We start from the raw sequence: 115,343 nt of genomic DNA, 5'->3' as shown, positions 1-115,343 counted from the left end.
CGGCAACGTCCCATTCCGAGCGGAGAATGACGCCACGGCCCTCACACGCCCATTGGCGAATCACCTCGCCATCGTTGCAGCTCAACTTCGACGACACGCGGATACTGCGCGCCGTGCGGCCCTTGCGGAACTGCCAGAGCGATGCGTCTTCGTTGTTCTCTCGCAGCACGATACATGGCAGTTCGGCCAGATCGTCAGGGGTTTCCGGGTTCGGAAAGCGCTTCAGAAACGCTGGGGATGCACACACGAAGCGTGCATTCGGCGCAATCGCATAGCCGATCAGATTCGACGCAGGCAGATCGCCGATGTGAACCACGATGTCATAGCGGTCGGCGGCCTCGGTCAATGGTTGATCGGTGAGCGTCAACTCGATGTCGACGTCGGGGTTGTCCTGCTGGAAGCGGGAAACGACGGAAGCGAGATAGCGCCGCCCGAAACCTAGCGGCGCGCGAACTCTCACGGTGCCGACGAGCCCACCGCGGCGTGCGCGCAAATCCTCGAGCAGCGTGTCGAACTGTGTCACCAGGTGTGCGCCGCGTTGGCACAGCAACATTCCTTCTTCCGTGAACCGTAAGCGGCGAGCGCTGCGGTCGACGAGGCGGATATCGAGTTTTCTTTCGATCTGCTGCAACCGCTGCGTGACCGCCGGCGGCGACAGCCCAAGCTTTCTCGCTGCCGCAACGAGGCTGCCGGTTTCCTGTATGGTCAGCAGGAAGCGAATGTCATTTGAATCGCTCATGTTGGTCTCATCGCGGTTGCGGCTGCAATTGTTGTTCGGTGGGCCCGCGCCGGGAGGGACGCAGCGGGGATCGCCGCGATGCGATTCATTGGACTCGATATCGCGCCAGGAAAGTGCAAACGGCGCTCTCGACGACGCGTTCTACCTGATCGTCGGACAGGGCGTAGTCTGTTTGCATGAGGCGAGGATAAAAAACGGTCTCGCCCAGCATACCAATGAATTCTGCGCGCGCGAGCTGCACGTCGGCAACACGCAGCTCGCCTTCGTCAACGCGCCTTTGCAACCAGGCATCCGTAATATCGCTGAATAAATGCTTCGCAAGTTGAAAGCGGGCGCCCACCGCGGGAAAGTTTCGCGCTTGCCCAATGATCAGGCGCATCGCGGAAATCAACCGCGCGTCTGAAACGAGCTCGCAGAATGCGCGTCCAATTTCGCGCAGGCCCGGTTCGACGTCGTTGGGCACGACGTGATCTTTCCAGTTCGAGAATAGCTGATGGATCAGATGGTCCACCGCTTCGACGAACAGCGTTTCCTTGCTGGGAAAATGTTTGTACAGGGTCGCGTATGACACTGTCGCGCGATCGCCAATGGAATCCATCGTGGCCGCGTCGTATCCGCTTTCCAGGAACGTTGCAATTGCAACCTCCAGGATCAGCGCGCGCTTTTCCCTGCTAACACGCTGCTGATATCCCTCTACGCCGTTCGTCGAGGAAGTCTCTCCGCGCGAGATGGGCTTCTTCCTTCCTGCCTTCGCTATTTCCACTCACAAGCTCCAAAACTATCGGTCTGGAAGGCATTCTGCCCCCCGTTGGCAAAAATCGCCAGCAAGCGAGACTGCGGACGGTCCTTCGAAATCGGAGGCATCGGCAATGCCGGGTTTTCCCTACCTTTATCGCTGCCGTTTAGTACTATAGTGTAATACACACTACACCATGAATCTCGAACAGAAATGGGAGCCAGCGTGAACGGTTTCAGACGATTAAGCACAGCCTCGGTTATCAGAGGCGGGAAAGGCTGGTCATTACTCGGGGCGAGGTGCTCCGGCTGTGAAGCGCCCATCTATCCAGTCCTCACCGTGTGCCCGCACTGCGGCGGCCGCGACTTCGTTGCGTTGCCGCTGCCGACAATCGGCACCCTCTACTGCCACAGCGTGGTGCATATGGGACCAAGGGGCGTCGACACGCCCTATACCGTCGGCTACGTGGACTTTAGTGAGGGTCTGAGGGTCTTCGGGCGCATCGAAATGGAGGCTGGCGCTGTCCAGACGGGGCAACAACTCGAATTGCGAGTGAAAGCAGCAAACAAACGAGCGAGCCAGTTCATCTACTTCTTTGCCGCACCCGGCGAAGTTCCCCGGCAGGTAAGTTCATGAGCGCGACGAACGGTTTGAGGAGCGTGAGCGTCGCTGGCACAGGTATGGTTCGCTTTGGGCGTTTCCCGGAAGTGAGTCTTGCGCAGCTCGCCGCGCCTGCGGTCATCGAGGCACTTGATGAAGCTGGAATCGATCGACCGCGCATCGGCGCTATTTATTGCGGAACGGTATCCGGTGGTCCATTGGCTGCTCAACGTATCGCACGGGAGACGGGGCTGACCGGCATCGAAGCGGCGAATTTCGAAAATGCCTGCTCGTCGTCGGCGAGCGCATTCCGGCACGCCTGGCTCGCGATTGCCGCGGGGGCGGTGGATTGTGCCGTGGTGGTCGGAGCGGAGCAATTGACCCGTCTCGGCAGCGGCCCACTTGATCTGGGCGATGAGGATGTCGAGGCGGCGAACGGTTTGACGATGCCGGCGCTGTACGCAATGCGCGCACAGCGGTACATGCACGAATTCGATTTGTCGCCTCGCGATCTCGCGCAGATCGCGGTCAAGGCCAGGGCGAATGGCGCGCTCAACGCGTATGCACAGATCCGCAGCACCATGTCGGTGGATGAGGTGCTCGCTAGTCGGCAGGTGGCCTCGCCGCTGACGTTGCATCAGTGCTGCCCGCTGGGCGATGGCGCATCGGCGGTCGTGCTTGCGGCCTCCGACTTTCCCATTGCGAATCGGCAAGGCGCCGTGAAGATTCTTGCGTCGCATCTGACGTCGGGCCGTTACATGCAGGGAGGCAGGGATATGACGACTCCCGAGGTCACGATGCGTTGTGCGAACGAGACCTACGAATCCTGCGGCATCGGCCCTTCCGACATCGATCTCGTCGAGTGTCACGACGCCTTCACCATCGCCGAATTGCTGTACTACGAAGCACTGGGTTTTGCCCGCCACGGAGAAGGGGCGGCTTTGATCAGGGAAGGTCAAACGTCGCTGAACGGACGGATTCCGTTCAACCCGTCCGGCGGTCTGCTCTGCAGGGGCCATCCGCTTGGCGCGTCGGGAATCGCGCAGATCGTAGAAATAACCCGCCAGTTGCAGGGCCGCTGCGGCGCACGGCAGGTCGCGAAAGACAAGCCGCGCGGTCCGCGAATCGGGCTGGCGCACATCACCGGTGGAGGCACCTACGGCTTCGATCACGGTGCCTGCGCAATACACATTCTTGGAAGGTGAGAAGTGAAATCAGCACCCTTTACCTGGCACCGCCCGGAAAGCGTGGCGCGTGCCGTCGAGCTGCTTGCCACGCTGGACAATGCACGCATCGTCGCTGGCGGCCAGACGCTGATGCCGATGCTGGCCATGCGTTACGCGTATGTGGACCATCTGATCGACGTGAACGCGATACCCGGCCTCGACGGGATAGCGTTGGAAGGCGGCGAGGTCTGCATCGGCGCACTGGTTCGCCAGCGAGATATCGAGCAATCTCCTTTGATTCATCGATACGCACCGCTGATGGTGGAGGCGTATCGATTGGTCGGTCATATTCAGACGCGAAATCGGGGCACTTTTGTCGGAAGCGTTTGCAATCTCGACCCGGCCTCGGAGCAGCCCGCACTCGCCGAAATCTTCAATGCGACCATCGTCGCCGTGGGACCCCGCGGAGAGCGGCGCATCCCGTTTCATGAGTTCGCGTGCGGCTTCATGACGACTTCGATCGAACCGGACGAAATGGTGACGCAAATTCGCCTGCGCATCTGGAACGAGCCGCACGGCTATGCGTTCGAGGAATTCGCGCGCAGGCATGGGGACTTCGCAATCGTCGGGGCCGCGGCCATGGTGTCCGTCGACGCCAATCGCGCTATCGGCCGTGCCGACGTGGTCCTGTGCGGCATGGGCAGCAAACCTTGCCGTCTGCAGCTCGACGACGTCCTCCAGGGACAGCAGCCCAGCGACGGTCTCGCAAAGGCAGCAGCCGGCAGAGCAAGCTCGATCGATGCCCTTGGCGACACGAGTGCCAGTGCCGCCTATCGGCAACGCCTCGCGAGCACCGTAACCGAGCGTGCGCTTGGGCGTGCGTTCGCTCGCGCATTGAACGCAAGCTGAGGGAATCATGGATCAGAGAATCGAATTCGTGGAACAGGCAAGGATTGCCGTCGAACTGAACGGACAGGCTGTGACCTGCGACATCGACCCCAGAGTGACGCTCGGCGATTTTCTTCGTCACCAGCTTGGCAAGACCGGCACGCATTATGGCTGCGAGCATGGTGTTTGCGGGGCATGCACGGTGCTGGTGGATGGACGTTCCATGCGCTCGTGCCTTCAGCTCTGTGGCCAGGTCGACGGGCGGAAGGTCACAACCGTAGAGGGGCTGGCGAATGCCGACGGCTCGCTAGGCATCCTGCAGCAGGCGTTTCAGGATCGCCATGCGTTGCAGTGCGGATACTGCACCCCGGGCATGTTGACCACACTCACGGAGTTTCTGCGGGCCCACCCCGACCCGTCCGAGGCGCAAGTTCGTGATGCGATCAGCGGCAATATCTGCCGCTGCACGGGCTACCAGGCCATAGTCGAAGCCGCGCTGCTCGCCGCAGCGAGAATGCGCGGCGAGCCCGATCCAGTTTTCGGTCTGGTTACCGCACACTCAGAAAACAGCGCACCTCTCACGGATTCGGCCGTGCACGCGCGATATGTCGGCAAACCCGTCAAGCGCACCGAAGACCCAGCGCTGCTCAAAGGCGAGGGGCAATTCGTCGACGATATCCACCTTCACGGAACATTGCATTGCTGTTTCGTGCGATCGTCGCACGCGCACGCCCGCATCAGGCACGTCGATACGCAAGCGGCAAAGGCCATACCGGGCGTCCACCATGTCTGGACGTTCGCCGACCTGGACGAAGCGCTGCGGCAGCCATTGCCTGTCCTGGCGCCCACGCACATGCTCACTGAGCCGCGCATGTGGTCGCCGCTGGCTGCGGACGAGGTGTGCTACGTCGGCGAGGCGGTTGCTGTTGTCCTTGCCGAAAGCCGGTACATCGCGGAAGACGCCGCTAACCTGGTGCAGATCGACTACGAGGTACTGCCTGTTGCCGGCGACATCAGGAAGATATTCGACCCGGATGCGCCACGGGCTCACAGCGACGTTCCGACAAACCTCCTGCTCGACATGCCGTTTGCTTTCGGCGAAGTCGACTCGGCCTTTGCATGCGCAGCGCACGTGGTCAAGCGCGAGATATTCCATCATCGCGCAACTGCGCACCCGATGGAGTGCCGCGCAACCCTCGCGCGGCTCGATGGCGGCACCGGTGATCTGACCGTCTGGAATTCAGGCCAGGCGCCGCATCTCGAAAGACGTCTCCTCGCGCAAGCGCTCGGCTACGACGAAGCGAAGATCCGGGTCATCATGCCGGACGTTGGGGGGGCGTTCGGTCCCAAGGGTATCGCCTATCCGGAAGAGTTCGTCGTGGCCTCGGCTGCACTCAGGCTGGGTGTGCCGGTCAAATGGACCGAAGATCGTCGCGAGCACTTCCTGAGTATTACCCAGGAGCGCGATCAACTGTGGGATCTCGAGATGGCGCTCGACCAGGACGGAAAGATCCTCGGCGTGCGCGGTTCCGTGGTCCACGATAACGGTGCGTACGTGCCTTGGGGCATAGTCGTGCCGATCATCGCGGTGACCTCGTCGCTGGGTCCGTACGTCGTCCCGGCATTCCAGGTGAAGCTGAAAGTCGCGTGCACGAACATGGTACCCACCACGCCGGTGCGTGGTGCGGGGCGGCCTAAAGCGGTATTCGCGATGGAGCGGATGCTCGATGCCGCAGCCGACCAGCTCGGCCTCACTCGTCTGGAAATTCGACGTCGCAATTTCGTGCAGCCGGAACAGCTACCGTACAAAACTGGCCTGATATTCCGCGACGGTTCGCAGATGGTGTATGACTCCGGCAACTATCCGGAGACCCAGAAAAAGGCAGAGGAGCTTGCCGGTCTGGACGCGTTTCGCGCCCGCCAGGAGGACGCGCGCACGCGGCAACGATATCTCGGCATTGGCTTTGCCAATTATGTGGAAGGCTGTGGTCTAGGTCCTTATGAAGGGGCGGAAGTCACCTTGCAAAACGACGGACGCATACACCTGGACGTCGGTGGCGCCGGCGCGCAGGGGCAAGGCATGAAAACCATCTTTGCCCAGATCGCAGCCGATCAGATCGGTGTCGATATGGATGCCATCACGGTAGTCGTCGGCGATACGGGCAAGCTTGCAATGGGTGTCGGGACATTCGCGAGCCGGATCACCGTCAACGCCGGAAATGCAGTCCACATTGCATGCGGCAAGCTCGCGGGAAAAATCAGGGCGCTGGCTGCGAACGCCCTTCGTGTTCCGCTGGATCAGATCGAGATCGCGCGTGGCGTCGTATGCGCGCGAGGTCAGCCGGAAAGGGCGTTGCCGCTCGGGAAAATCGCTCAGATGTCCTATGGGATACCTGGGTTCACGCTTCCTGACGGGCTGGATGCAGGCATGACTGTCACGCATTACTTCTCCCCGAAAGCCAGTGTCTACGCCAACGGAACGGCGTTCGCGGAAGTCGAGGTGGATCTCGGGACTGGCTACGTAAAGGTCTTGCGTTATGGCGTTGCGCACGATTGCGGGAATGTGATCAATCCAATGCTCGTCGAAGGGCAGGTGATTGGCGCGATTTCCCATGGGATCGGAAATACGCTGCTCGAGCGGCATGCCTACGACGAGAATGCCCAGCCGCTTGCGACGAATTTCGCGGAGTTTCTGCTGCCGACCGCTCTCGACATGCCATCCCACATCTCGATGGCGCATCTCGTTTCCCCCTCGCCGAACAACCCGCTTGGCGTCAAAGGCGCCGGGGAGGGCGGGACGATTCCTGCCTCCGCGGCGATCGTCAGTGCCATCGAGGATGCGCTGAGCCGTTGGTCTATCCGATTTGACGAAACCCCCGTGCTGCCTGAAATGATCTCTGATCGGCTGCATGCCGCAGGCGCCTACAGCGACGCCGCTCCCCAACACACCTCGAACGAAGAACTTGCAGGATAACGCTATGGAATCTGGAAAAACGGGTCCGCTGAGCGGCGTGAGGGTTCTGGATCTCACGCAGTTCCTGTCGGGCCCTTTCGGAACGCAAATTCTCGGTGACCTCGGCGCTGAGATCATCAAGGTCGAGCCGCCGGCGGGCGAACTTTCACGCGGCGTGCCACCGCATTTCGTAGAGGGCGACAGCGCCTATTATCTTGCGGTCAATCGCAACAAGAAGAGCGTGGTCATTGACCTCAAGACGGAGCGGGGAGCCGAACTCGTTCGGGAGCTGGCGGCACATTCAGATGTCCTTGTCGAAAACAATCGGCCCGGTGTGATGGAGCGGCTCGGGCTCGGTCAAGCGGCGCTTCGCGCGCGCAGTCCGCGGCTCGTCTATTGCAGTATCAGCGGCTTCGGACAGACCGGCCCGGACAGGGATCTTCCCGCTTACGACATGATCGTGCAGGCGATGTCAGGGGGCATGAGTCTGACCGGGGAGCCTGGGCGAGCGCCCGTTCGCGCTGGCATTCCGATCGGCGATCTGGCGGCCGGCATGTACGGCGTAATGGGCGTACTCGCTGCGCTGGTCGAGCGCCAGACTACCGGCGAAGGACGGTTCGTCGATGTGTCGATGCTCGATGCGCAAATCGCGATGCTTTGTTATCAAGGCGCCTATTACCTGCTATCGGGTGAAGTGCCGGAACCCCAGGGACGAGGCCACGATTCGATACCGACTTACCGCTCGTTCGAATGTGGCGACGGCGTTTCACTGGTTGTGACCGCCAACACCGAACGTATGTGGGCGGACCTGTGCAAGGCAGTCGGTTTGCCACACCTCGTCCACGACCCGAGATTCAAGGATCCGGACGAACGCCTGGCAAACAAGGCGGCGCTATGGGAAATACTGGAGGCGCGCTTTCGGTCCGAATCCGCGCAGAGTTGGCTCGATCTGCTGAATTCGGCCTCGATTCCGGCCGCTCTGGTCAAGACGGTGGATAAAGCACTGAACGCCTCCCAGGTCGCGCACAGAGACATGCTCGTCGAGCTTCGCAGCGGAGCGGGATCTCATGTGCGCGTGCCCGGCAATCCAATCAAGCTCGATACCTCGGGGCCTGTCGATGCGAGTTACCCACCGCATCTGGGGGAGCATACGAACGTCGTGCTCGGAGAGTACGTCGGGCTGGATACTGACGAACTGAGGACACTTCAGAACCAGGGGGTTGTTCGGCAGTTTGTACCCGGCATGCCATCACCCGGCGTGAAATCGCGATGAACGTGGAGATCGGAATGCATGAAAATCTTCTGCTGACGATGAAGGGTCATGTTTTGCACATTGCCCTGAACAGTGCTGACGGCAGGAACGAGCTGGATGACGCAATGACTCGAGCGCTCACAGAGGTGATCAGTGACCCTCCCGAGTGCACCGTGGCAATCGTGTTGTCCGGCGAAGGCGAGAACTTCTGCACAGGCCGGGCCTCTTCGCCACCGCCGGCACTTTCCCCAATGGAAGATCCACGCCCTGCAATCAAGGAACGGGGCGCGGTGCCCATTCTCGCACTCTATGAGGCAATCCGTTCGAGTGCGGTACCGGTTGCGTGTTTCGTCAAAGGGCTCGCTTCGGGTATGGGTTGCGCAATCGTTGCAGCGAGCGACTACGCAGTCGCCGACGTGCGCAGCCAGTTCGAAGCCAACGAACTGGAGAAGCAGTTTGCTCCTGCACTGCTGATGTCCGTGCTCATCTCGCGTGTCCATGTCAAGGCAATTTCGCGTCTGGTTTTGACGGGTCGGCCCATCGACGCGACGACCGCTCTGGAGTATGGGCTCATCGGCGAAATAGTCGCTCCTTGGGAACTGGACAACGCGCAGGACGATTTCATCGCGTTCATGAACAGCCGGGCTCCGCAGGCATTACTCGGAATCAAGACCTTCCTGCGCGAATCGGCCGGCCCGGATTCGTCAAAGCTTGCCGCCGACGTTCTGGCGGAATCGATTGCGGCTCGCCTCGACGTGACAGCGCCGTTCGCGCCGTCCCACGACAAGCGGTTTCTGAGCGTCGACGGCGAGCGCATTGCCTATATCGACATCGGCAACGGGCCCGCGGTCGTTTTGCTCCATAGTCTCGGCACATCGAGCGCGCTGTGGGACGATATTCTGCCCGCACTCACCGCGAATTATCGAGTCGTGGCAATAGATGCCCGCGGTCACGGCGACTCGACGAAGCGAAGCGCGTGGAATGCAGACGCGGTTGCCAGCGACGTTGTTGCGGTGACGGGGGCCATCGGTCTCGACCGTTTTGGCCTGGTGGGTATCTCGATGGGGGGACTCACTGCAATCCGCGTTGCCGCGAAGCTGGGTCGACGCGTGGCTGTCATGGTCTTGTCGAGTGCTTACGCAAGCGTTTCCGGACCGACGGTAGCCAAGCGGCTCGCAGCAACCGAAGGGATGTTGAAAAAGCTGCCAATGCATCTCTTTGCGCGCATGTACGTGGAGCAGACCCTCCACAGAAACACGGCGTACCCGAAGCGGGAGCGACTTGCCCAGCAGATTGCGGCCATCGCTTCAAAGGATTACCTGGAGATATTGCACGCCATTGCCACGGATGACGTCTCCAGTCTTCTGTGCGACATCGAGGTCCCGACACTCGTGCTCAACGCCGAACTCGACGGAAGTGTACCCAGAACCGTATCGGCGCAGTTGACGCAAGGAATCCATGGGGCGGAGGAACGGACGCTGCGCGCTGCCGGGCACCTTGCATGTGTCGACGCGCCCGATGCGTACGCGGACGTTTTATTAAGCCAGTTTGAGCAATACACGGATGAAGGTGGAGAAGTATGGAGATCGTAAATCGCTTTTCGGTCGACTCGACTATCGAGAACGCCTGGAACGCACTACTCGACGTTCCGCTGGTGGTGTCCTGCTTTCCCGGTGCGACGCTCACGGACACACTCGGCAAGGACACGTACAGGGGGCTGATTCGCGTCAAGCTGGGTCCAATCGCGATGGAGTTCTCCGGCAAGGTCACCTTGAGCGCCCCGTGGGGTGACGCGCATATGGCGACCGTTGAGGCCACATGGCAGGAGACCAAAAACCGCGGATCGGCCAATACGGTGACCACGTTTTCTCTATCACGCCTCAATGAAGCCGCCGGCACCCAGGTTGACGTTCGCACCAGTGTGCAGATGGCGGGGCAGGTGGCGCAGTATGGCCGCGGAGTTGGAATCATCAATGCCGTATCGGAACAGATGGTCCGTCAATTCGCGGCGAATTTGCTGGAGAAACTTGCGGACCGGCAGGCCGAAACAGCGTTGCCCCTGGACGACACAAACGCGTTCGCTTCGACATCCACTGGAGACAGAGAACCCGTGGCGGCAACACGCAGCGACAACTCAGCACGCTCAACGAACGAGATTTCCGTACTCGGCTTGTTGTGGAAAATGCTGGTTTTGAAGTGCAGGCGGTGGTTTGCCAGACCGCGTTCGTCATAGTTCCCTTCGTTCATGTTTCTGATCAGTTTGGTCAGGCGTGCAAACGGCAGCCGCTTCTACTGAACCCTGTCATGCCAGCACGCGATGCCATCGAAGTGTCCGGAACTGTTTGTCTAATCATAAGTAGTGCAAAGCAGGAGATGGGAAGATGGAAACGAACTCGACTCCTTTCGAGTCGACAGACCATGGGAGCAATGTTGGTGCTCCTGTCGTGGGCAAGGCCGCCTGGATTGTACTTGCGTCCGCGTTTGTGGGGTGGATGTTCGATGCAATGGATCTCTACCTGTTCACCATGATCATGGTTCCGGCCCTTCACGACCTGCTCGGGGCTTCACAGGGCAGCGTCATGCGGATTGGAGGGCTCATTGTCGGCGCGAAACTGCTTTGCTGGGGCATCGGCGGGATTCTGTCCGGTATCGTGGCAGACCGGTTCGGGCGAGCGCGAGTGATGCTCGGCACGATGCTGATTTATTCGGTATTCACGGCAGCCGGTGCCTTCGCGCGAGACTGGTATCAACTCCTCCTGTTTCAGATGCTGGCGGGCTTTGGAATCGGTGGTGAGTGGGCCGCCGGCGCCGCGCTTGTCGTGGAGACCTGGCCAGAAAAACACAGGGCGAAGGCCGTTCAGGTGATGCAGGTTGCCAATGTGGCGGGGCTGGTTGCCGCCTCCGCGCTCGCGATCCTGCTTTCAGGCGCTGGATGGCGTTGGGTGCTTGGCGTGGGGGCGGCACCGGCACTCGCGAGCCTTGGCCTGCGGTTCATCACACCGGAATCGGCGAGTTGGAAGCAGTCACGTGCGGCCGCAATGCGTCACGCAGGTCCGAAAATGGGTTCGATATCGGAGATATTTGCCAGCCCGTTGCGCCGTCGAACCATTGTCGGAACGCTCATTGCCTCGGCAATGATGATCGGTGGCTGGGGGGCATCCATCATCTTTCCCACGTTGCTGAGAGAGTTCTTCCCATCCGCCGGTAGCGCGGAATTCACGCGACAGACGGGCATCGCTTTCATGGCGACCAACGCCGGTGCGGTGCTTGGATACGCCTCGATTCTGCTCCTCGTCAGTCTGATGCCGCGTGTCTCCCGACGGATCGTCTACGCAGTGTTTTGTGCTGGCGCCTGGATTGCAGTCGTTGTCCTTTTTGGAGCGGCGAAAACACTGGGGACGTTCTATTTCTCAATGCTTGGATTCGGTTTCTTCGCAATGGGCGGATTTGGGATCGTCGCTCTGTACCTGACTGAGCTTTTTCCGCTCCATGTTCGCGCCACAGGACAAGGCTTCGCCTGGAATATGGCCCGTCTCTTTACCGCGTTCGGACCGTTGCTCGTGTCGTTTGCGTCGGCGAATCTGGGATTCCGTGTGGTGGGAATCACTCTCGCAACCGTATTCGGAATGGGATTGGCCGCCATATTTTTCGGGCCGGAAACGGGCTGAAAAGACGACGTGGAAGTTCGAAGCGTGGCACGCATCCACCAAAAAATATGACATTGGAGACAGCATGAAAATGAAAGTGATCGTCGCCTCGACGGTCTTTGTGTGGACGGTCGCGGCACACGCGCAATCGTCGATGACGCTGTATGGCGCCCTCGATACGGGATTGCTGTATCAAAGCGCGAATGCGCCAAATTTCCAGTCGAAAATGAATCTCGGCCACCTATACGCACTCAAGGACGCGGGAATTTTCACCAGTTTCTGGGGGCTCAAGGGCGTTGAAGACATTGGCGGTGGTTACAAGGTCAACTTCAAGCTCCAGGGAGCGTTCACCAGTACCAACGGAAAATTCGGGCTGTCCGACACGCCGGGCGTCAGCGCAATCTTCAACCAGCAAGCGACGATCGGCATCTCCGGTCCTTTCGGTTCGATCGATGCGGGCCGTCAGTTCGTGCCGATAATATTTGCGATGGCCGACACCGACGTACGGGGCGCGCAATTCTTCGGCAGTATCCTCACCGCATGGCTTGGCATGAATCAGGCTGCAGGCTGGCAGGGCACCAGTACAAACGGAGCGATCGGTGCGCTGTACGACTCTAACGCGATCGTTTACCAGTCGCCGAAATTTCACGGTCTATCGCTGGGACTCGAATATGCGCCGGGTGGCGTCGCCGGTCAATCCCAGGGTGGCACGCGCGAGTCTGCCGTGCTCAGGTATTCGAACTACGGTCTCAATCTCTCGGCTGCTTACTACAACGGCCACGACAGCAATCCCTTCACGACGACAGCGATCGGCGCGATCATCACGGCACCGTCCACCGGGCGCGATAACAATCGCTTTTACTATTTCGGCGCGATGTACACGTTCCACGACCTGTCAGTATCGACGTCATACAGCATCGGCAAGGATCCGGCGAACAGCGGTCAGGCCGACTTCGAGATGATTTCCGCGGGGCTCGGCTACAAGTTCACGCCGTTTTTCAAGGTCACCTCTGGCTTTTATTACCTCAAGGACCGCAACGTTTCATCCAATCAATCGGATGCGTACGCGGTGGGCGCCGAATACAGTTTGTCCAGGACCACCATCGCCTATGTACAGGTTGGCCATGTCAATAACCGGGGCAAGATGAGCCAGGCGATCGCCTACGCCGCGCCGGTTCCTGAGGGTACCTCCAGCACCGCCGCGATGATTGGCATTCGGCACACCTTCTGATCCCACCGTGGCTGATTGGAGCAATGAATGAAGACAAGCAGGGCACTGAAAATCGCTGTCGGGTTGCTGGTTGGATCAACATCTATTCACGTCTGGGCGCAGGCCAGCGAGAGCGAAGCGCGCACCGTGTCGAAAGGCACAGCGACCGAAGCCTCCGGCAGCGTCACGCAGACGAGTAGCCGGAAGGACAATTTTGCGCTGCGCCGCAAGGTCTACGCGGCAATCGCACAGCACGAGGAGATCGACGCGGGCGCCATCAGCGTGGTGGTGAAGCGCGGCGCGGTGACGCTCGACGGGACGGTGGTTGATGCCTCACACATCGGTGAGATGACGGAGATCGCGCGGGGCGTTCCCGGCGTGAGGTCCGTGACCAACCGGCTGACGGTCAAAACGCCGTTTGGCAGTCAGTAGGCGCACGTGCATGACGCGGCTCGACTGCGTACCGTAGGAGAATGTGAGCATGAACAGTGTCGATTTCGAGGTGCTGGAAGCTACGATGCACTGGCTTGATGCGGGCCACCGAATGCTGCTTGTTACGGTCGTGAAGACTTGGGGTTCGTCGCCTCGCCCGGAGGGGGCGATGCTTGTCCTGCGCGATGACGGTCGTGTGGTGGGCTCCGTTTCAGGCGGCTGTATCGAAGATGATCTCATCGACCAGGTGCGTCGGTACGGCGTCGCGCAAGGGGTGCCGGAGGTGGTCGAATACGGCATTAGTGCCGAGGAAGCGCATCGGTTCGGGTTGCCTTGCGGTGGCACGATGCGACTCGTGCTTGAGCCGATTACGCGGCAAAGCCGTATTCAGGCCCTGCACGAAGCGCTCAGTCGTGGCGAACTGGTGGCGCGCACGCTAGACATGATAACGGGTGCCGTCACACTTGGGCCACCGGGGACGACTGACGGTGTGCACTTCAACGGGATGCATCTGACGACGATTCACGGGCCCCGCTACCGTATGCTCGTTATTGGCGCGGGACAGCTATCGCGCTACTTATGCCAGGTCGCGACAGGACTCGAGTATCAGGTGGTGGTGTGCGATCCACGCGAGGAGTATGTGCAGACATGGAATGTACCCGGCACGCAACTCGTGCGCACGATGCCTGACGATACGGTCCTGGAAATGAGACCCGACGAACGCAGTGCAATCATTACACTCACGCATGACCCTAAACTCGATGATCTCGCGCTGATGGAAGCGCTGAAGACACCCGCGTTTTATGTCGGTGCGCTTGGCTCGCGGCGCAACAATGCTGCACGGCGCGAGCGGCTTAAAGAGTTCGATCTGAGCGACGCAGAACTTGCACGGTTGCGCGGTCCGGCCGGGATCTATATCGGCAGCCGCACGCCGCCCGAAATCGCGATATCGATTCTCGCAGAAGTAACGGCCGCGAAGAATCGTGTGTCGCTGCCGGCAATCCTTAGGGTCGAGCGTGGGAAGACGGCAAAGGCAGTCACGAATGATGGCACACCGATCAGTGCGCTGGATCGTGTTTGGTGAAAGCGGGTTCTCTCATGAAACCGGCTTCCGGCGGCGAACTGGAGGCGAAGGCCATGCAGACATCGCAATATCAGCCAGCCGCTTCAGTCTTTCCCTGCATGCCCCATCACAGGCTTGCGCGGACATGCCTTGCACCACTGCGGCATAGAAGCGTGCGAGCGCTTCGGTGTCGGTATCCGGGGCAAGTTCGCCCTCAGCGACGGCACGGTCGAAGCGTACCTTGATGGTCTGCAGCCCAAGCTCCCGTCGCGCGGAGACCAATTGGGCGACCGACTCGCTCTTTTCGGCGTGTTGGAGAACAGCAGTCGAAATCATGCAGCCGCGCGGCCTTCCCGGGTCGGTGAAGCGTGCCGCAGCGTCGTGCAGATAGAACGCTATCGCATCGTGCGCCGGCAACTTTCCGCTTAGCGCTTCCAGCACGGCTTTGTTTTCACGCTCGCTGACATGGTCGAGCGCCTGTCTGTAAAGGTCCTCCTTCGAGCCGTAGGTTGCGTAGAGGGACGGCGGCGGGATACCCATGGCCTCGGTCAGATCGGCGATCGAGGTGCCCTCGTATCCATGCTCCCAGAACAGCCGAGCGGCGACATCGAGTCCCACGTCGCGGTCCAGCAACCTCGGCCTGCCGCGTTTCCGGGCGGGTTCGCTCATTTTTATATCGAGTCCTATAAAAATCGTTGACAAGCGTGTTTCGACGTCAATATTATAGTGACCACTACTAATTCAGTCAGGAAGGAGTGGTCGATGTCTGCAAAGCTTTCAAACAAGGTGGCCCTGATTACGGGAGGCTCGCGTGGCATCGGCCATGCCGTAGCCCTGGCATTTGCGAAAGAGGGGGCTGCGCTCATCGGCGTGCACTACGGCGCCAATCGGGATGCGGCGAACGCCACCATCCGTGAAATCGAAGCTCTCGGATCGAAAGCCGTCGCGATCGAAGCGGACCTAAGTCGCGGAAAGGAAGCAACGGACAGTATCTGGGAACAGTTCAAGGCCGCTGCCATCGACGCCACGGGCGAGCCGAGGCTAGACATCCTCGTCAACAATGCTGGCGTGGCACCGGCCATCCGCCTGTCTGAGACGAGTGAGTCCGCATTCGACGAGGTCCTGACGATCAACTTCAAGGCACCGTTCTTCCTGATCCAGGCTATTGCAGATCACATCCGCGACAATGGGCGAATTATCAATGTTTCGACGGGCTTTACGCGTGTCGCGGCTCCAACGCATCCCGCCTACGCCGCTTCGAAAGGTGCGATTGAAACGCTGACGCTGGCGCTTGCCCCTGAGTTCGGTCCTCGTGGCATCACGGTGAATGCGGTCATGCCGGGCGTCACGGAGACCGACATGAATGCGGCGTGGATCAAGGTGCCGGAGGCACGTGCCGGCGCGGAGGCCATGTCGGTGTTCTCACGAGTGGGTCAACCTGTTGATGTCGCTGATGTCGTCACGTTCCTCGCATCGAATGAGGCACGCTGGACGACGGGGCAGGTGATCGACGCGACGGGCGGTGCCCGGCTCTAAGTCCCTCTGACATGAAGGCCGCACCAGTGTGCGACCAGCGTCGTGTCCGGCTTCATGGCAGGCCCCGCAGCGGTTGCGGCAGTCTGCCAGCTTGCCAGCGCTCAAAAACACGACATCTGCAAATAGCCAGAATCAGACATTACAAAAAAGCTGTGACAAGTAAAACTGCGATAAATTATATTATGTTAAATACAACATAAAATGCGCTGTGGGACACCTCCACCCAGACGCAGCCACGCCCCATCAAACTTGCAACCCCCGGCTCTTGCGCCGATAAACAAGCAGCGCGCGCATGATGCCGAAACTCAGCGGCGCACCGACTGGCTCGGCACCGCCGTCCAGCAAGCGTTCGTCGAAGTGCTGCGTGCGGAAAGCGCGTTCGAATCCGGCGGCACCTGATCCGCGCACCACCCCGCATTCCCCCCCCTCCCGCCTCGCGCTCACTCCCCAATCCACGAGCCCCGCAAGTCGCTGTCGTGCATGAGCTGCAGCAGCGTTTGCGCCGGGCGGGAAAGCCGCTTTGCCGCGAGCACGATGAATTCGACGTTGGGCAGCGCCGGCAGGCTCGCGACGTTCACGGGCGGCGCCAGCCCGCGCGCGGCGAGGTATTGGGGCCGCACAGTGACGCCGAGGCCGGCGCGCGCCGCCGCCACGCAGCCCGAATGGCTGCTGCTCGTGCATACCAGTTGCCAGCGGAAATCAGTCTGCGCAAGCGCGTCGAGCACCACGGCCCGCGTCACGCTCGGCTCGGCGACGAGGATGAGCGGCAGCGGCTGCGCGAGATCCATCGTCGTGCCGGCGCGCGCGAGCCATTCGAGCCGTCCGGTGAAGAGCACCGTGCCGCGTTTGTCGCCCAGCCGCCGCTTGCCGACCATCAGGTCGATGGCGCCGGAATCGAGCAGTTCGTAAAGCCGGCCCGTCATGCCGATGGTGATTTCCAGCTCCACGTCGGGATGCGCGTTGCGAAACGCCGTCAGCACGGCGGGCAGCGGGCCGAGCGCAACGTCGTCGGAGCAGCCGAGCCGCACCCGCCCGCGCAGGCGCGGCGCGCGGAACTGCGATTCGGCGCGGTTGATCGCCTGCAGGATGCTGCCGGCATGCGCCAGCATCGCCTCGCCATCGGACGTGATGGCAAGCGAATGTGTGTCGCGGATAAACAGGCGGCGGCCAATCGACTCTTCGAGCCGGCGTACGTGGTCGCTCACGCTCGACTGCGTGAGGCCGAGCTGGCGCGCCGCTTCTGTGAAACTGTGGCAGCGCGCGACCGCTTCGAAGGTCCTGAGCCAGATGGGATTGAGCATGGCGGATGGTTATCGGCAATGCCGATGACAGTCAAAGTCTCTACTGGGGTTCCCGATGAGCGACGGTAACAATATCATGACGCCATTGATGACAATTGCGCCGCAAAGCCGTTCCCGCCCCTCACGCGGCGCGCCGAGAAGTTCCAGATGAACAAAAATTCGAGCCACACGGCGCTGCTATGGATCGTCGCCGCGGGCTTTTTCATGCAGACGCTCGACACGACGATCGTCAACACCGCGCTCCCCTCGATTGCGCGCAGTCTTGGCGTAAGACCGCTCGTGATGCAGCCGGTCATCGTCGCGTACACGTTGACCATGGCCATGCTCACGCCCGCTTCGGGCTGGCTTGCCGACCGCTTCGGCACACGCCGCGTCTACTTCGTCGCGATTCTGATCTTCGTGCTCGGCTCGCTATGCTGCGCGAGTGCGCACACCCTCGCGCAACTCGTGGTCGCGCGCGTGCTGCAGGGCATCGGCGGATCGATGCTGATGCCGATCGGCCGGCTCGCGGTGCTGCGTGCGGTGAGCGGCGAGCAGTACGTCTCGGCGCTCGCACTCATTTCGGTGGCGGGCCAGGTGGGGCCGATCGTCGGCCCGACGCTCGGCGGCTGGTTCGTGCAGGCGATCTCGTGGCACTGGATCTTCCTGATCAACGTGCCGATCGGCCTCGCCGGCGTATTCGCCGTGCACCGCTATCTGCCTAACGCGTCGAGCACTGCGGCGCCTCCATTCGATCTCGCCGGCTGTGCACTCGTGTCGCTGTGCATGATTGCGTTCTCGCTGGCCTTCGACACGCCGGTCCAGACGCATCGCGCCGCGTGGTCTGCCGGCCTCTTCGCAGTCGGCATCGCGGCGGCCTTCGCTTACGTGGCCTATGCACGCGGCCACCGCGAACCGCTCTTCAAGCTGCGCTTGTTCGGCGAGCCGAATTTCAGCGTCGGCCTGATCGGCAATCTCGTCTGCCGCGTCGGCTCGAGTGCCGTGCCGTTTCTCGTGCCGCTGCTCATGCAGCTCGAGCTCGGCTACTCGCCGCTGCGCTCGGGCCTCATGATGCTGCCCGCCGCGCTCGCAGGGACGGTCGCCAAACGCTGGATTGCGCCGCTGATCCGCCGTTACGGCTACGAGACGTTCCTGCTGGTCAACACGCTGATCGTTGGCGCATCGATCGTTGCGTTCGCACTGATCTCGCGCGGCACGCCCGTTGCGGTGGAGATGGTCGTGCTGGCCATCTTCGGCGCGGCCAACTCGATGCAGTTCGCCGCGATGAACAGCGTCACGCTCAAGGACCTCTCGCACGAAGACGCCGGCAGCGGCAACAGCCTTTTTTCGATGGTGCAAATGCTCGCGATGGGACTCGGCGTCACCATCGGCGGCGCGCTCGTGAGCCTTGGCGAGGCACAGTGGGGATCGGTTGCGCCCGGCTTTCGCATGAGCTTCGCCGGCGTGGGCGCGATCACGCTGATCTCCGCCCTGGTCTTCCGCCGCATCGACACGCAGACGCGCGTCGCCGCTGCGCCTTGCGCGATGGCGTCGACGGCCGCTCGCCGCTGAGCGCGCGATCAGTGCGCGAGAATGCCCATCGCGCGCTTCTTCAGATCCAGGAAGTGCGGTTCGAATGCGACCTCTGGCGTACGCGGTCTGTCCAGTTCGATGGGCACGTCGAGTGCCACCCGCCCCGGCCGCGCCGAAAGCACGACGAGACGCGTACCGAGAAAGATCGCTTCGTCGATGTCATGGGTGATGAAGACCACCGTGCAGTGGAGTTGCTCCCACAGCGCGGTCAAGAACGTCTGCATGGAACTGCGCGTCTGCGCATCCAGTGCGCCGAAGGGCTCGTCCATCAGCAGCACCTTCGGCTTCATCACGAGCGCCCGCGCGATTGCCACGTGCTGTTGCATGCCGCCCGACAGCTCATAGGGCTTGTGTCGTGCGAAAGACTCCAGACCGATGATGCGCAGAATGTCCGCCGACTCCTTGTGCCGTTGCGCCTTGGGCACCCCATGCAGTGACGGCCCGAACTCGATGTTTTCTGCCACGCTGAGCCACGGAAACAAGCCGGCCTGCTGGAATACGACGACTCGGTCGGCCCCGGGCTGGTCCTTGATCTCGCCATCGATATAGATGTTGCCCTTGGTGGGCGAAGTCAGACCGGCGAGCAGGTGCAGCAAGGTCGTCTTTCCACAGCCCGAGGCGCCGAGCACGGTGATGAATTCGCCGCCCCGGAACTGCAGATTGATGTTTTCCAGTGCCGATGTGGCGCCGAACGTCTTGTACAGAGAATCGATGACGATGTTCAAGTTCGTCTCCTGCTCGACAGTCAGACAGTCAATGGATCAATGCGCCAGATGTTTCGAGTACTGCGGCGCGACGTTGTTGTCGAAACTCGCCGGCACGCTCGGAATGCGGCCAATCGAGTTCAGCACCTTGGCCGTATTCACCAGAGTCAGGTACGTGGCGGACGTTTTGACGCCCGCGTCGAGGCCCATGACTTTCGGCGTGGTCTGATCGGCGCCGGAAAACAGCTCATAACCGGCGAGTTCGCTCGTCGCCACCGGCACCGTCACGCCCGTTGCTTTCGCCATCTCGGCGAGCGCCTTGTCGCGATCCTTCATCGTCACCTGATAGCCCTGGTCGAGCGCCGCCACGAAACCGCGGACCAGGTCCGGATGCGCCTTCGCCCAGTCAGAGTTGGCGATACAGACGTTGTAGCTCGAGGCTTCGCGCGGCAAGTCTCCGTCCGTCTTGATCGCCTTGCCGCCAGACGTACGCAGCGCGCTGAATACCGGATCCCAGACGATCGCCGCATCGATCGCACCGGTCACCCATGAGGTGCGCATCTGCGGCGGCGCCATGTTGATTTGGGTGACGGACGCATACGGCACATGCGCAGCAGCCAGGAAGGTCGCCAGTTCGAACGAGGCCTGCGAGCCGGCGACGATCGCGATCTTCTTGCCTTGCAGCCCCGCGACGTCGTGGATGCCGCTGTCCGGCTTGACCACGATGCCGGCCGCATTCGTATAGCGCTCCTGGTTGTATACGATGGTCATCGGCAAGCCCTGTGCGATCGCCGTGACGAGCGGCGGCACGCCCAGTCCGCACATGAACGTGAGACTGTTCGATGCCAATGCACTCATCGCCGCCGGCCCCGAACTGAAGAGCTTGTACTGGACATCGGCGTTCATCTGCTTTTCGAACAGATGCTCGGCCATCGATACCATGTACGGATCGGCGCCGTTGTCCTCGTAGCCGATGATCACCTCGGGCTTGCTCTGCGAATGCACCGCGCCAGGAACCAGACAACTGCTCGCCAGCACAGCCGCGCTCATGCCATAGACCCATTGCCTCTTTTTCATTGTCGTCTCCTCCTCTCACCCGATCAGTTATGTCCGCGCCACGGTACGACGATATTTTCGATCTTGCGAATCGCCAGCTCCATTGCATATCCGATCAACCCGATGATCACGATGCCGACGATCACGATGGCAACCTGCAAGGCCTGTCCGGCGAACTGGACGAGCCAGCCAAGGCCGCTGCTCGCCGCGATCAGTTCCGCGGCGACCAGACAGGTCCACGCCACGCCGATACCCACGCGCATCGCGGTGAAGATCTCCGGCATGGCCGAGGGCAGCACGACCTTGCGGAAGATTTGTGCGTTGGTCGCGCCGAGCGTGCGGGCAACCTCGATGCGCAGCGGCGGCGTGCTTTTCACGCCCGACATCGTGCCGATGATGATTACAGGAATGGTGCCGACCAGAATCAGAATGGCTTTGGGCAATTCGCCGATGCCGAACCACACCACCAGCAGCGGAATATAGGCAAGCGGTGGAACCGGCCGCACGAACTGCAGCAGCGGATCGATGATGTCGAACACGATCTTGTTGCGTGACATCAGCAGCCCGATCGGTACGCCGATCGCAATCGCGCCCACAAAACCAATAACGATGCGAAAGCAACTAATCAGGATGTCGCTGACGAGCGACTGGCCGCCGTACCCGTTGTGGACGATTTCGACGAAGGCCTGCCATACCGCCACCGGCGAGGGCAGCGCGAACGGCGGGAAGATGCGCGCCATCGATACGGCCTGCCAGAGCACGACGCACATCACGAGCACTGCAGTGGTTAGCCACCAGGCATTCATTTTCCCGCGGCCGCGGCGGATCTTGATGACCGGCTCGATCGACGAATCCGCGTGATGCTTCATCGTCTTTAGTCTGGGTAGGGCTCTCACCGCCGTCTCCTCAAGTTGAAAAACTATGCGCACGCCAGCGCGAAGTTCCACGTCCGCTTCGGGTTCCGTCTCAATTCAAGTATAGTCAGCGGCTACCAGGGCGAATTTCGGCTTCTTTCATTTCGCACTCGCGAACTCGCCCGTTTAGTCAAGCATTCTCAATCAATAAAACGGCGGGTAGTACCAGGCAGGAAGTTCCGATGGGGCCAGTGGCGGATGACCGCTGTCTGCCGCTTTGCCGAAGCGCCGCAAGCACCGTCCAGCCGATTTCTTCCGATTATTTTTCTTCGCGCGCGCGCCGCCCCAACGCCCGCCAACCGGTCGCGCTGCGCCGCAGCAAGGGCCTGGCACGCGCGTCTATCTCGAGTTTCCTTCCGAAAGCGCAGCGCTGACCGTCTTGTCGCAAACCGTCGCTCCGAAATTTACCTAATCGACCTGGACGGCCAGTGTTGAATATCGTGTGTCGATTGACTGGCCGATTTTGCTGCAATACGGTTGCTCAAACGTTGTCTCGCCGCCGCCATCAATCACAGGAGCCAGCATGCCGACCCGTACCCCGTCCGCCCTGTGGGCACAGCAATTCCGACGGTCATCGGAGTCGAAGACAAGTCTGCAGCACCAGATCCGCGAGATGCTGGTGGCCTCCATCCTCGACGGGCAACTGCCGCCGGACTCCGCGTTGCCTTCGAGCCGCGAGCTGGCCGAGCAGCTCGGCGTGGCGCGCAACACTGTGGTGCTCGCCTACCAGATGCTCGTCGAGGAAGGCTATCTGGTCTCACGCGAGCGCAGCGGCCACTTCGTCAACCCCGAGATGCTGGAGGGCCTGCACGGCGTAACGGTGCAAAAGCGCGTGCAACAACGAGTGCAGCAGCCCGACGTCGTCGAGCCCCATGACGCCGGCTTGCGTGCCCCACCCTCATGGAATTCGCGCATCGTGCGCCCGCCCTCCGCCCAGCGCAACATCGTCAAACCCGCCAATTGGCAGAACTACGCATATCCCTTCATCTACGGGCAGTTCGATCAATCGCTCTTTCCGACCAACGACTGGCGCGAGTGCTGCCTGAAAGCGCTCTCGATCATGGAGATCCGCAACTGGGCGCCCGACCTGATCGAACGCGATGACGAGTCGCTGATCCAGCAGATCCGCACGCGTGTGCTGCCGCGGCGCGGCGTGTTCGCCATGCCCGAGGAGATCATCATCACGAACGGCTGCCAGCAGGCGCTCTATCTCGTCGCCGACCTGCTCTGCGGCAAGAACACGACGGTCGGCTTCGAGAATCCGGGATATCCCGATGCACGCAATATTTTCGTGAATCGCAACGCGCAACTGCTCGAATTGCCGATCGACGGCGAAGGGATCGACCCGGTGCGCCTGCGCGACTCGCTCGCCCGTTGCGATTACGTGTTCGTCACGCCGAGCCATCAGTGCCCGACCACGGCCACCATGCCCATCGCGCGCCGCCAGGCGCTGCTCGAACTCGCCCAGCAGCACGACTTCGTGATCATCGAAGACGACTACGAGAGCGAGAACACGTTTTCCGGCACGCCGCATCCCGCCTTGAAGAGCCTCGACACCGCCGATCGCGTGATCTATGTGGGTAGCCTTTCGAAGACGTTCGCCCCGGGCCTGCGTCTCGGTTACGTGGTCGGCCCGCAGGAACTCGTGCGCGAGTTGCGCGCGCTGCGCCGCCTCATGGTCCGCCACCCGGTGGCCTATATCCAGCGCGCGTTCGCGACGTTCCTCGCGCTCGGACACCACGACGCGCTCCTGCGCCGGCTCGCGCATGCCTACAAGGAGCGCGCCCGCGCGTTGATGGCGGCGCTCGACACCCATCTGCCCGAGGTGCGATACGTGCCGATCGGCGGTGGTGCCTCGTGCTGGGTCCAGGGGCCGGCGTGGCTGGACTCCGCACGCCTTGCCGACGATGCGCGCGAGGCCGGCATCCTGATCGAGCCCGGCGGCGTGTTCTTCGCCGACGAGGCCGAACACAGCCCATGGTTCCGTATGGGCTTCTCCGCCATCAAGCTCGAGAAAATCGAACCCGGCGTGCGCGCGCTCGCCGAGGTTGTGCGCAAGCAGCGGCCCGCTTGAGTCTCTCAGGAAGTCTCCGGGCGCTGGCCCAGGCGAAAGCTCCGCACTGGTGCTACCGCCCTCGCCTCGCAAACCCTAACGTGTCGCTATACCGTGCCGCGCGCGAGTCCTTGCGCACCGCGCGGCACCAGCTTTTCCACTGGAGACACGTATGGCAGACACGCTCAGCGCCCAACCCGCCGTCACGGCCGACACGCTCGCCGCCTTTTCCGATGCCTTCAACCGTCATGACGCCGACGCGCTGATGCGGTTCATGACCGAAGACTGCGTGTTCGATGCGGCCGGCGGTCCCGAAGTGTATGGCACCCGCTTCGTCGGGCGTGAGGCGGTGCGCGCTGCTTTCGAAGCGGTCTTCCGCACGTTCCCCGACGCCCATTGGGGCAAGGGCCGCCACTACGTCGCGGGCCAACGCGGCGTATCCGAATGGCTGTTCAGTGGCACGCATGCCGAAGGCTGGCGGATCGAGTCCGAAGGCTGCGATCTCTTCGAGTTCCGCGACGGCCTGATCGCCGTGAAGCGCGCGTTCCGCAAGGAACGGCCGAAGCAGTCCGCCTGACCCGCGTACAGCGGCGCAGCGGTCGCCAGTGTTTTGAAACGAATCGTTCCATTCCATTTCAGATTCACCCCTCAAGGACGGAATCCCTTGACCCTCATCGGGCGCCGAATAGCATTCAAACCACGGCATTCCGTCAAACGATAACCCGGAGACAGTTGATGAGCGAAAAGACCCCTACCCAGACGGCCAGCGGCCCGCAGGACATGACCCCGTCCGAGGCCTTTGTCGAAACCCTCGCGGCCAACGGCGTGACCGACATGTTCGGCATCATGGGCTCCGCGTTCATGGATGCGATGGACATCTTCGCGCCCGCCGGCATTCGCCTCATTCCTGTGGTTCACGAGCAGGGCGCGGCGCACATGGCCGACGGCTACTCGCGCGTATCGGGCCGCCACGGCGTCGTGATCGGCCAGAACGGTCCCGGCATCAGCAACTGCGTAACGGCCATCGCGGCGGCTTACTGGGCCCACAGCCCGGTCGTGATCGTCACGCCGGAGGCAGGCACGATGGGCATCGGCCTCGGCGGCTTCCAGGAAGCGAATCAGTTGCCGATGTTCCAGGAGTTCACGAAGTACCAGGGCCACGTGACGAACCCCGCGCGCATGGCCGAGTACACCGCGCGCTGCTTCGACCGCGCCATGTCCGAAATGGGCCCGACCCAGCTGAATATTCCGCGCGACTACTTCTACGGCAAGATCAAGGCCGAGATTCCGCAGCCGCGCCGGCTCGACCGCGGCCCCGGCGGCGACGAAAGCCTCAACGAAGCGGCGGATCTGATCGCGGCCGCGAAGTTCCCCGTCATCATCTCGGGCGGCGGCGTCGTGATGGGCGATGCAATCGAGGAGTGCAAGGCGCTCGCCGAACGGCTCGGTGCGCCCGTCGTGAACAGCTACTTGCACAACGACTCGTTCCCGGCGAATCATCCGCTCTGGTGCGGCCCGCTCGGCTACCAGGGATCGAAGGCCGCGATGAAGCTGATCTCGCGCGCGGACGTCGTGATTGCGCTGGGCTCGCGCCTCGGACCGTTCGGCACGCTGCCGCAACATGGTATGGACTACTGGCCAAAAGACGCGAAGATCATCCAGATCGACGCCGATCACAAGATGCTCGGCCTCGTGAAGAAGATTTCGGTGGGCATTTGCGGCGACGCGAAGGCTTCGGCTCAGGCGCTGACCGAGCGCCTCGCGAACCGCACGCTCGCGAGCGACGCCAACCGCGCCGAGCGCGCCGACCAGATCGCCACCGAAAAGGCCGCGTGGGAAAAGGAACTCGACTCGTGGACGCACGAGCGCGACGCCTACAGCCTCGACATGATCGAAGAGCAGAAGCACGAGCGCACGCCGACAGGCGGCGAGTATCTGCATCCGCGCCAGGTGCTGCGCGAGCTCGAGAAGGCGATGCCCGAGGACGTCATGGTGTCGACCGACATCGGCAACATCAACTCCGTCGCGAACAGCTATCTGCGCTTCAACAAGCCGCGCAGCCTGTTCGCCGCGATGAGTTGGGGCAACTGCGGCTATGCGTTCCCGACCATCATCGGCGCGAAGGTGGCCGCACCCCATCGCCCCGCGATCTCGTATGCGGGCGACGGCGCCTGGGGCATGAGCCTGATGGAAACGCTCACCTGCGTGCGCCACAACATTCCGGTGACGGCCGTTGTGTTCCATAACCGCCAATGGGGCGCCGAGAAGAAGAACCAGGTGGACTTCTACGATCGCCGCTTCGTGGCGGGCGAGCTGGACAGCCCGAGCTTCGCCGGCATTGCGAAGGCGATGGGCGCGGAAGGCATCGTGGTGGACAAGCTCGAGGACGTGGGCCCGGCGCTCAAGCGCGCGATCGATCTGCAGATGAACCAGGGCAAGACGACCATCGTCGAGATCATGTGCACGCGCGAACTCGGCGATCCGTTCCGCCGCGACGCGCTTTCTAAGCCCGTGCGCCTGCTCGACAAGTACAAGGACTTCGTCTGAAGGGCCAGCCGCAGCCCGCGCGCGCCGTACGTTGCAGGCAGGTGCGCGCGGGCTGCCTCCGATCGCCGGCCGCAGGCGGAGCATCCGCTTGTGGCCGGTTTTCGTCTGGACACGCCAACTGCTGGCGTGAGTCCGTCCGTTTGTGCGTCCATGAGCCCATGACACCATGAAAGCCCTGAACCGTATCGTCGAAAGTGCCCGCCTCGTGCCCATGCGCATCGTGCTGTGCGAAGCCGATGACCCACGCGTGGTCGCCGCCGCGGCGCGCGCGCACCAGGAGGGCATTGCGCGCATCATGCTCCTGGGCGAACCGGGCGCGATCCGTGCGGCCGCGGCGCGCGAGTCGGTCGATCTCGGCGAGATCATGCTGATCGACCCGCAAAAAAGCGCATGGCGCGCGGCCTTCGCCGACGAACTGGTCACGCTGCGCGGTGCCAAGGGCATGACGCCCGCGCTCGCGTGGGACGACGCCGCGAAGCCGCTCGTCTTCGCCAACCTGATGGTGCGTCTCGGCCACGCGGACGGTTCGGTGGCAGGCGCCGTTCACACGAGCGCCGACGTGGTGCGCTCGGCCATCCAGCTGATCGGCGTCGAGCCGTCGTTCAAGCTCGTCTCGAGCTTCTTCCTGATGATGCTGTGCGAGCCGTTTCATCGCTACAAAGGCGGCCTGATCTTTTCCGACTGCGCGCTCGTGGTGGACCCCGACGCCGCACAGCTCGCCGAGATCGCCATGGCCGCCGCCGACAGCGCGCGCAGCCTGCTGATGGAAGAGCCGCGCGTCGCGATGCTGTCGTTCTCGACGAGCGGCAGCGCCCACCATGCGAACGTGGACAAGGTGATCGAGGCGACGCGGCGCGTGCACGAGCAGCGCCCCGCCCTTTGCGTGGACGGCGACGTGCAGCTCGACGCGGCGCTCGTGGCGGAGATCGCCGAGCGCAAGATCGAGCACTCGCAGTGCGGCGGCCACGCGAACGTGCTGGTCTTCCCGAATCTCGATGCGGGCAATATCGGCTACAAGCTCGCCGAGCGTCTTGGCGGCGCAAAGGCCATCGGCCCGCTGATGCAGGGCCTGAACCGGCCTGCCAACGATCTTTCTCGCGGCTGCTGCCCCGAGGATATCTATTACGTGATCGCCACCACGGCGGTCCAGGCGCAGACGGCCCGCCAACGCGACGTCACTCACTCGAAGGAACCCCACGCAGCATGACGCATGAGAAGGTCCTGGTGCTGATCGCCTTGATCGGCGCAGCCAGTTATTTTCAGACGATCACGGGCTTCGGCCTCAGCATGATCGTGATGGGCGCCACGAGCGGCTTCAGCCTCGCGCCGCTCGCAAGCATCGCCACCCTGCTGAGCCTCGTTACGCTCGCGAACAGCGCGGCCGCACTGCCCGGCAAGCTCCACCATATCGACTGGCGGGCCGTGGGCGCCGCGACGCTCGGCGTGCTGCCTTCGGTCGTAGTGGGCGTGATGGTGCTCGACTACCTGAGCGCCTCGGCCTCCGGCATGCTGCAATTGCTGCTCGGCGCCGTCGTGCTGTATGGCGGTTTGAGCGCCGCGCTGCGGCCCGTGCCGCTCGCCCAACGCTCGGGGAACCGCAGCTTTTTCGTGAGCGGCGTATTCGGCGGCCTGCTGAGCGGCATGTTCGGCGTGTCCGGGCCGCCGCTCATCTTCCAGTTCTATCGCCAGCCGCTCAAGCTGATCGAGATTCGCTGCGCGTTGATCCTGCTCTTCACGGTGACGTCGCTTGTACGTGTGATGTTCAGCGCCTGGGAGGGCGAGCTTCCCGCTTCGATCTGCATCGAGGCCGCGCTCGCCGCGCCGGTCGTGATGCTGATGACGCTCGCGGCGCGCCACTACCCGCCGCCGCTGTCTTCCCTCGCGATGCGCAGGCTGGCGTTCGGCGTGCTGATGATCATCGGCGCCTCGCTCGTGCTGTGTGCGATGAAGGAACTGTTGGTTTGATGTGAGCTGCGGATGGCCCGTGCAGGAATCGACACCTGTGCACAGGGTGCCTCCATCGCACTAACGCGGCGCACCGATCCATTGCGCGAGAGCGACCAGCCGCTTCATGTCCAGAGGCTCAGCGGAGTCGAGCGCAACGCAATGCCGGTAGTAAGGACTGAGGTCCAGCCCGACACCGAGCCCGATCACGTCGACGTCGCGCATTGCCTCGTGGCGCGCGACCACCTCCTTCAGGTGATTGTCGAGATAGAACGCGTCGTTCGTCTGCGCCGTGGCCGTGTCCATCGGGCTGCCGTCCGAAATCACGACGAGAATGCGCCGCGCCTCGGCGCGGCCCGCGAGCCGCGCGCATGCCCATTCGACGGCCTCCCCGTCCACGCCCTCGCGAAACAGGTCCGCCTTGAGCAGCGCGGCGATGGCCGGGCGAGCGCGCCGCCAGCTCTCGTCGGCGGACTTGAACACCATGTGGCAGGTCTCGTTCAGGCGCCCCGGATGCGGTGGCCGCCCGCCCGCGAGCCAGTCCGCACGCGCACGGCCGCCGTTCCAGGCGAGCGTCGTGAAGCCGAGCACTTCGGTCGCGATTCCCGCCTGCTCGCATGCACGGGCGAGCAGATCGACCATCATCGCGACGGGCTCGATATGCGCCTTCATCGACCCCGAGCAATCGATCAGGAAGCCCACTACGCAATCGCTGCGCGGCTCGAATCGCTCGCGCCTGAACACGCGGCGCTCTGCGGGCGAGCTGACGACCTGCGCGAGGCGTCTGCCGTCGATGCGGCCGTCCTCTTCGCCGAAAAGCCAGCCATCGCGCTGCGGCACCGCAATCGCCGTCTGCAGCGCGCGCGCCAGGCGCGCAACGTTGATGCCGCACGCGGCGATGCGCTCATCGAGCCGCTCGCGATACTCGCGCAGCAGCGCTTCGCGCACGCGCGTGGCGGGCCGGATCTCGCGGTCGTACTGCGTCGTGTATGCGCGATAGCCATTCGCCGCTTCGGCCAGCACGCGGCTCACGCCGGTCGGCGCGAGTGCGGGCAGCTCGACACTCGTTTCGTCGAAGTCGACCCACAGCGAGAACGACGTCAAGGCGTCGTCGGGTGCGTGCGCTTCCTCGGCGTCGTCCCCTGCATTTGCCGCGCGCGCATCGTCGAGCATCATCGCGACGCGGCGCGCCAGCTCGCGCGCATGCGCCGCATAGGCGCGTTGATCTGCGCGAGTCGTACGCAGCCCCGCAAGCTGCACGCCGATTGCAGGCACGATGCCGGCGCGCGTCGCTTCGATCAGATCCTCGGTCTCGTCGAGCACGGGCCAGCCGCTCACGCGCGACCAGACGATCTGCGCCACCGTATAGAGCAGGATGCCGAGATGGCCTTCGGTCAAGCCCGCCCGGCAATATGCGCGCGACCACGTTTCGAAGCGATGTCGCAGGTTGTGCGCGAGTCCCGGCATGCCGGGCGGCAATTGCGCCTCGCAGCGCACTTGCTCGAACAAATCGAACAGCAGCCGCTCGGTCGGCGCCTCGGGAGCCAGCAGGCGGTGCAAAGCCGCGTCGGAATGGCGAAGCCGTTGCGCGGCCGCGTCCGCGGCACCGCGCAGCGAGGCGAACTCGTCCTCGTAGACGTTGCTGCGCAGATGCGGCGCATAGAGCGGCAAGGGCCGCGACTCGCGGCAAAGCCGGCCACCGCGATAGTGGAGCGCGGCGTCGCCGGTGAGCGCGCGCACGGCGGCCGCGCATAGCGACTCGCGCCGCAGCGCGGTGCGCACAGCCTCGGGTGTGGGCGTGGTGCTCACGCGCGCGGCTCCCGCGGTTCGCCGCCCTCCCCGCCCTTCGCTGTGGACGCTGGGTCCAGCTCGACGCCAAAGCAGCGCTGGTAATACTCGGCGACGATCGGCCGCTCCGCCTCGTCGCATTTGTTCAGGAACGTGAGCCGGAACGCCAGCGCGGGATCGCGGAAAATCTGGCAGTTTTCGGCCCAGTCGATCACGGTGCGCGGCGACATCAGCGTGGAGAGATCGCCGGTCGCGAAGCCTTTGCGCGTCATTGCCGCCATGCTGATCATCGAATCGACGAGTTGGCGGCCCGCGTCGTCGGTCATCTCCGGCACGCGGGCGAGCACGATGCCGGCCTCTTCCTCGCGCGGCAGGTAGTTGAGCGTGGCGACCACGTTCCAGCGGTCCATCTGCGCGTGATTCAGCATTTGCGTGCCGTGATACAGGCCGTTGAGATTGCCGAGGCCGATCGTATTGGTGGTCGCGAAAAGGCGGAAGTGGGCGTGCGGGCGGATCACGCGATTCTGGTCGAGCAGCGTGAAGCTGCCGTCGCGCTCGAGAATGCGCTGTATCACGAACATCACGTCGGGGCGCCCCGCATCGTATTCGTCGAAGATCAGCGCGACCGGACGCTGCAGCGCCCACGGCACGATGCCTTCCTGGAACTCCGTGACCTGGCGGCCGTCGCGCACCACGATCGCGTCCTTGCCGACGAGATCGAGCCGGCTGATATGGCCGTCGAGATTCACGCGCACGCAGGGCCAGTTCAGGCGCGCGGCGACCTGTTCGATATGTGTGGACTTGCCCGTGCCGTGGAGCCCCTGCACCATCACCCGCCGGTTGCGCGTGAAGCCGGCGAGTATCGCGAGCGTGACTTCGGGGTTGAAGCGATAGGCCTCATCGACGTCCGGCACGTGGGCGTCGCGCTCGCCTCCGAAGGCCGGCACCCTGAGATTCGAATCGAAGCCGAAGCGTTCGCGCACCGACACCAGGCGGTCCGGGCCCTCCATCGCGCGTTCCGTGGTCATCGCGTTCTCCTTGTCACGTTCATGACTGCATGCAGGCTGCGGATTCATTTGCCGTAGCGGCCCGCGCCCGTCCCGGTTGCGGCGGGCGGCCACGTCGCGAAGGACGGCGCGTACTCGCGGGCACGCTCGCGGATGCGCGCGCGGCGCTGCAACCATGCATAGGTGAGGAGCAGCACGGCGAGGCTCGCCACGCCAAGCCAGAGCGGCTTGCGCTGCTCGGGGATGAACGCCATCGCGACGAGAGTGCCCACCATGCCGGCAATCGCCACCCACGTGAGGTAGGGGAAGCACCACATCTTCACGCGCAGTTCGCCAACGGCTGCCTGATCGAGGCGCTTGCGCAGGCGCAGTTGCGACAGGGCAATCAGCAGATAGACGAAGATCGCGACCGTGCCATACGAGTTGACGAGGAACGCGAACACCGTATCCGGCGACACGTACGACATCACGACCGACACATAGCCGAACACGGTGCCAAGCAGGATCGCGCGCACCGGCACGCCACGACGGTTGACTTTCGCGAGCGCCGCCGGGGCGTCGCCGTGGCGGGTCAGTGCGAACAGCATGCGCGAGGCCGCATAGAGCCCCGAGTTGAGCGCGGAGAGCACGGCGGTCAGCACGATCGCGTTCATGATGTTCGCGGCGGCGGGCAAGCCCATCACCTGGAGCGCGCTCACATAGGGCGTCGACATGGCCGGCGAATTCCACGGCACGAGCGCGACCACGAGCAGCACGGAACCCACGTAGAACACGAGCACGCGCGTGATGACCGAGTTCGTGGCCTTCGCGACGGCCCTGGCGGGCTCGCGCGCCTCGGCCGCCGCGATCGTGACGATCTCCGCGCCGAAGTAAAAGCCCGTTGCCGCGACGGCACCGCTCAACACCGGCCCGATGCCCTTCGGCATGAGGCCGCCATGGCCGAGCAGCGTCGGCAATACGGCAGTCGTATGCAGCGACGATGGCCACAATCCAAGGACATAGAGGCCGCCGAGAAAGAGGAAAACGATGATCGCCGCGACCTTGATCGAGGAGAACCAGAATTCGAATTCGCCGTAGCTGCCCACCGAGATCAGGTTCGTTGCGCTCAGGAGCACGAGCAATACGAGGCTGATGAGCCACGCGGGCGCGTCGGGCAGCCAGAACTGGACGAGCTTGGCGCCTGCCACCGCCTCGACGGCGACCACGATGACCCAGAAGTACCAGTACATCCAGCCGGTGAGGAAGCCGGCCAGCTTGCCCGGTCCGCGCCAGGTGGCGAAGGCGAGGCGTGCATATTCGTAGAACGAACCGACTGCGGGCATGGCGCAGGCCATTTCGCCGAGCATGCGCATGACTAGCACGACGAGGCCGCCGGTGATGAGGAAGGAGAGCACGGCGGCGGGGCCGGTTTGCTGGATCACGACGCCGCTGCCGACAAAGAGGCCGGCGCCTATCACGCCGCCTAGCGCGATCATCGTCATGTGGCGCTGCTTTAGGCCGCACTTCAGTTCCTGGTTTTCCTTCGGGGGTTGCATGTCACCTCCACAGATATCGGATTCGGTTTTCGGCGCGCCTTTTTGGGTGGCGCTTTTTTTTTGTTTTGGGTTTTGTGGGTTTTCTTGTGTTCGCGTCGGTCTGCCTGGGTTGCCCCTGTGCGGGGCGGCACCTACTTTCTTTGCGGCGGCAAAGAAAGTAGGCAAAGAAAGCCGCTCACACCGCTAATGCCTGCCACAGTTCACATCTCGCCATAAATGGTGAATGGCTCCGGAGCGTCTGTCGCCTCGCACCTTCAATGTCAGTGACAAGGCGCTCATTCATCCCGCTGCTCGCTTCGCGCGCTGCGGTTGGGTCTGCAAGGGAAAACGGGGGGCATGAATGTGCATTCGCGAAAACTCGTGCCCCGTTGGTGTTTGGTTATGCCCTTCGGCGCGCGGAGCGCCGCCGGAAGGATGAGCGCCTTGTCACTCCGTTTGGGGGCGAGAGGTGACAGACGCTCCGGAGCCATTCACCATGTACGTCGAGATGTGAACTGTGGCAGGCGCTGGCGGTTTGAGCGGCTTTCTTTGCCTACTTTCTTTGCCGCCGCAAAGAAAGTAGGTGCCGCCCCGCACAGGGGCAACGCCTGCAGACCGACGCGAACACAAGAAAACTCAAAACCCAAACCTTCAAGCCTTCTCATCCCGCCTGAAATACTGCCAATAAAGCATCCTCTGCCCGATCCGCCGGAACGGCGCAAACGGATGCCCAGGCAACGGCGTAGTAAAAATCGGCAGCGTAAGCTGTCCACCCTTACCCGCGATACGCTCAGCAAGCCGCCTCCCCGCCTGCTGAGAATAAGACACGCCATTACCCCCATAGCCAAGTGCGTAAAACACCGATTGCCGCGGATCGGGCTGACACACCCGAGGCATCATGTCATGGCTCACATCGACCCACCCCCACCACGAATAATCGATCTGCACGCCACGCAGCGCCGGAAACTTGCGCGCCATGCCTTCCTTGAGCAGCTCGAGATGCCGCGGATTAGGCGCATCCTCGCCGGTAATCGCGCTACGGCTGCCAATCTGCAATCGCAAATCGGGCAAGAACCGATAGTAAAAGCGCAACGTGCGCGTATCCGTAAGCACCTGAGTCGTCCGAAAGCCGCAAGCGGCAATCTCGGCTTCGGTAAGCGGACGCGTAACCATCGAGTTAGAGAGAATCGGCATGACCTTGCTGCGCAGCGTGGGATGCAGCGTCTGCGCCGTGTATGCACCAGTCGCAATGCCAACCGCCCGCGCCCGCACGATGCCGCCCGGCGTACGCAAGTGATGCACGCCGTTGATGGTCTCCCATCCCATCACCGGGCTGCTCGTGTGGACCTTCGCGCCAGCAGCGCGTGCGAGGCGCAGATAACCGAACGCCAGCTTCAGCGCGTGAATGCCGATCCCTTCGGGCTCGTGCAGCGCGCCGGCCGCCTCGTGGTCGTCGACGAACTCGCGGCGAAACGTCTGCGCGCTCAATAGCTCAGACGGGTAGCCGAATACGTCCTTCCAGACCTTCGCCTCGGCGGCGAGCTTCGCCATGATGCGCGGCCGGTGGGCGATCAGGAAGTGACCGCCCGGCTGCGGATCGCAATCGATCTGGGCAACGAGCTCCTTGAAATGATCGAAGCCCTGCTGGATCTCGTCGTGCATTTTCAGGGCGATATCCTTGCCCCAGCGCTCGATCCATTGCGAACGCGAGAGGCGCCCCGAGGCGTTCTGCCCCTGTCCGCCATTGCGGCTGCTGCAGCCCCAGCTCGTGCGGTTCGCCTCCAGCACCACGGCCTTGATGCCATGCTCGCGTGCGAGGCAGAGCGCCGTGGCGAGCCCCGTGTAACCCGCGCCGATGATCGCGACATCCACGTCGAGATCTTTCGTGACGGGCCCGTCGTCGGGCGGCGGGCTGCCCGCCGTCGCGACCCAGTAGGTCGGCGCGTAATCCTTGCCGACGCCAGGGCCCGGCGAGACGAGCGGATCGTACCTTGGGTCGTACTTCGTGGAGCCACAATCGCTCGCGGCAAAGCCGGCGGCGGTGGGATCGACTGTGCTGTATCCCATGATCAATGCTCCACAGGCTTCGTGAAGACGCTCGCACGCTCCGCTGCGAGAGCGGTTCCTGCCGACTGCCTGTTCGTCATGCCTGTCTCCTTGCAAAGCTGTCGTCGTTCTTTGGCGCTCTGTTGGGAAAAATTCTAGGCAGACCAGAATTGCGCAGGTAGAGCCAGTGGACCGGTATCGCCTGGTACAGCGGCCTGATACGGCGCGGGAATCATTTGCATGACATATCGGGGTAATCCGCTACGTAACGCCGCGCACTTTGCGCTCATACTGAAAAAAGCCCGGAAACTCGAACAATTCGTTTCATTTCCATGCTCTTCAGGAGGAGACCGATGCGCGACACAGCGCGAGCGACGACGCAAACCCCACCGCAAATCAGGGCGCACGACCACGCCCCCGCGCTGCGCGAAGAGACGTCGGCGGACGACGCCCGCGTGCTGCGCGCGCTCGTGGTGCTGGAGCAACTGGCGTCCGCGGGCCAGCCGTATACGCTTTCACAGCTGTCCGCCCGGCTGCACATTCCCAAGGCGACGCTGCTGCGGCTCATCGATTCGCTGGAAGCGCGCGGCTACGTGATCCATATGCCCGATTCGCGCGGGCACGACCGCAGCATCGCGCTGGGCCCGCGGGCGGCGCAGCTCGCGCTCGCCACCCTCGCCAACAACACCTTCACGCGTTCGTGCCGCGTGCTGCTGCGCACCCTCGTGGAATCGCTCGGCGAAACCTGCAATCTCACCGCGCTCGACGACGACCGCGTGCTTTATATCGAGCGCGTCGAGACGACGGAGCCCTTGCGCATGGAGATGCGTCCGGGCATGCATGTTCCGCTGCACTGCACCGCGAGCGGCAAGCTCTTTCTCTCGCAGATGAGCGTGCTCGAGCGCAACGCGCTGCTCGAACGCCTCGTGCTGACGAAGATGACACACCGCACCCTGACCGCCCCCAAGGCGCTCGCGGCCGAGCTTGAACAGCTCGCGGTGCGCGGCATCGGCATCGACAACGAAGAGTTCGTGCGCGGCATGGTGGCGATCGCGGTGCCCGTGCGCGACCCCGCCAGCAAACGCGTGCTCGCCGCGCTCGCCGTGCATGCCCCGACCGCGCGCGCGACCCTCGAGGAACTGCTGGAGTCGGTGGGCCGCATGAAGCAGACGGCGAGCCGGCTCGCGCCGCTGCTCCAGGGGCTCTCGCTCGCCTGAGCGGGCCCCGGCGCAGCGCCGTGGCTTTCTGATTCCGTTTCGGCAGTTTCCGTTTCACTTTCGGCCCGTGCGCACGATCGCCGCTTGCGGTCGGCATCCCCTTCCCCGACATTGATCCGAAAACGCGGCGCGTCATGCCGCCCCTGGATTTCGAGGAGACGGGATTCATGGACCATGAGGTCGACTACCTGATCGTCGGCGCCGGATCGGCCGGTTGCGTGCTTGCCCACCGGCTCAGTGCCGACGCGCGCAACGCCGTGCTGCTGCTCGAAGCGGGTGGCGAGGACAACAATCCGTGGATCCACGTGCCGGTCGGGTACTTCAAGACCATGCACAACCCCACGCTCGACTGGTGCTATCGCACCGAGCCGGACGAAGGCGTGGCCGGCCGGCAGATCGACTGGCCGCGTGGCAAAGTGCTCGGCGGATCGAGTTCGCTAAACGGCCTGCTCTACGTGCGCGGGCAGCGTGAGGACTACGATCGTTGGGCGGCGCTCGGCAATCGCGGCTGGAGTTATGCGGACGTTCTCCCGTATTTCAGGAAGTCCGAAGACCAGGAGCGCGGCGCGAACGCGTGGCACGGCGTAGGTGGACCGCTGAAAGTCTCCGACCTGCGCTTGCGCCGCCCCATCGCCGATCATTTCATCGCCGCCGCACAGGAAATCGGCATCCCGCTCAATCAGGACTACAACGGCGAGTTCCAGGAAGGGGTCGGCTACTTTCAGCAGACGGCCTATAACGGCTTTCGCTGGAGCACCGCGAAGGGCTTTCTCAAACCGGCACGCAAACGCAGCAATCTGATCGTGGAAACGCGGGCGCAGACGACCCGGATCCTGTGCGAAGGGCGCCGCGCGGTCGGCGTGGAGTATCTGCAGGACGGCGTGAAAAAGCGCGCACGGGCGCGCATCGAGGTCATTCTTGCTTCGGGTGCGATCGGTTCGCCGCAAATTCTTCAGCACTCCGGAGTGGGCCCTGCGCACGTCTTGCGCAATGCGGGCGTTGCCGTGCTGCACGATTTGCCGGGCGTCGGTCAGAACCTGCAGGACCATCTTCAGGTGCGGCTCGTGTTCCGCACGCGCGAACGCACGCTCAACGACGAGGTCAACCATCCGTTGCGCAAGGCGTGGATCGGCCTGCAATACGCGCTCTGGCGCACCGGGCCGCTCACGCTGGCGGCCAGCCAGGTGGCGATCTTCACGCGCTCCAACCCCGCGGTCGAGCGCCCCGACATCCAGTTCCACATGCAGCCGCTGAGTGCCGACAAGCCCGGCCAGGGCGCGCATCCCTTTTCGGCGTTCACGGCGTCCGTCTGCCAGTTGCGGCCCCATAGCCGCGGCAGCGTCGAAATCCGCTCCACCGACCCGCTCCAGTACCCCGCCATCCGCGCCAACTACCTGTCCGATCCGCGCGACCATCCCGTCGTGATCGGCGGCATTCGGGTGGCGCGCCGCATCGCCGCCGCGCCGGCGCTTGCGCCGCACATCGTGTCCGAGTTCGTGCCCGGCGAGCGGTATCAAAGCGATGCCGAATTGCTCGATGCGGCGCGCCAGTTCAGCCAGTCCATCTATCACCCCGCGGGCACCTGCAAGATGGGCCGCGACGCGAGCGCGGTCGTCGACGAACGCCTGCGTGTGCATGGCGTCGCTGCGCTGCGCGTCGTCGACGCGTCGATCATGCCCGAGCTCGTCTCAGGCAACACCAACGCCCCCGTGATCATGATCGCGGAGAAAGCCGCCGATATGATTCTCGAGGACCACGCGAGCCTCACCGAGCCGCAACGGGAGCATGCCGAGGCCCACCCCTGAAGCCCACACGCAGTGGCTCAAGCAAGTAGTCCATGCAGCACCGAAGCGACACGCAGCAAACAAAGGATACCTGACGAAAAAATCTGCTTTTCAAGGAGCCGCACCGCACCGGGTGCGCCCAAAAAGGAGACAGCCATGAACGCATTGCCCCGCACCGACGCCAGGCAGATGAGGCGCGTGGTCGTCGCGAGCCTGATCGGCGCGACCATCGAGTGGTACGACTTCTTCCTCTACGGCGTCGTCGCCGGCATCGTCTTCAACAAGCTCTATTTCCCGAGCGGCGATCCCCTCATCTCGACGATGCTCGCCTACGGCACCTTCGCGGTGGGCTTCCTGAGCCGTCCGCTCGGCGGCATCGTGTTCGGTCACTTCGGCGATCGGCTCGGCCGCAAAAGCATGCTGATCTTGACGCTGTCGATCATGGGCGTCGCCACCGTGTTGATCGGCACCGTGCCGACCTATGCGCAGATCGGCCTGTGGGCGCCCGCGCTGCTGCTCGTCCTGCGTGTTGCGCAGGGCCTGGGCCTTGGCGGCGAATGGGGCGGCGCCGTGCTGATGTCGTTCGAATACGCGCCCGAAGGCAAGCGCGGCCTCTATGCGAGCATTCCGCAGATCGGTCTCGCGATCGGGCTCTGCCTCGCGTCGGGCGTGGTCGCCCTGCTTTCGTCCGTGCTCAGCAATGCGCAGTTTCTCGCGTGGGGCTGGCGCGTGGCGTTCTTCCTTTCCTTCGCGCTCGTGGCGATCGGCATGTATATCCGCCTGCGTGTGCTGGAAACACCGGAGTTCGAACGCGTGAAGCAACAGGGCGCCGAAGTCCGCGTGCCGATCGCCGAGGTGCTCAGCCGCTATCCCGGCAACGTGCTCGCCGGCATGGGCGCACGCTTCATCGACGGTGTGTTCTTCAACGTCTTCGCCGTTTTCACGATCGCTTATCTCACGCAGACGCTCAAGCTCTCGCGCACCGACGCCCTGCTCGCCGTGATGGCGGCCGCTTTCACGATGATCTTCACGATTCCGTTTTTTGGCCGCCTTTCGGACCGCGTCGGCAGGACGCGCATCTACTTCTGGGGCTCGCTCTTCACGGGCTTGTCGTCGTTCTTCGGCTTCTGGCTCATGAAGCACAGCGCCGGCTCGCCGGTGTTCGTGTGGATCGCCGTGATCATTCCGCTGGGCGTCATTTACGCTTCGGTCTACGGGCCCGAGGCGGCGCTCTTCGCGGAGCTGTTCGATGCCAACGTGCGCTACTCCGGCATCTCGTTCGTCTATCAGTTCTCCGGCATCTTCGCGAGCGGCATCAGCCCGATCATCGCGACCTGGCTCTTGCAGCGCAACGGCGGCGATCCGTGGCTCATCTGCCTCTACACGATGTTCGCGGGTCTCGTGAGCGCACTCTCGGCCGCCTGGGTGGGTCGCCGCCATCACACGCGGCATCTCGCCATCAGCGGGGCGCGGTGAAGAGGGGCCCTATCCTTGAGTCCAGGTTGAGTCCAGGCCGGCGCCGCCTCGTGCCGACGCCGCCCAGGCGCCGCGCCGATAGCTGAGATAATGAGAGCGCCCCAGCCTCAAACCCCACCCCAAGGAGCCACTGTGAGCCAATCCGTATCCTCGTCCGCCCCCAATCCGGTACGCCGTGTCGCGTTCCTGGGCCTTGGCGTGATGGGCCATCCCATGGCCGGTCATCTCGCCAAGGCCGGGCTCGACGTCACGGTCTACAACCGCACCGCTGAAAAGGCCGCGCAATGGGTCGCCGAATACGGCGGCCGCGCGGCCGCCACGCCGCGCGAAGCGGCCCAGGGCGCCGATCTGGTGCTCGCCTGCGTCGGCAACGACGACGACCTGCGCAGCATCACGCTCGGCACGGACGGCGCCTTCGCCGGCATGGCGCGCGACGCCGTGTTTGCCGACCACACGACCGCCTCCGCCAACGTGGCGCGCGAGCTTTCGGCCCAAGCCGCCGAACATGGCCTACATTTCATCGACGCGCCCGTGTCGGGCGGCCAGGCGGGCGCCCAGAACGGCAAGCTCACGATCATGTGCGGCGGCGAAGCCGCGGCCTTCGAGCGCGCGAAGCCCACGCTCGCCCACTACGGGGCGGCCGTGACGCTGGTGGGCGCGGCGGGCGCCGGCCAGCTCGCCAAAATGGTCAATCAGATCTGCATCGCGGGCCTCGTGCAGGGGCTTTCCGAGGCGATCAACTTCGGCGAGCGCGCCGGGCTCGACATGGCGCTCGTGCTCGACGTGATCGGCAAGGGCGCCGCCGCGAGCTGGCAGATGGACAACCGCGGCAAGACCATGATGGCCAACAAGTTCGACTTCGGCTTCGCCGTGGACTGGATGCGCAAGGACCTCGGCTTCTGCCTCGACGAAGCGAAGCGCAACGGCGCGGCGCTGCCGGTCACGGCGCTCGTCGACCAGTTCTACGGCGACGTGCAGCGCCTGGGCGGCAGCCGCTTCGACACGTCGAGTCTCATCTGGCGTCTGCGCAAGCTCGACGGCGGCGCATAAGACGTACCCGCGCGGCGGCCCTCGCAAGGCACCGGAAGCCGCTGGGTGCATTCAGGGCCGCCGCATGCCCTGCCTCACGCCTCGCACCCCGCGAGGCTCAGCGCCACCAGCGCAGCGGGCGCCGCAGTGTGTGCCGTTCGAGCCGCACCGCCGGCATGCTGTCGAGGAACGCGAAGGCCCCTGCCTCTTCCGGGCCCATGCGCCGCTCGCGTTCCTCGTCGGCCTCGACCGTGCGTGAGGTATCGATGAAGAGCGCCGCGACGATGCCCAGCGCCAGCAATCCCGCCGAGATCATGAACGGCACGTTGTAGCTGCCGGTGTGCTGGATCAGGTAGCCGAACACGACCGGCGACACCATCCCCGCAATGCCGAAGCCCGTGTTCATCATGCCGCCCGCCGTACCCGCGTACTTGCCGGCGATATCGAGCGGCAGCGTCCACAGCACCGGATTCGTGATCTCCAGGAAGAAGAACGAAGCGGAGAGGTAGAGCACCGCGACTATCGGGTTCGCGACAGACACCATCGGCAGCAGGAAAATGAGCGAGCCGCCCATGCCCGTCACGAGCACCGAGCAGCGCGCGAAGCGCAGCCGGCCCGTCCACTTGTAGATCCGGTCGGAGACCACGCCGCCGAGCGTATCGCCCACCACGCCCGCGAGCAGCGGCAGCGCCGTGAACAGCGCGAGCTGCTTGAGGTCGAAGCCGCGCGACTCCTTCAGATACGACGGCAGCCACGTGAGATAGACCCACAACAGCCAGCCATAGCAGAAGTCGACGAACGTGACGAGCCACATGCGCCGCACGAGCTTGCGCCACGGTGTCGCCGCGCGCTTCGCGCGGTCGCAGTCGCCCTTGCAATAGCCGATCTCGGCGGTCTCTTCGGGTGTGACGCGCCGGTTCTGTTCGGGCGAATTCGTGAACACGAACAGATAGAGCACCGTCCACATGAGGCTCGCGATGCCGAGCAGGATGAACGCGTCGCGCCAGCCCCCTGCCACGACCACCGCGAGCACGAGCGGCGGCGTGACCGCGCCGCCCAGGCGCGCGAAGCTGTGTGTGATGCCCTGCGCGAAGCCGCGTTCGCCCACCGGCATCCAGTACGTGAAAGCGCGCGTGGCCGCGGGGAACGCCCCGCCCTCGCCCACGCCGAGCGCGAAGCGCAGCCCCACCAGCATCGCGACGCTGCCGGCAAAGCCCGTGGCGAGCGTCGCCGCGCCCCAGATCAACGAAAGCACGGTGAGCACGAGCTTCGGACCGAACTTGTCCGAAAGCCAGCCGCCGATGATTTGCATGACGGCATAGGGATAGGCGAATGCGGAAAATACCAGGCCGAGCTGTACCGCGCTCAGGCCCATTTCGTGGCGGATCAGCGGGCCCGCGACCGCGATGTTCACGCGGTCGATGTACGAAATAAAGTACATCAGGCACATGACTGCGAGAATGATATGGCGCGTCTTGACGCGCTGGGCGTGCTGCTTCATGTCGTCGTCTCCTGAGTCTCTCTTTTGTGTCGCCAGGTCGGATGCGTCTAGTCGTGTCTCAGCCCGAGGGCGTCACGAGCTTCAGCCGCTGGACCTTCCCCGAGGGGCCGCGCGGCAGTTCGTTCACGAAGCGGAATTCTTTTGGGGTTTTGTAGCGGCCCAGTTCGCGCAGGCAGTGCTCGCGCAGAGCGTCCGCGTCGGGCGCGCCCTGCCAGTGCGCCTCGCGCGCCACCACGAACGCGACGATCTCCTGTCCATAGGCGGGGTCGGGCACGCCGACGGCCGCCGCGTCGAGCACGCCCGGATGGCGCAGCAGCGCCTCGTCGATCTCGCGCGGCGCGATGTTCTCGCCGCCCTTGATGATCAGTTCCTTCGAGCGGCCATTGATATAGAAGTAGCCTTCGTCGTCGCGATAGCCCAGGTCGCCGGTGCGCAGCCAGCCGTCGGCGGTGAACGCCTTCGCCGTGTCCTCGCCGCGCTTGTAGTAGCCGCGCATGACCTGGGCGCCGCGCAGCACGATTTCGCCGCACTCGTTCGGTCCGCATTCACGGCCGTCACGGTCGATCACGCGTGCTTCGCCGCCCGATGGCAGCCCGATGCTGCCAATGCGGCGCCGCGATGCATCGTACGGATTGCTAAAGACAGGCGCGGCGGTCTCGGTCATCCCCATCGTTTCGATAACACCGATGCCGAAGCGCGCCTCGAACGCGCGATGATGGTCGGCGGGCAGCGCAGCCGACGCGCTGCGGCAGAACTTGAGCGCCGAGAGGTCGAGTCCGCTCGGTTCGTCGCCGTTGAGGAGATAGGCGACGATGGTCGGCACCACGTTGATCCACGTGCAGCCGTAGCTGGCGGCGTCGCGCCAGAACGTGCGCCCGGAGAAACGCGGCGTCAGCACGACCGAGCCCGCGTGCCAGAGCGGCGCAAGCAAGGTCACGACGAGCCCGTTGATGTGATAGAGCGGCAGCGATGCCAGCACGCGGTCGTCGTCGGCGAGCCGGTGCTCGAGGCTGATGTTGCGCGCGTTCGCATGGAGGCTTGCGTGGCTGAGCAGCACGCCCTTGGGCGCGCCGGTCGTGCCCGAGGTGTACATCAGCAGGGCGATGTCGGCCGCATCGGGCCCGGACCGGGCTTCTTCCACGGGCGCGGATTCCAGGGCCGGGAGGCCCGCGAGGCTCGCCGCCGCCGGCACAGCGCTCGCCTCATGGGCGGCCACAGTTTCGAGTGCGGGCAGCACCGGCAACGCAACGGCATCCGGCTGCGTGCGCACGAGCGCGATGTGGCGCGACATGCCCTGCTCGCGCAGCGCGGCGAGCGCCGCTTCGAGCGCGCCGCTGGTCTGCGCGCTCGCGAAGATCATCCGCGTATCCGAGTGCTCGACGATATAGGCGAGCTGGGACGCCTGGCAAAGCAGGTTGAGCGGATGCGCGATCAGTCCGCTGTACATCGCGCCGAGCAGCAGCGTGGCAGTCTGGATGCTGTTGCCCATCAGGACCGAAACGACATCGCCCGGCTTGAGGCCGGCGTCGCGAAAGCGGCTCTCGAGCGTGCGGCAACGCTCGAGCAGCGCGCCAAAGGTCAACGTCGCGCCTGCCGTGGCGCTCTCGGCGACTGCGCCGGCGTCTTCGCTGGCGCCTTCGTCGGGCGCGGCCAGCAGGAAGGGCTTGTCCGGATACTGTGCGGCGCGGGTTTCGATCAGCGCGCGGATCGTGGCGGGCGCGCTCATGGGCCGAACCTCCGGAAATAGTCGCCGAGCAAGGTGTCGAGCTCGGGAACGCGCTCCGTGATGGGGTACGCCACGCGCGTGACATTCAGGTACTGGCGAAAGCCGAGATTGTCCGAGAAGTTGTTGCGCCCCCAGGTCCCACAGCCCATCGAGAGCGAGAACGGCAGGCCGTTGTCGAAGTTGCCGCCCGTCGCGAAGCAATGCGCCTGGTTGACGATCACGCGCGCCACCGGCAGCGTCGAACCGAGCGTCACCGCTTCATCCGGGTCGTCGGTGTGCAGGCCGACCGAGTGACCCGCTCCCATATACGCGTAGAGGCTGCGCACGATATCCGCCGCAGCGTCGAAATCGCGCGCGCGATAGACCGTGAGCACCGGCGCGAGCTTTTCGCCCGAAAACGGGTGCGCCGCGCCGAAGCCGCTCTCCTCGACCATCAGGAACGCGCCTGTGTGCGCCGCGACCTCTGCCACCTCGTCGAGGCCGGCGGCGCGCGCGATCTGCGCCGCGGATTTAGCGGTGCAACGCGACGAGAGCTTGCCGTCGGTCCACATCGCCGCCTGCAATTGCGCCTTTTGCTGCGCGTCGAGCAGCACGCCGCCACAGGCGGCGAGTTCGTGCAGCATCGCGTCGTAGACCGCCTCGTCGATCACGACGCTGTTCTCCGACGAGCAGCTCGTCGCGTTGTCGAAGGTCTTCGACGCGGCGATCTTGTGCGCCGCATCGCGCAGGTTCGCCGTACGCGTCACGATCGACGCCACGTTGCCGGCCCCTACGCCAAAGGCCGGCGTGCCGCTGGCGTAGGCCATGCGCACATTGGCCTGAGAGCCCGTCGCGACGACGAGGTCGGCCTCGCGCATCAGGGCCGCGGTGGCGGCCTTGTCCACGGGCGCGGGCAGCATCTGCACGAGCGCCGGGTCCAGCCCCGCCTTGGCGAACTGGGCGTGGATGAAGCCGATGAGCGCCTCGCACGCGCCATAGCCCTTCGGCGAAGGCGCGACGATCACCGCATTGCCGCATTTGAGCGCGTTGACGATCTTGTTGGCGGGCGTCGCGGCCGGATTGGTGGAGGGCGTGATCGCCGCGACTACCCCCACCGCGCGCGCGATTTCGACGATGCCTGTGGCCTCGTCACGCGCAATCACGCCGCAGGTCTTTTTCCCATGCAGGTCGCGCAGCAGCCCGAGCGTCTTGCGGTAGTTCTTGCGGAACTTGTCGTCGGCGTTCCCGAGTCCCGTGTCGCGCACCGCCAGCTCGGCTAGCTCTCGGTTTCGGCCGGGCTCCATGATCGCCCAGGCGGCGGCTGCTGCAGCGGTGTCCAGGGTTGCCTGCCCGGCGAACTCGAACGCTTGCTGCGCGGCACGCGCGCGCGCCACGAGCGCGGCGATCTGCGGCGCGGGCGCTTCGGGTTTGCCCGCACCGGCGGCGTTGGCGACGGTCTCTCTCACATTCATCGGCGCGCTCCGATCAAATAATTGGCTGTACTGCCAATCTATTCATCGGCGCATGAATGCGAGTCCCGATTCCCGCGCAATCGCAGACACACGACTATCAAGGCGCGGAATATGCGATTTTCGGGACTTTCACCAGTCCCGAAAATCGCATTGGAAGATGCACAATGACGGGAAGCTAGCGTCGACCGCACAAGGCAAGCGACGCAGGAGACAAGCGTGTCCACCTCGAACCAATCGAATGCGGCGGCAGTGCGCGCGTTTCGCGTGCTGGAAACGCTAGCCCAGGCGGGCCGTCCTTTGGCGATGACGGATCTGGTCGATGCGCTCGGCTTGCCCAAGCAGACGGTGCACCGCATCCTGGCCCAGCTCACCGACGCATGGCTCGTCACACGCGGCGCCAACGACAAGCTCTACGAATGTTCGGCGCGCGTGAGAATGATGGCGGTGAACGTGCTGATGCACGCGGGGCCGGCGGCGGCGCGGCACTTGCTGCTCGAGCAGCTGGTCGAAAAGATTGGCGAGACCTGCAATCTCACCATGCTCGCCGGCAACGACGTGGTCTATGTCGACCGCGTGGAGACCGAATGGCCGCTGCGCATGCATCTGCAGCCGGGCTCGCACGTGCCGCTGCACTGTTCGGCGAGCGGCAAGCTGCTACTGAGCTTTTTGCCCAAGGAGCGGCGCGACCGCATGATCGATACGCTGCCGCTGCGCGCCCACTCGGAGCAAACGATCACCGACCGCGAAGCGTTGCGCAAAGAACTAGCGGTGACGCGCCGCCGCCAGCTCGCGATCAACAATCAGGAGCATTTACAGGGCTTGATCGCGATTGCGGTGCCCGTGATGCTGGACCGCAACCGTGCGTGCGCGGCAATCGCCGTCCAGGCGCCGGTTGGGCGCGTCGCGCTCGACGACCTGCTCGCCTTCGTGCCCGACCTGAGGCATGCCGCAACGGAAACCGCGAAAACGTTCCGCGAGTACAGGGACGTGGAGCGTGCGAATTATGAACGCTGATAGTAGAGATTCTGCGGATGCCGCGCTTCAGCAAAGAAAAACCAGCGCTCCGCCACCAGGCCCGCGTACTGAATCACAGTCGCCAGGCAAAACACCGCGAACGAGAGTCCAACGGATCGAATGCCGCCGCCGATCGCCACGAGGCAGAAAGGAGCGAGGAACGCCGCGATCAGGAACGTCCACTTGATGCGTTTGAGCGCGCCTGGCGTCTTGCCGTGAAAGAACTCGCGCAGATTGAAAGCGCCCGCCGTAAATCCCCGCGACTTCTGCTCGACATGTGCCGCGCGAATGCCGGTCGCACTTTGCACAGTCGATTTCGGACGCAGACGCGCATTGCGGACCAGCGAGGCCGTGCGCGACGCGCAGCCCGCCAGCGTCAACACGCACGCGCAGACGGCGAGCGGCACCGCCATGGCCGGTGCGAATCTCGCGGCGCACGCGGTTGCGAGCGTGAAGCCGGACGCGCAGCCGAGCAAGACGAAATTGACCAGCGTGAGCGGCGTCGCCCATTCCTGGAGAAAGCGCAGGCAGGCGTAGATCATCGCGGTGCACACGAACAGCAGCAGGCTCGCGACGACAGCCACGCCCCCTATTGCCAGGGAAAACGGGGCCCCTAGCAGGTGCGCGAGACCATAGGCAAACGTGCAGGCCAGAAACGCGGGAAGGCAAAGACATTCGCGCGAAAGCCACGACGTGCGCCACATCGCAATGGCCCGCCATGCCCGCTCGGGATGGCCGAGATGGAAGAACGACGCCACGAGCCCCAATGCGGCCAGCGCGCACGAAAGCGCCGCACCGACGACATAGAACATCGCCGGAACCGCTGCCACGTCGCCGAAGCCGAGCCGTTGCGCCAGCTCCACGCCGACGAGCGCGATCAGCAAGCCCTGGCCCGCACCGCTCAGCGTGGTGAGAAACACCACGGAAAATGCCGGATTCATACCGTTCTCCACTCTACGATTCGGGGTGCGCCATGCGGGCGCGCTGACGTGCTCATACGCGCGTGGCGATCGACGCGAGATTGAGCGCGCCGTGTTCGACCTGCGTTTCCAGCGTTTCGGTCTCCCCCGCGCCCGCTGTCTTGCACGAACACGAGCCGCTGCCGCAGGACGTCACCGGTTGACGCGGCAGATAGTGATTCGACGGCCGGGTTCCCCACTCGGGCATCAGCTGATAGCCGCCCCGTTCGCGGATCGCCTTCGACACGACCGACTCCGGATCGTGAATGTCGCCAAATAGGCGCGCCGAGGTCGGGCACGCCAGCACGCACGCGGGCTTGCGGTCGCGCTCTGGCAGCGCTTCGTTGTAGATGCGGTCGGAGCACAGCGTGCACTTGGTCATTTCCTTGCGCGCTTCGTCGATTTCGCGCGCGCCGTAGGGGCAGGCCCACGCGCAGTACTTGCAGCCGATGCAGCGGTCGTAGTCGACCAGCACGAGGCCGTCTTCCTTGCGCTTGTAGCTTGCCCCGGTCGGACAGACCGGCACGCACGGCGGGTCCTCGCAGTGCAGGCAGGACTTGGGAAAATGAACGGTGTCGGCAAGCGGAAACTCGCCCGCTTCGAACGTCTGCACCCGGTTGAAGAACGTGCCCGACGGATCGGCGTCATACGGGCGAAAGTCGGCGAGACTGCCCGCCTCGCCCGACGTGTTCCATTCCTTGCAGCTCGTCACGCACGCGTGGCAACCCACGCAGACGTTCAGATCGATCACGAGCGCCATCTGTGTCATCGCATGCTCTCCGTTTCACTTGCGTTGCGCGGCTTTCGCAAGCCGCGCGGCAAACTCGCCGCGCCCGGCGAAATACGCCTGCGCGACGCGATGGACGAGGCCTCCCGCGCCGCTGGTGCCGACGGCGCCCGGCAGCGCGGGCATGGGGGCGAACTGCGGCAGCGTGTGGTCGGCGTGCGCCTCCGCCGGATAGATGCGCACGCGCACGTCGTACCATGCGGCCTGCCCCGTGATCGGATCGGAGTTCGACGTGCGCGTGTGATCGGCGCGTTTGACGGGAATCTCGTCGGCGATCAGGTGGTTCAGCAGGAAGCCGCGCTGCGATTCGTTCGCGTCGGGTCCGAGATTCCACGCGCCCGCCGACTTGCCGATGGCGTTCCACGTCCAGACCGTGCCGGGCTCGACCGCCTCGCTGTAGCGCGCGAGGCAGCGCACCTTGCCCCATTGCGATTCGACGTAGATCCAGCCGCCGTCCTCGATGCCCTGCGCCGCCGCCGTGCGCGGATTCATGTACAGATAGTTCTCGCCATGAATCTGCCGCAGCCAGGCGTTCTGCGAGTCCCACGAGTGGTACATCGCCATGGGACGCTGCGTGACGGCCGCGAGCGGATACTGCGCGTGATCGGTCGCGTCGTGCTCGAGCGGCGGATGCCAGAACGGCAGCGGGTCGAAGTACTGCTCGATACGCGCGCGCAAATGCTCGGGCGGTTGCCGGCCCTTCCTCTTGCCCTGCGCGGCGAGCCGGAACTTCTGCATCACGTCCGAGTAAAGCGCGATGACGATCGGCTCGTTGAACTTGCGAAAGCCCTTTTCGACAGCGAAGTCCAGATAAGGCCCGTTGCAGTTGCGCATGTACTGCAGCGACTCGGGCAGCGTGTAGTGGTAGACGCAGTTGTGCTTCGCATACTCATCCCACTGCCGCGGGTTCGGTTCGCCAACCAGCGCCTTCTCGCCGTCCTTGCCGCGCCAGCCGATCAGGAAGCCCACGCCGGAGCCCGGCGCCGTCTGGTGATTGATGATGAAGTCCGGATAGTCGCGGTATTTGCGCGTGCCTTCGGGCGTCGTGAAAGCCGGCAGCTTCAGGCGGCTCGCCAGCTCGACGAGCACTTCCTGGAACGGCTTGCATTCGCCCGTCGGCGGGACGACCGGCACGCGCACGGAGTCCACCGGACCATCGAATTCGGAAATGGGCCGGTCGAGCATCGACATCGCGTCGTGGCGTTCGAGGTAGGTCGTGTCGGGCAGGATCAGATCGGCGAAGGCCGTCATCTCCGACTGGAACGCATCGCACACCACGATGAACGGAATCTTGTACTCGCCGTTCTCGTGCTTGTCCGCGAGCATCTTGCGGACTTCCATCGTGTTCATCGACGAATTCCACGCCATGTTGGCCATGAAGATCAACAGCGTATCGATGGGATACGGATCGCCGCGCCACGCGTTCGTAATGACGCTATGCATCAAGCCATGCACGGCGAGCGGATACTCCCACGAAAACGCCTTGTCGATGCGCACGGGCTCGCCCTTGGCGTCGATAAACAGATCTTCCGGCGCGGCGGGCCAGCCCAGCGGACCATTCGCGAGCGGCGTGTTCGGCTTCACGTCGTCGGGGCTGTTGGGCGGCTTCGCCGAAGGCGGCACGGCGCGCGGGTAAGGCGACTTATGCCGGAAACCGCCCGGCCGGTCGATGGTGCCGAGCAGCGACATCAGCACGGCGAGGCCGCGTATCGACTGAAAGCCGTTCGAGTGAGCGGCGAGCCCGCGCATGGCGTGAAAGGCAATGGGCGCACCCGTCACGGTTTCGTGCGTTTCGCCCCAGGCGTCGGTCCACTGAATCGGCAACGTGATCTTTTGATCGCGCGCGACATCGGCCATTTCCTGAGCCAGCCGGCGGATCGTGGCGGCGGGAATGCCGGTGATCTGCGCCGCCCACTCGGGCGTGCAGTCGGCAACCTGCTCGCGCAGCAACCCGAACGATGGCGCGACCGGCGTGCCGTCTGCGAGCGTATAGCGCCCTTCCAGCGCGGGACGCACGCCCGGCGCATGATGCGGCACTTCGCGCTGACTCGCGGCGTCCCACCAGAGGTGATTCTGCGGAAACAGCGGATTGCGCACTTCGACCGCCGGGTCCTGCACGAACAGGCCGTACGTATCGCTGTCGGCGCGCATATCGAGCAGTTCACCGGCATTCGTATAGCGCTCGACGAACTCGCGGTCATACGCATTCTGTTCGATCAGCTCACGCATGAGCGCCATGAACAGCGCACCATCCGTGCCGGGACGGATCGGCACCCACTCATCGGCGATTGCCGCGTAGCCCGTGCGGATCGGATTGATGGCGATGAAGCGGCCGCCCGCGCGCTTGAACTTCGAAATCGCAATCTTCAGCGGATTCGAGTGATGGTCCTCCGCCGTGCCGATCATGAAGAACAGTCTCGCGCGGTCGAGGTCCGGCCCACCGAACTCCCAGAACGAGCCGCCCATCGTATAGATCATGCCGGCCGCCATGTTCGCCGAGCAGAAGCCGCCGTGCGCCGCATAGTTTGGGGTGCCGAACTGTTTGGCGAACAAGCCTGTGAGGGCCTGCATCTGGTCGCGGCCCGTGAAGAGCGCGAATTGCCTCGGGTCGGTCGCGCGCAAATGCGCGAGGCGCTTTTCCAGCATGTCGAACGCCGCTTCCCACGAGATGGGCTCGAACTGGGCGGTGCCGCGCAAGGCGTCCGGTTTGCGCAGCAGCGGCTGCGTGAGGCGCGCCGGCGAATACTGCTTCATGATGCCCGACGAGCCTTTGGCGCAGATTACGCCCTGATTAAGCGGATGCTCGGGATTGCCGTCGATATATCGAACCTCGCCGTCGCGAAGATGCACGCGTATGCCACAGCGGCACGCGCACATGTAGCACGTCGTGGTCTTGACCTCGAGCTTTTCGTTCTGCGTGCGGGGCTGATGTTCCATCGCTCCTCCAGATGCGCTTGCGGTGCGGCCGCACAAACACTGTGCGGACAATGAATATCGTATAAATGAGCGGCAAATAGAAAAACTCGCAATTTGCGATCTCATTCATCAGCCCGCCCGATAGTTGCGGGCGATGCGCGGGGATTGGCGTCTGGATTCGATGACTGGACAGCGCTGCGGTCAGCGAGGCCGCTCGGCGGCAGAGCGCGTTACGCGCGCACGAGCGTGGTTTGCTTGATTTCATGACCGAACAGGAGATCGACGATTTCCCGTGTCGGCACGCTGGTAATCAGTGTCGAGACCTTCTGCGGACGAAACCATCGGCACCTTAGAATCTCGTTATTCGGCACAGGTCTCGCGTCGTCGTGCAGCACGGAGAAAAAGACGTGGTGCCGCTTGTTGAGTCCGCCAAACTGGAACAGGTATCCCAGCTCGCAGCCCTCGAGCGTCGTCTCTTCATTGAGTTCACGTACGGCAGCGTCCGCCGGCGACTCCGCGCGCCGGATCGTGCCGCCGGGCAGCGACCATCGCGATCGCCCCCGTTCAACGAGGAGAATCCGTCCTTGCTGCCAGCACACGACAGTTGCTCGTTCTTTCATGCTTCGCGTTTCATGATAGAGGCCATCTGTTTCGTATGAGTCGATCGTTGTTCCGCCTCGGGTAGCAAGCATCGAGCCCGAAGTCAGGTCGATACGGGGTCGGTACTAAACAGTGCATCGAGGAGGTTCGACGCCGGACGGTCGGCGAGCCGCGCCAGCGACTCGATCATGCGCACCCGGCAGTCGGCAAGCGCAATCGCGCGGACGCCCGGCGAGCCACCGAACTCGGTGCGCGCGATGACACCCACGCCAACGCCCTGCGCGATGGCGGTTTGCAATGCTTCGCGACCTTCCACGTACAGCACGGGACGCACTTGCAGGCCCTTGCGCACCAGCTCCGCTTCGAGCAGTTGCTGCGTGACGGATTGCGTCTCGCGGAAGATCATCGGTTCGCGCACGAGCGCCTCGTAGCTGAGCGCTGCCTGTGTGGCGAGCGCGCTGCTGGCAGGAACGACGGCGGCAAGCGGCGCCTCGCACAGCACCCGCGTTTCCAGGCCGGCATGCACGACCCGCGCGGCAGAGATCGCGGCATCGACAACACCGGCCAGCACGCGCTGCATGCACTCGGTCGCGTTGGCCACCGAGAGTTTCACCACGATCCCCGGATGGCGCATCCGGAACGCGCCGATCAGCCTCATCGCCAGGTCCGGTGCATCGGCAACGAGGGAAAGCTCGCCCGACTCGAGCTCGCCCGCGGCTTCGAGCAGGCGGCGGGCGTCGCGCTCGCAGGCCACCATCTGGCGCGTCACCGCGTAGAGGCGCCGGCCGAGGTCCGTCGGTTCGACACCCCGCGCGGTGCGCTCGAAAAGTCGTACGCCATAGTCCTGTTCGAGGCGCCGCACGTGATCGGAAATCGCCGGCTGTGTCAGCGCAAGCGCACGGGCGGCCTTCGAAAAGCCGCCCTGCTCCGCCACCGCATGAAATGCCCGCAATTGCGCGTAATGCATGTTGCCACCCTGGGAGGACGATGCCGTTGACCCGCTCGCGTGCAGCCCTTCAGTTGCCCGCAATGACTCAGTCAACTCTTCGTGCGCAACGAGCACGGGTCGTATGGCGCTTGCAGATGCAGCGTCGCCGGAATCGGCTCTCCCGCCACGTCGATCATATAGCGCCCCTGGGCGAGCCACGCGGCATCGACAGGCCCGTCCAGGCGCGAGAGATAGCCCATGGCAACCGGACAACCGAGCGTGTGGCCGAAGGCGGCCGACGTTACCGAGCCGACCGGCTTGCCGTCGCGCAGAATGCCCTCGCCGCCCCATAGCATGCGATCGCTTGCGCCGTCGGCGCTGAAGACGGCGAGCCGACGCTGCAAGGGCTGGTCGCGCAGCCGCAGAAGTGCGTCGCGACCGCGAAAGGCGATGTCCTTGTCGAGCTTGCATGCAAATGCGAGCCCGGCTTCGAAGGGATTGTGCTCGGGCGAGAGTTCGCGGCCCCACGCGCGGTAGCCCTTCTCGAGGCGCAACGACTCGATCGCGTAGTAGCCCGCATTCACAAGGCCGTACGCTTCGCCCGCCGCATGAAGCGTCTCGTAGACGCCTACGGCGAATTCGACGGGAACGTATAGCTCCCAGCCCAGTTCGCCGACGTAGGACACGCGCGTTGCGCGCACGGTCGCGTAACCGATATCGACCTCGCGGCTTTGACCAAACGGGAACGCCGCGGGGCTCCAGTCTGCTTTCGAAACACTTTGCAGCAGTGCCCGCGAGTGCGGCCCCATCACGGCAAGCACCGCGTACTGGCTGGTGACGTCGACGAGCACGCAGTGCCGCTCGTGCCCAATCGCCTTCTCGATGTAGTCGAAGTCACGCGTCGCCTGCGCGGAGCCTGTGACGACGAGATACTGGTCTTCCGCCAGGCGCGTGAGCGTGACGTCCGACTCGTAAGCGCCGCGATCGTTCAGGATACCGGAATAGATCGTGGTGCCGACCGGCACGGCTACGTCATTGGCGACGATGCCCTGCAGGACAGCTTCCGCGTCACGCCCCTTGACGAGCAGCTTGGCAAACGACGTCATGTCGAACAGCGCGACGCGTTCGCGGCAGGCGCGGTGCTCCGCGCCGCTCCACGGCAACCAGTTCTGCTGGCCGAACGCGTACTCGATGCGCGCCTCGACGGGCTTTGGCGCGAAGAAGTTCGCGCGCTCCCAGCCCATCTTGCTGCCAAAGCAGGCGCCATCGGCGGCGAGCAGCGCATGGAGCGGCGAGCGACGGAATGGCCGCGCCGTGTCGAGTTCCCGATTTGGCCAGGGCATCGCATAGTGCAGGCCTAGTGTTTCCTTGACGCGGTCGTGCAGCCAGGTGTCGTTGCCGTTGAAGCGCGCAAAGCGGCGTATGTCCACGGGCCAGAGATCCATGGTCGGCTCGCCGGCCACGATCCACTCGGCGAGCGCCATGCCGGCGCCGCCCGCCGAGGCGATGCCCATCGAGTTGAAACCCGCGCCCACGAAGAAGCCGCGCAACTCGGGCGCCTCACCGAGAATGAAATTGTTGTCCGGCGTGAACGATTCCGGCCCGTTGTAGAACTGGCGAACCTGCGCGGTTTCAAGCGCCGGCACGCGCTGCAATGCATTTTCCATCAGCACTTCGAACTGATCCCAGTCGTCGGGCAGCAGCTGAAACTCGAAGTTCTCCGGAATCCCGTTCATACCCCACGGCTTCGCATTGGGCTCGAAGCCGCCCATTACGAGGCCGCCCACTTCCTCCTTGAAGTAGATGAAGCCGTCGGGGTCGCGCATGACGGGCAAATCGGGACGCACGCCCGCGATGCGCTCGGTCACGATGTAATAGTGCTCCGCCGAATGCAGGGGCACCGTGACGCCGGCCAGCCGGCCGATCGCCTTCGCCCACTGCCCCGCGCAGTTCACGACGAGATCTGCCTGCAACGTGCCTTCGTCGCCGTCCTTGTTGCGCCACGTGACTCCGGTGACGACTCGCCCCGCGCGCGTGGCGGCCGTGTGCACGGCGGTGATTCGCGTGTTCTCGACCACGCGGGCGCCACGCATGCGCGCGCCGCGCGCGAGCGATTGCGTCAGGTCAGTCGGATTCGCCTTGCCGTCACCCGGGAGCCAGACTGCGCCAAGCAGGTCGTCGGCGCGCATCACTGGCCACAACTCGCCCGCCTCCCGCGGCCCGATGACGTCGCAGGTCACGCCATAGGCGCGCGCCGACGCGGCCGTGCGTTTCAGTTGGGTCATCCGCTCCGGCGTGCGCGCCACCGAGAGCGACCCGCATTGCTTCCAGCCGGTGGCCAGCCCCGTTTCGGCCTCGAGTTCGGCATAAAGGGCCGTGGAATAGCGAATGAGCTTCGTCATGCTGTGCTGCGCGCGCAACTGGCCGACCAGACCCGCCGCGTGCCACGTCGTACCGCACGAGAGCACGCCCTGTTCGAGCAGCACGATGTCGCTCCAACCGAGTTTCGCGAGATGGTAAGCCACGGAGCAGCCGACGATACCGCCGCCGATGATCACGACGCGCGCATGCGCAGGGACAGGGGTAGGCATAGGGTGGGCCTCGATGCGGAGTGAAATGCGTTGCGAGGACAGCTACCAGGCCAAATAATGCAACAAGATGCCACACAAAACAACTCAATTTGCCACAAGACGGGCGCGCTTGATGGGGGATATTTGCCTGGTCTGGGCGGCGTGGCATCGCGCACCCGCCAAAATACAACGACGATTCACCCCCTCTTCGAGAGGAACGAATCGCTCGGCAATTTGTGGTATTTTGTGGCTTATCCTCGTGCGTCCAGTTCACGGGCACCGCCGCGCTTTCCTTTCCTGAAAGGCAACACCATGCCAGATGACCGCGCCGCCCCACCCCTTGCTCCACCCATGCCGCTGAACCGCCGTCTCGCCGTCGGACGCACCGACTACATTCTGCAAAGCCTCGATGCGAGCGGCTCAGTGAGTGTCGCCGACATGAGCATGACGCTCGGCGTCTCGCGCGAAACGATCCGTCGTGACCTCAAGGCGCTCGCGGAACAGGGCCGCCTGAGTCTCGTCCACGGCGGCGCGGCGAAGCGCGCGGTCGACGAACCGTCGCTTGCCACGCGCGAAGCGGCGAACGCAGCGGGCAAGGCAGCCATCGGCGCCGCGGCGGCGCAGCTCGTCGCCGACGGCATGGTCGTGCTGCTCGATTCGGGCTCCACCACGCTGGGCCTCGCCGCTGCGCTCACGAACCACAGCGACCTCACCGTCATCACCAACAGCCTGCCGATCGGCCTGCTCCTGTGCCGCGCGCCCGGCGTGAAAGTGATCGTGCTCGGTGGCGACATCGAGCCGAACGACGAAGCGGCATTCGGCATCGAGACGATGACCGCGCTCGCCCACTATCGCGTCGACCTTGTTTTTCTCGGCGTGAGCGGCATCTCACCGGAGGGCGAATTCACCGATTACTCGCGGCTCGCCGCCGAGCAGCGGCATCTGATGATGAACGCCGGCAAGGCGGTCTACGTGCTCGCCGACCACACCAAGTTCGAGCACGGCACGCCCGTGCGGATCACGCCCGTGCCGCACATCGCAGGCGTCGTCGTCGATGCGCCGCCGCCCCCGCGTATCGCTCGTGCGTTCGAACTGCAGCAGTGGCGAGTGATCGTCGCGCGCGGCGAGCGCTGAGCCGCACACACGGGCGCTTGCCCATCCCTCTCCACATCGTTCCTCTGCGCGCACGTAGTGCCGGGTCGCGCTGCCGCTTGCCGCGCCGCATCTGACGCAATCGCTGGCAACGCATCCGCGTATCCCCTGGTGTTGTGGCAAATAGTGGCGTATTGACTGTTTTTGTTGCGCGGCCTAAAGTGACTTCAACACGCAGTCAGACAGTCAGAACAGACCTTCACGGAGACACCCCATGACGGCATCTTCCACGGCTTCCTCCCCTGCAGCTTCAGAAACCGGCGATCCGCTGCTCCTTACGCCCGGTCCACTCACCACCTCGCGCACCGTCAAAGCGGCAATGGTTCACGACTGGGGCTCGCGCGATGCGAACTTCATCGCAATCAACCGCTCAGTGCTCACGCGACTCGTCAGGATAGCGAACGGTTCGGACGACTGGGCGACGGTGCCCATGCAAGGTTCGGGCACCTTCGCCGTCGAGGCCATGCTCACGACCTTCGTGCCCGCCGACGGCGAGGTCCTCGTGCTGATCAACGGCGCCTATGGCAAGCGGGCGAAGCGCATTCTCGATATCGCCGGGCGCAGGACCGTGGTGCACGAAACGGCCGAGGACACGCCGCCGGACCTCGCCGCGGTCGAAGCGCTGCTGGCGAGCAACCCGTCCATCACGCACGTGTTCACCGTTCACTGCGAGACGACCTCGGGCATCCTCAACCCCATCGCGCAGATCGGCGCCCTGGCGGCCAGATACGGCAAGGGCTATCTCGTCGATTCGATGAGTGCCTTCGGCGCGCTGCCCATCGACGTGCAGGCCATGCACATCGACGCGGTCGCCGCATCGTCCAACAAGTGCATCGAAGGCGTCCCGGGACTCGGCTTCGTGATCTGCCGCGTCGAAGCGCTCAAGCGCACACAGGGCAACGCCACCACGCTCGTGCTCGACCTGCACGACCAGTGGCTCAACATGGAGAAGACGAGCCAGTATCGCTTCACGCCGCCCACGCACGTGATCGTTGCCTTCCACCAGGCGCTCGATGAGTTCGATGCCGAAGGCGGCGTAGCCGGTCGCGGGGGACGCTATCGCAACAACTGCCGGATCCTGCTCGACGGCATGCGCGCGCTCGGCTTCAGGCCGCTGCTCGCGGACGCGCTGCAGGCGCCGATCATCGTCACGTTCCATATGCCCGAGGACCCACTCTTCGTCTTTGCGCAGTTCTACGAAAGTTTGAAGGCGCGCGGCTTCGTGATCTATCCGGGCAAGCTGACCGTGGCCGACTCGTTCCGCATCGGCTGTATTGGCCGGATCGGCGAAAAGGAAATGCGCGCCGCACTCGCCGCGATCGGCGAAGTCCTCGAGGAAATGGGCATGGTCGGTCAGATCGAAAAAACAGCCTGAATGGAGATGCAATGAGCACGCTGAATGACACCGCAGTGGCCGTGAACGGTCGCGAATACCGCTTTCCCGCCGCGCCCGTCGTGGTGATCTGCCTCGACGGTTCCGAGCCGGCGTATATCGAGGAGGCCATCAAGGCAGGCCGCGCGCCGCATCTGGCCAAGCTGCTGCGCACCGGCACGAGCCGCATTGCGCAGTGCGTGATTCCGAGCTTCACCAACCCGAACAATCTCTCGATCCTCACGGGCCGCCCGCCTAAAGTGCATGGTATTGCGGGCAACTACTTCTACGACCGTGCGAGCGGCGAAGAAGTGATGATGAACGACGCGCGTTTCCTGCGCGCACCCACGATCTTCGCGGCGTTCCACGACGCCGGCGCGAAGGTGGCGGTCGTCACCGCGAAGGACAAACTGCGCACGCTGCTCGGCAAGGGGCTCGACTTCGCGAGCGGCCGCGCCATCGCGTTCTCGGCCGAAAAAGCCGATCAGGCGACACGCGAGCAGAACGGTCTCGGCGATGTGCTCGCGTTCGTCGGCAAGCCGCTGCCCGACGTCTACTCCGCCGATCTCTCCGAGTTCGTGTTCGCCGCCGGCGTGAAGCTTCTCGATACGTTTCGCCCCGACCTGATGTATCTCTCGACGACCGACTACGTGCAGCACAAGGCAGCACCTGGAGCGCCGAAAGCCAACGACTTCTACGCAATGTTCGACCGCTACGTGGGCGAACTCGACGCCGCAGGCTGCGTACTAGCGATCACGGCGGACCACGGCATGAACGACAAGCACCGCGCGAATGGCGAGCCCGACGTGCTCTACCTCCAGGATCTGTTCGACGAGTGGACCGGGAAGGGTCGCGCGCGCGTGATCCTGCCGATCACCGATCCCTACGTCGCGCACCACGGCGCGCTCGGCTCGTTCGCCACCGTCTACCTGCCCGAGGGCACCGACACGGCAGGCGCGGCCACGCTGCTCGACAAGCTGCGCAACACCGAGGGCGTAGAACTCGCCCTGACGAGCGATGCCGCATGCGAGCGCTTCGAGCTGCCGCCCGACCGGATCGGCGACATCGTCGTGGTCGGCACGCGCGCCAAGGTGTTCGGCACGAGCGCCGCGCGCCACGACTTTTCCGGCCTGACCGAGCCGTTGCGCTCGCATGGCGGGATCTCTGAGCAGGACGTGCCGCTCATTGTCAACCGCAAGACCGACTGGCCGCAGGGCCGCGCGCTGCGCAATTTCGACATCTTCGATGTCGCGCTGAACCACGTCGCACAAGCCGCCGCCGCTTGACACACGTATCAACACGAAGGCCCCCGCACGCCGCCGCTCGCATCCGCGAGGGGGGCGCGCCCAACCGGATCATAGAACGAGGTATGCGATGAACGTCATGACCAAACCCGCATTCAAGCAGGAGTCCATGCGCATCGCCGGCCGGCAGGTCTCGACCGACGAAGTGATCGAAGTCTTCAATCCCTACACGAACGAAGTGGTCGGCACCGTGCCCGCGGGCCGTCCCGAACACGTGCAGGAAGCGTTCGCCAAAGCGCACGCCGCGCGCCCGCACCTCACGCGCTTCGAGCGTCAGCGCATCCTCCAGACCACCGCCGAAGCGCTGCGCGACCGCAAGGAGGACTTCGCGCGCCTCATCACAGCGGAGTCGGGTCTGTGCTGGAAAGATTCGCTCTACGAAGCAAGCCGCGCCTACGATGTCTGGTCGTTTGCCGCGCAACTCACGATCAAGGACGATGGTGAAGTCTACTCGTGCGACATCAGCCCGAACGGCAAGAACCGCAAGATCTTCACGACGCGTCTACCGCTGCTCGGCGTGATTTCCGCCATCACGCCGTTCAACCATCCGCTGAACATGGTGAGCCACAAGCTCGCGCCGGCCATCGCAACGAACAACCGGGTGGTGCTCAAGCCCACCGAACTCACGCCGCTCACCGCGCTCGCGCTCGCCGACGTGCTCTACGAAGCGGGCCTGCCGCCCGAGATGCTGAGCGTCGTCACCGGCAATCCGCGCACGATGGGTGACAGCATGATCACGGACCCGCACTGCGATCTGGTTACGTTCACCGGTTCGGTACGCGTGGGCAAGTACATCGCGCAGCACGCGGGCTACCGCCGCACCGTGCTGGAACTGGGCGGCAACGACCCGCTCATCGTCATGGAAGATGCCGACCTCGACCGTGCCGCGCTGCTCGCGGTGACGGGCGCGACCAAGAATTCCGGCCAGCGCTGCACGGCGGTCAAGCGCATTCTCGTGGTGGAAAGCGTGGCGGATGCCTTCGTCGAGCGAGTGCTCGTGCACGCGAAGAAGCTCAAGTGCGGCGAGCCGATGGACCCCAGTGTCGACGTGGGGACGGTCATCAACGAAGCGGCCGCGCAACTGTTCGAGCGCCGCGTGGCCGACGCCGAAGCGCACGGCGCACGCGTGCTCTACGGCGCCCCACGCCAGGGCGCGCTCTACGCCCCCACCGTCGTCGATCACGTGCCTTACGACTGCGAACTCGTGCGCGAGGAGACCTTCGGCCCGGTCATCCCGATCATTCGGGTTCCCAACCAGATCGAAGACGTCATCCGCATCTCGAACTCGACCGCCTACGGCCTCTCCTCGGGCGTCTGCACGAACCGCCTCGACTACACCACGAAGTTCGTCAACGAGCTGGAGGTCGGCACCGTGAACGTCTGGGAAGTGCCGGGTTATCGCACCGAAATGTCGCCGTTCGGCGGCATCAAGGACTCCGGCAACGGCTACAAGGAAGGCATGGTCGAGGCGATGAAGAGCTACACCAACGTCAGGACCTGGTCCATGCCCTGGGAGTGACTGCAGCATCCGGCAGGATTGCGATGCAAGCCGCCAGCGCGCGGCCCTACGAGGTTTTTTTCAGCATCCGAACTCAAGGAAGGTTGAATATGAAAACTCAACTGATCGCCGCGGTGACCTGTGCCTTCGCCTTCGCAGCGGGCTCCGTGCATGCACAATCCGGCGTCGTGACCCTCTACAGCGCGGACGGTCTTCACGACGGCACGCCCAGCTGGTTCGGCAACCAGTTCGAAGCCTTCACGAAGGCAACGGGCATCAAGGTGCAATATATCGAGGCCGGGTCGAGCGGCGTGGTGGATCGTCTCGGCAAGGAGAAGTCGAATATTCAGGCCGACGTGCTCGTGACGTTGCCGCCGTTCATGCAGAAGGCCGCGGCCGACGGCCTGCTGCAACCCTACTCTCCGGCTGGCGCCGACAAGATCGCCGCGCGCGACAAGGATGCCAGGGGGCTGTACGTCGCCATGGTCGACAACTACCCCACGTTCATCTACAACTCCGCAGTGCTCAAGAGTGCGCCCAAGGCCTATACGGACCTGCTCGCTCCGCAGTTCAAGCAGAAGGTGCAGTACTCGACGCCGGGCCAGGCCGGTGACGGTACCGCGCTGATGTTGCAGACCTTCCACGCGTTCGACGGCAAGGACGGCGGCTTCGCGTATCTGCGCAAGCTCCAGGTGAACAACCTCGGGCCGTCGGCGTCCACGGGCAAGCTCACGGCGCTCGTGAACAAGGGCGAACTCTACGTCGCCAATGGCGATCTGCAGATGAACCTCTCGCAGATGCGCGACAACCCGAACATTTCGGTCTTCTTCCCCGCCGGCCCGAGCGGGCGCCGCGCCACGTTCTCGCTGCCCTACTACATCGGTCTCGTCGCCGGCGCGCCGCATACGGACAACGGCAAGAAGCTGATCGACTTCCTGCTGAGCGCCGAGGCCCAGCAGGACGTGAGCAAGTCCGCCTATGGCATGCCCGTGCGCACCGACGTGCATCCCACCGACGCCAACTTCAAGACGCTCAGCGCGATGCTGCAGGGCGTCGAAATCTGGGAGCCCGACTGGAACCAGGTCATGCACGACCTGAAGTCCGACGTGGCAACTTACAACCAGGCGATCTCGAGCAACTAATGGCCAATACCTTCACCATGGAACGCGGGCCTGCGCCGCAGGCCCCCGCGGTGCCGACGGCGGTCGCGCACGGCGCCAGCGGAATCGGCTTCGAGAATGTCTCGGTGACGTACGGCGGCCAGACTATTCTCGACTCGCTCACGCTCACCGTGAAGCCCGGCGAGATCGTCGCGCTCATCGGCCCCTCGGGCTCCGGCAAGACGACCGCGCTGCGGGCCGTCGCGGGCTTCGTGCAGCCGAGCGCGGGACGCATCGTGATCGGCGCGCGCGACGTCACGCGTTTGCCACCGTATGCACGCAACATCGGCATGGTCGTGCAGAACTACGCGCTGTTTCCGCACATGCGCGTGGAAGACAACGTCGCCTTTGGCCTGCGTGCACGCGGCACCGACGCGGACGCGATCCGCACGCGGGTGCCCGAGTGCCTCGGCCTCGTCGGCATGTCGAAGTATGCGAAGCGCTATCCGCGCGAACTCTCCGGCGGCCAGCAGCAGCGCGTGGCAATCGCGCGTGCGCTCGCGATCCAGCCCCAGGTGCTGCTGCTCGACGAGCCACTCTCCGCGCTCGACGCGCAGATCCGGCGATCGATGCTCGACGAGCTGGCGAAGCTGCATCGCAGCCTGCCCTCGCTGACCGTGCTTTATGTGACGCACGATCAGACCGAGGCGCTCACACTCGCGAACCACATCGGCATCATGCGCGACGGCAAGCTGGTCGCTCACGGCGAGACCCAGGGGCTCTACCGGCATCCGCCGAACCGTTTTGCGGCGGAATTCCTCGGGCGTGCGAACGTGTTGCCGGCACAGCAGCTGGTGCCCACGACCGACGGCTACGCGCGGGTGCGCTGCGGGGATTTTTCGATCGTCGGGCGCAATCATCACGGCCTGCCCGCCGCCAGCGCGTGTTACGTATGCGTGCGGCCGCACGATCTGCACTTCAGGCCGCGCACGGAAGCGTCCAATCGCGTGACGGGCGTCGTGCAGAGCGTGCAATGGCTTGGTGAACTGCACAGCGTCGTGCTCGATGTCGGCGGCGAAGCGCTACGTCTTACGCGTGCGCCGCTCGAAAGCCCGCCGGAGCCCGGCACGGCGATGTCCGTTCACTTCGACGCCGCGGACGTCACGCTCGTACCGGAGGTCGAAGGCCATGGCTGATCTCGTCATTGCGCCGCCCGCGCCGGCCGGCCGCTCCCCGGCCAGCTGGCGCGGCCTCTGGATCGCGCCGCCGCTCGTGGTGCTGGCGGCAATCTTCTTCTACCCGTTCGGCCTCATCGCGCTGCAGGCCCTGGGCGGCGGGGCCGACTCCAGCACTCACACGCTCACGCTCGCGAACTTCGCCGCCGTGCTGCATTCGCGACAGTTCCTGAGCGGGCTTTATCACACGATCGCCATCGCGGTCAGCGCGTCGGTGGGCTGCCTCGTGCTGGGCTTCGTGTTCTCGCTCGTGATCGCATTCGTGCCGTTTCCCGGCGCGCGCTTCGTCGGTCGGCTGATCGATACGTTCATCGCACTGCCAACCTTTCTCGTCGCGCTCGCCTTCACGTTCGTGTACGGCTCGGCAGGGCTGTTGAACCAGTCGTTGATGACGTTCTTCCACCTTAACCTGCCGCCCGTCGACTTCCTGTACACGCAGTGGGGCGTCGTGCTCTCCGAGGTGACGGTCTATACGCCGTTCATCATGCGCCCGCTGCTTGCCTGCTTCTCGCAGATCGACAACGCCCAGATCGAAGTGGCGAGCAGTCTCGGCGCGAAGCCGCTGCGCATCATCCGGCAGATCATCCTGCCCGCCGCGTTGCCCGCGCTGCTCGCGGGCGGCAGCCTCTGCCTGCTGCTGACCGTCAACGAGTTCGGCATCGTGCTGTTCATCGGCGCGAAAGACGTGATCACCCTGCCGCTGCTCATCTACGGCAAGGCGATTCAGGAGTTCGACTACACCACGGCCTGCGTGATTGCCGTCATCAACATCGCGCTGTCGCTCGGGCTCTACGCCTGCTACCGGACAGTCGTGTCACTTTGCGGAGGTCGCCGTGCTGCTTTGGGCTAAATGGGCAAAGGTGTCGACCTGGAGTGCGACGGCGCTGCTATTCGCCGCGATCTATGGATTGCCGGTCGCGATGATCGCGCTCGCCAGCGTGAGCGGACAGTGGAACGGCATTCTGCCGAGCCACCTGACGCTCGCGCACTACGCGCGGGTGTTCCACACGGATTCGGCCGACCAGTTGCGCGTGAGCGTGCTCACCGGGGCGCTCGCCAGTGCGGCGGCACTCGTGAGCGGCACATGGGCGGCACTCGCGTTGCGCGGCATGAAGGGCATGCCGAGACGCGTGCTCGACGTCGTCTTCTTCGTGCCGAGCGCGGTGCCGTCGGTTTCCATCGGGCTTGGATTGCTCGTCGCGTTCAGCCAGCCGCCCGTCCTGCTCAACGGCACGGCGTCGATTGTGCTTCTCGCCCATTTCCTGCTGATTTCGGCGTTCACGTACGGCAATGTGTCGGCGGGGCTCTCGCGGCTCGCGCCGGAGTACGGCGAGGTCGCCGAAAGCCTCGGCGCGCGGCCGTTCTACCAGCTGACCCGCGTGACACTGCCGCTCATCGCGCCGTATCTGCTCGCGTCGTTCAGCCTGAGCTTCGCGTTGTCGATGGGCGAACTGGGCGCGACGCTGATGATCTATCCACCTGGCTGGGTCACGCTGCCCGTGGGCATCTTCGCGCTGTCCGACCGTGGTGCGATCTTCGATGCGTCGACCCTCACGATGGTGCTGGGAGGCGGCACGCTCCTCGTGCTGCTCGCGCTCTCGCGCGTCTCGACCAAAGCGGCGGTGCGCTGATGATACTCGAGGAGGCGATCGAGGCAGGCGTGCAGGCGGTGTAGCCGAAAACAACACAAAGGAGGCGCCGGATGATCCTGATCGTGCTTCATCTCGCGGGCGGTGTCGCCCTGCTCACGTGGGGCCTGCACATGGTCGAGTCCGGGCTCATGCGCGCGTTCGGCGCCTCGCTGCGGCGCTTCATGGCGCGCAGCCTCGGCAACCGCTTCAACGCATTCTGTGCAGGGCTCGCGATCACCGGCGCGCTGCAGAGCAGTACGGCAACTGGCATGATCGCGTCGTCCTTCGCGGCGCGCGGCCTGATGGGAGCGGTGACGGGACTCGCCGTGATGCTCGGCGCGAACGTGGGCTCGACGCTCATCGTGCAGGCGTTCTCGCTCGACCTCAGCTGGATTTCGCCCGCGTGCCTGCTCATCGGCATGGCTTTGTTCGAAAGGGGCAAGGGCTCGCGCAACCGCGATATCGGCCGGGCATCGATCGGGCTCGGACTCATGCTGCTCGCGCTCACGCTGCTCGTCTCGACGGTGCAGCCCGCGGAAACCGCGCCCGCGCTGCGTACGGTACTCGGCGCGCTGTCCGGCGAGCCCGTGCTCAACGCCGCGCTGGCGTGCGTGCTCACGTGGGCCGCGCATTCGAGCATTCCGGTCGTGTTGTTCGTGATGTCGCTCGCGAAGCTGCATACCGTGCCTCTGGACATCGCGATCGCCATGGTGCTCGGCGCGAACGTCGGGAGCGCGCTCAATCCGTACTTCGAGGCGGCGAAGGGGCACGATCTCAGCCGCCGCAGGCTGCCCGCCGGCAACCTGCTGCTGCGCGGCGGCGTGTGCGTGCTGCTGCTCGCCGTGTGCTCGCCGCTCGCGCGCCTGCTCGACACGCTGCCCGGCGACGCCAGCCGCACGATCGCCGATTTTCACACTGGCCTGAACGTCGCCATCGCAGTCGTGTTCATCGGACTGCTCGATCCGGTAGCGCGTCTGCTGGAGCGCATCATGCCCTCGCCCGCTGCGGGCGACGATGCGTGCTCGCCGCGCTACCTCGATGAAAGCGCCTTGCAGTCTCCGCCGCTGGCGCTGGCGTGCGCGGCGCGCGAAGTGATCAGAATGAGCGAGATCGTCGAGGCGATGCTGCGCGAGAGCGTGCCGGTGCTGCTTGCCAATGACCGCCGCGCAGTGAGCGATGTCGCGAGCCGTGACGACACCGTGGACGTGCTCCACGACGCGATCAAGCGCTACGTCACCGAACTGACCCGCGAGCCGCTCAGCGAAGAGGACCGGCGCTGGGCATCGGACATCATGACCGCCGTGATCAATCTCGAGCATATCGGCGACATCATCGACAAGAATCTGCTCGAGATCGCACAGAAGAAGATCAAGATGCAGCTGAGCTTTTCGGCGGAAGGCACCGAAGAGCTGCGCATGCTGCATGACTCGGTGATCGACAGCTTTCGCCGCGCCCAGGCCCTGCTCGTGTCGGGGCGCACACAAACCGCCGCGCAGCTCATCGCCGACAAGCAGGCCCTGAGGCAACTCGAACGATCGGCGCGCGAACGCCACCTCGAACGGTTGCGCGACGGCCAGCCGGACAGCCTGGCCTCGAGTTCGCTGCATCTCGACGTGCTGCGCGATCTCGTGCGCATCCAGTCACATATTTGCGCGCTCGCTTATCCCTTGCTGGAACGCGACAAAGCGGATGAAGCGGCGGCGCAGGTTTGAGGGGGCGCCGCTCGCCTGGCGGTTGCTATACCGGCGCAATCGCCGGTTGTCGTTGGTGATTGCGTGCCATCCACTCGCTGAAGAGCTTCACCTTCGGCTGATGTGCCACGCACTCGGGATAGACAAAGTAATAGCGCGCGCCCGTTTCGATCACCGTGTCGAACGGCATGACAAGCCGCTTCGCCACGAGGTCGTCGTCGACCAGCGTGCGGTCGCCGATCGCAATGCCGAAGCCTTGCATGGCCGCGTTCGTGGCCAGATCGAGCGTTTCGAAACTCGGACCCATGTTTGCGTCCACCTGGGTCGCGCCAACCTGATCGAGCCACTGTCTCCAGTCACGATGGTCTCGCGTCGGATGCAGCAGCGTAAATTGCGAGAGATCGTCGAACTGTGCGAGCGGCTTGCTGTTCAGCAGTTCCGGCGCGCATACCGGCGTGATCTGCTCGTCGAAGAGCGGCACCGCGTGAACATCGGCGCCTGGGGACGAACCGTAGATGATCGCGGCGTCGAACGGCTCGGCCTGGAAGTCGACGTCATGCTGCCAGGTTGCCGTAATCTGCACCAGCAAGTCTGGGTGCTCGCCCTGAAACCGCATGATTCTTGGCAACATCCAGCGCATGATGCAGGTCGGCACCTTCATGGCGAGATCGGTGCGTTGCCGCGTCAAGCGCGCCGACGTCTCCTCGATGCGCGCGAGGCCCTCCCTCACGACGGGCAGCAGCATCTCGCCTTCGGTCGTCAGCGTGAGCCCCTTCTTTCCTCTGATGAAAAGCGAAAACTTGTAGTAGTCCTCCAGCGAGAGGATCTGTCGGCTCACCGCGCCCTGCGTGAGACACAGGTGTTCTGCAGCACACGTGAAGCTGCGGTGGCGCGCGACCACTTCGAATACCTGCAGTGCGTTGAGTGGAGGAAGGCGTCGCATGGGGGATTCGCGTTTCCGGTTTGACGGAAGCAGGCTAGTGAAGGATCTTTGAAAGGAAGTCCTTCGCGCGACTGGACTTCGGCTGCGCAAAGAACGCCTCCTTGAGATCGTCTTCGACGATACACCCCTGGTCCATGAAGATCACGCGATTCGCCACCTTCTTCGCGAAGCCCATCTCGTGCGTGACGCACATCATCGTCATGCCTTCCTGGGCGAGTTCGACCATCACGTCCAGCACCTCGTTGATCATCTCCGGATCGAGTGCCGAGGTTGGCTCGTCGAACAGCATCGCAATCGGGTCCATCGACAACGCGCGGGCGATTGCGACACGCTGCTGCTGACCGCCGGAGAGCTGGGCAGGAAACTTGTCCGCGTGAGCGCGCAAGCCCACGCGATGCAGCAGCCCCAGGGCCTTTTGCGCGGCCTCTTCCTTGTGCCGGCCAAGCACCTTCACCTGTGCGAGCGTGAGGTTTTCGGTAATCGACATATGCGGGAAGAGTTCGAAATGCTGAAAAACCATGCCCACTTTCGAGCGCAGCTTCGACAGATTGGTCTTCCTGTCGCCGACCGACTCGCCGTTGATCCTGATCTCGCCGTTCTGAAACGGTTCGAGGCCGTTGACCGTCTTGATGAGCGTCGATTTTCCCGAGCCCGACGGCCCGCATACCACGACGACTTCACCTTTTTTCACTTCCGTCGTGCAGTCAGTGAGCACCTGGAACTGACCGTACCACTTCGATACGTTGCTAATGGTAATCATGTGGAAACCTGCTTCTGAAAAGCGTTGAAGTTCATGCGTTCAGCGGTGACGGGCACGCTGGTGGCGGCCTTCGAGCACACGTGCGTACCACGTGAGCGGAAAGCACATCGCGAAGTACAGCAGCGCGACCATCGCGTAGATCGGGAACGGACGAAACACGGCGTTCGTGATCATGGTCCCGGTCTTGGTCAGCTCGGTCAGGCCGATGATCGAGGTGAGCGCCGTACTCTTCACCACCTGCACGAGAAAGCCGACCGTGGGCGGCACGGCGATCTTCCATGCCTGCGGCCAGACGACGTAACGCAGTTGCTGAGGCCATGTCATGCCGAGGCTGGCCGCGGCGCTCCACTGCCCTCGTGGCACGGCTTCGACGCAGCCGCGCCAGATGTCGGCCAGGTAGGCGCTCGTGTAGAGCGTGAGCGTCACCGTTGCGGCGAGCCACGGCGACACTTCGATTCCCACGAGCGGCAGCCCGAAGAACGCGAGAAAGAGCTGCATCAGCAGTGGCGTGCCCTGGAACAGTTCGACGTACAGCACGGCGATGCGACGCAACCAGGCCAACGGCGACACGCGCATCGCCAGCAGCACGAGGCCCGCGATGCCGCCTCCAACGAACGCGCAAAGCGAAAGCAGAACGGTCCAGCGCGCGGCCAGCAGCAGATTGCGCGCGATATCCCAGAGCGTGAACTCGACCATTACGAACGCTCCTTCGAAAGGCCGGATGCAGCCATGCGGACGCGACCGGAAAACCACGCGCGCAGGGTTGTGCGTGAGGCGCCGGCGCCGCGTGCCGTGCGTCCGGCGAAGAGGCCCTTGCCGAGCCGGTTGATGAGCAACCGCAGGACGATCGACAGCAGAAGGTAGATCACCGTGACGATCACGTAGCTCTCGAACGAGCGGAAGTTGCGCGACTGGATGAAGTTGGCTGCGTACGTCAGGTCGGGCACGGAAATCTGCGAGACGACGGCCGAACCGAGCATCACGATCAGCACCTGGCCCAGCAGCGCCGGAAAGACGTTGGCGAGCGCCTGGGGCAGAACGACATGGCGGAAAACCTGCCGCCCCTGCAACCCGAGCGCCATGGCCGCCTGGCGCTGGCCGCGAGGGACCGAGTCGATGCCGGCGCGCACGATCTCGGTCGCGTAGGCCCCCAGATTGACGGTCATCGCCAAAACCGCCGCCTGCATCTCGTTGATCTGCACGCCCAGACCCGGCAGCCCGAAAAACACAAAGAAGAGCTGCACGAGAAAAGGCGTATTGCGAATCAGCTCGACGTAGGACGCAACCAGCGCGCGCACCCACCTCGGGCCCGCGACGGCAAGGCTCGCGCCCGCAATGCCGAGCAGGCCGCCCAGCACGGTCGAGACCGCCGTCAGGCCTAGCGTCACTTCCACGCCGCGCGCGAGCATGCCCGCGTAGAGACCGAAGTCACTAAAGTCGAATGTGTAAGTCATCGCTGCGCCGTCTGTCGTTCAGGTAAGCGGGAGCCGGAGCGCATCAAAGACTGGCCGGCAGCGGAGCACGCAGCCACTTGAGCGAGATGGCGTTCATCGAGCCGTCCTTCTTTGCGGCCGCGATCGCGTCGTCGACCTTCTGCTTCAGGCGCGGCTCGTTCTTGTTCAGGCCCACGTGATCTGGCGAGCTGAACAAGGAGAACTTCTGCTCCGGATCGCTGGCGGGATGACGGGCCATGATGGTCGCGCCAACGTCATTGCCAACCACGAGCAGTTGGGCCTGACCGGAGAGGAATGCGGAAATCGCGCCGTTCGGGTCGTCAAAGCGCTTGATGACCGCGGAAGGCGGCGCCACCTTGGACACGCTCAGATCTTCGAGCGTGCCGCGCGCGACGGCGACCGTCTTGCCGGCCAGATCGCCGGCATTCTTCACCGCCAGCGATTTCGGCCCGAATACCGCGAGATAGTACGGCGCATACGGCTGCGAGAAGTCGATGACCTTCGCGCGCTCGGGCGTCTGGCCAACTGAAAGCAGTATGTCCGCCTTGTGATCCGCCAGATAGGCCATGCGGTTGTCGCCCGTCACTTGCACGAGTTCGACCTTCGCATTCAGGGCCTTGCCGATCAGATTGGCCACGTCGATGTCGTAGCCCTGCGGCTTCATGTCGGGTCCGATCGATCCAAACGGCGGATAGTCCTCGAATACGCCGACACGCACGACGCCCGATTTCGCAATCGTGTCGAGCGCGTCCGCATGCGCGAGCGGCGCGAACGCGCTGAGGCCGGCCATGCCGGCAAGCACGAAGGCTGCGATGGTGCGAGCCGCGAGGCGCTGCATGGGGTTCGTGGTGACGTGAGTGGTGTTCATGACGGATATCTCCTTCCAACTGCTTCTTTGGGGGTAAAAAAACTTCAACGCGAATTTTTAGTGGGCGGTATGCGCCGGAATCAGCCTGCACGCGTGGGCCGGCATCTCGGCGAGCACGGGTCGCCCCACTTCGAGGTCCGGCGTCTCGCGGGGGGTGGTAGCGGCAGTGAGCGTGAAGCCGTCGCAATCGATCGTCGCTTCGATCTGCGCGCCCACGTCGCGAACAAACGTCACCTTGCCGGCCACGACGTTCGGACCGGGATTCGCAGTCATCGGCCGCACACACACGTCTTCCGGACGAATCAGCAGGCGGATGTCGCCCGAGCGCTCCGGCGCGCGCATCGCGGCATTGACGGCGATCCGCTGGCCGCCCGGCAGCGCGATGCCGGCGTCGGCTTCGAGCGTCACGGGCAAGATGTTGCCGAGGCCGATGAAGTCCGCCACGAATTCATTCACGGGATCGCGGTAGATGTCGAGCGGCCTGCCGACCTGGGCGATGCGCCCTTTCTGCATCACGACGATCTCGTCGGCCATCGTCATCGCTTCGCGCTGGTCATGCGTGACCATGATCGTCGTGATGCCAAGCCGCTGTTGCAGCAGGCGAATCTCGACCTGCATCGCTTCACGCAGCTTCGCATCGAGCGCCGAAAGCGGCTCGTCGAGCAGCAGCAGTTTCGGCGACGAGGCAATCGCACGCGCAATCGCCACGCGCTGGCGCTGCCCGCCGGAAAGCTGCGTAACGGGCCGGTTCGCCATGTGCGGAAGCTGGATCAGGTCGAGCAGTTCGGCCACGCGCTTCGCTTGTGCGCGCGTGTCGACGCCACGCAAACGCAGCGGATAGGCGACATTGGCGGCAACGGTCATATGCGGGAACAGCGCGAGCGACTGAAACACCATGCCGAAGTCGCGCCGGTTGGCCGGCACCTGCGTGAGGTCGCGCCCCGCGAATATCACCGATCCGGAAGTCGGCGTCTCCAGGCCCGCGATGATACGCAGCAGGGTTGTCTTGCCGCAGCCCGAAGGCCCGAGAAAACACACCAGCTTGCCGTCCGGAACGTTGAGATCGACGTGGTCGACCGCGAACGCGTTGTGAAAGCGCTTGGTGATGGCCTGCAAAGACAGATGAGTCATGAGAGTTCCTTTGTGCCCGGGGACCGCGTGAGGGGCGGCGATCAGAGCGCCACGCCTTCGTCGCCGACGAGCTTTTCGAGCAGCCAGATCAAGGCGAAGTCGATCAGCACGATGAAGACCGCGAACGAAAACACGGTTGGGTCGAGCGACGAAACGGTGCGGCTGTAGAGCCAGACAGGCAGCGTCATCGTGTTGATGCCGTAGAGGAAGAACGTCACCGTGAATTCGTTAAACGAAATGATGAATGCGAAGAGCATGCCCGCGAGAATGCCGGGACGCATGAGCGGCAGCACGACGTCGACGAGCGCACGCCGCGGGCTCGCACCCATCACGCAGGCGGCTTCCTCGAACTCCGGTCCGATCGACGCAACCGATGCCGCGCAGTTCTTCACCGTGAACGGCAGCGCCAGGATGACGTGCGCAATGACGAGCCGCCCCATGCCCAGTTCCACCGGCAGGACATTGAAGACGAGCAGCAGCGAAAGCCCCAGCATCACGAGCGGATAGACGAGCGGCAGCGCGACCAGTTGCTCGATCACGGCCTTGCCGCGAAAGCGGTAGCGCGAGAGCGCGTAGGCAGCGGGCACGGAAACGGCGGTGGCGATGAACATCGTCGAGACCGCGACGATGAGGCTCGTCGTGAGCGCCGTGCCCATGGACAGCACGTCGCTCGCATCGGGTGACACGAACGTGTGCCATGCGGCCCGATACCAGTGCAGGCCGAAGCTCTGTGGCGGAAATTCGAGCGTGTCCGAATTGCCGAACGACATCGTGATCATCGTCAGAATCGGCAGCGCGGCGAGAAAGAGCACGATCGTCGCGAACCATCCGGTCACGCGGCTGAGGCGGCCGGGCATCGTCAGGGGAATACGCAAGGCATTCATGAGCGGGACTCCGCGTGGCGTTGCAGGTCGCGCACCAGTCGTTGCGAGATGGCCATCACCGCAAGCGTCGCGGCCATCAGAACGACACCCGAGGCAGACGCGGCCGGCCAGTTCAGCAACGGCGCGACCTGATCGTGCACGAGCACGGCGAGCATCGGCACGCGGCGTCCGCCCAGCAGCAATGGCACCGCGAACGCGCTTGCGTTATAGGCGAACACGAGCAGCGCGCCCGAGACGATGCCAGGCATCGCCAGCGGCAGCAGCACGTGGCGCAGCGTCTGCCAGCGGCTTGCGCCGAGGGTAGCCGCCGCCTCTTCGTACGAGCGCGACACCGCGCGCATCGCGCTCGAGATGGGAAGCACGGCGAGCGGGAACGCCGTTTGAATCAGTCCGAGCAGCACGCCGTTCTCGCGATACAGCCACAACACCGGACGCCCGATCAGGCCGGTGGCCATGAGCACGTGATTGACGAGGCCCGCCGGCCCCAGCATCACGAGCCACCCGTAGCCCTGCAGCAGCAGATTGACCAGCAGCGGCAGCAGCACACCGGCCAGCAGGAGGCGCCGCGCGGTGCGCGACTGTGTACGCGCCATCGCGAGTGCCACGGGAATCGCCAGCACGACGGCGACGATCATGCTCTGGAAGGCCAGCCGCAAGGTCAGCCAGAGCGAGCGCAGGAAGTAGGCGTCCCCGAGGTCGACGTAATTCTGCAGCGTGAAGGCATGCCACTCGTTTCCTGGCACACCAAAGCTCATGCGCAGCACGGCGAGCGCCGCCGCGATCAGCACGGCGAGAAACGCGAGGATCGGCGCGAGCAGCAGCAACGGCGGCACGCGCGGCAGCGCCGTTGCGGTGCCGGGCTGGGCTGTCGATTCGCCGGCCTGCGCCGGCGTGCCCGCGCGATGTGAAGAGAGGGCTGACATGGCGCTTACGCGGAAAAGATCTCGGTGAAGCGCTTGATCCACGCAGGCTGCAACGCGGCGAGCGCCTTGTCGTCGTGGAGCACGGCCTTCTCGGCGATCTGCTGCGGCGACGGCACGAAGGCGCGGCTTTCGGCGGGAATGACCGCGCGCGAGTTCACCGGACCGTTGAGCACGTCGGCGGCCATGCGGCCCTGCACGCCGGCATCGAGCGAATGATTGATGAAGGCATGGATGAGATCGACATCGCCGGGATGCGACTTCGGAATCACCGTAAACATCGGCTGGGTTGCGAAGCCCTCTTTCATGCCGTAGGTCACGGCCATCTTGTACTCGGGCTTGCGGATCTGCTCCGGGAAGAATGCCGGTGCATAGATGCCGCCGATGTCAAGCGAGCCGGTGCGGAACAGGTCGGCGACCTGGTTCGGGTTTTCGCCGAGCGTCAGCACGCGGTCCTTCAACTGGGCGAGCTTCTTGAACCCCGGATCGATGTTCTGCTGCGAACCGCCCGCCATCTTCGCGGCGATGATCGCGAGATCGACCGCTTCAGCCCACTCGGGCGGCGGCAGGAACAGGCGTCCCGCATACTTCGGATCCCAAAGGGCTTCGTACGTCGAGGGGGCGGCCTTCACGGTGGACGTGTTGTAGACGAGGCCGTCCGACCACAGCAGGTAGCCGACGCCGAATCCATTGGCGCCCGTGCGGTATTGCGGCGCGACGTCTTTCAGGTTGGGCAGCTTGTTCAGATCCGGCTTCATCAGCAGGCCCGCATCGGCGAGACCGGAGGCGCCGACCCCGGCAAGCGTGATCACGTCGTAGGTCGGCCGGTCGCCGGCCGCCTTGAGTTTCGCGACCATGCCGGAGGTGCCATCGGCGCGGTCGGCAATGACCTGCGCGCCGGTCTTCTGGCTGAACGTGGCGGCGATGTTGCGCAAGGCCGCTGCGCCGGTGTCGTCGGACCAGGTGAGCAGCCGCAGGGTCTTGCCCGCATAGCTCTTTTCCTGTGCCCTGGCAGTACTGATGAATGGCATGGGCAAGGCCGATGCCGCCAGAGCCGTGCCGATTGCCTGAATGGCCTGCCTTCTCCCCAGCTTGATCCCCTGCATGGTCATCTCCTGATTGAACCGTATGGGCGCTGCTCAATGCGCGCTGCCATTACCAAAAATCACGCGAACGTGCTGCGTGAATGGACTCTACGTGCGTCAAAAACCCGCAACAAACGAAATCTCTGCATGCGCGCCATGAAAAAAGCTCATGCACCGCGAACGTTTTCCGGAGCCGCGGCGGCCCCGACAGGCATGAGCACCTGCTTGATTTCCTGGAAGGCGGCGAGCCCGAACGGACCCAGCTCGCGCCCGATGCTGCTGCGCTTGTAGCCGCCCCATGAGGTCTGAGGAAAGATGACCTGCGGCGCGTTGATCCAGACAACGCCCGCTTCCAGTTCGGCCGCCACTCGCCTGCCCCGCCCGGCGTCACGCGTGACGACCGTGGCGACCAGGCCGAACTCCGTATCGTTGGCCGCCCCGATGGCCTCGTCCTCGGTATCGAAGCTGCGCAGGCACAGCACGGGGCCGAAGATTTCCTCGCGCCACAGCGGGCTTTCGGCGGGGATATCGACGAACATCGTCGGTTTCACAAAGTAGCCGGGACCGGCTGGCGCCTCGCCTTCGATCACGAGACGCGCGCCGTCGGCCTTGCCGTGCGCGATGTAGCGCTGCACGCGGTCGTACTGCGCGCGGTTGGTGAGTGGCCCCATCTGCACGCCGGGCTGGAAAGGATCGCCGACGACCGTGCGCGTTGCGCGGTCGGCGAGCCGCGCCGCGAGTGCGTCCGCTATCGGTCGCTCGACCAGTACGCGCGAAGTGGCCGAGCACATCTGGCCGGCATTGAAAAACGCGCCGCCCGCAACGAGGTCGGTGGCGAGATCGAGGTCCGCATCGGCGAACACGATAATGGAGGACTTTCCGCCCAGTTCCAGACTCACGCCTTTGATCGTATCCGCAGCGGTTTTCATGACCTGCGCCCCAACCGCAGTGCTGCCGGTAAAGGAAACCTTCGCGACGAGCGGGTGTGACGCCAACGGCGCCCCGACTTCGGTGCCCGTGCCCGTCACGACGTTGACCACGCCTCTCGGCACACCGGCCTCCGCGATGATTGCCGCAAGCTCCAGCTCAGGCAGGGGCGTTATTTCGGATGGCTTGAGAATGACCGTGCAGCCGGCCGCAAGCGCAGGCGCGAGTTTCCACGCCGTCGTGACCATCGGGAAATTCCACGGCACGATCAGCGCGACCGCGCCCGCCGGCTCGCGCCGGACGCTCGCCCGATAGTCGTCGCTGGGAATGGCAACCACGGACTCGCCGACTGCGTCGAGTTGCTCGGCGAGGCCCGCGTAGTACTCGAACGTGGCAATCACGTCGCTCACGTCGATTCGCGCCTCCTCCAGCGGTTTGCCGTTGTTGAGCGACTGCAGCGCCGCCAGATGCTCGCGCCGGTCGCTCACGCCGCTGGCGATCGCACGCAGCAAGGCTGCACGCTGCGCGGCGGTTGTCTTCTTCCAGGTGCGGAAGGCCCGTGCGGCGGCACGCACCGCGCTATCGACATCGGCGGCGTTGCCAGCCTCGACGTGGGCAATCGTTTCTTCGGTCGATGGGTTGACGACCGTCAGACGCCGCCCGCCCTCGCCCGCGCACCAGAAGCCGTCGATGTAGAGCTGCGTACGCAGGGTCACTCCCGGCCCGAACCCTTCATGCAGCTTCATGCTGGCACCCGCGCAAACCAGTCGGCTTCGTTCACTTCGACCACGGTCGGAATGTCGCGCGATACGGCTTGCTGCAGCTCGGCAGCAAGTGCATCGGGCGTATCCACGCGAGCCGCCACGCAGCCGAAACCGCGCGCCAGTGCGAGAAAATCCGGCGTGTGGATATCGACGCCGACCGGCACGATGTCGCGCGCCGTCATGTAGCGGCGAATCTCGCCGTAGCCGAAGTTGTTCCACAAGAGAACAACAACCGGCACTCTGGCTTCCACGGCGCTCGCGAGTTCCGGCAGCGTGAACTGCAGTCCGCCGTCGCCGATCAGGCAAACCACGGGGCGATCGGGCGCCGCGAGCTTCGCGCCAATCGCCGCGGGAAGCCCATAGCCCAGCGTGCCGTAGCCAGTCGACGAGTTGAACCATGAACGCGGCTGCGGTGCGTCGTGCACGAAGTTGCCCGCATACACGGGACTGGTCGAGTCGCCCGCGATGATGACGTGTGGCAACGCGGCAGTGATCGTGTCGACAAGGCGCTTCTGCGAGCGTGTCGGCGCGTCGTAGCCGGCCTCCACGGCCTGCCGCGCGAGCGCGACCCGCTGCGCGCCCCACTCGCGCTGACGCGCCGACATGATGCGTTCATGCAGCCGCGTCGACAGACTGCCAAGCGCTTGCCGCGAGTCGGCGGGGATGGCCACGTCGGGACTGAAGTTGCGCATCAGTTGCTGCGCGTCGATGTCGATGCGGATCAGCCGGCCCTCGATCGAAAAGCCGCCGTCGAACACCACGTCGTAGTCGGTTTCGCCCAACTCGGTGCCGACCGCGAGCACGACGTCCGCTTCGCGGGCCAGCGCCCGCGTTGGCGGCAGCGATTGCGTCGAGCCGAGCAGCAGCGGATGCTCGGGCGGCAGCAAGCCCTTGGCGTTGATCGTCAGCGCAACCGGCGCCTGCAGGCGCTCGGCGAGTTCCTGCAGTTCGGCCGCGGCGTGCAGCGCGCCGCCGCCTGCGAGAATCAGTGGACGGCGCGCCGTGGCAAGCAGGTCTGCCGCCGCAGCGAGGGCCACCGGGCACCCCGCCGGCCTCGCTGGCAGGACGACTGGCATCAGGTTCATGCCGCGAGCGGGTGCGACGATTACGTCCAGCGGAATCTCGATGTGCACCGGACGCGGCCGCGCGCCGCCGAAAACGGCGAATGCGCGGGCCAGCACCTGGGGCAGTTCCGCAGCATCGAGCAGCGTGTGCGAGAACGCGGTGAGCCCAGTGAATACGTCGCGCTGCGATGGCAGTTCGTGCAGGCGTCCGTCTCCGTTGCCCAGTTCGCGGCGTGCATTCACGCTCGATATCACCAGCATCGGAATGGAGTCGGCATACGCCTGCGCCATCGCGGTCGCGATGTTTGTCATGCCTGGCCCCGTGATGATGAAGCACACGCCCGGTTTTCCGGTCACGCGTGCATAGCCGTCCGCCATGAAGCCCGCGCCCTGTTCATGGCGCGGCGTGACGTGGCGGATGGACGAAGCGGCGAGACCCCGATAAAGCTCGACCGTATGCACGCCCGGAATGCCGAACACGTACTGGACGCCGTATCCTTCGAGCAGGGTGACGAGTGCCTCGCCGCAGGTTTGGCCCGTTGTATGGGGCCATTGCATTGGCCGCGCGCCGGCTTCCTCGAAGCTGGCGGTGTATTCCGGATAGTTCATGGATGGTCGCGTTCCTGGTTGGTACCGTCCGATACAGATGCCGGCCCGATTGGCCTATGCACACGCATCTGCGTCGTTGTCCAAACCATTCTCGGCGGCGCCGCGCGGCGCGGACAATCGATATGTTTTCATGCGGTGCATGAGCTTCTTGCATGACCTGAGGAAAACCCGCCTATGCACGGCGAGGTGCGAGGGTTTACGCGGATCCATGACGGGAGAACATGCGTCGCATGAAAATATTTCGATTGTTCGTGTCCCGCCCTCGCGCAGAAAATGCATTCACCGAATGCTTTTAAGCATCTGACTGAATGCAACTGGAGCGAATCGTGAACATGGAATATTTCCAGCCCCTGGGCGGTAACGCGATGCCGCGCTGCGGCGGGATCGCGACGATGATGCGACTGCCCAACGTGGAGAACGCCGAAGGGCTCGATGCCTGCTTCGTTGGCGTGCCGTTCGATCTGGGCACATCGAATCGCACCGGCGCGCGCTACGGGCCGCGCCAGATTCGCACCGAATCGGTGTTGCTGCGCCCGTACAACATGGCGACACGCGCCGCGCCGTTCGATTCGCTGCGCGTCGCGGATATCGGCGATGTCGCGATCAATCCGTACAACCTCCCCGATTCGATCGCACGGATCGAGACGGCCTACGACGCCATCCTGAGCCACGGCGCTACGCCGGTCACGCTAGGCGGCGACCATACGATCACGCTGCCGGTCCTGCGTGCCATTCATCGCAAGCACGGCAAGGTCGGCCTGATACACGTCGACGCGCACGCGGATGTCAACGACACGATGATGGGCGAGAAGATTGCGCACGGCACACCGTTTCGCCGCGCGGTCGAGGAAGGGCTGCTCGACTGCCAGCGTGTGGTGCAGATCGGTCTGCGCGGCACCGGCTACGCCGCAGAAGACTTCGACTGGTGTCGCGAACAGGGTTTTCGCGTAGTGCAGGCCGAGGAGTGCTGGAACCGCTCGCTCGAACCGCTGATGGCAGAGGTGCGCGAGCGCGTTGGCGGAGGGCCGGTGTATCTGAGTTTCGATATCGACGGCATCGACCCGGCGTACGCGCCCGGTACCGGCACGCCGGAGATCGCAGGACTGACGGTCCCGCAAGCCCTCGAAATCATTCGTGGCGCATGGGGGCTCGACCTGGTGGGCGCGGATGTGGTCGAAGTCGCGCCGCCGTACGATCCGTTCGGCACCACCGCCCTGCTTGCCGCCAATCTCGCTTATGAAGCGCTTTGCGTACTGCCGGGTGTGAAGCGCCGCGCGTGACTCGGGATATCGCGAAGCTTGGCGGCGACCCCGCTCTGCTGCCGTCAGTCTTTAGATATCGGATTACCGTGCGACGTGATCGGTTCGCGCCAGGTGATCCTCCAGCCTGCGCAGGCCCATTGTCAGCGCCAACGTCATCAGCCAGTATGCTGCGGCAATCGCCAGGTAAGGCTCCCAATAGCGGCCGTAAGCGCCGGCCACTGTGCGTGCAGCGTAGGCCATCTCACCGAGACCGATTGCCGAGATCAACGACGTGTCCTTGAGCAGCGATATCACGTTGTTGCCCAGTGGAGGCAGCATGCGCCGGAAGGCTTGGGGGATCACAACATAACGCATCATCTGCCCGTGCGTCATGCCCAGCGATTGGCCCGCCTGCCTCTGGCCGATCGCAATCGACTGGATGCCTGCGCGAAACACCTCGGAGATATAGGCGCTGGAATTCAGCGTCAGCGCCGCTACGCCGGAGATCAGCGCCCCGTGATTCTGCTTCAAGGTTCGAGCCAGATCGCCGCTGATCAACAGCCCGTGCACCGGATGGATGAACACCGGCATCACCGCGAAATGCATCAGCAAGATCTGCACGAACAACGGCGTGCCGCGAAAGAAACTCACATAAGCCGTAGACGGCCAGCGCAGCACATATTTGCACGCCGCCCGCCACGGCTGATGCCTCGCGTCGGCAAGCCGCGCGAGCGCCAACAAGAGGCCCAAGGCGCAGCCCATCAGCACGCAGGCCACCGTCGTGCCAACGGTGACCAACGCCCCCTCCCAGAACAGTTGCCTGTACTCCACCAGGATGTCCGGGCGGAACCAGCCGAACCACATGACCGGATTGCTGTCTTCCATGCTCGCTTTCAATAAAAGGCCGAAGCGCGGGCGGGCCCGGCGCGCGCCGGTGCATCACGCCATTATTGCGGCTTGAAGTCCTGGTTGAACCACTTCTTGTAAATCACGTTGTAGCTGCCATCTGCGCGGATCGCAGCCAACCCGGCGTTAATCTTGTCCAGCAGGGCCTTGTCGCCTTTGCGGACCACGATTCCGTAGTATTCCTTGGGGAAATTCGCGTCTTCCACGGTCTTGAGGCCAGGATTCTGCGATACCCGGTACGCAATGACACCGTTGTCGCCAATTGCCGCGTCTACACCACCTGAGGCGAGTTCGGAAATGATGAGCGGCGTGCTCTCGAAACGTCGGATATTCGGGTTGGTCTTGCCCACCTCACGGCTCATGACATCGTCGGCCGTGGAACCGCTCACCACGGAGACCTTCTTGCCATCCAGGTCCTTCAACGACTTCACGGGACTGTTCTTCGGCACCGCGATCAACTGGCGTGCGTCGAAATACGGCGCCGAGAAGTCAAAACTCTGCTTACGCTTATCGTTGATCGTGACGCCGGAGATGACCAGGTCCACGTCGCCATTGTTGAGCGACGCGAAGATGCTCGTGAACGGCGTGTTCACGATACGCAGTTTCATATGCTGCTGCCTCGCGATCGCGTCGATGATGTCGATGTCAAAGCCTACGATCTGCTTGTCCTTGTTTTCAAACGCGAACGGTGTATAGGTCGCACTCGATGCCACAACCAGTTCGCGGTCTTCCGCGTGCGCGGCGACTGACCAGATGGCACAGGCTGCCACCGAGGCGGCAAGGGTGAGGAGGATTTTTTTCACAGCGTCGTCGCCCCGGGACAAGAAAAGTTGGAAAAGTATATAGCAAACCACTAAAAAGCCTATCAGCCAAAATTCGTCTACATCCCGTTTCGATCGCGGCGCATGGCAACCGTAACGCGTCACGTTAAGCAGGCCTGCTGGCTATAGGTGGACCGCCGCGCGTCATTAGCATTCGACAATCCATTCGTAGTGCCACGCAGATCCGCGTTCCTATAATGGCCCGGCGTATCAACTCATCCTTTCACCCCGGAGCCATCTTCATGATTCGACGCACTCTGCCCATTCTCGCCGCGCTCGCGTTCGTGCTGCCGTTTGCCAGCGGTCCCGCCTACTCCGCCGGCGCGCCGACGCCGCTCAAGGTGGGCGTGGCCGGTGGCGTAGACGAGCAAATCTGGGAGGTCGTCACGCAGGTTGCAAAAAAGGACGGGCTAGACGTGGAGGCCATCGTCATCAGCGGTACCGCGAGCCCGAATGAGGCGCTGAACAACGGCGATCTGAACGCCAATTCCTTCCAGCACATTCCGTATCTGCGCGATCAGGTCAAGTCGCGCGGCTACAAGATCGTGGCGGCTGGCGACACGTATATTTCGCCCATCGGCTTCTATTCGAAGAAGTACAAGTCGCTCGAGGCGCTTCCTGTCGGTGCAACGGTCAGCATTCCTGCCGACCCGAGCAACCAGACCCGGGCCCTCGTGATCCTGCGCGATCACAAGCTCATCACGTTGCGCGACGGCTTCGATCCCTACACCGGCACCGCTTCGCTACAGGATGTGCGCGCCAACCCCCGCAAGCTGAATTTCGTCGAGGCGGACCCGCTGGTCCAGGCGCGCTCGCTGCCCGACGTGGATGCCGCGGCCATCGTCAATAACGTGGCGTCCGAGGCGGGACTGTACGCCACGCGTGACGGCATCGCCGTCGAGCACAAGGAACACAACCCCTACGTGAACATCATCGCGGTGCGCGAGCAGGACCGCAACGCGCCGTGGGTGCCGAAGCTCGTCAAGGCGTATCAGTCAGAGGAAGTCAGGCACTTTATCCAGACACACTTCAATGGGTCCGTGATTCCCGCATTCTGATATTGCGCATGCCTGCGCATGCTTCCATCGAGGTGAAACGTTATGTCGCCAACCCTGGCTGACCGCTACGTGCAGGCCCTGCTGCAGACCCTGCTCATGGTGGGTGCCTCCATGCTGATCGCGATCGTCGCTGGCATGCTGCTCGCGATCGTGCTCACGGTGAGCGCACCAGGCGGACTTTATCCGCGACCGTTACTGCACAAGGCGCTCTCGACCGCCATCAACATGTTCCGCGCGATCCCCTTCATCATCCTGCTGGTTGCACTGCTGCCGGTCACGCGCTTCATTGTCGGTACGACGCTGGGCGCGTGGGCTGCCGTCGTGCCGTTGAGCGCGAACCTGATTCCGTTCTTTGCGCGCATCGTCCAGGTCAATCTCGGGGGTGTGGAGCCAGGGCTCATCGAAGCCGCGCGCGCGATGGGCTGCAAACGCTCCCAGATCGTCCACCACGTGCTGTTGCCCGAAGCGCTGCCGGGCATTCTCGGCGGCGTCACGGTAACGGCAATCGCGATGATCGACATGTCGGCGATGGCTGGCGCCGTCGGGGGCGGCGGCCTTGGCGACATGGCGATTCGCTATGGCTACGAACGCTACGAAACCCAGGTGATGATCGTCGTGATCTTTATTCTGGTCGCGCTCGTATCGGTGATTCAGCTGGTCGGCGAGTATTTTGCGCGCCGTGTCGATCGCAAGCGCTGACGACACCCAGCCGCGCTGGGAAATCCGTCGAGTTACCGGTGGTGATATTTCGAATCCACTTCGTTGATCGCCGCGACGTTCCCCGCGCTACGCCCGTTTTCGTCGAACGTGTTGTCCAGAAACGCGTCGGCAATGGCCTTGGCCACCTCCGGCCCGATCACGCGCGAACCCATTGTGATGATCTGCGCATTGTTCGAGAGCGCCGCGCGTTCCGCCGAATAGGTGTCGTGGCACAGCGCGGCGCGAATGCCCGGCACCTTGTTCGCCGAAATGCTGACACCGATGCCGGTGCCGCACACGAGAATCGCGCGGTCATATGCGCCGCTGATCACGCCCGACGCCACGCGGTCCGAGAGATTGGCGTAAAACTCGTTCGGATTCGCTTCGTTGCTCGATACTTCGAAAACGTCGAAACGATCTTTCAGATAGTCGGCCAGCACCCGGGCCAATCCGACTCCGGCACTGTCGCCTCCAATGGCCACTTTCATGACGATCTCCTTGAGAATAAGGGTTGGCAAGCCCGCATCGAGGTCAGAGCACTGCCCCGACGCGCTTCAATATGTCCAGATACCCGCTCACATCCCACGCCGAACGGCCGATGAAGAGCCCGTCGATATTCGGGCAGGCGGTGAGCTCCGCGCAGTTGTCGGGGTTGACCGAGCCGCCGTACAGGCACGGGATGCGGCGGCCGAGAATCGCCTGCGCGACCTGAATGATTTCCGCCTGTCGCGCATCGGCGTACTCGGGGCTGGCGGGAACACCACGTTCGCCAATGGCCCACACCGGCTCGTACGCGAGCAGAATCGGCGCTGCGCGCTGTTCCGTACTGAGTCTTGCCAGCGCAGCGCGGACCTCGCCAGCCAGCACTTCTGCAGCGCGGCCGCTTTGCTTGTCGGCGAGCGTCTCGCCAACACAGATCAACGGCGTCAGCCCATGGCGCACGGCCGCCTCGACCTTGAGGCCAACGGTGTCGTCAGTTTCGCCGAAATGCTCGCGCCGTTCGGAATGACCGAGTTCGACCAGGTCCATGCCGCAATCGACCAGCATCGGCGGCGCTATCTCACCGGTCCAGGCGCCGTGCTCGGCCCAGTGCATGTTTTGCGCGCCGACCTTGATGTCGGTCTCCGCAAGAATGGATTTGACTTCCCGAATCGCGGTGAAAGGCGGAATCACGAAGCACTGAATTCGCGGGTCGTCGGGGCTGGCAAACATGCGCTCGGCAAAAGCGATCGCTTCCGCCAGCGTCTTGTTCATCTTCCAGCTCGTGCCGACCCAAAAGAGGGAATCAGTCATGGTTACCTTGTTGCGTCTATGCGCTCACGTCTCACAGCGCATGTCGCGCCGGAACCGGCGGGAGCGGCTCGACCCGCCAGTCCGGCACAGTGATCAATACGCCAGTCAACTCACTTCGACAGCACGAACGGCGCGGTGTACTTCGACGCGTTCGCCTTGGTGATCAGCACGCAATCGAACAGCTGCTTCTCGCTCGATGCGCCCGTCTTGCCGGTTTTCAGGTACTGGTCTGCTTCCTGCACCGCTTTGGCCGAGAACTCGGCGACCGGCTGCAGCACGGTGTATTGCAACTCGCCGGCCTTGACCGCGTCGACTGCTGCGGGCGAACCGTCGAAGCCGCCGACCTTCACGCTCTTGAGCTTGCCTGCCTGCTTGAGCGCGGCGATCGCGCCGAGCGCCATTTCGTCGTTGCCGCTGATGACACCGATAACGTCCGGATGCGCCTGCATCAGGCTCTGCGTGGCGTTGAAACCTTGTGTGCGATCCCAGTTGGCCACTTGCGAGCCCACCATCTTCAGATCCGGATACTGACTCAGCACCGATTTGTAGCCGTTCGAGCGCGTCGCGGCGTTGTTGTCGGACGGCGCGCCGAGCAGTTCGACGTAGTTGTCTTTCGAGCCGACGTCCTTGACCCATTGCTGGGCGCCCAGGGCGGCGCCTTGAGCGTTGTTCGAAACCAGCTGCGCCTTGGCGAGGCCCGGCTGATTGATTTCCGCATTGACGAGGAACACCGGAATCTTCGCGGCGATCGCCTTCTTCACGGCGCCAACCGAACCGCTCGCGTTGGCCGGGTCGAGAATGATCGCGACCGACTTGTTGGTGATGGCGGTGTCGATCTGCTGACTCTCGGTATTCGTGTCGCCCTTCGACGCGGAAACATTCGCGGTGTAGCCGAGCTTTTTGGCTTCGGCAGAAGCGATGTTGCCTTCGGCCAGCCAGTACGGGTTCGCAGGATCGTTGACGATGATGCTGATGAGGCCGGCGGCTTGAGCCTGTCCGGCGAACAAGGGTGCGGCCAGGGCCAGGGCCGCAAGGATCGTGGTCTTTGTCTTGAAGGTCATGAGTTGTCTCCGCCTCAGTGGATGATGGTGAAAAGCGTCAATTCACTTCTCGCTTGCCGGCCGTATGGCTCAGGCCTTGCCGCCTTGCGAAGAAGCCAGTTGTCCACCGGTCGGCGCGGGACGCTTGACACGGCGGCGATATTGAATGGCGTTCAGCAACACCGCGAGGACAATGACCGCGCCGGTGAATACGGTTTGCCAGTAAGATGAAATGCCGATGATCACGAGACCGTCGGACAGAAAGCCGATCACGAATGCGCCGAGCAGCGTGCCGCGGATATTGCCGGTGCCGCCCATCAGCGACGCGCCTCCGATCACCACGGCCGCGATGGCCGTCAGCTCGTAGCTCGTGCCCGCCGTCGGACCGGCGGAGGTGAGCTGCGAGGAGAGAATCAGACCGGCGATCGCCGCGCAGATGCCCGAGAGCATGTACACGCTGATCTGCACGTGCTTTACCGGCACGCCGGAGAGTTCCGCCGCGCGGGCATTGCCGCCCGAGGCGTAGAGCCAGCGGCCGAATGCCGAGCGATTGAGCATGATGCTGCAGAGCACTGCGATCGCCACCAGAATCAGCACGCCCACCGGCACGTTGAACAGCCGGTCGAAACCAAGCCAGTCGAAACCGGTATTGCCCAGGTCTGCCTGTCCACCGAGGTTGTTGTAGGTGAGCCCGTTGGTCATCAGCAGTGCGAACCCGCGCACGACATACATGACGCCGAGCGTGGCGACGAAGGCCGGCACCCGGAAGCGCGCGATCAGAACCCCGTTGACGAGGCCGATGAGCGCGCCGAGCGCGCAGCACAGCACGACCACCACCCAGACCGGCGGATACACCACGACGCCGAGCATGTTCAGCGTCACGCCCTGCATGAAGAATCCCGCGACGACACCGGAGAGTCCGAGCGTGGAGCCGACCGAGAGGTCGATCCCTCCGTTGATGATCACGAGCAGCATGCCGATCGCAAGGATCCCGTAAATGGCCACGTGCGAGGCCATCGTCAGGAAGTTTTCTAGTGCGAAATAATTTGGTGACAGAAAGGAAAAGATAATGACGATGGCGATCAGCGCGAAAAACGCACGTCCTTCGAGCAGGATCTTGCCGAAGTCAAGCCCTTCTCCGCCGAAGCGACTGGATCTCGGTGTTTTGGCGGCATGGTTCATGTTGAATGTCTCCTGGCATTGCTTCGATCAGACAACCACGGCTTCGCCCGAGGCGGCCATGATGTCGTCCTTGTTGGCATCCGGTCCGAATTCGGCCGATATCTTGCCGCGCCGCATGACGATGATGCGGTGCGCGACGCTCAGACACTCCCCGACTTCCGAAGTCGAATAGACCACGGCCAGACCTTGCTTCGCGTTCTCCGCGAGCAGGCGAAACACCTCCGCTTTCGCGCCGATGTCGATGCCGCGGCTGGGTTCGTCGAGCAGGATGACTTTCGGCCCGGTCGCCAGCATCTTGCCGATCACCACCTTTTGCTGATTGCCGCCCGAGAGCGAGCGGATCGACGCCCCCGCTCCCGAGGTCTTGACGTGCACGTTGCGGATCGATTCGCCCACGAGTTCGCGCTCGGCGCCAGCCGACATCAGGAACCCCTTCACAAAGGAGCGGATGCTCGCGAGCGACATGTTCGAGCCCACGCTCATGGTCGGCACGAGGCCATCGCGCTGCCGGTCCTCCGGCACCAGCACGAGGCCCTTCGCGATGCGCTCGCCAATGCTCAGCGACGCCATGTCCTCGCCTTCGAGCAGCACCTTGCCGCCCGTGACAGGCAGGTGCGTGCGGCCGGCCACCGCTTCGAGCAGTTCCGTGCGGCCCGCACCCATCAAGCCGTAGATGCAGACGATCTCGCCCGCGCGCACCTCGAGCGACAGATGATCGACCACCGAGGTGCCCGTGCCCGATTCGTCGGCGACGCTGATGTCGTCGATGTCGAGCGCGACGTCGCCGAACGCGTAACCCGTCGGCGGCGAGCCGAGATCGAAATTCTCGCCGACCATGTTGCGCACGATCCAGCCGAGGTCGATGTCCTTGCGCTGCGCCGTGGCGGTGATCCTGCCGTCGCGCAGGACCACGGCGTAGTCCGTGACCTGCAACGCCTCTTCGAGATGGTGCGAGATGTACACGATCGACACGCCGCGGCTCGTCAGGTCGCGAATCACCTTGAAGAGCACCTCGACCTCGGAGGCACTCAGCGCGGAAGTCGGCTCGTCCATGATGAGGATGCGCGAATCGACCGAGAGCGCACGTGCGATCTCGACCACCTGCTGCTGGCCGAGGCGCAGGTCGTGGACCAGCGTCATCGGGTCGATCTCTTCTTCGAGGTCGACCATCAGTGCCTGCGTCTGGCGCGCCTCTTCGGCGAAGTCCACGCCGGTCGGCGTGCGCAGCTCGCGGCCCATGAAGATGTTGTCGCGCACGCTCAGATTGGGCGCGAGGCTCAACTCCTGGTGAATGATCGAAATGCCGTGATCGCGTGCATCGCTCGACGAGGCGAAGGCGACCCGCTCGCCGTCGAGTTCGATCTCACCCGACGTGGGCTTTTCCACGCCGGACAGGATCTTCATCAGGGTCGACTTGCCTGCGCCGTTCTCGCCGAACAGCGTCGTGACCTTGCCGCGATGGATCTCGAAATTCACGCCCTTCAGGGCATGCACGCCGCCGTAAGACTTGACGATGTTGCGCGCGGACAGCAGGACGCCGTCCTTCGTTGCGGCAGGTGTCGTGATAGGGGTCGCGGTGTTCATTTGACGTCCAGCTTCACAGGAGTGACGAGCCAGCCGTTCGGATTGATCAGCTGGAATACGCCGACGACCGAGACGGTCTTGCCGGTCAGTTTGGTCGTATCGATTTTCGATAGGACCTTCTTCTTCATTTCCGCATTGATCGCGTAGCCGGCGTTCTGATAGTCGATCTGATTGGTGAACTGGCCGAAGCTGATGTCGCCGGTGGCGTCGCGCAGATCCGTGCCGTTGATTGCCGGTCCTGTTTGCACGCGCACGACCAGCGAGTCAGGCAAACCCGGCACCTTCACTTCGTACACGCCCGCATCGTCCTTGCCCGCTACACCGGTGAATTTCACCGACATCTCGGGCCCCACGCCGCCGCCGGCCACACCGTACTGCTTGCCCGCCGCGTCCTGATCCTTGGCGATAGCCGCGGCCAGCGTGGCGGCATCGATTGCGCGCTTTTCGATGGCGGCCTGAGTTTTCGGAAATTGCTTCTTGCCGTAGGCGGCCGGTTCGAATTCCTGGGTCTGCGAGTCCGCGCTGGAGCCGATCTTCACGACCTTCGTGCTCATCGCCATCGCAACCAGCAAAATCACCAGCAACACCACTTCGATCACGAGGCGAGCCTTGTGCCCGCCGTGACCCTTCGTCGATGGAGCAATGGCGCTCATTGGCTCACCTCCGTTGCGTCGGTACGGCGGCTTTGCCGGCCGTCTGCCCATTCAATCCGTGCCATGTCTCCTCCAGTTTTCTACGATCACATTCACCACCATCGCGGCCGACGCCGCGCCCGGGTCCATGTGCCCGATGCTGCGTTCACCGAGACGCGACGACCGACCCTTGGTCGCGACCATCGCGATCGTCGATTCGGCGCCCGCCGTTGCCGCCTCGCCCGCGCGCGTCATGATCTCGCGCACCGGCAAGCCCTCCTCCATGCCGTGTTCGATCGCCTCCGCAGCGGGCGCCCAGGCGTCGACCATGGTCTTTTCGCCGACTTCGGCCCGGCCGCGCGAGCGGATGCCTTCTGCCATCGCGACGATCAGGCCTGGCGCCTCGTTCAGTGGCAGTGCCTGCCGCGCACCGGCAAGCTTGGCCGCACGCATGAACGCGGTGGCATAAAGCGGTCCCGACGAAGCGCCCACCGCGTTCAGGAAACCCTTGGCCGCCGCGTTCAACTGATCTGCGAGCGTGGCGTCCGCCGGCAGCACCTCGATCGCTTTCGAGGCGGCAGTGAAGCCCTGCTCCATGGCGATACCGTGGTCCGCGTCGCCGATCGCGCCATCGAGCCGGCACAGCTCGTCGCGCGCCTTCGCGATGGCGTCCGCGAGTTCGCGGAACAGGCGCGCCATATCGGCGGTCGTCAGCGCGGGCGTCATGCAGCCCTCTGCTGAAACATCGCGCATTCGCACGGGTGATCGATGAGGCGCTGAAGTTCATCGTCCAGATGCATCACGGTGATCGACGCGCCCGCCATTTCGAGCGACGTGCAAAGCGGCCCGACCAGCGTGCGATGCACCACGAGCCCCGCATCCTTGAGCCGCTGCGCCACGCGGCGGTTGAGGATGTACAACTCCATGAGCGGCGTGGAGCCGAGCGAGTTCACGAGGACGGCAACGCGATCGCCCTTTGCGGCGTCCATCTCGGCGAGGATCGCATCCATGATTTCGTCGGTGATCGCGTCGGCCGTGCGCAGCGTCTCGCGGCGCATGCCCGGCTCGCCGTGAATGCCCATGCCGATTTCCATTTCACCGGCCGCGATCTCGAAGTTCGGACGCCGCGTTTGCGGCAGTGAGCACGGCGCGAGCGCCACCCCCAATGTGTAGGTGCGCGCGTTGGCATGACGCGCCACGCGCTCCACCTCGTCGAGCGGCATCATCAGATCGGCAGCGGCGCCCGCCGCCTTGAAGATGAACACGTTGCCCGCCACGCCGCGGCGCGTTGCGCGCTTCTCGCGCGGCGCCGAGGCGATGTCGTCGGTCGTCAGCACCGTGCGCGCCTCGACGCCCTCGAGTTCGAGCATCTCGGTGGCCATGTCGAAATTCATCACGTCGCCGGCGTAGTTGCCGTACATGAACAGCACGCCCGCGCTGCCATGCGCGGCGAGCGCGGCATCCACGGCAGGTTGCGGCGGCGGCGACGCGAAGACGTTGCCGATCACCGCCGCGTCGGCCAGCCCCTTGCCGACGAAGCCCAGAAACGTCGGCTCATGGCCCGATCCGCCGCCGATCACGAGCGCCACCTTGCCGGCGCGCGGCCCGTTGCGTGCGACGATCGCGCGCGGCGCACTGTCGTTGCGCGTGAGCAGATCGCCGTGGGCAGCCATGATGCCTTCCAGCATCTCGTCGACGGCGGCGTCGCCGTCGTTGATCAGTTTCTGTGTCCTCGCGCCGTGCATCGTCGGATCTCCTCAGATATTCAGATCGGCAACGCCGGAATCGAAATGCGGCGCCCAGAACGCCACGGATTCGGCGATCTGCTCGACGACCTGGCGGTCGGTCGGCTCGCGCTCCTTGAACGACAGCTCGAGGCAGATCTCGTTGTCGCGTCCACCGCCTTCGTGCAGCGCCTTGATCAGCGGTTCGGGCTGAATGCGGCCGCGCGCGTTGAACTCGGCGGTGAAAGGACGATGACCGCCCTTGTCCATCAGCGACTGCTTGATGTGAATGATCGGCGACACCCGCGGCACGGCGCGCGCCCACGCATACGGATCGAAGTCGTCGGGATTGGGGCTCGTGACGTCGCCGTGGTCGATATCGGCCATCATCCACATGGGAATCGCCATGTTCGCGGCGCTCAGCTTGTCCTGCAGCGCCATGCACGCGGCGATGGTCTCGCCGAACTCGCGGCCGATCGACATGGGTTCCCAGAACACGTATTTCAGCCCCGCCGCCTTCGCATGTTCGGCGACTTCGGCCCAGCAATCGATCGCGGTTTGAATCAGCGCATCGCGGCGCGCCCGGTCGTCGAAGTCTTTGTAGGTGAAGATGGCGAACTGCGTGCCGATCGAATCGCCGCCCAGGTCGGCGGTGATATCCGCGAAGGTCTTGAACCAGTCGACGTAATAGCGGCGTACATCGGCATCCGGATGACCGAAGTGATTCAGCCGCCCGTATGGCCCCGTCATGCCCGACGTGATGCGCACGCCGGTACGCGTCATCGACGCGCGCATCTCGCGCGTCAGCCTGCGTGTCGTTGCTGCCGGCCACGACGGATTGATGAACTCGTGAGTCAACTGCACGTCACGGATCTTCATGTCGTGCGCAATGGCATCGATCAGGTCGGCCGGCTCCGCGAAGCGGTTCACCAGCGGATTCGTGTTCAGTGCGAGTGTGAATGCCATGTTCGTCTCGTGTCCTATGGGTTGCCTCGGGGTTGGGGCCCGCCTGCTTACGCGGATTTCCTGACGAGGCCGTCGAGCCAGACGCCGAAGGCGGCCTTTTGCGCGGCGCTCATGTGCAAGCCGTGCTTGGTGCGCCGCGTGAGCAGGTCGTCGGCCGACTCAGCCCATTCGTTAGCCATCAAATAACGTGCCTCCGCCTCATAGAAGCTCGGCCCGAATTGCTGGCCCAGACCGGCAAGCGAGGTCGCGCCGTTGATCACCCGGGCCGTCAGCGTGCCGTGCGTCTGCACGTAATAGCGCAACAGGTCACGCGGCAGCCATTCGTACTGCGCCTGAAGTCTCGCCATGAAACGCGGCACGTCGGCGCCTTCGATGTCGCCACCCGGCAGCGTCGCGGCTGCGGTCCAGTCCGCGCCCATCTTCGGGAAGGTCGGCTGCAGCTTTTGCAACGCGTGCTCGGCGAGCTTGCGGAAGGTGGTGATCTTGCCGCCGAAGACGTTCAGGAGCGGAGCACCACCGCTAACGTCGAGGTCGAACACGTAATCGCGCGTGACCGCCGACGGATTGCCCTTGCCGTCGTCGTAGAGCGGGCGCACGCCCGAGAATGTCTCCACGATGTCCTGCTTGCGCAACGGATGCTTGAAATAGCGGTTTACCGCCGAGAGCAGATAGTCGATCTCGTCGTTCGTGATCGCCACCGTTTCCGGCGCACCATCCCAGGCGACGTCGGTCGTCCCGATGAGCGCCTTGTCGCCTTCGTACGCGTTGATGAAAATCACGCGCTTGTCGTGGTTCTGCACGAGGTAGGAATGCGGACCTTCCCAGAACTTCGGCGTGACGAGATGGCTACCCTTGACGAGCCGCACCTTGCGCGTCGACTGCGCGCCCGCGCGCCCGATCACTTCGGAAACCCAGGGTCCGGCCGCGTTGACCAGCGCCCGCGCGCTCACCACCCGCGTCGCACCGTTGCGCGCGTCGCGCAGTTCCACGCGCCACGTCCCGCCCTCGCGCCGCGCCGAAACGAACGCGGTGCGCGTGAGCACTTCGGTGCCGCGCCGGGCGGCATCGACGGCGTTGAGCACCACCAGGCGCGCGTCATCGACCCAGCAGTCGGAATACTCGAAGCCTTTGCGGTACTCGTCCTTGATCGGCGCTCCTTCGGGGTTACGCCACAGATCGAGCGAGCGCGTGCCCGGCAGCTTCTTGCGGCCGCCAAGATGGTCGTACAGGAACAGGCCCGTGCGCACGAGCCAGGCGGGACGATCGCCGGGACTGTGCGGCAGCACGAAACGCAGCGGCCAGATAATGTGCGGCGCGGCGTTGAGCAGCACTTCGCGCTCGATCAGCGCCTCGCGCACGAGCCGGAATTCGTAGTACTCCAGATAACGCAGGCCGCCATGAACCAGCTTGCCGGAACGCGACGACGTGCCCTGCGCGAGATCGTCCTTCTCGCACAGCATTACCGACAGCCCGCGGCCCGCCGCATCGCGCGCGATACCCGCGCCGTTGATGCCGCCGCCGATGACACACAGGTCCACCATGTCCTTCTCGCTCATCTCACGTTCCATGTTCGACGTTAGTTGAGGCTTGCGGAAACTGGCCGATGCCGGGATTTCAGCAATCGGGCCGTTTCCGCCCACGTCGGCACCAGCGCCTCGCGTGCCTTGCGATACGCGGGAAAAAGTTGCGCGTACAAGCGGGTCAATTCCGCATCGGGCGACTCGGGCCGTCCCAGCAGCGGCGTCACCCATTCGGCGATGCACGCATTCATGTTCGGGTACACGCCGAGCGCAACCGCAGCCATCATGGCCGCACCGGCCGCGCCCGCTTCCTCGCGGGTGGAGATCCGCGTGGGCGCGCCGACCACGGCGCCGAGCACGCCGCGCAACGCGCGCGAACGCGTCGCTCCGCCGGTCAGGCGTAGCTCGTCAGGCATGGGTATGCCCATCGACGTGTAGCAGTCGCGTGCGGCCATTCCGAGCCCTTCGACCACGGCGCGGACCAGGTCCGGATAGCGGCTTTCGCTCGTCAGTCCAATGAAGTCCGCACGCGCGTTGGGCTCGACAAACGGCCCGCGTTCGCCCGCATCCGAGATATACGGGTGATACAGCAGCGAGCCCGGCCGCCCTTCCTGCAGCCAGCCGTCGATGCATTTGATCCGGTCGCTGCGCGAGAGGCTCGTGCCGAACTGCGTGAGCAGATCGCAGGCGAGATTGAGCACCCAGTCGACGTTCAGCGTGGCCGCCATGTTCGACTGCACCTGCGCCGACATGCCCGGCAACGGCAGCGCGATGACATAGCCCGTGCCTTCCGCGTTCAGATGCACGTTCTCGTTGCGCATGGCCCGCATGTGCATGCCCGTCGAGCCGACGATCGAGCAACTCGCGCCCGCCGCGCCTTCGGTGTGGATGCCCGCGCCCAGCGCCGTCAGCACGATATCGACGAAGCCGAGAGACACGGGCGTACCGGCCAGCAGGCCCGTCTCGGCTGCGGCCTGCGCAGAGAGGGGATGCGTGTGTTCGGTCCCGTCGATAATCTCGGGCAGCAAGCCGCGCCGCGCGCTCAGGCCGAGTGCGTCGATGACCGCATCGTCGTAGCGGCGCGTGCGAAAGTTGCCGTAGGTGAAGCTGGCCTCCGACGGATCGGTCGCGCGCACGCCGGTGAGATTGAGATACAGCCAGTCCTTGCAATGCAGCGCGACTTCGGCGCGCGCCAGCACGTCCGGCATCGTCGCGGCCATATGCGCGATCTGCGCGCCCTGGCTGCATGCGGCGAGCCCGGTGCCGGTCGCCTCGAAGCGCGCGCGACTTGCGGGGCCTTCCTGCAAGGCGCGCACCGTGTTCGCGGCGCGCGCATCGAGCCACAGCCAGGCGTCGCTTGCGGGTTGATTGTCCGCACCGACGAGCCACGTGCCATCGCCCTGGCCCGTGACCGCCAGCGCCTGCGTGCGCTGCGCGAGGCCCTCGACCTGCTCGCCGAGATCGCGCAAGGTCTGCGCGCAATCGGCCCAGGTTTGCGCCAGCGACTGGGTCGCCGCGCCATCGGCGCTGGTCGTGTAGCGATTGGGCAGCGAGGCCACGGCAATCTGCCGTCCCGACAAATCGAAGGCCACGGCCTTGATGACCGAGGTGCCCGCGTCGATGCCGACGAGGAGATCTCGTGCCGCGTTGCCCGTGACTGTGCCCATGACCTTGTCCATCACGGCGCTTCCGTCGCGACAGGGTCGCCATTCAGCGCCAGCGCCGTGGCCTCGTCGGTGATCAAGCCGCTAAGGAGTCCGCTCTTCAGGACGGCGCGGATGGCCGCGATCTTCGACGCGCCTCCGGCAATGGCCACAATGCGCCGGCTCGTCAGATCGGCCAACGGAGGCGCGACCGTGCGCGCCGCCAGCGACGTTTCGACGGATTCGCCGGCGTCGCTGAAAAAATGGCCGAGCAGTTCGCCCTTGCCGCCCTTGCTGCGCACTTCCTCGATTTCGGCCGGCTCGATCATCTGCGACGCGACAAGCTGCGCGTCCTCGTCCACCGAGCCGATGCCGACGACCATCAAATCCGCATGCGCCGCGAGATCGAATACTTCGCGCACGCCACGCTGCGAGAGCAGCACCTCGCGATCCTCCGCGGTATTGGCGAAAAACGGCAGCGGCAGCACGTACGACACCGCGCCCGTCTGGTCGGCGAGCTTGTGGATGACGTCGTACGGATTCGCGGTGTACTTGCGCGTCACGCCGCCGAGCAGCGACACGAAACGCACCGTGCCTGCGTCCATGCGCGGGATGTTCGCGACCACGGCGGCGAGCGTGCGCCCGTGTCCGATGCCGATCACGCCGTCCTGGCGCGCCGCGATCTCGCGTTGCAGGAAGTACGCCCCCGCGACCCCCAACGCACGCAACGGCAAGTCGCCTTCGTGCAGATCCGGCACCACTTCGCAATAACTCAGGCCATAGCGCTGGGCCAGTTCGGCTTCGAGCACGACGCACTCGGCGACATCGCCGTCGATCGTGAACTTGATCGCGCCGCTCTGATTGGCGCGCGTGATCAACCGGTGCGCCTTGACGCTGCTCACGCCGAGTCGGGAAGCGACATCGGCCTGGGTCTGCCCGGCTGCGTAGTGCAACCAGGCCGCGCGTATCGCAAGGCTGTCCTCGGCATCACGCTTTCCGGCGATTTTCGTCATGTTGTCTCCATGCACCCACGAAAAGTGATATTTTTTTCGTGTGTTGAAATTTATTTCAGTGACCCCAAGGTAAGCATTCCTTTCCCCGGCTGCCATCCGCGATAACCCTGGGTGGTCTTCGCCTGCTCGATGGGCCGAAAGGAAGCTGTTGCAACGCATCAAAAAACAGCATGGAGACACGATGGAGCGCTATTTACTCGGCGTCGACAGCGGTTCGACCGCCACCAAGGCCGTCGTCTTTGACACATCCGGACGCACCGTCGCGGTGGGAAGCCGGCGGGTCGAGCAGCGCCAACCGCGCGCGCGACACGTCGAACGGGACATGCAAGAGGTTTGGGCAGCGGCCTGCGGCGCCATCCGCGATGCGTTGCACGAGATTCCGCCGGACTCGATTGCGGCCGTGGGCGTGACCGGGCACGGCGACGGGCTCTATCTCGTCGACAGCGCCGGCGCGCCGCTCGGACCGGGTGTACTGTCGCTCGACAGTCGCGCATTCGAGGTAACCGAGCGCTGGCGTGAGGCAGGCGTGCTCGAAAAAGCGCTGACGCTGACGGGACAGCAGCCCTATCCCTACGCCGCGGTGAGCCTGCTGAAGTGGATCCAGTTCAACGAGCAAGAGCGCTTTGCGAAGATCGGCCACGTGCTCTTTTGCAAGGACTGGCTGCGTCTGTGCCTGACCGGCGTGCCGGCCACCGATCCGACCGAAGCGAGTTCGTCCTTCACCGATGTCGATACGCAGACTTACAGCGACGAAGTCCTGGCGCTCTACGGCCTGACGTCGATCGGTCATGCGCGGCCGCAGATCATCGCTTCGGCAGCGCCCGCCGGCCGGGTCACCGCGCGGGCCGCCGCGCAGACCGGGCTGAAGGAAGGCACGCCGGTTGCCTGCGGGCTGCACGATGTCACGTCGAGCGCGCTCGGCATGGGCAACATCGAGCCGGGTGTTGTTTCGATTACGGCGGGCACGTTCAGCATCAACGAAATCCTCTCCGATCGACCGCAACGGGATCCGCGCTGGTCATGCCGCAATGGCACGCGCCCCGGCCAGTGGTTGAACATGTCCATCTCGCCTGCTTCATCGAGCAACATCGACTGGGCGTTGCGCGAACTCTTTCAGCACGAAACGCAGGAAGCCGCGCGGCGCGGCTGCTCGCTGTTCGACCTGATCGGCGACGAAGTGCAAGCGGCCTTCGCGGAGCCGAGTTCGGTCATGTTTCATCCGTTCCTGTTCGGCTCGCCGTTCGAGCAACCGGCGAGTGCGTCGTTCTTCGGCATACGCTCGTGGCATCGTCGCGCGCATCTGGCGCGGGCCGTGCTCGAAGGCATGGTGTTCAATCACCGTTGGCACGTCGAAGCATTGACGAGCGCGTTTCCTGCGCGTCGGGCCGGGCTGACTGGCGGAGGCTCGTCGAGTCCCCTGCTTGCCCAGCTATTCGCCGATGTCCTCGGCGTCGCGATCGATATTCCCGAGAGTCGGGAGGCCAGCGCGCTTGGCGCTGCGCTCTGCGCCGGTGTCAGCGTGGGCGTTTTCGCCTCGCTTTCCGAAGCGACCGCGCGCGCGTGCCGGGTCGCGCACACGTACGTTCCGGACACCCAACGACATGGCCAACTCGACGAGGCGTATGCGCTCTGGTCGCGGCTAACGGCAGCCATGCAGCCTTTGTGGCCCGCGCTCGATCATGCGGCCATCGCGCACTGAAAGGGGAGCGCAACGATGACAGAACGAAACCGCAAATTCTTTCTCGACCGCGTGAGGCAGCGGCCGAAGGTCAGCGTGTTGATTGTCGGTGGCGGCATCAACGGCGCGGGCCTCTTTCGCGACCTCTCATTGCAAGGCGTCGACTGCCTGCTGATCGACAAGACGGATTTCGCTTCGGGGGCGAGCAGCGCGCCGTCGCGGCTCATCCATGGCGGCGTGAAGTACCTCGAAACCGGCGAGTTTCGCCTCGTGGCCGAATCCACGCTGGAGCGCAACCTGCTGCTGAAAAACGCGCCGCACTTTGTGCGGCCGCTCGAAACCGTATTGCCGATTCACTCGTACTTCGGCGGCATGATCGCGTCCGCGCGCCGCTTCTTCGGCATGAAGGCAAAGCTCGCCGATCGGGGCGCGGTCATCTCGAAGATCGGTCTGGCGATGTACGACTTTCTCGGCCGGCATGACCGCACGATGCCGCGGCACCGTTTCGCGCTCAGAAAGCAGTCGCTGCAGAGCCTGCCGCTGCTCGATCCTGCGATCAAGGCGACTGCCACGTATTACGACGCCAAAGTGACGCAAGCCGAACGGCTGAACTTCGAACTCGTCGCCGATGGTCTCGCTGCCTGCGAGCACGCTGCCGCAGCCAATTACGTGAGTGTCGATCACGTGGAGAGCGGCGTCGTATGGCTGCGTGATCTCGTGACGCAAGAACGCATTGCCACGGAGCCCGCGATCGTCGTCAATGCGGGCGGCGCGTGGATCGACAGCGTCAATGCTGCGCTCGGGATCGAGCGGAAATATATCGGCGGAGCGAAGGGGTCGCATTTGATCGTCGACCATCCCGAGCTCCATGCGCAACTGCGCGGCCGCATGGTGTACTACGGCTCGAAGGACGGTCGCATCTCGCTCATCTATCCGTTTATGGACAAGCTGCTCATCGGCTCGACCGATATCCGGGTCGACGATCCGGACGGCGTGCGCTGCGAGGACGACGAGGTCGCCTATATGCTCGGCGTCTTGCGCGAAGTCTTTCCCCGTGTGGATCTCAAGCAATCGGATATCGCCTTCCGCTATAGCGGCGTGCGGCCACTGCCTTATTCAGACGCTGCGAATCCGGGCGATGTGAGCCGCGATCATGTGGTGCACGTCGATCACCTGCCGGGTACGCAGATCTCGGTGCTGTCGCTGGTGGGCGGCAAATGGACGACCTTTCGCGGATTTGCGGAATCCGTCGCCGACGATGTGCTCGGACGCCTCGAACGCTCACGCAGGATCAGCACGCGCCACGAGCCGATCGGCGGCGGCCGTGATTATCCGCACGATGCAGGCAAACGGGACGCGTGGATCGGCGCGCTCGCACAACGCCACACTCTTCCGGCCGCACGGGCCGAGACGCTTTTCGCCCGCTATGGCACAGCGGCTGCGGCGGTCGCCGCGTACTGCGCGCATGCGCAGGACGGACGCGCGGATCATTCGCTCACGGGCGAGGCGGCGTATACGACCCATGAAATCCGATACCTTTGCGAGCAAGATATGGTGACGCATCTCGCGGATCTGGTGTTCCGCCGCACGACCATTGCGATCTCAGGGCATCTGACGAACGCATTGTTGCTGGAAGTCTCCGCGATTGCAGCACAGGCGCTAGGATGGGATTCGGCACGCACGCTGCAGGAAATTGATGCGACGCGTGAAACTGCGTGTGAGCGGCATGGAGTTGTGCTTTCCAGCGGCGAGATTGCAACCCGGAATATTCACTAGTGATGTCCGCACAAGTGCCAGCCTGTCTGCCAATTCGGCTAGCATGCCTTGACCGCTTCAACGCAATTCGTTGAACTCGACGTGTCCGCCCTTCATCACCAGCGGAATGTGATCGCCCTGGCCGCCGAGGCAGCTCAGGTCGCGCAGCGGATCGCCATCGACCACCAGCACGTCGGCATAGGCGCCCGGTGCCAGGCGTCCCAGCTTGCCCGTCATGCCGAGGATTTCGGCGCCGATGGTGGTGGCGCTGCTGATGATCTCCCCAGGCGTCAGGACTTGCGCGCGAATCGTGAACTCGTCGCTTTGCATGCGATGCGATGGGCCGAGCAGATCGGTGCCAAAGCCCATCTTGACCCCGGCGCGTTTGAATATTTCCAGTGACTGCAAGCCGGCCTCGCGCACGATGTCGATCTTGGCCGCGCTCTCGGGGGGCAAGCCGTAGCGCTCCCCTTCCAGATGCAACGCTTCGTAGGCCACCAGCGTGGGCACCGCGTACGCGCCGTGCTCGGCCATCAGCGCGGCGGTCGGTGCGTCGATCAGATTGCCGTGCTCGATGGTGCGTACACCGCAGCGCACCGCACGCTGCATCGATTCGGGCGTATAGGCATGCGCCATCACGTAAGTGCCGCGCGCGTGGGCTTCGGCGACGACCGCGCGGATCTCGTCCTCCGAGTAACCGAGCGCGCCGACCGGATCGGTCGGCGACGCGACCCCGCCCGAGGCCATGATCTTGATCTGGTCGGCGCCCATCTGCAGTTCTTCCCGCACGGCCCGGCGCAACGCGTCGACGCCATCGACCACGCGGCTCAAGGCCCCGACGCGCACGCAGCAGTTGCACGGCGCGTCGCCGACGATGAAGTCCGAGCGCGCGCGCACGTCGCCGTGGCCGCCGGTCTGGCTGAGCGCGCGCCCGGCAACGAACAGGCGCGGCCCCTGAGCGAGGCCCATTTCGATCGATTGCTTCAGCGCGAAGCCGGCGCCCCCCGCATCGCGCACGGTCGTGAATCCGCGCCGCAAGATGCCGCGCATGATCGGAACCGCCTTGAGGGTGACGAATACGTTGGGCATCCTCGCCTGGGCCGGCAAGTCGAACTGCGTCGCGACCATATGCGCATGCAGGTCGATCAGGCCCGGCATGATGGTCTTTCCTGCGAGATCGATGATCTGCGCGTCGTGCACGTCAATCGGCTGTGTCGACATTGCCTTGATCGTGTCGCCTTCCACCAGCAGATTGTGGCCCGGCTGCAAAGCGCCTTGCAGCGGATCGAGCAAAGCACCGTTCTTGAACAGGATGCGGTTCATACGTTCCTCCTTTGGTTGCCTCGCGCGAGCGTGTCATGCGCCGACTCCGAGCGCTTCATGCGCATGGCGGCAATTTCTTCGAGCGAGCGGCCGCGCGTGGGTACGCCCATGATCAGAACGGCGAGCGCGCCGATGATCAGCACCAGCGTCGTGGCGCCAAAAACCCCGCCAAAGCCCAGGCGCGGGTAGAGATAGCCAACGAGGATCGGCGCGGCGATCGCGCCCAGGCGCCCGATTGCCGAAGCGACGCCCATGCCGGTCGCACGAACGTCGGTCGGGAACACTTCGGGCGTGAAAGCGTAGACACCGGCATACGTGCCGTTCATGAAGAACGACAGCAGGAAGCCCGCAGTCAGGATTTCGGCATTGCCGTGCGTGAGCGCGAGTCCCAGCGCGGAGAGGCCGCCCAGGGCCATGTAGCTCGCGATGGTGGCCTGGCGGCCGATCTTTTCATTGAGCCACGCACCCGAAAAATAACCGGGGATTTGCGCGAGGTACATGACGAGCGAATACGAAAAGCTGCGCGTGATGGTCATGCCGCTTTGCACCAGCAAACCGGGAATCCACGTAAAGAACGCGTAGTAGCTGAACGTGATCGACAGCCACATGAGCCAGGCCATCGCGGTAATGCTCGCCAGTTCGCGCGACCAGAGCGCCTTGAGATTGCCGAGCGGCGTGCCGCGCCCCGCGGTCGCCGGCGCGGCTGGCTCGTGCGGTTGCAGCGGTTCGAGCTGCAAGCCGTTGGCGCGCACCTCCGCTTCCATTTTGTCGACGATCGCCTCGGCTTCGGCGGTTCTGCCGCGCGTATCGAGCCAGCGCGGGGACTCCGGCAGCGCACGCCGCCACCACAGCAGCATGACGACCGGCAGCGCGGTGATCACCGAGACGACGCGCCAGGCATCGGGTGCCAGCGGGATGACCAGATAACCGAGTACGGCGGCGGCGACGAAGCCGAACGAAAAGAACGCCGCCAGACTGCCGGTGAACGTGCCGCGATACTTGCGCGCCACGAACTCGGAGAGAAACGGCGCCACGATGGCGCTTTCCGCGCCGGTGCCAACGCCGGCTACGATGCGCATCGCCATGAAGAACGGCCAGTCCTGCGCCCCGGCGCTAATGAGCGAAGCGATGCAGTAGATGATCAGCGCCCACACCATGACCGTGCGCCGCCCGATCACGTCGCCGAGGATGCCGGCGAGCGCGGCGCCGAAGAAATACCCGATGAAGGTGCCGCTGCCGAGCACGCCGGTCTGTACGCTGCTCAGATGCCACTGCGTGCGCAGCACCGGCAGCATGAAGGCCAGCACGGCGGCATCCATCGCATCGAACACATAGCCCAGCCCTCCCAGCCACAACAATCGCCGATGAAAGCTCGAATACGGCATGCGTTCTATGCGTGCTGGAATCTTCGACATGGCTTGCCTCCAGAAGGGGGAGTGGCGTGGCGCCGGGCAATGTCAGGCGAGTATAGGGAGCCGAAATAGACGCGTCTTGACAACAAACCGCACCGAACATGCGGATTCCAGCACAGCGGCACACCCCGCGCGCGGAGCGGCTGAGTGTACGGCTCCAGCGGGCCCAGGAAGTGCGCTATCGCCTCGACAAAAGCCTGATACAGGCGGGTCGTTCGCCGGCATGCCGCCGGCTTTCGTGGCCGTGGCCGAATTCGATCCCTTGCGTGACGATGGCAATTTTTACGTCGAGCGGTTGCATGCAGCAGGCGTTGCCGCGCAGTTTCATCTCGGGCGCGGATTGCTGCATGGCTGCATGCTGCCTTGAGTCGTGAAGGATGCCCAATAAAACGGGCGCTCATTCTTCTTCACGAATCGGCGCATCGGCTCCTGTATTCACTGACGCCGTCGAATACGTAACCCGCGCAGGCAACCCGGCCTCGCAGCAGGCATCGGGTTGCGCGAAGTGAATGCGGGACTCAGTGGCGGTATCCAGCCAGCGCATCGCGCGCCTGGAAAGCACTGTACGTCAATTGTGCGGCCGCGAGGCCCGCGAGGCCGAAGGTGCGCGTCAGGCTGAATGCGGAAAAGCCTTCGGGCACCGGCACGCCCAGCGCCAAGGCGTCGGCAAGCGTCTCGCCCGCAACCGTGGTGGGCGCCATGCCGTGGCCGCCGAACGCGATGGCATGCCAGACGCCGTCGGCGTCTCGACCGATTTGCGGCATCTTGTGCCGCGCGTAGCTCATCAAGCCACCCCACGCGTGTTCGATCTTCACATCCGCCAGTTGCGGATACACGCGTGCGAGGTCGCGCTTGAGCAATCGCGCGATGGCTTCCGGGCCGCGGTCGAGCACCGAGATCCGGCCACCCCAAAGAATGCGCGTGTCCTTCAGCGGCCGGTAATAGTCGAACGCGAAGCGCGTGTCGTAGACCGCGTAGGGTGCGTCGATCGCATCGGCCAGGCGCGCGCCGAGCGGCTCGGTGGCGATCACGTAGGTCGCGATCGGCAATACCGCGCGCTCGATACGCGGTGCGACGCCGCGCGCATAGCCGCCGCCGGCGAACACGACATCCTTCGCCGTCACGCTGCCATGTGGCGTGCGCACGACGAAGCCCGCGCCGTTCCGCTCGATCGCGCGCACCGGCGATTGGTCGTAGATTCGGGCGCCGCCCTGCGCAGCGGCGTTCGCCACACCGAGCACGTACTTCAGCGGATGGAAATGAAAAGCGTTGGGCTCGAAAAGGCCGCCGTGATAACGCGCGGTCTTCAACTGCGAGCGCAATGCGTCCTTCGCCACCGGCTCCCAGTCGACGCCAAATTCGCTCTTCATCAGCGTGCGCGTGGCGTCGAGCCGCGACGGATCATCGAACCAGTTCGCAAGCATGACGCCACGATCGACGATCTCGCAATCGATGCCGTAGCGCGCGATGCGCGTGCGGATCAGGTCCACGGCGTCGACCGTGAGCCGGTACAGGGAGCGCGCCTGGCTGTGCCCGAGCGTGCGCAGCAGATCGGCATTATCGAGGCTGTAACCGCCGAACACGAAGCCGCCGTTACGGCCCGATGCGCCAAAGCCCACGCGCTCGGCATCGAGCACGACGACGTCGCGCACGCCGCGCTCGACTAGCCCGAGCGCGGTATTCAGGCCGGCGAGGCCGCCGCCGACAATGCAGATTTGCGTATCTGTCTTGCCGCTCAGTTGCGGGTAGGACGGGCGAGAGACGGTGGATTCGTAGTAATTTTTCATGCGATTACAGAATTTCGATGTGCGAAAGGAAGACAGGAGAAAGTCGACGCCGCAGTACTGGATCAAACGTCCGAAGCCGCCTTCACCTGATTCGCCTGGATAGCGATGCTGCCAGGATAACCGGCGCTCGACGAAGTCTCGGACGAAGCCGCCATCTGGCGTTCGATCCACGGCGCGATCTCCATGTCTTCGTAGCGAACCAGCCTGCTTTTGCGCACGATCGAGTAGCCCAACCAGACCACGAGAAAGAGCGGCAGGCCGATATAGGTCGCGGACACGTCTACCCAGTCTATCTTATCGGCAAGGAAAGCCTGATAGTTCTGGCCGAGCGTGACGACGGTACACAGCACGGCGGCGAGAATCGGGCCGAACGGGAACCATTTCGCGCGATACGGCAGTTGCTCGAGACGATAGCCCTGCTTCAGGAATCCCTTGCGGAATCGATAATGGCTGACCGCAATGCCGAGCCACGTGATGAATCCCGCCATACCCGACAAGTTCAGCAACCACAGGTACATCGTCTTATCGCCATAGAGCGACGAGAGGAAGCACAGTGCCCCGACCGCAGTCGTCGCATACAGTGCGTTGCGCGGCACGCCGCCTGCCGAGAGCTTCGCGAACAGCCGCGGCGCGCGGCCTTCCATGGCGAGGTTGTACAGCATGCGGGTCGACGCGTACATGCCGGAATTGCCGGCGGACAGCACGGCGGAGAGGATGACCGCATTCATCACGCCGGCCGCGAAGGCAAGACCCGCACGCCGGAAGACGAGCGTAAATGGACTCACGCCGATATCGGTCACGTCGCTCTTCAGCAGGTTGGGATCCGTGTAGGGAACGAGCACGCCAATGACGAAAATCGCGAGCACGTAGAAAAGCAGGATGCGCCAGAAGATCTGTTTGACTGCACGCGGAATCGTCGAGCCCGGATTTTCTGCTTCACCCGCCGCCACGCCGATCATCTCAGTGCCCTGGAACGAAAAGCCCGCAATCATGGCAACGCCGAGCATCGCGCTCCAGCCGCCGGCAAACGGCGCATCCTTGATCGTGAAGTTTTCCCAGCCGTTGCTGGGGCCGCCATGCAGGATGCCGAAAATCATCAGGAGGCCGATCGCGATGAACGCAAGCACGGTCAGCACCTTGATCAACGCGAACCAGTACTCGGCCTCGCCGAAGCCGCGAACCGACAACGCGTTGAACGAGAAAACCACAGCCAGGAAGAGCGCGCTCCACCAGATGCCCGGCACGTGCGGGAACCAGTAGCCCATCACGAGCTGCGCCGCGACCAGTTCGACGGCGATCGTCACGGCCCAGCTATACCAGTAGTTCCAGCCGATGGCGAAACCGAAGCCTTCATCGACGAACTTTGCACCGTACGCGGCGAACGAGCCCGAAACAGGCATGAACGCCGCCATCTCGCCGAGGCTCGTCATCAGGAAGTAGACCATCAGGCCGATCACCATGTACGAAAGGATCGCGCCTCCGGGTCCTGCCTGCGATATCGATGCGCCCGTGGCCACGAACAGGCCCGTGCCAATGGAGCCGCCAATGGCGATCATGCGCAGGTGGCGCGCTTGCAGGCTGCGATGGAGTTTGGGCTTCCGGGGGCTCGAGCTGGATGGATTCTCAGTATTCTTACCGGATTGTGAACGCATGACGTGCGCTGTCTCCATGTCGACTTTCAGAGGCGAAGCACGTCTGGCCTTTCCGCTGCCCTCTTGCGGGGTTCACGCACGGGACCGACCGACGTACGTGCCGTCTTCATTTTTTTGGGGTGGCCGCACGCCTGAAACGAAGCGGCCGGGAATGCGCCTGCGGTGTACAGCACACACGCGACGCCGGACCGAGTATAGGGATTGGGAAACGCAGACGACAAACGATATTTAAGAACTAATTGATGCACTTTTTTCATCAAGCCTGCGAAATCGCCCACCGCGCTCCTTTTACGTACTCCGCCAGCTTCCGCGCGTACCAGTTGGTGAAGTTGGTCAGCATGAACTCCGAAGGCGCATAAGGCCCCGGCGAATACGCTTTCGAATTCACGCCGCGCTGATTGTGCATCACCAGCGTGGCGTCCTGCTCGTTCGTCGCGCGCCATACCGCTGTGAGCGTCTCTATGTCGTAGTCCACGCCTTCTACGGCATCCTCGTGCACGAGCCAGGTCGTCTTGAGCGCAGTCTGCGTGGCCGACAAGGGCAGCACGCGAAAATGAATGATGTGGTCCGAGAGGAAGTGGTTCCAGTTGTTCGGAACCCTGAACATCCGCACCGATCCGATATCGGGCTCGGTCAGGCCGCCCAGCAGCTTCTTGCATGCAGGGCGCCCGTCTGCGGTGAACGACACCGCGCCGCGATGGAACGGCAATCGGATGCAGCGAAATTCCGTTCCACCATCCGCGGGCACATGCGGCAAGTCGAGATGATCCCAGAGTGCCGTCTTTTCCTGCATCAGGAGCTGGAAATCGCGGTTCGCGCGCGGGTCGTCCGGCAGCGCGAATTCAATTAGCGTGGCGAGCAGTTCCGGGTGACTTCCTACGCAGTGATAGCACTCCCGATTGTTCTCGATGACGAGTTTCCAGTTCGCCTCCTCCACGAGCGTCATGGAAAAGGCGACCTTGGTGCGATCCGGCCGGTGCGGCGCGATATACGGCGTGACCGCCGCCTTGAAGCGAGAGATATCGGGTGGCGTGTCGGCGATACAGACATATACCATCCCGCAGATGACCTCGACATGAACCGGACGCAGGCCATGCGCGCTGCGATCGAAACCAGCGGGCATCTGGCGCGCGCTCAGCAAGCTGCCGTCGAGCTCATAGACCCACTGATGATACGGACAGACCAGCCGCTTCGCGTGCCCCGCCGGCTCGGTGCACAGAAGCGAACCGCGATGGCGGCAGGTGTTGAAGAACGCGCCGACGTCCCCGCCCTTCCCGCGCAGCACGACCACCGAGGTCTTGCCGATATCGAGCGTGATGTAGTCGCCTTCGCGCGGAATTTCTGCCACGTTGCACGCAAACAGCCATTCGTTCGAGAAGACCGCCTCGATGTCCAGTTCGTGCATCGCAGGGTCCGTATAGAAGTCTCCTGCGAGGCTGTAGCCTTCGCGCCTCGCCTCGAGCAACGAACGAACATGGGTAAAATCGATCACGCCAAACACTCCTTTTCAGTCGGATTCCACGAGACGTTCGCCTGCACCCACAGCTTCGAGTATCCCGACGCGCTTGCTCACATATGCCGCCGAGGCGGAAAGCGCGTCGGCGGCCGCACTGAAGCTCGACTTGCGGGCGACCGTGCAGAAGACTCGCAGGTCGTCCAGTTCCGGGTTGGCAGCTGGCTTCATCAGAACGTATGGCGCAGGCCGATGCGCACATCGGCCTGCGTGGTCGTGGAAGACGGCGTGAAGCTGTAGCCGATCACCGCATCCACGCCTTCCGACGCCTTCAGCCAGTCGCCCGAGATGTAGACGTCCGTGCTCTTCGAAAGCAGGTAATGCATCGCCGCCGAGAGCTGGTTCCAGTGATGGCCGTCGAAGTGCGTGTACTGATAGCCGCCCACGAGACTTGCCGCCGGCGTGATCTGCCAGTTCGCGCCGCCCTCGGCGACCTGCATGTGCTCGCTTTCGCCGAACGCCTTGATCTGCGTGTACGTGAACGCGCCCATCAGCGTGACCTTGTCGACTACGTAGCTCGCGCCGACGCCGAAGGCGCCCTGCTTGTCCACGGGGAATGGCGTGTTGGCATAGAGCGAGCTGACGGCGCCCGTGGCGGGATCGACGCTCACGGTCGGCCTGCCGAAGAACGTGCGCACGCCGATCATGTTGTACGGGTCGAACGCGTAGATGCCCGACGGGTTGTTCAACTGCGTATAGGCCGTGCCCATCGAAAACGCGCCGTGCTGATACTGCGCGCCCACGCTCCACGCGCTGCCCGTATGGAAGTCCCCCGGGGTATTGCTGAACGAGTACATGCCGCCGAACTGGAATCCGCCGAACGTGTTCGACATGAACTTCACGGCGTTCGGCAGATGGTCGCCGTTCATGCGGTCGAAGTCGCCCTGGTTGATGGCGTAGCCACTCGCCCATGACGAGGCGTTGTACAGGTAGACGAACTCCTGGGTCATGTCGATCTGGTTGCCGAACGTGAGCGTACCCCAGTTGTTTTGCAGACCTACATAAGCCTGGCGGCCAAAAAGCGATCCTCCGTTCGTGAGCTGCCCGTTGCCAATGTGAAAGCCGCTCTCCAGCTTGAAGACGGCCTTCAGGCCGCCGCCCAGATCCTCGGTTCCGCGCAGGCCCCAGCGGTTTCCATACGAAACACCGTCGTCGAACTTCACCTGATACGAACCGCCGGCGTTGCTCACGTAGGTGACGCCCGCGTCGAGCACGCCGTAGAGCGTGACGCTGCTTTGTGCACGGGCTGCCATCGGAAGCGCGGCGAGCGCGAGCGCAGCCACATGCAGTGCGGCAAGCCACATTGTATTCATCGATTTCATGTTGTAGTCGTTGTGGTGGCGCAGTCAGTTCAGGCCGCGGTCGGCTTCGCGCACGAGTTGGCGTTCTTTTTCAATGTCGAGCGAGCGGCAGGTCCACAGATAAACCAGCGCGGCAACGGGCAGGCCCACGAGCATCGCGATGTCGGTGCCGCCAAGCGCATTGGCGACCGGGCCGGTGTAAAGCTCCGTCTTGAAGAACGGGATCATCGCGACGAAGCCCACCGCGTAGGCGGTCAGGCCGCGCCAGTTCCAGCGGCCGTAAATGCCGCGCGGGTTGAAGATCTCGCGCACCGAGTAATGCGAGTGACGCACGATGAAGAAGTCGACCAGGTTGATCGCGGTCCACGGCGTGAACAGGTAGCCGAGAATGCCGAGGAAATCGCCGAACTTGCCCATGAAGTTGTCCGACGCCGCGAACGCGAGCGATGTCGCCGTGAGGGCTACCACGATGAGGCTCACCACGCGCTTGGTCGCGTTCGACTTGAGCGGTTTGAACGAGTCGGTGATGCTGAGCAGCGTGAGCGACGCGCCGTAGAAGTTCAGGCCGGTAATGGCGAGCAGCCCCAGCAGCGAAAGCAGCAGCGTGACCGTGCCGAAGCCCGGAAAGATCATGTCTCCCGCGCGCTGGACTGCATCGGAAATCTCGATCTGCGCGTTGAGCGCCGCCGCGGCGGTGCCCACCAGCATCATCCAGACGCCGCCGATGAACGCGCCCAGGAAGGTCCACCAGAAGGTGGCACGCACACCGGTATTGGGCGGCAAGTACCGCGAGTAGTCCGAAACGTAGATCGACCACGAAAGCTGATAAGCCGCCGCCGAGAAGAGCTGGACGAGGAACGGCGTGGTCTTGAAGCCGGCGAAGCTCAGCTGGCCCGCGGGGAACGGCACTTTCACGCACATGCCGATGCTGAAGATCGTGAGCGCGGCGAGCAGCGCGAACGCGAGCCAGCGCTGCGCCTTGTGGATCAGGTCGTAGCCGAATACCGCGAGCGCGACCGCAATCACGGTGAAGACGATGTAGCTCAGATGCGGTTCCGTGCCCAGCAGATGATGCGCGGTCTGCCCCGCCATCAGCTGGTTGAACGAGTTGTAGCCGATATAGGTGACGAGCGCGACCACCCACACGAGCAACGCGCCCCTATAGCCGAACTGCGGGCGCGACTGGATCATCTGGGGCAGCCCGAGTTGCGGGCCCTGGCTCGAATGGAACGCCATGAAGAAAGTGCCGAGCACGTTGCCGAGCACGATGGCGATCGCACTCCACAGCAGGTTGCCGCCCATGCTGATGCCGATCGCACCGGCCGCGATGGTCGCGAGATTGGCATCCCCCGTGAACCATACCGGCCACAGGTGCCACGCCCGGCCCTTGCGTTCGGCGAGCGGCACGTAGTCGATCGAGCGTGATTCGATACGGGATTTGGCGCGCGACGGCTCGTTGGCCAGCGCTTCGGCTATTGCCTCTTGGGACATGTCTCCTCCAGTTGTGGGGTGGCTCGCGCGGCCCCGCATGACGCGGCTGCGCTTTCCACGCCGGCCCCGATACCAGAGGTTCCAGTTTCCAGACACGGCGCGGTTATCCTGCGGTTAAGCTAAAACCATCAGTTAACAATGTTACGCACCGTAGAGAGATTCGTCGCACTATCGCATCCTCCTATTGACGCCCGGGGAGAAATCGATTTGCTTTGCCAAACGTCAAAGGACACTGATTTACAAGAACAAGAATAGGCCCCGCGCATCAACGGAAGAGCCATCTCCGACAACGTCAAGGGATAACCCTGATTCCACTGCCGCCGAAATTTCACTTATATTTTCGTTAACTTATAGTTTCATCGTAACTGCTAGTTAACCAACCCCAGTGCGGCGGACCCCCATGACCTACCTCCCGATCGAATTCCACAAGACACCCGAACAGCCGAAACTCCCGGCCGACTTCTGCGCCAACCCGGAACTCGCCTGGACCATCCCGGCGAGCTACTACACCTCCGAGGCGGTTTACAAGTCGGAAGAACAGAAGATCTTCGAGAACGCGTGGATCTGCGTCGCGCACCGCAGCGAGCTGGCCGAGACGAACGCCTATGTGACGCGCGAGGTGGTGGGCGAAAACATTCTGCTCGTGCGCGGCAAGGACAGCGTCCTGCGCGCCTTCTATAACGTCTGCCCGCACCGTGGCCACCAACTGCTCGAAGGCAGCGGTAAGGCGAAGAACGTCATCACCTGCCCGTACCACGCCTGGGCGTTCAAGCTCGACGGCGCGCTCGCGCACGCCAACAACTGCGATCACGTGGAGTCGTTCGACAAGGAGAACTCCACGCTCGTGCCGGTGCGCGTGGAGGAATACGCAGGCTTCGTGTTCATCAACCTGAACCCGGACGCACAAGGCGTGGAAGCGCAGCTGCCGGGCCTCGAAGCCAGCCTGCGCAAGGCTTGCCCGGTGATCGACGACCTCAAGCTGGCTGCCCGCTTCGTGACCGAAACGCCGGCCAACTGGAAGTCGATCGTCGATAACTATCTGGAGTGCTACCACTGCGGCCCGGCTCATCCCGGCTTCTCGGACTCCGTGAAGATCGACCAGTACACGCACACGCTGCACGGCAACTGGACGGTGCAATTCGGTCATGCGCAATCGTCGGAGCGCTCGTTCAAGCTCGATCCGTCCGTGAAGGACCCGAGCTTCAGCGGCTACTGGGCGTGGCCATGCACGATGTTCAACGTGCCGCCGGGCAGCGACTTCATGACGGTCATCTATGAATTCCCGATGAGCGCCGAAGTCACGCTCCAGCACTACGACATCTACTTCCTGAACGACGAACCGACGGAAGAGCAGCAAAAGCTGATCGAGTGGTATCGCACCGTGTTCCGCCCGGAAGACCTGCGCCTCGTGGAAAGCGTGCAGAAAGGCTTGAAGTCGCGTGGCTATCGCGGCCAGGGCCGCATCATGGTCGACAAGCAGCGCAGCGGCATCAGCGAGCACGGCATCGCGCACTTCCACAATCTGCTCGCGCAGCAGTATCAGGACTAAGAGGCCGGCATGACGAACCTTCAACATCACGGCCTGCTGCGCGAGCAGGCCTATATCGACGGCCAGTGGCGCGGCGCCGACGACGGCGCCACGCTCGAGGTCCACAACCCCTCCACCGGCGAGCGCATCGCGAACGTGCCGAACATGGGCGCGCCGGAAGCACGCACGGCCATCGAAGCCGCGCACCGTGCCTTCCCGGCCTGGCGCGCCACCACCGCGAAGGAGCGCGCGCGCCTGTTGCGCAACTGGTTCGAGCTCGTGACGGCGAATCAGGAAGCGCTGGCCCAGATCATGACGCGCGAGCAAGGCAAGCCGCTCGCGGAAGCACGCGGCGAGATCGGCTACGCGGCCTCGTTCATCGAGTGGTTCGCTGAGCAGGGCAAGCGCATCGACGGCGACGTGATCCCGAGCCCGAACCCGGACCAGCGCCTCGTCGTGACGAAGGAGCCGATCGGCGTGTGCGCCGCCATCACGCCGTGGAATTTCCCGGCCGCAATGATCACCCGCAAGGCCGCACCGGCGCTGGCCGCCGGCTGCACCATCGTCATCAAGCCCGCCAACGAGACGCCGCTTTCCGCGTTCGCACTCGCGGCACTGGCGGAACAGGCCGGCATTCCGGCCGGCGTGATCAACATCGTCACGGGCAAGTCGCGCGAGATCGGCCTCGAAATGACGTCGAGCCCGCTCGTCAGGAAGCTCACGTTCACGGGCTCGACCGAAGTGGGCCGCCTCCTGATGCGCCAGTGCTCGGACACGGTCAAGAAGGTCTCGCTGGAGCTGGGCGGCAACGCGCCGTTCATCGTGTTCGACGATGCGGATCTGGACGCCGCCATCGAGGGCGCCCTGCTGTCGAAGTACCGCAACGCCGGCCAGACCTGCGTGTGCGCGAACCGCTTCTACGTGCACGATGCCCTGTACGACGAGTTCTGCCGCCGCTTTGCCGAGCGCGTGAGCGCCTTCAAGGTCGACGACGGTTTCGCCGAAGGCGTGAACATCGGCCCGCTCATTACCGAAGCGGCACGCGACAAGGTCGACGGCCTCGTGCGCGACGCCGTTGCGCAAGGCGCGCACGTAGTCACAGGCGGCGCGCCGCATGCACGCGGCGGCAACTTCTACGCGCCCACCGTGCTCGCCGATGCGAAACCCGGCATGGCCGTGCTCGCCGAGGAAATCTTCGGGCCGGTCGCCCCCATCGTGCGCTTTTCGAGCGACGCGGAAGTCGTGCAGCTCGCGAACGATTCGATCTATGGCCTCGCCGCGTACTTCTACAGCCGCGACATCGGCCGCATCTGGCGCGTGGCCGAGCAGCTGGAGTACGGCATCGTCGGTATCAACACGGGGCTGATCTCCAACGAGGTCGCGCCGTTCGGCGGCGTGAAGCAGTCGGGCATCGGCCGCGAAGGCTCGAAGTACGGGATCGAAGACTATCTGTCGATCAAGTACCTCTGCATGGCGGGTGTCACGCGCTAAGGCGGGCGCCCAGCTTCGAGCGGATGCGGACCGTGCCGCATCCGCTGCTTTTTCCGGATTCAGAAGTCAAGGAAGTCAACATGAACGCCCGCGAATCGATCACTGTCGACGTCGTCGCCGTCGAACAACTCACTCCGCTCATCAAGCGCTTCACGCTTGCGCTGCCCGATGGCGCCCCGCTGCCCGAATTCAGCGGCGGCGCCCACGTGCTCGTCTCGATGCAGGACGGCGAGCAGTGGCACCACAATGCGTATTCGCTCCTGAGTTCGCCGCACGACACGCGCCAGTATCAGATCGCCGTGCGCCGCGAAGAGGCTTCGCGCGGCGGCTCAGCCTTCATGCACGACAAGGTCGAGGCAGGCACGCGGCTCGCGATCGGCTCGCCCGCCAATCTGTTCGAACTCGCGAACACACACGGCCCCAAGCGGCATGTGTTCATCGCGGGAGGCATCGGCATTACGCCCTTTCTCGCGCAACTGGCCGAGCATCGCCCCGAGGATGTCGAGCTGGAGCTGCACTACGCGTACCGCAGCCCCGAGCACGGCGCCTTCGTCGACGAGTTGAAGACCGGCCCCCACGCGGCGAACGTGCACTGCTATATCGACAGCGAAGGTCAGAAGCTCGATCTCTTCAAGCTCTTCCACAATCTGCCCGGCGACGCGCATGTCTACGTCTGCGGCCCGCAAGGCCTCAACGACGCGGTCTACGCGAACGCCGCGCTGTTGGGCTGGCCGAAGGCGCAGTTGCACTCGGAGCAGTTCGCCGCGACGGACACGGGCGGCAAGGCGTTCACGGTCGTACTGGCGAAGTCCGGCATCGAACTCGAGGTGGGCGAAGACGAGACCATCCTCAAGGCTATCGAGCGCGCGGGCGTGACGGTGGAGTCGCTGTGCCGCGAAGGCGTGTGCGGCACCTGCGAAGTCCCCATCCTCGAAGGCGAGGCGGATCACCGCGACCAATATCTGGACGACGACGAGAAAGCCGCGCAGAAGACTATTTTGCTGTGCGTGTCGCGAGCGCGCACGCCGCGCCTCGTGATCGACCTCTAGGCCGGCTGCGTAGGCGGGACACCGTGAGACGTCCGTCCGGAACGGCCCGCTTGCCGATCCGTTAAACTAGCGGGAATTACGGAGCAGACGAAACGTCGGGGCCGCGCGCCCCATTCATCAGAGGCGGCATACTCCCGGCCCCGATCGGCGGCCTTGGGGTGTATGCCGCCCTTTTGCGCTTGATTCTTTCGACCGCGCGAGATTCGTCACAGAGGGAAATGGATGTCCGAGGATACGTTCGCGTTCCGTCTGAAAGTGCTGCTCGAGCACAAGAAGCTGAGCCTGCAGCAAGTCGCCGACGCCGTCGGCATTTCACGCCCCGCCGTGCACAAGTGGACGCGCGGCGGCGAGATCGACTATTCGAACCTGCGCCGCCTCGCAGCGTTTCTCGACGTGAACTGGGTCTGGCTGCGCTACGGCGACGATGCCGTGAAAGACCTCGGCATCGCGGGCAATACCGAACTGCCGATGACCGATCTGCGCCGCCGCTACACCGCCGAGATCATGTCGAACGAGGCGCGCATGAAGCAGGCGCAGGAACTGGCGGGCATCGTGACGTGGGAATGGAATCTCGTCACCGACGAGCTGATCTATTCGAGCAACTGCGCGAAGCTTTATGGCCGCGAGATTCACAGCAACGCCGAATTCTGGGAAATCCTCCATCCCGAGGATTCGATCTGGCTGAACGACGAGACGCTTAGAGAGTTGGTCGCGAGCACGGCGCCGCGCGTCTGGGACTTCCGCATCATCTTGCCGGACGGGCAGATCCGCTGGATCGAGTCGCGCGTCGCCACGCTGCTGGACGACGCGGGGCGCCCGGTGCGCGTGGTGGGCACCACCATTGACATCAGCGCGCGCAAGGAAGTGGAATCCGCAGAGCAACGGCGGCTGCAACTGCTCAACGACGCCGCGCGCATTGCGGGCTTCGGCGCCTGGCGCTGGCTGCGAGCGCAGGACGAGCTGATCGTTTCGGACGAATGGTGCCGCCTGTTCGGCGTCGATCCGGCGCACGCGCCGCGCCACTATGTCGAGCTATCGCGACACATTCACCCGGATGACCGCGCGGCGCGCGAAGCGGCTGTGAACGAAGCGCTCGCGCACCGCGGCGACTATCGCGTGCTGTATCGGGCGGCGCTGCCCGACGATACGTGGCGGCTGGTGGTGGAGCAAGGCTACGCGCGCGTGGCACCGCATGGCGAGGACGTATGGCTCACGGCACTGTGCCGCGCCGCGCAGCCAGCCGATATGGCGGCAGGCGCCTCCGCGGCTGCACAGCCGGGCGCGGAAGAAAACGCGGCAACGGGGGCCGCGCCGCACTGAGTTCGTGAGCAGTACCGGGGTGTCCATCCCACGCCTTTGCGCTTAAAGCGCGGCGGCGACTGCCCTGCCGATCTCCGTGGTGTTCGCCGTGCCGCCCATGTCGGGCGTGCGCGGGCCTTCCACCAGCACCTTCTCGATGGCCTGCATGATCGCGTCGTGCGAGAAAGTCGATGTCGCCGGGCTTGCGGTTGGCGAGCGGGCACGGCACGCCGGGCAGCAGACGCACCGGGCGCAGGTTCACGTACTGGTCGAACTCGCGGCGGAACTTCAGTAGCGAACCCCACAGGGAAATGTGATCGGGCACCTTGTCGGGCCAGCCGACCGCGCCGAAATAGATCGCGTCGAAACCCTCGAGCGTGGCGAACCTGTCGTCGGGCATCATCTTGCCGTGCTGAAGGAAGTAGTCGCAGCTTGCCCGGTCGAAATGGCTAATTTCGAGCTTCAGGCCGAACTTCACGGCCGCCGCCTCGACCACGCGCACGCCCTCGGGCATCACTTCCTGGTCGATACCGTCGCCGGCGATGGCGGCGATTTTGAATGTCTTGCCCATGTCGCGTTCTCCGTTGCGCGGCGCGCCAGAATGGGTGCGCGCTCGATAGCTGCAAGCGTGGCGGAAATTAGCACCTGCCGTGTGGAGGCGTTGAACACGGGGTGTGAAGAATTGGGTGAAAGGTGTGGTGCTTCATTGCTATTCGGATAAGTATTCTTATCACAAGGCGTCTGTTTAGCAATAAAACTACGCGATTTCAAAAATCGCCGGATGCGGTCCCGCGCCCCGCCCTCCGCTGAATCTGTCGGCCTGCCCGGTGCCGGTGAACCCGCAATCCTCAACGCCAGCGAGATGAAGGCGCAGCGCCTGCGCTTCGCGTCGGTCCAGGCGTTTGCATCTGTCGACCCTCCGCGTTCGCCCCTGTAACTCGCGACGGCGTGAGAGCCGATATAAAAGATGGCGGTTCACGAGGGTAAGCGTTGCTTGAGCACCGTCTAGACCGATGGCGCCAAAGTGGACAAAGTAGGCCCCACCAAACGAGTGGTGGAGACTACTTTGTCACCTGAGATAGCGACAGCGGCAAGACGGACGCGTAAAGGCACCCCCAACCACCCCATTGGGTTTCGGCGAGAACTCGCAAAGCTGGCATGTGAACCGGGTGTCTCGGTCGCACGACTCGCTCTGGAACACGGGCTCAATACGAATCTGTTGTTCAAATGGCGCCGAGCCTATCAAGCTGGGCAGTATGAGCCGCCGACACTGTTGCCGGTAGAAGTGACTCACGAGGAACGCACGATTGAGAGCGCGGCCGCTGCATTGCCCGTTCAGTCGCAGAACAAGGCACATCCGGTCGTCGCGGGAGTGATTGAGATTTGCGTCGGCATCGCACGCGTGCGTATCGAGGGCACGCCCGACGCAGCCACGCTGCGTGTCGTGTTGCGTACGTTGCGTGCCGCTGCCGAGGCCGAGACGTGATTGGTCTTCCTGTCGGCACGCGTGTGTGGCTGGCTGCCGGCGTGACCGACATGCGGGCCGGATTCAACAGTCTCGCCGCCAAGGTGCAGACGGTGCTTGAACGCGATCCATTCTGCGGACACGTCTTCGTGTTTCGCGGCAAACGTGGCGACCTGCTCAAGGTGCTGTGGTGGAGCGGCGATGGCATGTGCCTGCTGATGAAGCGACTCGAGAAGGGGCGCTTCGTATGGCCTCAAGC

97 protein-coding genes and 3 pseudogenes (1 of these 100 running past the window's edge) are annotated in these 115,343 nt (G+C 64.1%); 45 read left to right on the top strand and 55 right to left on the bottom strand.

Annotated features, from left to right (window positions below; translation table 11 throughout):
* Window positions 1-739: the 5' portion of a LysR family transcriptional regulator gene (locus BFD71_RS26435; protein WP_069267270.1), read on the bottom strand. The gene continues 167 nt to the left of window position 1, outside the view; the window shows 739 of its 906 coding nt (coding positions 1-739); the start codon lies at window positions 737-739; its stop codon lies off the left edge, out of view.
* 85 nt (window positions 740-824) lie between these two features.
* The gene (locus BFD71_RS26430) at window positions 825-1,502 is read right to left on the bottom strand and encodes a TetR/AcrR family transcriptional regulator (RefSeq protein WP_083245487.1); all 678 of its coding nucleotides are present in this window, start codon (window positions 1,500-1,502) and stop codon (window positions 825-827) included.
* A 198-nt stretch (window positions 1,503-1,700) separates the two neighbouring features.
* Here BFD71_RS26430 and BFD71_RS26425 point away from each other — a divergent pair, with 198 nt between their 5' ends.
* The 12 genes and pseudogenes from BFD71_RS26425 (at window position 1,701) to BFD71_RS26375 (ending at window position 14,707) form a co-directional block, all read left to right on the top strand.
* Complete coding sequence (locus tag BFD71_RS26425) at window positions 1,701-2,111, top strand: Zn-ribbon domain-containing OB-fold protein (protein WP_176732962.1); 411 nt, start codon at window positions 1,701-1,703, stop codon at window positions 2,109-2,111.
* Complete coding sequence (locus tag BFD71_RS26420) at window positions 2,108-3,280, top strand: thiolase family protein (RefSeq protein ID WP_083245486.1); 1,173 nt, start codon at window positions 2,108-2,110, stop codon at window positions 3,278-3,280. Before BFD71_RS26425 ends, BFD71_RS26420 begins: the two co-directional genes overlap by 4 nt.
* Window positions 3,281-3,283: 3 nt before the next feature.
* A complete protein-coding gene (locus BFD71_RS26415) occupies window positions 3,284-4,150 on the top strand; it encodes an FAD binding domain-containing protein (RefSeq protein WP_069267267.1) in 867 nt (288 codons plus the stop codon).
* Between the two features lie 7 nt (window positions 4,151-4,157).
* A pseudogene (locus tag BFD71_RS42875) lies at window positions 4,158-4,340 on the top strand (2Fe-2S iron-sulfur cluster-binding protein); the annotation flags it as partial.
* Between the two features lie 75 nt (window positions 4,341-4,415).
* The gene (locus BFD71_RS26410; protein ID WP_370684317.1) at window positions 4,416-7,103 is read left to right on the top strand and encodes a molybdopterin cofactor-binding domain-containing protein; all 2,688 of its coding nucleotides are present in this window, start codon (window positions 4,416-4,418) and stop codon (window positions 7,101-7,103) included.
* Between the two features lie 4 nt (window positions 7,104-7,107).
* Complete coding sequence (locus BFD71_RS26405) at window positions 7,108-8,355, top strand: CaiB/BaiF CoA transferase family protein (RefSeq protein ID WP_069267266.1); 1,248 nt, start codon at window positions 7,108-7,110, stop codon at window positions 8,353-8,355.
* The gene (locus tag BFD71_RS26400; RefSeq protein ID WP_069267265.1) at window positions 8,352-9,926 is read left to right on the top strand and encodes an alpha/beta fold hydrolase; all 1,575 of its coding nucleotides are present in this window, start codon (window positions 8,352-8,354) and stop codon (window positions 9,924-9,926) included. Before BFD71_RS26405 ends, BFD71_RS26400 begins: the two co-directional genes overlap by 4 nt.
* Window positions 9,914-10,567 carry an SRPBCC family protein gene (locus BFD71_RS26395; protein WP_069267264.1) on the top strand — a complete coding sequence of 218 codons (654 nt, stop codon included), beginning with the start codon at window positions 9,914-9,916 and terminating at the stop codon, window positions 10,565-10,567. The genes BFD71_RS26400 and BFD71_RS26395 overlap by 13 nt, the downstream gene beginning before the upstream one ends.
* Before the next feature lie 148 nt (window positions 10,568-10,715).
* Window positions 10,716-12,002 (top strand): MFS transporter, encoded by a 1,287-nt coding sequence (locus BFD71_RS26390; protein WP_069267263.1) that lies wholly within the window; start codon window positions 10,716-10,718, stop codon window positions 12,000-12,002.
* Between the two features lie 64 nt (window positions 12,003-12,066).
* Window positions 12,067-13,212 (top strand): porin, encoded by a 1,146-nt coding sequence (locus BFD71_RS26385; protein WP_069267262.1) that lies wholly within the window; start codon window positions 12,067-12,069, stop codon window positions 13,210-13,212.
* Between the two features lie 27 nt (window positions 13,213-13,239).
* The gene (locus BFD71_RS26380; protein WP_069267261.1) at window positions 13,240-13,623 is read left to right on the top strand and encodes a BON domain-containing protein; all 384 of its coding nucleotides are present in this window, start codon (window positions 13,240-13,242) and stop codon (window positions 13,621-13,623) included.
* 49 nt (window positions 13,624-13,672) lie between these two features.
* Window positions 13,673-14,707 (top strand): XdhC family protein, encoded by a 1,035-nt coding sequence (locus tag BFD71_RS26375; protein ID WP_069267260.1) that lies wholly within the window; start codon window positions 13,673-13,675, stop codon window positions 14,705-14,707.
* A gap of 12 nt (window positions 14,708-14,719) precedes the next feature.
* Here BFD71_RS26375 and BFD71_RS26370 read toward each other — a convergent pair whose 3' ends face one another.
* The gene (locus tag BFD71_RS26370; protein ID WP_069267259.1) at window positions 14,720-15,355 is read right to left on the bottom strand and encodes a TetR/AcrR family transcriptional regulator; all 636 of its coding nucleotides are present in this window, start codon (window positions 15,353-15,355) and stop codon (window positions 14,720-14,722) included.
* 93 nt (window positions 15,356-15,448) lie between these two features.
* Between BFD71_RS26370 and BFD71_RS26365 the strand changes: the two genes are divergently transcribed.
* A complete protein-coding gene (locus BFD71_RS26365) occupies window positions 15,449-16,222 on the top strand; it encodes an SDR family oxidoreductase (RefSeq protein ID WP_069267258.1) in 774 nt (257 codons plus the stop codon).
* Between the two features lie 243 nt (window positions 16,223-16,465).
* On the opposite strand, the gene BFD71_RS41590 is transcribed toward BFD71_RS26365, so the two are convergent.
* Together BFD71_RS41590 and BFD71_RS26360 are read right to left on the bottom strand one after the other, a co-directional pair.
* Window positions 16,466-16,633, bottom strand: a complete 168-nt coding sequence (locus BFD71_RS41590; protein WP_176732961.1) for a hypothetical protein — start codon at window positions 16,631-16,633, stop codon at window positions 16,466-16,468.
* Window positions 16,634-16,662: 29 nt separating this feature from the next.
* On the bottom strand, window positions 16,663-17,523 hold the full coding sequence (locus tag BFD71_RS26360) for a LysR family transcriptional regulator (RefSeq protein ID WP_069267257.1): 861 nt from the start codon (window positions 17,521-17,523) through the stop codon (window positions 16,663-16,665).
* Window positions 17,524-17,670: 147 nt separating this feature from the next.
* Here BFD71_RS26360 and mdtD point away from each other — a divergent pair, with 147 nt between their 5' ends.
* Window positions 17,671-19,074: a multidrug transporter subunit MdtD gene (mdtD, locus tag BFD71_RS26355; protein WP_069267256.1), complete on the top strand. Its 1,404-nt coding sequence runs from the start codon at window positions 17,671-17,673 to the stop codon at window positions 19,072-19,074.
* An 8-nt stretch (window positions 19,075-19,082) separates the two neighbouring features.
* On the opposite strand, the gene BFD71_RS26350 is transcribed toward mdtD, so the two are convergent.
* The 3 genes from BFD71_RS26350 to BFD71_RS26340 are packed head-to-tail and all read right to left on the bottom strand — an operon-like array spanning window position 19,083 to window position 21,724.
* Window positions 19,083-19,820, bottom strand: coding sequence for an ABC transporter ATP-binding protein (locus BFD71_RS26350; protein ID WP_069267255.1), 738 nt, complete (start codon window positions 19,818-19,820; stop codon window positions 19,083-19,085).
* Window positions 19,821-19,856: 36 nt separating this feature from the next.
* Window positions 19,857-20,876: a taurine ABC transporter substrate-binding protein gene (locus BFD71_RS26345; RefSeq protein WP_069267254.1), complete on the bottom strand. Its 1,020-nt coding sequence runs from the start codon at window positions 20,874-20,876 to the stop codon at window positions 19,857-19,859.
* Between the two features lie 23 nt (window positions 20,877-20,899).
* A complete protein-coding gene (locus tag BFD71_RS26340) occupies window positions 20,900-21,724 on the bottom strand; it encodes an ABC transporter permease (RefSeq protein WP_256094933.1) in 825 nt (274 codons plus the stop codon).
* A gap of 568 nt (window positions 21,725-22,292) precedes the next feature.
* On the opposite strand from BFD71_RS26340, the gene pdxR reads away from it, so the two are divergent.
* The 5 genes from pdxR to BFD71_RS26310 all read left to right on the top strand — a co-directional run bounded on the left by pdxR (window position 22,293) and on the right by BFD71_RS26310 (window position 28,334).
* Window positions 22,293-23,843 (top strand): MocR-like pyridoxine biosynthesis transcription factor PdxR, encoded by a 1,551-nt coding sequence (gene pdxR / locus BFD71_RS26330; RefSeq protein WP_069267252.1) that lies wholly within the window; start codon window positions 22,293-22,295, stop codon window positions 23,841-23,843.
* A 151-nt stretch (window positions 23,844-23,994) separates the two neighbouring features.
* The gene (locus BFD71_RS26325; protein ID WP_069267251.1) at window positions 23,995-24,399 is read left to right on the top strand and encodes a nuclear transport factor 2 family protein; all 405 of its coding nucleotides are present in this window, start codon (window positions 23,995-23,997) and stop codon (window positions 24,397-24,399) included.
* A 158-nt stretch (window positions 24,400-24,557) separates the two neighbouring features.
* Window positions 24,558-26,369 carry a sulfoacetaldehyde acetyltransferase gene (xsc, locus tag BFD71_RS26320; RefSeq protein WP_069267250.1) on the top strand — a complete coding sequence of 604 codons (1,812 nt, stop codon included), beginning with the start codon at window positions 24,558-24,560 and terminating at the stop codon, window positions 26,367-26,369.
* Between the two features lie 166 nt (window positions 26,370-26,535).
* Window positions 26,536-27,576, top strand: coding sequence for a phosphate acetyltransferase (gene pta / locus BFD71_RS26315; protein ID WP_069267249.1), 1,041 nt, complete (start codon window positions 26,536-26,538; stop codon window positions 27,574-27,576).
* Window positions 27,573-28,334, top strand: coding sequence for a sulfite exporter TauE/SafE family protein (locus BFD71_RS26310; protein WP_069267248.1), 762 nt, complete (start codon window positions 27,573-27,575; stop codon window positions 28,332-28,334). The genes pta and BFD71_RS26310 overlap by 4 nt, the downstream gene beginning before the upstream one ends.
* 60 nt (window positions 28,335-28,394) lie before the next feature.
* On the opposite strand, the gene BFD71_RS26305 is transcribed toward BFD71_RS26310, so the two are convergent.
* From BFD71_RS26305 to BFD71_RS26290, 4 genes are all read right to left on the bottom strand, one after another.
* Window positions 28,395-30,122: a cobaltochelatase CobT-related protein gene (locus BFD71_RS26305; protein ID WP_069267247.1), complete on the bottom strand. Its 1,728-nt coding sequence runs from the start codon at window positions 30,120-30,122 to the stop codon at window positions 28,395-28,397.
* Window positions 30,119-31,129, bottom strand: coding sequence for an AAA family ATPase (locus BFD71_RS26300; protein WP_370684314.1), 1,011 nt, complete (start codon window positions 31,127-31,129; stop codon window positions 30,119-30,121). The genes BFD71_RS26305 and BFD71_RS26300 overlap by 4 nt, the downstream gene beginning before the upstream one ends.
* Before the next feature lie 44 nt (window positions 31,130-31,173).
* Window positions 31,174-32,643 carry an amino acid permease gene (locus BFD71_RS26295; RefSeq protein WP_083245483.1) on the bottom strand — a complete coding sequence of 490 codons (1,470 nt, stop codon included), beginning with the start codon at window positions 32,641-32,643 and terminating at the stop codon, window positions 31,174-31,176.
* A 630-nt stretch (window positions 32,644-33,273) separates the two neighbouring features.
* Window positions 33,274-34,689 carry an NAD(P)/FAD-dependent oxidoreductase gene (locus BFD71_RS26290; RefSeq protein ID WP_069267246.1) on the bottom strand — a complete coding sequence of 472 codons (1,416 nt, stop codon included), beginning with the start codon at window positions 34,687-34,689 and terminating at the stop codon, window positions 33,274-33,276.
* Between the two features lie 332 nt (window positions 34,690-35,021).
* On the opposite strand from BFD71_RS26290, the gene BFD71_RS26285 reads away from it, so the two are divergent.
* From BFD71_RS26285 to BFD71_RS26270, 4 genes are all read left to right on the top strand, one after another.
* On the top strand, window positions 35,022-35,885 hold the full coding sequence (locus BFD71_RS26285; RefSeq protein WP_069267245.1) for an IclR family transcriptional regulator: 864 nt from the start codon (window positions 35,022-35,024) through the stop codon (window positions 35,883-35,885).
* A 167-nt stretch (window positions 35,886-36,052) separates the two neighbouring features.
* Window positions 36,053-37,690, top strand: a complete 1,638-nt coding sequence (locus BFD71_RS26280; protein WP_069267316.1) for a GMC family oxidoreductase — start codon at window positions 36,053-36,055, stop codon at window positions 37,688-37,690.
* Window positions 37,691-37,825: 135 nt separating this feature from the next.
* Window positions 37,826-39,145 (top strand): MFS transporter, encoded by a 1,320-nt coding sequence (locus BFD71_RS26275; RefSeq protein ID WP_069267244.1) that lies wholly within the window; start codon window positions 37,826-37,828, stop codon window positions 39,143-39,145.
* Between the two features lie 132 nt (window positions 39,146-39,277).
* Entirely contained in the window at window positions 39,278-40,195 is a 918-nt protein-coding gene (locus BFD71_RS26270; RefSeq protein ID WP_069267243.1) for an NAD(P)-dependent oxidoreductase, read from the top strand.
* A gap of 97 nt (window positions 40,196-40,292) precedes the next feature.
* Here BFD71_RS26270 and BFD71_RS26265 read toward each other — a convergent pair whose 3' ends face one another.
* The 3 genes from BFD71_RS26265 to sauS are packed head-to-tail and all read right to left on the bottom strand — an operon-like array spanning window position 40,293 to window position 44,852.
* Complete coding sequence (locus BFD71_RS26265; protein ID WP_069267242.1) at window positions 40,293-41,675, bottom strand: MFS transporter; 1,383 nt, start codon at window positions 41,673-41,675, stop codon at window positions 40,293-40,295.
* Between the two features lie 58 nt (window positions 41,676-41,733).
* Window positions 41,734-43,401 carry an AMP-binding protein gene (locus tag BFD71_RS26260; protein ID WP_069267241.1) on the bottom strand — a complete coding sequence of 556 codons (1,668 nt, stop codon included), beginning with the start codon at window positions 43,399-43,401 and terminating at the stop codon, window positions 41,734-41,736.
* A complete protein-coding gene (sauS, locus tag BFD71_RS26255; RefSeq protein ID WP_069267240.1) occupies window positions 43,398-44,852 on the bottom strand; it encodes an acylating sulfoacetaldehyde dehydrogenase in 1,455 nt (484 codons plus the stop codon). Before sauS ends, BFD71_RS26260 begins: the two co-directional genes overlap by 4 nt.
* Before the next feature lie 216 nt (window positions 44,853-45,068).
* Here sauS and BFD71_RS26250 point away from each other — a divergent pair, with 216 nt between their 5' ends.
* Window positions 45,069-45,866: an IclR family transcriptional regulator gene (locus tag BFD71_RS26250; RefSeq protein ID WP_069267239.1), complete on the top strand. Its 798-nt coding sequence runs from the start codon at window positions 45,069-45,071 to the stop codon at window positions 45,864-45,866.
* On the opposite strand, the gene BFD71_RS26245 is transcribed toward BFD71_RS26250, so the two are convergent.
* The 6 genes from BFD71_RS26245 to BFD71_RS26220 form a co-directional block, all read right to left on the bottom strand.
* Window positions 45,854-46,807 carry a dimethyl sulfoxide reductase anchor subunit family protein gene (locus BFD71_RS26245; RefSeq protein WP_069267238.1) on the bottom strand — a complete coding sequence of 318 codons (954 nt, stop codon included), beginning with the start codon at window positions 46,805-46,807 and terminating at the stop codon, window positions 45,854-45,856. The genes BFD71_RS26250 and BFD71_RS26245 overlap by 13 nt on opposite strands.
* A gap of 52 nt (window positions 46,808-46,859) precedes the next feature.
* On the bottom strand, window positions 46,860-47,594 hold the full coding sequence (locus tag BFD71_RS26240) for a 4Fe-4S dicluster domain-containing protein (RefSeq protein ID WP_069267237.1): 735 nt from the start codon (window positions 47,592-47,594) through the stop codon (window positions 46,860-46,862).
* A 15-nt stretch (window positions 47,595-47,609) separates the two neighbouring features.
* The gene (locus BFD71_RS26235; protein WP_069267236.1) at window positions 47,610-50,549 is read right to left on the bottom strand and encodes a molybdopterin oxidoreductase family protein; all 2,940 of its coding nucleotides are present in this window, start codon (window positions 50,547-50,549) and stop codon (window positions 47,610-47,612) included.
* 209 nt (window positions 50,550-50,758) lie between these two features.
* On the bottom strand, window positions 50,759-51,148 hold the full coding sequence (locus BFD71_RS26230) for an NUDIX hydrolase (RefSeq protein WP_069267235.1): 390 nt from the start codon (window positions 51,146-51,148) through the stop codon (window positions 50,759-50,761).
* 83 nt (window positions 51,149-51,231) lie between these two features.
* Window positions 51,232-52,095, bottom strand: a complete 864-nt coding sequence (locus BFD71_RS26225) for a LysR substrate-binding domain-containing protein (RefSeq protein WP_069267234.1) — start codon at window positions 52,093-52,095, stop codon at window positions 51,232-51,234.
* A 71-nt stretch (window positions 52,096-52,166) separates the two neighbouring features.
* Window positions 52,167-54,647, bottom strand: a complete 2,481-nt coding sequence (locus BFD71_RS26220) for a GcvT family protein (RefSeq protein WP_069267233.1) — start codon at window positions 54,645-54,647, stop codon at window positions 52,167-52,169.
* A gap of 291 nt (window positions 54,648-54,938) precedes the next feature.
* Between BFD71_RS26220 and BFD71_RS26215 the strand changes: the two genes are divergently transcribed.
* The 9 genes from BFD71_RS26215 to BFD71_RS26175 all read left to right on the top strand — a co-directional run bounded on the left by BFD71_RS26215 (window position 54,939) and on the right by BFD71_RS26175 (window position 65,630).
* The gene (locus BFD71_RS26215) at window positions 54,939-55,760 is read left to right on the top strand and encodes a DeoR/GlpR family DNA-binding transcription regulator (RefSeq protein WP_069267232.1); all 822 of its coding nucleotides are present in this window, start codon (window positions 54,939-54,941) and stop codon (window positions 55,758-55,760) included.
* A 232-nt stretch (window positions 55,761-55,992) separates the two neighbouring features.
* Window positions 55,993-57,153, top strand: a complete 1,161-nt coding sequence (locus BFD71_RS26210) for a 2-aminoethylphosphonate--pyruvate transaminase (protein WP_069267231.1) — start codon at window positions 55,993-55,995, stop codon at window positions 57,151-57,153.
* An 11-nt stretch (window positions 57,154-57,164) separates the two neighbouring features.
* Complete coding sequence (phnA, locus tag BFD71_RS26205) at window positions 57,165-58,436, top strand: phosphonoacetate hydrolase (protein WP_069267230.1); 1,272 nt, start codon at window positions 57,165-57,167, stop codon at window positions 58,434-58,436.
* A gap of 88 nt (window positions 58,437-58,524) precedes the next feature.
* Complete coding sequence (gene phnY / locus BFD71_RS26200) at window positions 58,525-59,973, top strand: phosphonoacetaldehyde dehydrogenase (protein WP_069267229.1); 1,449 nt, start codon at window positions 58,525-58,527, stop codon at window positions 59,971-59,973.
* Window positions 59,974-60,062: 89 nt separating this feature from the next.
* Window positions 60,063-61,094, top strand: a complete 1,032-nt coding sequence (locus tag BFD71_RS26195; RefSeq protein ID WP_069267228.1) for a 2-aminoethylphosphonate ABC transporter substrate-binding protein — start codon at window positions 60,063-60,065, stop codon at window positions 61,092-61,094.
* A complete protein-coding gene (locus BFD71_RS26190; RefSeq protein ID WP_083245481.1) occupies window positions 61,094-62,248 on the top strand; it encodes an ABC transporter ATP-binding protein in 1,155 nt (384 codons plus the stop codon). Before BFD71_RS26195 ends, BFD71_RS26190 begins: the two co-directional genes overlap by 1 nt.
* Complete coding sequence (locus BFD71_RS26185) at window positions 62,241-63,137, top strand: 2-aminoethylphosphonate ABC transporter permease subunit (RefSeq protein WP_069267227.1); 897 nt, start codon at window positions 62,241-62,243, stop codon at window positions 63,135-63,137. The genes BFD71_RS26190 and BFD71_RS26185 overlap by 8 nt, the downstream gene beginning before the upstream one ends.
* Window positions 63,121-63,918 carry an ABC transporter permease subunit gene (locus tag BFD71_RS26180; protein WP_069267226.1) on the top strand — a complete coding sequence of 266 codons (798 nt, stop codon included), beginning with the start codon at window positions 63,121-63,123 and terminating at the stop codon, window positions 63,916-63,918. Before BFD71_RS26185 ends, BFD71_RS26180 begins: the two co-directional genes overlap by 17 nt.
* A gap of 71 nt (window positions 63,919-63,989) precedes the next feature.
* The gene (locus BFD71_RS26175) at window positions 63,990-65,630 is read left to right on the top strand and encodes a Na/Pi cotransporter family protein (RefSeq protein ID WP_069267225.1); all 1,641 of its coding nucleotides are present in this window, start codon (window positions 63,990-63,992) and stop codon (window positions 65,628-65,630) included.
* A 25-nt stretch (window positions 65,631-65,655) separates the two neighbouring features.
* Here the strand turns inward: BFD71_RS26175 and BFD71_RS26170 are convergent, their stop codons facing one another.
* The 11 genes from BFD71_RS26170 to BFD71_RS26120 form a co-directional block, all read right to left on the bottom strand.
* Window positions 65,656-66,552, bottom strand: coding sequence for a LysR substrate-binding domain-containing protein (locus tag BFD71_RS26170; RefSeq protein WP_069267224.1), 897 nt, complete (start codon window positions 66,550-66,552; stop codon window positions 65,656-65,658).
* 34 nt (window positions 66,553-66,586) lie between these two features.
* On the bottom strand, window positions 66,587-67,312 hold the full coding sequence (locus tag BFD71_RS26165; RefSeq protein ID WP_069267223.1) for an amino acid ABC transporter ATP-binding protein: 726 nt from the start codon (window positions 67,310-67,312) through the stop codon (window positions 66,587-66,589).
* 39 nt (window positions 67,313-67,351) lie between these two features.
* Window positions 67,352-68,008 carry an amino acid ABC transporter permease gene (locus BFD71_RS26160; RefSeq protein WP_069267222.1) on the bottom strand — a complete coding sequence of 219 codons (657 nt, stop codon included), beginning with the start codon at window positions 68,006-68,008 and terminating at the stop codon, window positions 67,352-67,354.
* A complete protein-coding gene (locus BFD71_RS26155; protein ID WP_069267221.1) occupies window positions 68,008-68,766 on the bottom strand; it encodes an amino acid ABC transporter permease in 759 nt (252 codons plus the stop codon). Before BFD71_RS26155 ends, BFD71_RS26160 begins: the two co-directional genes overlap by 1 nt.
* A 43-nt stretch (window positions 68,767-68,809) precedes the next feature.
* On the bottom strand, window positions 68,810-69,604 hold the full coding sequence (locus tag BFD71_RS26150) for a transporter substrate-binding domain-containing protein (RefSeq protein WP_256094937.1): 795 nt from the start codon (window positions 69,602-69,604) through the stop codon (window positions 68,810-68,812).
* A gap of 87 nt (window positions 69,605-69,691) precedes the next feature.
* Window positions 69,692-70,765, bottom strand: coding sequence for an ABC transporter ATP-binding protein (locus tag BFD71_RS26145; protein ID WP_069267219.1), 1,074 nt, complete (start codon window positions 70,763-70,765; stop codon window positions 69,692-69,694).
* Between the two features lie 41 nt (window positions 70,766-70,806).
* Window positions 70,807-71,649, bottom strand: a complete 843-nt coding sequence (locus BFD71_RS26140; protein WP_069267218.1) for an ABC transporter permease — start codon at window positions 71,647-71,649, stop codon at window positions 70,807-70,809.
* Complete coding sequence (locus tag BFD71_RS26135; RefSeq protein ID WP_069267217.1) at window positions 71,646-72,572, bottom strand: ABC transporter permease; 927 nt, start codon at window positions 72,570-72,572, stop codon at window positions 71,646-71,648. The genes BFD71_RS26140 and BFD71_RS26135 overlap by 4 nt, the downstream gene beginning before the upstream one ends.
* Window positions 72,573-72,577: 5 nt before the next feature.
* Window positions 72,578-73,675: an ABC transporter substrate-binding protein gene (locus tag BFD71_RS26130; RefSeq protein WP_069267314.1), complete on the bottom strand. Its 1,098-nt coding sequence runs from the start codon at window positions 73,673-73,675 to the stop codon at window positions 72,578-72,580.
* A 146-nt stretch (window positions 73,676-73,821) separates the two neighbouring features.
* Window positions 73,822-75,327, bottom strand: a complete 1,506-nt coding sequence (locus BFD71_RS26125) for an aldehyde dehydrogenase family protein (RefSeq protein ID WP_069267216.1) — start codon at window positions 75,325-75,327, stop codon at window positions 73,822-73,824.
* Window positions 75,324-77,018 carry a 5-guanidino-2-oxopentanoate decarboxylase gene (locus BFD71_RS26120; protein ID WP_083245480.1) on the bottom strand — a complete coding sequence of 565 codons (1,695 nt, stop codon included), beginning with the start codon at window positions 77,016-77,018 and terminating at the stop codon, window positions 75,324-75,326. The genes BFD71_RS26125 and BFD71_RS26120 overlap by 4 nt, the downstream gene beginning before the upstream one ends.
* Before the next feature lie 326 nt (window positions 77,019-77,344).
* On the opposite strand from BFD71_RS26120, the gene speB reads away from it, so the two are divergent.
* Window positions 77,345-78,298 carry an agmatinase gene (gene speB / locus BFD71_RS26115; protein ID WP_069267312.1) on the top strand — a complete coding sequence of 318 codons (954 nt, stop codon included), beginning with the start codon at window positions 77,345-77,347 and terminating at the stop codon, window positions 78,296-78,298.
* Window positions 78,299-78,361: 63 nt separating this feature from the next.
* On the opposite strand, the gene BFD71_RS26110 is transcribed toward speB, so the two are convergent.
* Together BFD71_RS26110 and BFD71_RS26105 are read right to left on the bottom strand one after the other, a co-directional pair.
* A complete protein-coding gene (locus BFD71_RS26110; RefSeq protein WP_069267215.1) occupies window positions 78,362-79,144 on the bottom strand; it encodes an amino acid ABC transporter permease in 783 nt (260 codons plus the stop codon).
* A gap of 62 nt (window positions 79,145-79,206) precedes the next feature.
* On the bottom strand, window positions 79,207-79,935 hold the full coding sequence (locus BFD71_RS26105) for a basic amino acid ABC transporter substrate-binding protein (RefSeq protein WP_256094936.1): 729 nt from the start codon (window positions 79,933-79,935) through the stop codon (window positions 79,207-79,209).
* Window positions 79,936-80,228: 293 nt separating this feature from the next.
* Between BFD71_RS26105 and BFD71_RS26100 the strand changes: the two genes are divergently transcribed.
* A complete protein-coding gene (locus tag BFD71_RS26100; RefSeq protein WP_069267214.1) occupies window positions 80,229-81,044 on the top strand; it encodes a MetQ/NlpA family ABC transporter substrate-binding protein in 816 nt (271 codons plus the stop codon).
* 42 nt (window positions 81,045-81,086) lie between these two features.
* Window positions 81,087-81,743, top strand: coding sequence for a methionine ABC transporter permease (locus tag BFD71_RS26095; RefSeq protein WP_069267213.1), 657 nt, complete (start codon window positions 81,087-81,089; stop codon window positions 81,741-81,743).
* Window positions 81,744-81,775: 32 nt separating this feature from the next.
* On the opposite strand, the gene derI is transcribed toward BFD71_RS26095, so the two are convergent.
* From derI to BFD71_RS26035, 12 genes are all read right to left on the bottom strand, one after another.
* Window positions 81,776-82,231, bottom strand: coding sequence for a D-erythrulose-4-phosphate isomerase (derI, locus tag BFD71_RS26090; protein ID WP_069267212.1), 456 nt, complete (start codon window positions 82,229-82,231; stop codon window positions 81,776-81,778).
* A 43-nt stretch (window positions 82,232-82,274) separates the two neighbouring features.
* Window positions 82,275-83,036, bottom strand: coding sequence for a triose-phosphate isomerase (locus BFD71_RS26085; protein WP_069267211.1), 762 nt, complete (start codon window positions 83,034-83,036; stop codon window positions 82,275-82,277).
* A gap of 110 nt (window positions 83,037-83,146) precedes the next feature.
* Window positions 83,147-84,097 carry a D-ribose ABC transporter substrate-binding protein gene (locus BFD71_RS26080; RefSeq protein ID WP_069267210.1) on the bottom strand — a complete coding sequence of 317 codons (951 nt, stop codon included), beginning with the start codon at window positions 84,095-84,097 and terminating at the stop codon, window positions 83,147-83,149.
* Window positions 84,098-84,166: 69 nt separating this feature from the next.
* Window positions 84,167-85,258 (bottom strand): ABC transporter permease, encoded by a 1,092-nt coding sequence (locus tag BFD71_RS26075; RefSeq protein WP_069267209.1) that lies wholly within the window; start codon window positions 85,256-85,258, stop codon window positions 84,167-84,169.
* 27 nt (window positions 85,259-85,285) lie between these two features.
* Entirely contained in the window at window positions 85,286-86,842 is a 1,557-nt protein-coding gene (locus BFD71_RS26070; RefSeq protein ID WP_069267208.1) for a sugar ABC transporter ATP-binding protein, read from the bottom strand.
* Entirely contained in the window at window positions 86,839-87,495 is a 657-nt protein-coding gene (locus tag BFD71_RS26065) for a DUF2291 family protein (protein WP_083245479.1), read from the bottom strand. Before BFD71_RS26065 ends, BFD71_RS26070 begins: the two co-directional genes overlap by 4 nt.
* Before the next feature lie 51 nt (window positions 87,496-87,546).
* Window positions 87,547-88,200, bottom strand: a complete 654-nt coding sequence (gene dhaL / locus BFD71_RS26060; protein WP_069267207.1) for a dihydroxyacetone kinase subunit DhaL — start codon at window positions 88,198-88,200, stop codon at window positions 87,547-87,549.
* Window positions 88,197-89,219, bottom strand: coding sequence for a dihydroxyacetone kinase subunit DhaK (locus BFD71_RS26055; RefSeq protein ID WP_069267206.1), 1,023 nt, complete (start codon window positions 89,217-89,219; stop codon window positions 88,197-88,199). The genes dhaL and BFD71_RS26055 overlap by 4 nt, the downstream gene beginning before the upstream one ends.
* Window positions 89,220-89,231: 12 nt before the next feature.
* Window positions 89,232-90,164, bottom strand: coding sequence for a sugar phosphate isomerase/epimerase family protein (locus BFD71_RS26050; protein ID WP_069267205.1), 933 nt, complete (start codon window positions 90,162-90,164; stop codon window positions 89,232-89,234).
* A gap of 47 nt (window positions 90,165-90,211) precedes the next feature.
* Window positions 90,212-91,720: a glycerol-3-phosphate dehydrogenase gene (locus tag BFD71_RS26045; RefSeq protein WP_069267204.1), complete on the bottom strand. Its 1,509-nt coding sequence runs from the start codon at window positions 91,718-91,720 to the stop codon at window positions 90,212-90,214.
* 20 nt (window positions 91,721-91,740) lie between these two features.
* Window positions 91,741-93,363, bottom strand: coding sequence for an FGGY-family carbohydrate kinase (locus BFD71_RS26040; RefSeq protein WP_218108676.1), 1,623 nt, complete (start codon window positions 93,361-93,363; stop codon window positions 91,741-91,743).
* A complete protein-coding gene (locus BFD71_RS26035) occupies window positions 93,363-94,340 on the bottom strand; it encodes a sugar-binding transcriptional regulator (protein ID WP_069267203.1) in 978 nt (325 codons plus the stop codon). Before BFD71_RS26035 ends, BFD71_RS26040 begins: the two co-directional genes overlap by 1 nt.
* Window positions 94,341-94,521: 181 nt before the next feature.
* On the opposite strand from BFD71_RS26035, the gene BFD71_RS26030 reads away from it, so the two are divergent.
* Together BFD71_RS26030 and BFD71_RS26025 are read left to right on the top strand one after the other, a co-directional pair.
* Entirely contained in the window at window positions 94,522-96,039 is a 1,518-nt protein-coding gene (locus tag BFD71_RS26030; RefSeq protein WP_069267202.1) for an FGGY-family carbohydrate kinase, read from the top strand.
* Between the two features lie 15 nt (window positions 96,040-96,054).
* Complete coding sequence (locus tag BFD71_RS26025) at window positions 96,055-97,794, top strand: glycerol-3-phosphate dehydrogenase/oxidase (RefSeq protein ID WP_069267201.1); 1,740 nt, start codon at window positions 96,055-96,057, stop codon at window positions 97,792-97,794.
* A gap of 57 nt (window positions 97,795-97,851) precedes the next feature.
* Here the strand turns inward: BFD71_RS26025 and BFD71_RS26020 are convergent, their stop codons facing one another.
* A complete protein-coding gene (locus tag BFD71_RS26020) occupies window positions 97,852-99,096 on the bottom strand; it encodes a metal-dependent hydrolase family protein (protein ID WP_069267200.1) in 1,245 nt (414 codons plus the stop codon).
* Window positions 99,093-100,511, bottom strand: a complete 1,419-nt coding sequence (locus BFD71_RS26015) for an MFS transporter (RefSeq protein WP_069267199.1) — start codon at window positions 100,509-100,511, stop codon at window positions 99,093-99,095. Before BFD71_RS26015 ends, BFD71_RS26020 begins: the two co-directional genes overlap by 4 nt.
* On the opposite strand from BFD71_RS26015, the gene BFD71_RS39420 reads away from it, so the two are divergent.
* The gene (locus tag BFD71_RS39420) at window positions 100,480-100,875 is read left to right on the top strand and encodes an alpha/beta hydrolase fold domain-containing protein (protein WP_083245492.1); all 396 of its coding nucleotides are present in this window, start codon (window positions 100,480-100,482) and stop codon (window positions 100,873-100,875) included. The two genes, BFD71_RS26015 and BFD71_RS39420, sit on opposite strands and share 32 nt — an antisense overlap.
* 151 nt (window positions 100,876-101,026) lie before the next feature.
* On the opposite strand, the gene BFD71_RS26010 is transcribed toward BFD71_RS39420, so the two are convergent.
* From BFD71_RS26010 to BFD71_RS25990, 6 genes and pseudogenes are all read right to left on the bottom strand, one after another.
* Complete coding sequence (locus tag BFD71_RS26010; protein WP_069267198.1) at window positions 101,027-102,295, bottom strand: NAD(P)/FAD-dependent oxidoreductase; 1,269 nt, start codon at window positions 102,293-102,295, stop codon at window positions 101,027-101,029.
* 62 nt (window positions 102,296-102,357) lie between these two features.
* Window positions 102,358-103,947 carry an amino acid permease gene (locus tag BFD71_RS26005; protein ID WP_069267197.1) on the bottom strand — a complete coding sequence of 530 codons (1,590 nt, stop codon included), beginning with the start codon at window positions 103,945-103,947 and terminating at the stop codon, window positions 102,358-102,360.
* A 256-nt stretch (window positions 103,948-104,203) separates the two neighbouring features.
* On the bottom strand, window positions 104,204-105,439 hold the full coding sequence (locus BFD71_RS26000) for an aromatic ring-hydroxylating oxygenase subunit alpha (RefSeq protein ID WP_218108675.1): 1,236 nt from the start codon (window positions 105,437-105,439) through the stop codon (window positions 104,204-104,206).
* A 54-nt stretch (window positions 105,440-105,493) separates the two neighbouring features.
* Window positions 105,494-105,631 (bottom strand): annotated as a pseudogene (locus tag BFD71_RS39415) (LysR family transcriptional regulator); the annotation flags it as partial.
* Window positions 105,631-106,773 (bottom strand): porin, encoded by a 1,143-nt coding sequence (locus BFD71_RS25995; RefSeq protein ID WP_370684316.1) that lies wholly within the window; start codon window positions 106,771-106,773, stop codon window positions 105,631-105,633. The pseudogene BFD71_RS39415 and the gene BFD71_RS25995, both read right to left, overlap by 1 nt.
* Window positions 106,774-106,806: 33 nt before the next feature.
* Window positions 106,807-108,252, bottom strand: coding sequence for a purine-cytosine permease family protein (locus tag BFD71_RS25990; protein ID WP_069267195.1), 1,446 nt, complete (start codon window positions 108,250-108,252; stop codon window positions 106,807-106,809).
* Window positions 108,253-108,652: 400 nt separating this feature from the next.
* On the opposite strand from BFD71_RS25990, the gene BFD71_RS25985 reads away from it, so the two are divergent.
* The 4 genes from BFD71_RS25985 (at window position 108,653) to BFD71_RS25970 (ending at window position 113,640) form a co-directional block, all read left to right on the top strand.
* The gene (locus tag BFD71_RS25985) at window positions 108,653-109,801 is read left to right on the top strand and encodes an aromatic ring-hydroxylating oxygenase subunit alpha (RefSeq protein WP_069267194.1); all 1,149 of its coding nucleotides are present in this window, start codon (window positions 108,653-108,655) and stop codon (window positions 109,799-109,801) included.
* Window positions 109,802-109,810: 9 nt separating this feature from the next.
* A complete protein-coding gene (locus BFD71_RS25980) occupies window positions 109,811-111,271 on the top strand; it encodes an NAD-dependent succinate-semialdehyde dehydrogenase (RefSeq protein ID WP_069267193.1) in 1,461 nt (486 codons plus the stop codon).
* An 80-nt stretch (window positions 111,272-111,351) separates the two neighbouring features.
* Window positions 111,352-112,320 (top strand): PDR/VanB family oxidoreductase, encoded by a 969-nt coding sequence (locus tag BFD71_RS25975; protein WP_069267307.1) that lies wholly within the window; start codon window positions 111,352-111,354, stop codon window positions 112,318-112,320.
* Window positions 112,321-112,542: 222 nt separating this feature from the next.
* Window positions 112,543-113,640, top strand: a complete 1,098-nt coding sequence (locus BFD71_RS25970; protein ID WP_069267192.1) for a PAS domain-containing protein — start codon at window positions 112,543-112,545, stop codon at window positions 113,638-113,640.
* Window positions 113,641-113,755: 115 nt separating this feature from the next.
* Here BFD71_RS25970 and BFD71_RS25965 read toward each other — a convergent pair.
* Window positions 113,756-114,190 (bottom strand): annotated as a pseudogene (locus BFD71_RS25965) (isocitrate/isopropylmalate family dehydrogenase); the annotation flags it as partial.
* Between the two features lie 453 nt (window positions 114,191-114,643).
* On the opposite strand from BFD71_RS25965, the gene tnpA reads away from it, so the two are divergent.
* Complete coding sequence (gene tnpA / locus BFD71_RS25960) at window positions 114,644-115,105, top strand: IS66-like element accessory protein TnpA (RefSeq protein ID WP_342948100.1); 462 nt, start codon at window positions 114,644-114,646, stop codon at window positions 115,103-115,105.
* The coding region (tnpB, locus tag BFD71_RS25955; protein WP_069267191.1) for an IS66 family insertion sequence element accessory protein TnpB at window positions 115,102-115,343 on the top strand (242 nt) is incomplete at its 3' end. The genes tnpA and tnpB, both read left to right, overlap by 4 nt.

Source organism: Paraburkholderia nodosa, assembly GCF_001718195.1.
GTDB classification, from domain to species: domain Bacteria; phylum Pseudomonadota; class Gammaproteobacteria; order Burkholderiales; family Burkholderiaceae; genus Paraburkholderia; species Paraburkholderia nodosa_A.
This window is presented reverse-complemented; position numbering and strand designations above follow the sequence as displayed.

Coding starts and splice junctions, on each gene's coding strand:
- BFD71_RS26035 (WP_069267203.1), bottom strand. CDS start 94,340: ATGACGAAAATCGCCGGAAAGCGTGATGCCGAGGACAGCCTTGCGATA.
- phnA (WP_069267230.1), top strand. CDS start 57,165: ATGAGCACGCTGAATGACACCGCAGTGGCCGTGAACGGTCGCGAATAC.
- BFD71_RS26280 (WP_069267316.1), top strand. CDS start 36,053: ATGGACCATGAGGTCGACTACCTGATCGTCGGCGCCGGATCGGCCGGT.
- BFD71_RS26215 (WP_069267232.1), top strand. CDS start 54,939: ATGCCAGATGACCGCGCCGCCCCACCCCTTGCTCCACCCATGCCGCTG.
- pdxR (WP_069267252.1), top strand. CDS start 22,293: ATGCCGACCCGTACCCCGTCCGCCCTGTGGGCACAGCAATTCCGACGG.
- BFD71_RS26195 (WP_069267228.1), top strand. CDS start 60,063: ATGAAAACTCAACTGATCGCCGCGGTGACCTGTGCCTTCGCCTTCGCA.
- BFD71_RS26120 (WP_083245480.1), bottom strand. CDS start 77,018: ATGAACTATCCGGAATACACCGCCAGCTTCGAGGAAGCCGGCGCGCGG.
- BFD71_RS26075 (WP_069267209.1), bottom strand. CDS start 85,258: ATGAACCATGCCGCCAAAACACCGAGATCCAGTCGCTTCGGCGGAGAA.
- BFD71_RS26295 (WP_083245483.1), bottom strand. CDS start 32,643: ATGCAACCCCCGAAGGAAAACCAGGAACTGAAGTGCGGCCTAAAGCAG.
- BFD71_RS26040 (WP_218108676.1), bottom strand. CDS start 93,363: ATGGACAAGGTCATGGGCACAGTCACGGGCAACGCGGCACGAGATCTC.
- BFD71_RS26265 (WP_069267242.1), bottom strand. CDS start 41,675: ATGAAGCAGCACGCCCAGCGCGTCAAGACGCGCCATATCATTCTCGCA.
- BFD71_RS26010 (WP_069267198.1), bottom strand. CDS start 102,295: ATGAAAAATTACTACGAATCCACCGTCTCTCGCCCGTCCTACCCGCAA.
- BFD71_RS25990 (WP_069267195.1), bottom strand. CDS start 108,252: ATGTCCCAAGAGGCAATAGCCGAAGCGCTGGCCAACGAGCCGTCGCGC.
- BFD71_RS26290 (WP_069267246.1), bottom strand. CDS start 34,689: ATGGGATACAGCACAGTCGATCCCACCGCCGCCGGCTTTGCCGCGAGC.
- BFD71_RS39420 (WP_083245492.1), top strand. CDS start 100,480: ATGCGTTCTATGCGTGCTGGAATCTTCGACATGGCTTGCCTCCAGAAG.
- BFD71_RS26095 (WP_069267213.1), top strand. CDS start 81,087: ATGTCGCCAACCCTGGCTGACCGCTACGTGCAGGCCCTGCTGCAGACC.
- BFD71_RS26160 (WP_069267222.1), bottom strand. CDS start 68,008: ATGGTCGAGTTCACGCTCTGGGATATCGCGCGCAATCTGCTGCTGGCC.
- BFD71_RS26065 (WP_083245479.1), bottom strand. CDS start 87,495: ATGAGCGCCATTGCTCCATCGACGAAGGGTCACGGCGGGCACAAGGCT.
- BFD71_RS26405 (WP_069267266.1), top strand. CDS start 7,108: ATGGAATCTGGAAAAACGGGTCCGCTGAGCGGCGTGAGGGTTCTGGAT.
- BFD71_RS26100 (WP_069267214.1), top strand. CDS start 80,229: ATGATTCGACGCACTCTGCCCATTCTCGCCGCGCTCGCGTTCGTGCTG.
- BFD71_RS26310 (WP_069267248.1), top strand. CDS start 27,573: ATGACGCATGAGAAGGTCCTGGTGCTGATCGCCTTGATCGGCGCAGCC.
- BFD71_RS25985 (WP_069267194.1), top strand. CDS start 108,653: ATGACCTACCTCCCGATCGAATTCCACAAGACACCCGAACAGCCGAAA.
- BFD71_RS26365 (WP_069267258.1), top strand. CDS start 15,449: ATGTCTGCAAAGCTTTCAAACAAGGTGGCCCTGATTACGGGAGGCTCG.
- BFD71_RS26225 (WP_069267234.1), bottom strand. CDS start 52,095: ATGCATTACGCGCAATTGCGGGCATTTCATGCGGTGGCGGAGCAGGGC.
- BFD71_RS26030 (WP_069267202.1), top strand. CDS start 94,522: ATGGAGCGCTATTTACTCGGCGTCGACAGCGGTTCGACCGCCACCAAG.
- BFD71_RS26340 (WP_256094933.1), bottom strand. CDS start 21,724: ATGAAGCATCACGCGGATTCGTCGATCGAGCCGGTCATCAAGATCCGC.
- BFD71_RS26400 (WP_069267265.1), top strand. CDS start 8,352: ATGAACGTGGAGATCGGAATGCATGAAAATCTTCTGCTGACGATGAAG.
- BFD71_RS26165 (WP_069267223.1), bottom strand. CDS start 67,312: ATGATTACCATTAGCAACGTATCGAAGTGGTACGGTCAGTTCCAGGTG.
- BFD71_RS26110 (WP_069267215.1), bottom strand. CDS start 79,144: ATGGAAGACAGCAATCCGGTCATGTGGTTCGGCTGGTTCCGCCCGGAC.
- BFD71_RS26145 (WP_069267219.1), bottom strand. CDS start 70,765: ATGACTCATCTGTCTTTGCAGGCCATCACCAAGCGCTTTCACAACGCG.
- BFD71_RS26395 (WP_069267264.1), top strand. CDS start 9,914: ATGGAGATCGTAAATCGCTTTTCGGTCGACTCGACTATCGAGAACGCC.
- BFD71_RS25995 (WP_370684316.1), bottom strand. CDS start 106,773: ATGAATACAATGTGGCTTGCCGCACTGCATGTGGCTGCGCTCGCGCTC.
- BFD71_RS26155 (WP_069267221.1), bottom strand. CDS start 68,766: ATGACTTACACATTCGACTTTAGTGACTTCGGTCTCTACGCGGGCATG.
- BFD71_RS26050 (WP_069267205.1), bottom strand. CDS start 90,164: ATGGCATTCACACTCGCACTGAACACGAATCCGCTGGTGAACCGCTTC.
- BFD71_RS26135 (WP_069267217.1), bottom strand. CDS start 72,572: ATGTCAGCCCTCTCTTCACATCGCGCGGGCACGCCGGCGCAGGCCGGC.
- BFD71_RS26175 (WP_069267225.1), top strand. CDS start 63,990: ATGATCCTGATCGTGCTTCATCTCGCGGGCGGTGTCGCCCTGCTCACG.
- BFD71_RS26385 (WP_069267262.1), top strand. CDS start 12,067: ATGAAAATGAAAGTGATCGTCGCCTCGACGGTCTTTGTGTGGACGGTC.
- BFD71_RS26150 (WP_256094937.1), bottom strand. CDS start 69,604: ATGCAGCGCCTCGCGGCTCGCACCATCGCAGCCTTCGTGCTTGCCGGC.
- BFD71_RS26055 (WP_069267206.1), bottom strand. CDS start 89,219: ATGCACGGCGCGAGGACACAGAAACTGATCAACGACGGCGACGCCGCC.
- BFD71_RS26360 (WP_069267257.1), bottom strand. CDS start 17,523: ATGCTCAATCCCATCTGGCTCAGGACCTTCGAAGCGGTCGCGCGCTGC.
- BFD71_RS26130 (WP_069267314.1), bottom strand. CDS start 73,675: ATGCAGGGGATCAAGCTGGGGAGAAGGCAGGCCATTCAGGCAATCGGC.
- BFD71_RS26275 (WP_069267244.1), top strand. CDS start 37,826: ATGAACGCATTGCCCCGCACCGACGCCAGGCAGATGAGGCGCGTGGTC.
- BFD71_RS25980 (WP_069267193.1), top strand. CDS start 109,811: ATGACGAACCTTCAACATCACGGCCTGCTGCGCGAGCAGGCCTATATC.
- sauS (WP_069267240.1), bottom strand. CDS start 44,852: ATGAATGTGAGAGAGACCGTCGCCAACGCCGCCGGTGCGGGCAAACCC.
- BFD71_RS26125 (WP_069267216.1), bottom strand. CDS start 75,327: ATGAAGCTGCATGAAGGGTTCGGGCCGGGAGTGACCCTGCGTACGCAG.
- derI (WP_069267212.1), bottom strand. CDS start 82,231: ATGAAAGTGGCCATTGGAGGCGACAGTGCCGGAGTCGGATTGGCCCGG.
- BFD71_RS26260 (WP_069267241.1), bottom strand. CDS start 43,401: ATGAGCGCGCCCGCCACGATCCGCGCGCTGATCGAAACCCGCGCCGCA.
- BFD71_RS26390 (WP_069267263.1), top strand. CDS start 10,716: ATGGAAACGAACTCGACTCCTTTCGAGTCGACAGACCATGGGAGCAAT.
- BFD71_RS25970 (WP_069267192.1), top strand. CDS start 112,543: ATGTCCGAGGATACGTTCGCGTTCCGTCTGAAAGTGCTGCTCGAGCAC.
- BFD71_RS26220 (WP_069267233.1), bottom strand. CDS start 54,647: ATGCCTACCCCTGTCCCTGCGCATGCGCGCGTCGTGATCATCGGCGGC.
- dhaL (WP_069267207.1), bottom strand. CDS start 88,200: ATGACGCCCGCGCTGACGACCGCCGATATGGCGCGCCTGTTCCGCGAA.
- BFD71_RS26045 (WP_069267204.1), bottom strand. CDS start 91,720: ATGAGCGAGAAGGACATGGTGGACCTGTGTGTCATCGGCGGCGGCATC.
- BFD71_RS26370 (WP_069267259.1), bottom strand. CDS start 15,355: ATGAGCGAACCCGCCCGGAAACGCGGCAGGCCGAGGTTGCTGGACCGC.
- BFD71_RS26025 (WP_069267201.1), top strand. CDS start 96,055: ATGACAGAACGAAACCGCAAATTCTTTCTCGACCGCGTGAGGCAGCGG.
- BFD71_RS26005 (WP_069267197.1), bottom strand. CDS start 103,947: ATGCGTTCACAATCCGGTAAGAATACTGAGAATCCATCCAGCTCGAGC.
- BFD71_RS26190 (WP_083245481.1), top strand. CDS start 61,094: ATGGCCAATACCTTCACCATGGAACGCGGGCCTGCGCCGCAGGCCCCC.
- BFD71_RS26170 (WP_069267224.1), bottom strand. CDS start 66,552: ATGCGACGCCTTCCTCCACTCAACGCACTGCAGGTATTCGAAGTGGTC.
- BFD71_RS26345 (WP_069267254.1), bottom strand. CDS start 20,876: ATGAAAAAGAGGCAATGGGTCTATGGCATGAGCGCGGCTGTGCTGGCG.
- BFD71_RS26015 (WP_069267199.1), bottom strand. CDS start 100,511: ATGTCGAAGATTCCAGCACGCATAGAACGCATGCCGTATTCGAGCTTT.
- phnY (WP_069267229.1), top strand. CDS start 58,525: ATGAACGTCATGACCAAACCCGCATTCAAGCAGGAGTCCATGCGCATC.
- BFD71_RS26240 (WP_069267237.1), bottom strand. CDS start 47,594: ATGACACAGATGGCGCTCGTGATCGATCTGAACGTCTGCGTGGGTTGC.
- BFD71_RS26375 (WP_069267260.1), top strand. CDS start 13,673: ATGAACAGTGTCGATTTCGAGGTGCTGGAAGCTACGATGCACTGGCTT.
- BFD71_RS26085 (WP_069267211.1), bottom strand. CDS start 83,036: ATGACTGATTCCCTCTTTTGGGTCGGCACGAGCTGGAAGATGAACAAG.
- BFD71_RS26245 (WP_069267238.1), bottom strand. CDS start 46,807: ATGAATCCGGCATTTTCCGTGGTGTTTCTCACCACGCTGAGCGGTGCG.
- BFD71_RS26285 (WP_069267245.1), top strand. CDS start 35,022: ATGCGCGACACAGCGCGAGCGACGACGCAAACCCCACCGCAAATCAGG.
- BFD71_RS26080 (WP_069267210.1), bottom strand. CDS start 84,097: ATGACCTTCAAGACAAAGACCACGATCCTTGCGGCCCTGGCCCTGGCC.
- BFD71_RS25975 (WP_069267307.1), top strand. CDS start 111,352: ATGAACGCCCGCGAATCGATCACTGTCGACGTCGTCGCCGTCGAACAA.
- BFD71_RS26325 (WP_069267251.1), top strand. CDS start 23,995: ATGGCAGACACGCTCAGCGCCCAACCCGCCGTCACGGCCGACACGCTC.
- BFD71_RS26230 (WP_069267235.1), bottom strand. CDS start 51,148: ATGAAAGAACGAGCAACTGTCGTGTGCTGGCAGCAAGGACGGATTCTC.
- BFD71_RS26300 (WP_370684314.1), bottom strand. CDS start 31,129: ATGACCACGGAACGCGCGATGGAGGGCCCGGACCGCCTGGTGTCGGTG.
- BFD71_RS26020 (WP_069267200.1), bottom strand. CDS start 99,096: ATGAACCGCATCCTGTTCAAGAACGGTGCTTTGCTCGATCCGCTGCAA.
- BFD71_RS26235 (WP_069267236.1), bottom strand. CDS start 50,549: ATGGAACATCAGCCCCGCACGCAGAACGAAAAGCTCGAGGTCAAGACC.
- BFD71_RS26210 (WP_069267231.1), top strand. CDS start 55,993: ATGACGGCATCTTCCACGGCTTCCTCCCCTGCAGCTTCAGAAACCGGC.
- mdtD (WP_069267256.1), top strand. CDS start 17,671: ATGAACAAAAATTCGAGCCACACGGCGCTGCTATGGATCGTCGCCGCG.
- xsc (WP_069267250.1), top strand. CDS start 24,558: ATGAGCGAAAAGACCCCTACCCAGACGGCCAGCGGCCCGCAGGACATG.
- BFD71_RS26420 (WP_083245486.1), top strand. CDS start 2,108: ATGAGCGCGACGAACGGTTTGAGGAGCGTGAGCGTCGCTGGCACAGGT.
- BFD71_RS26140 (WP_069267218.1), bottom strand. CDS start 71,649: ATGAATGCCTTGCGTATTCCCCTGACGATGCCCGGCCGCCTCAGCCGC.
- BFD71_RS26380 (WP_069267261.1), top strand. CDS start 13,240: ATGAAGACAAGCAGGGCACTGAAAATCGCTGTCGGGTTGCTGGTTGGA.
- BFD71_RS26185 (WP_069267227.1), top strand. CDS start 62,241: ATGGCTGATCTCGTCATTGCGCCGCCCGCGCCGGCCGGCCGCTCCCCG.
- BFD71_RS26070 (WP_069267208.1), bottom strand. CDS start 86,842: ATGAACACCGCGACCCCTATCACGACACCTGCCGCAACGAAGGACGGC.
- pta (WP_069267249.1), top strand. CDS start 26,536: ATGAAAGCCCTGAACCGTATCGTCGAAAGTGCCCGCCTCGTGCCCATG.